The organism is uncultured Prevotella sp. (genome assembly GCF_946407605.1).
GTDB lineage: Bacteria > Bacteroidota > Bacteroidia > Bacteroidales > Bacteroidaceae > Prevotella.
This window is the reverse complement of the sequence record NZ_CAMJOS010000014.1, coordinates 1-87,915: the sequence shown is the minus strand read 5'-3', so window position 1 is coordinate 87,915 and position 87,915 is coordinate 1. Positions and strand designations below refer to the sequence as shown.

Below are 87,915 nucleotides of genomic sequence, written 5' to 3'. Positions count from 1 at the left end.
CTTTCACCTTTCACCTTTCACCTTTCACCTTTCACCTTTCACCTTTCACCTTTCAACTTTCACCTTCCTCTGTATATCACCTATTATATTATATAGTGGTATCATCTTCATCGATTCTTCGTTGAAGAACAAGAGTATGTGGGTAGGTCTGCTCAGTATCCCAGCTGCCTTTGTTCAGCTCATGGGCTACGGTTTCGGCTTCATTGAGTCGTGGTGGAAACGCTGTGTACTGAAGCAGGATGAATTCACGGCATTCGAAAAGAACTTCTACAAATGAGCGATAAACTAAATATTAGCCAATGGGCAGCGGAAGACCGTCCTCGTGAAAAGATGGAACGACTGGGGCCTCAGGCGCTGAGCGATGCTGAGCTGCTGGCTATCCTCATTGGTTCCGGCTCGCCCCAGGAAGATGCCGTCAGCCTGATGAAACGCATCCTCAATAACTGCAACAACAACCTGAACACGCTGGGAAAGATGAGCATCCACGACCTGTGCCAGTATAACGGTGTGGGACCCGCCAAGGCCATCACCATCATGGCGGCCTGTGAGCTGGGCAAGCGCCGCCAGCAGACAGAGCCCGAGGAGCGTCCCTGCCTCAGCACCGCCACCAGGATTTACAACCACATGCATCCCGTGATGCAGGATATGGATACCGAGGAGTTCTGGGTGCTGCTGATGAACCAGGACCAACGCCTCATCAAGAAGCTCTGCATTGCCCACGGCGGCATCAGCGAGGTCAGCGTCGATATCCGCATCATCATCCGCGAGGCCGTTCTCTGCAACGCCACCATCATCGCCGCCTGTCATAACCATCCCTCAGGCAGCATCAAACCCAGTCCGCAGGACAACCAGCTGACCCAGAGCCTGTTGAAAGCCTGCAGCGTCATGCGCCTCAAGTTCATGGATCACGTCATCGTTGCCGACGGCCATTACTACAGCTATCACGAAGAGGGCGTGCTATAGACTAAAACCTCAAAGAAAAGTATAAAGGTCTGAGAATGATCATTCTCTCCGACCCCATGATTTTGCATTTGCACCACTAATTTTCTATTATTATCCAATGCCCATGGCTTGCAGAACCCTCTCTATCAAGGAGTCTGATGCTTTTTAGTTTATTAACATGCTTTTGAACTGCAGTCACAGAGACACCTACTTTCTTGGCAATATCGCCTCTTGTGATATAGTTATCAGCATATATCAGTTTATAAATGGTTGCAGCTGTTTCAGACAACCCTTTAGATAACTCTTTAGATAACCTTATAGATAACTTTTCAGGCAACTCTATGGATAACTCATTAGGCAACCCAACATTACTTGACTTAGGTGATGGGACTGGCAATATCAGTTCAACTTCATCAACATCCAGTTTGTTCAGCAGTTGTGGTTCACCCCAATTGGCTTCCTTCCATGCCGCAATGATTTTGGGGAATCCTGAGCCTACGTTCTCACCAAAGCCACCATCATCGCCGCCTGTCACAACCATCCCTCAGGCAGCATCAAACCCAGTCCGCAGGACAACCAGCTGACCCAGAGCCTGTTGAAAGCCTGCAGCGTCATGCGCCTCAAGTTCATGGATCACGTCATCGTTGCCGACGGCCATTACTACAGCTATCACGAAGAGGGCGTGCTATAGACAAAAACCTCAAAGAAAAGTATAAGGGTCTGAGAATGATCATTCTCTCCGACCCCATGATTTAACAGATTAGGATTGTTCTCTTTCCCATATTATTTTTATTTAAGATTCAGGGGGTACTCCCTGATTCGTATCTCTCAATACACAAATACAAATTAAATAAGCATATCGACAAATGTATAACACAAAGTGATATATAGAGCCTTGTGACCGTAACAATACTGGTAAATAGATCTTTTCCAAGAATCATGATAGGGAATTCGAATAGTGGGTTATTTTCATTTATAATTCCTGCATTTATTTTTGTCGAAAGATAGTAGGCTCCCAATAGCATACAGAACATAACAAGAGAGAAATATGTAAACGTAATCATCAAATCATATTTAACAAACCTCTTTTTGCGTTTCTTTATTGATTCCCATGCCAGCACAATAATATTGATAATTATTGCGATAATCATTATATTGCATATCGTCTCATTTAATGGAATTGTAGGCATTTCCATTTCTGATAATACCTTGTATTCTGAATCTAATAAGGCCTCATATTCTACACCTTTTTCATACCAAGGTATCCAAATAATAACAGCGATATTTAATGCAATCAGAATACTAATTCTATTTGTCAATAAAAATTTAAGGATTGATTTCATATTTAAATTCTCCCGTCTTATTTTCGATTAACCATTTATCATATTCTTGCCACACCCTATTTAGTATATCGCGAATATTTCTATTATCGACCTTTCCTTTTCTGCTATCGCCCATAATATTTTGTTCCCATCCTTTATTTATGCCATTATTGTCGTTATATTGGTCGGAAAGACCTAAAATGTGTCCAACCTCATGAGGTGCAGGATCGTCTTTTGACAAAGGCATACCATATCTGCCACTACTTCGCCACAATCCTTCATCACTGCCACTAACTTCCGACCTAATGTTATTTTTAATTACCTTGATATAATTGTTTCTACTAAAAGGATTCCATGAATCTGGAATAATTAGAGGATTACTTTTCTCTTCTCCGCCGTATAAAAACAGATTAATGTCAAAACTGACAATAAATGTTTTTCCATTGTGTTCTATAGAATAGTTTTTTTTCCATACGTTATTAATATCTTTTTGCATTTGTTTAAGAACAGGTTTTGTTGCCCCATTGCCATATAAGTAAATGTTGGCACCAATTGTTATGGAATTTCCAAAAATACTTATCATACCATCCCTTCCATCCAGATCCACATAATTCACAGGGTCATTTGCACAATACGCATAGGGACTGACATGATAGTACTTCTCAGCCAGCGGGTCTACCCTGTCCCATAATGGCAATGCAGAGTTATACTGCCTTGCGCCGTAGTCGTATGTATTCAGTCCGTGCATCATATCGAGTTCCTTTCCATTATATTTATACGGATGACTAGTGTCATTTATTGTGAAAGGATCAAACAAAATTGGGGTACCGTATGGATAATAGTCTGTTTTCTGGCATATCTGGCCATTTTTATCCACAATCTCACGGATATTACCTAGGTGGTCCTTGTTGTAGAATTTATACCCATATACATTCATATCCAATTGCATCCAACTCTCTAATTGCTGATGATATTGCCCATCAGATATCCCGACGGGCCTGATAGGTCGTGTTGGCCCTGTTCCAGAATTAGTTCCAATGAATCCACCGTCGAACAGAATCTTTGAGAAACAGTTATTCTTGTATATGATATTGCCATCCACAAGGTAGTCTGTCGAGTCTGCAGACATGCAGTTCTGTTCTATATCCTCGTACTCATCGCCCTTTGCCACATGAATATTCCTGGGAGCCGTATAATGTATGGCTCTCAGTTTCTTTCCAGTGGCCGTATAGATATATTTCGTCACATTGCCATTGTCAAACTGAATCCAAACGGGATCACTTTATAAAATCCGCAAGATTCTGAATATCAGTTTCTTGCGGATTTTTCTATTTATCACATGCACCACATTTGCACCACCAAATAAGGCCCACTAATCAACAATTTTAATGTCTAATAGCACTTCCCAATAGCCATTTTTATCTTCACCAACACGTCTAATGACACCTTTTTCCTTTAATACTGCAATATTGCGCCTAATAGTCGATCTATCAACTTCGACAATAGTTCCTAAATCTTCATATGTAATATGATTATCATTTCTCATTGCTTTAACAATGGCACTCTGCGTTTTGTTTAGTTTTACAGGGGCATTTACAGGGGCATTTACAGGGGCATTTACAGGGGCAGTGTCAGAAGTAGCTTTAGTAGAAGGCACTGGCAGCACCAGTTCAACTTCATCAACATCCAATTTGTTTAATAGTTGTGGTTCACCCCAATTGGCTTCCTTCCATGCCGCAATGATTTTGGGGAATCCTGAGCCTACGTTCTCACCAAAGCCACCATCATCGCCGCCTGTCACAACCATCCCTCAGGCAGCATCAAACCCAGTCCGCAGGACAACCAGCTGACCCAGAGCCTGTTGAAAGCCTGCAGCGTCATGCGCCTCAAGTTCATGGATCACGTCATCGTTGCCGACGGCCATTACTACAGCTATCACGAAGAGGGCGTGCTATAGACAAAAACCTCAAAGAAAAGTATAAGGGTCTGAGAATGATCATTCTCTCCGACCCCATGATTTTCTTATTAGAGTTGTTCTAATAACTCTCTGCCCTTCTTAGTCAGATAGTATGATTGCATTGGATGATTTGGAGCCTCAGGATATAGCATCGCAATATAACCTGCTTCTATGTTTGGCACAATATATGTGCTCACAAATCCTTTTCTATCCTTTCTTTGCATCGATTCCATCAAGGCTCTCAGATTTGAGCCATTTGCTCCAATAGCGGATAATAAAGCTTTTAAACGCTTAGCTTTTGCTATCTCGTGTTTTGAGGTTGAGGGGGTTGAGGGGGTTGAGGGGGTATTAACTTGTGGGGTTGTGGGGTTGTGGGGTTGTATGGTTGCGCGTTTGAATGTGACCCACACGAATGCCGCATTCTGATTGAACTCTGGTTCTGGAAGATTAGCTTGCTTACAAGCATCTACCATGCGTCCTACGCCACTGCCCCAGTTTTCCAAGAACGTAGTCTTAAACAGTACGTCGGCAATAGTCGGGTTCTGAGGAAATGAATGATGGGAAGAACAGGAGAAGCCTTTTTTTCTATGAGCAAATGCTCCCTGAAAAAATGGGACTCTAATATCTCCAGTGTGACTTATTTTGAGTTCTCATTTTAGTTCATATTCCGTAAACTTTGTCTGACATATTCCCTCATGAGTAGGATTCACAATGGATTCTACAATAGCTATACTATCCATAACTCCTTGTTTCTTGATGCTGTCATATAAGATGTTGATTCTCGAAAGAAAAACATAATCATTCGTTAGATATAACTTATTTGTATTACCATCTATTACATATGGTGAAGGCGTTCCTCGTTCGATTCTATAGACAATATTTTTGTCAGCATCTATCAACTTATAATAAGCAATCCACGAATTCACAAATATCGACTCAACAACTTTAAAATGGAATACGGAACTATCTGAAGAGTTCACAAAAAGCAGTTCGTCTCTTTCAATATTTCCTATTGCTGATGAATACAAGAGTGCTTTCACACTATCCGGCAATTCTTTATAGGGTAGTTCTCTATGCTTCAGACTCGACAGTTTGTAGTCGTAACCACTATCAAAAGAGCAACTCGCCATAGGCAATATCAATAATACAAATAGGAGCTTCTTCATTTTGTTTTTGTATATTTTATCCAATCTTGTACACGGTTATGAGAATTATGATAATCGCCGCCACGAACTTCTACAGGATTCTGATAATAGCAACCAGGTGTAAGGCATGTGGGATCATTTCTTCTCTCAAATTGTACAATCCCCTGAGGATTATCTACTTTAATATTATTTGCATTCTTAAACTTTCTCTTGGCAGGTCCAATTTCTCCAACGCCAATAACACTTCCAATCAAAGGCGTCTTTCCTCCTTTTACTTGTACTGGGTCTTGGGAATCGAATACATTTACATGATTTACTCTATCTTGTGCATTTGCAGATAACTGGTAATCATCTCGGACAGGTGTATTTATCGTCAAAAGATTAATTTTCCTATTCATAAAATCATCCATTTCCATCATCATATTGATAGCTTCTATGCAGACATTCCCGCCATGACTATGACCAACTAAGGTGATTGGTTCTGAATTGTCTTTTCCTATTAATTGCTCTTTTATATATTGCACTAAATCATTAGCAGCCTCTGTTCTTGATTTTGAATAATTCGCACTAGACCACTTAAACAGGCTCTTAACACAGGTGTTATCGCCAAATAAATTGTTTGTTGCATTCAATATACCCCTTAAGTTTTTCCAGGTTTCAGGACCAGACCATGTTCCATGTACTGGAATAACGACATTTCCGTCAGGATCAATTGCATTAACAGGATCATTCGCACAATACGCATAGGGACTGACATGATAGTACTTCTCAGCCAGCGGGTCTACCCTGTCCCATAATGGCAATGCAGAGTTATACTGCCTTGCGCCGTAGTCGTATGTATTCAGTCCGTGCATCATATCGAGTTCCTTTCCATTATATTTATACGGATGACTAGTGTCATTTATTGTGAAAGGATCAAACAAAATTGGGGTACCGTATGGATAATAGTCTGTTTTCTGGCATATCTGGCCATTTTTATCCACAATCTCACGGATATTACCTAGGTGGTCCTTGTTGTAGAATTTATACCCATATACATTCATATCCAATTGCATCCAACTCTCTAATTGCTGATGATATTGCCCATCAGATATCCCGACGGGCCTGATAGGTCGTGTTGGCCCTGTTCCAGAATTAGTTCCAATGAATCCACCGTCGAACAGAATCTTTGAGAAACAGTTATTCTTGTATATGATATTGCCATCCACAAGGTAGTCTGTCGAGTCTGCAGACATGCAGTTCTGTTCTATATTCTCGTACTCATCGCCCTTTGCCACATGAATATTCTTGGGGGCAGTGTAGTGAATCGTCCGTAATTTTTGCCCTGTCACTGTATAGATATATTTCGTCACATTGCCATTGTCAAACTGAATCCAAACGGGATTGTTGTTATTGTCATATCTGATATTGACAATGCCGCGAGTTTCGTCGTATATCAATGAACCATTGCGGTTATACATGATTACCTCGGCACCATTCTTGACATCCAATGAGTTGAAAAAAAGGACAGGGGAAGCGTTCTCCTCCACGTAGTTCAGTTGATTGCCACTATATTCCATTGTTAAACTGTCTATGGCACCATAGCTGCGATTCTGCTTGAGGCCTTTGCGGACAAGACTAGTTATGTTGCCATTGCTGTCATAATTGAGCCTCTCGTTGAAGTTTCCTACAGACTGGGAGAAGTTGTTCTCCCCATAAATGGAATTGACAAGGCGCCCTAAATCGTCATATTCATATTTGTATCCTCTGTCAAATGAATTACCATGTCTCCAAGTCATACCGCTGATGCTGCCACTAAAGAGTGGATTGTTGTCATCGTCGCAGTAATGAAGTCTCTCGCAAAATGTAGGAGTCACAATCTTTGTTAGCCAACCATGAATATCATACTCATAATGGATATTACCCTTGCCATTGCTTATGGGTCGATTTGTTTTCACTGTCCTGCCAAGTTGGTCATAGGTGTAAGATATCTTACATTCATCTAGAGATGATAATCCAATCCTGGCCTGATAAGTGACATTGGCAAGATTGTCATTCAAGGGATGATAATCGTTTGTGATGTTATATTCTACGTCTTCACCGCTTGTGTGACTAATTGTAACTTTTGATTCTGAGAGCTTATTGGAATAAGTATAAGTGTTTTCTGTCTTTACAATATTACCTTCAAGTCCTTTTTCCTGTATTCCTGTTATGTTCCCCTGCTTGTCATAGGAGTATACGCTGACTATTCTTTCACCGTTTGAGGCTAAGGTTATAGAGCCGGTAAGCCTTCCTTTTGCATTTGATGGCGAATCTGAACTGGTCAGGCTATCAAAGAGATTGCTGTTAGTCCCTTCTAGAAACCGATAATCATCATAGTAATTGACTACTTCTATGGTTTTTATATTAAGGTTCAAGCTTTCCCAAAGTAAGGGTTCTTCCGGCTCTGGTACAATTATATGATGCAGACTGACATTCTGGGGTAATTTGTAATCAGTGTATGCAACACCTACTGAGCCACAATCATAGAATACAATCCAATCGTTATCATAGCCAGGAAGGGTCTCAGAAAGGCCTTGTATAGCCAACCTTCCTACTTCGTCATACAAATAGAATCTGTAGAGCCCCTTTTGCCGTAATTCACCATCCTGCATACAAACACATCGGTTAAAGTTGTCATAATAATAATTGACAGGATCACAGTCTGGATATTGCTTTGTCTTGAGGTTTCCGTCATTGTCATAATCATATATGTAGGCATAATCGCTCACTTCTGCTATATTTTGGAATTCTGGCATCAATACTAATGCAAGTCGGTCATAATAATCGTAAACATAATATGTTTCATTGTTCTGCCCGCGGCGTTCCATTATTTTCTTTCCAAAAGCATCTGTATAGGTCGTAACCTTTAATCCATCCTCATTTGTCTTGGATATACCAAATAAAGTGCCTGGGTTATAATAAACATTTCCTTCAAGCTGATGATTTGATGGGTTTCCTATTAAGGAATACATCTTGACATCGTTAGAAGTGTTGGTGACATAAGAGATGTTTAACGGATTGACTTTCCAGTCTGCCCCAGCCTTGTATTGCTTTTTAATGCGTCCTAATGCGTCATACTCGTAATTCTCAAATGCATTATCATCAGCGTACTGGACAGAAGACTTTTGTATGAGATTATTTAAGTTTGGACTCATAATTGAGGTGTTATCTACTATGGGAAGCCAATTCCTGTCTGTCAGGTTCTCACCGAGGTATTCACGAATGCTGTATACATATTCACTATTGTTACTCATTCCATTTGTTGCCTCGACTGTTCCTCTTCCAAGCCCGTCAAAGAACTGATAATCCAGAATCTTTCGGGATTCGGATATCTTTGTTTTCTTGAGAATATAATTGGTGTCTTCCTGAGGTCTGTAATGGTATTTGTAGTAATACAGCTGCTCTTTTGTACCATCAACCAGTCTGTACTCGGCAATAAGCCTGCCTAAAAGATCATAATCATACAAATGTGACAAGCCATTAGGTTCGGTTTTGTTTATAAGGTTTAGCCTATCATCATACTTATAGGTATATACCAATGCATTCGGGAGACTCGAACGAAGATTATCCAACGAAGTGGATAAAGTGCTTGAGTCAGAAAAAACTGCAGGAATGTTGTTGTCCAAGGCATTTACCAATTCACTATAGTTGGCCTTTTGAACTGAAGCAATCAGCCTTTGACCTTTATGTGACCATATCATAAAAGTTTTTGCTCCTTTTTCGTTCCAGATGATAGGATTTCCGTACTTATCTACTTTTTCCACAGTGTAGTCTATACGTTTTCCCATATCAAGCAAAGTGGTTTGTCGAGAAATATAAGGGACTCCTATGCTTGAAAGAGAGTATGCGTATAGGGTGGTGTTAAAATATTGCTTATCACCTGTTTTTGTCCCTTCTTTAATTTTGATAGGCACAATAATATTTCGATTAAACATCTGAGCATATATTTCACAATTAGCATCATTTGCCGTGTCAGTACCATCAATATCGGATAGATTAAAAGTATAGTAATAGTATGTGTAATGTTTCTCTCCAGAGTTGGAAATCACCGTTTTCATACTCGGCAGGCCATAGTCCGTATACTGATACCGTGTTTCTGTTTTGAACATTCCATTATCCATCTTCTCCTGAGTCTTATTTACTGAGACCAAGTATCTGTTGGCATAGGTTTTATAAAGATATGAGAAGGCGAAAAGGTTTGAGTAGCTGTCTAAATGCCATTCCTGTGAAACGGTAGAATAAGGTTGTCCACCTATACGAACATAGTCATAGGTCGTCTTTTCCAAGACAACATTATTAGCATCCATCACCACCTTTGATGTCAGTTTCCCCCTTTCGAAAGCCATACTTGTAAAGGCTGCTATTGCATAACTGCCATACACGTTGGCTGTATAGTCGGCTGGCAGGTCTTTATGTGACTTGTTATTTGTATCCATATCGTAGTTTGTATACTGGTACTTGGTGCGAGAAAGCAGATTTCCATTACCGTCCTTCAACTCTTCGAAAACGGTAGAATATCCGACTGATGGCGTGTTGAAGTTCAAAGGATATGGGCTGATATCATCAAAGGAATAGAAATCCAGGTAGTCCTCTCCGTCATCCGTGAATAATATTATTTCATGAAAACATGGTGTACCCTTGGAGATGCCGCTGCTTTGGCCATTAAGAGACTTCCTGTATATATAGTTCTTGGAATAAAGCAGGGAGCCTGAAACATCATAGTTACTCAATGTCTTTACACGAAGCCCACCTGCCGTGCCAGATGTGCTTATAATTGAGTTCGTCTTCAGGTCAAATGCCTTCGAATAGTCATTTAATTCATATTCAAACACTGTCTTTCCGCCTGTAGGATAAGAAATACTCTTGAGGGTGAGTAATTTTGTATCATCAGATGAGGCTGGCCTTAATTTAAAGTCATTTGAAAAATACTCCCCAACAAACTTCCAATTTCCACTTTTATTATAATATCCCCAAGAGTCTGTATAAGTCATTGGGTTATAGTTTGGCCATACAGCATCACAATAATATTCAAAGTTATAGTTATACACGTTCTCACCACCTAACCAAACTTCTGAGACGTTAGTAGGCCTGTTGTTGTGATTTGCATTCAATGGCATCATAGAATCCCTAGGCTCCATTGGAAACATTGTGTCACCAATAGCTGGCTTTAGGGGTTCATCATCAGGAGCTTTTTCTGTAGTAAAGGCTATACGGGTTAACAAATGCCTTTGGTTATTGTTATTATATGCAAAATGAATCTGGAGAATCCTGCCTAATGGGTTCATTACTGTGATATAATCCAAATAGTCATGTGTTATCTTACTGGCAATGGCATTACAGGTATTATTGACGTTTGTTGGCGAATTTACATCTATATTCAGGAATTGACAGAATCTTAGGTAATAAGACTCTCTGTCAATGTCCTGCAAATTAGAATAGGCGTATCGGGAGTCTGGGGTTGTCCAGTACAGGCATTGCTGAGAAGAATCCAGAAAATGTTTTCCATACAATGTATCCCGCTGATAATTAAAGCAGATTGATTCATTGTCGCTGCTTATTTTCTTCAGCCGCGACGGCATCATCAGGAAGCCATTATAACCAGCCTTGCCAGTGTTGCTTTGATGTCCTGGAGCATACTCCACACCATCCACATAGCGCTTTATTAATTGGGGCGCATAATGTATATCACACATATACGAATCGGCTGCATATTCAAAGTTGATGACCCTCTGGTCTATCGTGGTGATTTTTGAAAGCCGCCAACATGTAGCCATGATATCTCCGTTTGTTTGATAATAATATGGAATACAATATTCTGTGGCGTTGTCGCCGCCAAATTCATAACGGGTACCATCAGGAGTGATTAAAGAGAATCTATCGAAGAACCTTCTATTAAGACCTGTATAATACGGCAAATTAAACCTCGTTTTCAAGTCATCAATAGTCTTAAAACCTGTTTCGGCATTAAACTCTACTTTTATATTATCATCAGATATAACCCTCCATTGCCCATCCTTGTCCATAAAGAATGTCCCGCTATAGCCGTTGAAATTAAAGGAGAATTCGTCTGCAGACAGTTCATACCAATCGTTGCCAGACAAGTGTGTGTATTGCTTTAACTTCTGTGATTTGTTAGAACTGTTCTCGATTTCATTGATCTTGTTGTGGTTGAAATAGAATCCAGCCTGCGTTGTGCTCGTTTCTTTCTCGTCTTGAACTCCTTTGACATTTCGCGCAATATAACCACCCGCAGAAAGGACCCATCCAATACCTAATGACGAGGGCGGTGTATGCGGTTTCACGTTCGAAAGATGATACATGGCCTGAACTGGAAGTGAGAATTTTCCTACTTTTATTGTATATAGGGGAACAGAAACATCTGGAGTTCCTGTATAGTGGCCTACAGGTATACTGCCGAATGAGCCTAAATTGGCAACCTCGGGTGACGGGGCATTCCTTACTTCCCTGACTTGCCCCCACATGTTAGTGCTTATTAATAAGCATACAAGTATCATAGCAAGCCTGTTGTGTTTTGCGTAAGAAGTTTGTGTCTTTTTCATTGTTGTATATGGTATGTTCTTTTCTTTAACTGTTATTTCCTTATAGTCTCATGATATACCTTCCCGTTCACATTGATGTATAACACATACACGCCTGATCGCAGACCAGATATATTGAAATGTGCATTGTATCCTGTTCCTGCATCTTGCAAGAACCTCCTGTTGGAATATATCATTCCCATCTGATTTGATATGAGCATTGTGATATTTGCTCTGGCATCAAGACTATATTCTATATCAACACTACCTCCGTCTATTGACACATTGTAATGAATGATATCCTGAGGGACTTCTTGGTAATTATTGTCGTCAGGCTGTTGGTAATCGTTTAATTTCAGACTGTCTGGAATGCTGCAATATGCATAGTGAGTAGTACCCAAAGGGGAAAGGTCTGCATAACTGGTACTTGTGACAGATTCCAGAATGGGTCTGCAATATCCCTTGACGTACCACTCATATCTTTCTTCAATTACCTGTTTCATTTCAACAGAGTCAATTCTTGAAGGGTTCAAGTCCATGGCGACAGAATAAGATTTTAGTTTATAAACCCTTAATACATTCTTTAGTGTGTCTGTGTCTGAAAGCAAAATGTCACCTTGTCCATCTGCTACAACATAATAGAAGCCTTTCTCTTTGAAGAAATGATCTCCGCAATAAATTCCGTAGCCTTCGAAGTCTTTAGAGAATGCGTCTTCAAACGCCAACGGATAAATCATGCTACAAGGTGAATTATAATAATATGTCTCTTTGAGTGGAGTCTCATTGCCTACTTCCAACAGACTATCCTCTCTCATTATATAATAGGTTATCTGACTCTCGTCCGTAACAGTAATCAACCCCAAACTGTCAATACATTGTGAAACAAGATGTGCCTCACTTAAAATATTCAAGTCAGAAAAATCCCATAGACAACTAGACCCGCCATTGCCAGGATCAAAATAATCTACTGCATTCCTTGTAAATACACCTTCCTCTAATCCTGTCGTTTCATTTGTCAATGTAATATGAGAACTAACTTCGTTTGTGGAAAGCACAAATAGTCCCCAAAACAATTTTAACCTTATATTCATGACGTTTTTAGTACATTTAAAACAATCTTTTCTGTTTTTCTTGTTGACTCGTGTTTTTGAAATGCAAAGATATATATTTTACATAAGCTCACAAAATTTAATCAAATGAAAAGCCATGAAAAATAGAAATAGTAAAATGTTTTAGGACATTCTTCTAATAACACCTCTTTAATTATAAAGAACAATTACCTAAGGAGGTTACACTTCCTTGCAGTGGAATAGTATGAAACGCTATTTGAGACTTTCAAAAGCAGAGACACTATAGGACAAGAAAACCTCAGTCAGCATTTCGCAGACTGAGGTTTTCTTTTGGGGTTTTCTTTCAAAGATTTGGTCAGTTCGATGGCAATGATCAGTGGGGACGGTCCTCCTGATCATTTGGGCGCAAAGTTACAAACATATTCTATTATCTCCAAATTTTCGCATCAATAAATGATCAGGAACGCTCGGCTCTGCCGCTTTCACTAAAAGTAATAGCGCATACCCACTTGAAAGCCTATGCGCCTGATGCCATAAAACTCATTGTCCTTCAACTCAAAACCATCAGGCTTATTCAATTTCACGGTAATCATATTCATCTGAGCACCCAGCGCTATTTGGTTGCTCACTTTGTATTCCCACCCAATACGTAACAGCGGTGCCACATGCCCCTCAGTATGAGACTGGTTACCCACAGACTCCGAATAACTGCAGTAGCCAAAACCAAGAGCCATATCCCAACGCCACTTATCAGACGGTAATGCCATCACCAGACTGGGACCTATATAATTCAGACGCTGTACATAGCCTTCGTCAAATGAAGTATAGTTGTGCAGGTAGTTGACACCTATGCCGAAGCCCGACACCCACACGTGGTCATAATCCACCTCCACATCTATACCACACTTCGATTTGTAGAGTCTGTCGCCAACCTGAAATTTCGAAGTCATCCATGATGGTCCTACGTTGAAACGCAGGATATTTCGTGGTGCATTCTCGTTTCTCTTCTTGATTTCCTCATAGGGCGATTGATACGTCTGCATATACTGGTTATCTGCAGGCTGAGCAAGTGCACGGTCAAGGGAGCCCTTTACAACACTTGTATCACTCTCTGTCTCTGGCATACGCAGCATGGTGCCCCAAATACGGTGAATGGTGCTACGCATATCCGGCTGACGATGTTCGGTGATAATATGATACAGTTAGCGTTAGTTCGCTATCCTATCGCATCGGGGTTTTCTAAAATACGTTTTCATACTACTGACGGTTTGAGGGTTGGAGGTCGGCATAGGCCTTGCTGGCCATGAAGCAGGGACAGGCCTTGGCTACGCGAGGGAACTCGCAGTGACCAAGGATGCGAGCATCGGGGTAGTCACGGGTGAGATCTTTCAGCAGCTCGTAGAGGGAGTGCTTCTGGGCCTCAGTGCGAGTGTCGGCGGGTTGGCCTTGCTCATCGAGGCCTCCCTCGTAGACGATGCCAAGGGAGCACCAGTTGTAGCCCTTCACATGGATGCCCTGGACGCTCTCAGAGAGCAGGGGAATGATGTCGCCATTGCGTCGCACGTACCAGTGGTAGGATACCTGGCCCCACTTCTGCTTGCCGCAGTTAATCAGCGATTCCACGCTGAAGGGCTTGTTGCAGGGGTTGCCGACACAATGCACGACGAGATACTTCACGACTTTTAGAGGTTTCATTTCACACAGATAGTTTTAATGTCACACAGAGATTATTTTTTATTATCTCACACAGATCCCACAGATAGCACAGATTTTCTTCTGGGTCTCGCGGAAAGCGCAGAAAACGCAGAAATTAAAACCAGTGAGGAGTACAGGACTGGACGGCCAATGTGCCGACGACGGTGGTGATGATGGTGCCGATGACCTTCAGCACCTTGAATACTTTCTGCCAATTGATTTTCATTTCACACAAAATAATATCGAAAGAAATACGTTTAATTAAAGGTCACACAGATTACACAGATTACACAGATTTTTTATTCCTTCGGAATCATGACAGAGAACGAACTAACATACCAAATACGTGGGGCTATATTTGACGTGTACAACACGTTAGGCCCAGGACTCTTGGAGTCCGTTTATGAAGAAGCCTTATGTTTTGAGCTCCAGCAGCGTGGCTTACAAGTAGCCAGGCAACTGGAGGTTCCCATTAACTACAAAGGGAACGTTCTCAAAACTGCTCTTCGTCTGGATTTGCTCATCGAGAATACGATTATCGTAGAGCTAAAGTCAGTCGAAGAGATGAAGCCAGTGTTTGCAAAACAACTGCTTACATACCTAAGGCTTCTTGATAAACATGTGGGCCTTTTGGTGAACTTCACAACAGATAATATCAGGGAGGGCATCATTCGCATAGCGAATTAAATCTGTGAGATCTGTGAGATCCGTGTGACAATAAATAAAAGAGCTCAGTGAGAAGTTTGAGGGCGATGCGCAGATTGCATTCAAGGCTGTGTTTTGGACGTTGTTCCTGCGCTTAGGGCAGACTGGGTAGCCTTTGCGTTATCCCGGACACATCAGCCCTCAGACATCATACATCAGTTCATGTTGTCATCATCATCTCCTGATCCGCCGCCGGAGTTGCCACCGGTGTTGTCACCTCCAGTTCCAGAGGTTCCGGAGTTTCCACCGGTGTTGGAGCCACTATTCGTGCCATTCGAGGGATTCGTGTTCGAACCACTGCTGCTACTGCCTACGCTAATCAGGTTCTCGTGGAGCTCCTCGAAGGCCACATCCTTGATCAGGGTCTTGGTGTTGACATACTTCTGCACCACCTTGCCATCCTTCTCTGCGGAACCAGTGACGATGCGCTCGGTCTCAGGCTGGAACAGGACGCGGCGCGAGGTGATGGTCGATGCCGTGCAGTCCTCCGCCTTCGTCACGCCGATGCTGGAGAAGCCGACCTTGAAGATGCCGATACCTGCCAGGCGGATCTTCTGACCCATGCCCAGGAAGTGCTTCATGGCGGCACCCAGCTCGTCGAGGGCAGCCTTGATGTCACTGCGCTTCAGCGTGGCCTGTGTCTGGATGAAGTCGGCAATCTCGTCGGTCTCGATGAACTTCTCGTCATACACGGGCTTGGCGTAATACTTGCCGTACGTCTTCGCGTTGTGCGAATTGTTGTTCTTTGATTTGATGTACTTCTGACTCATAATCTTTTAAAATTAAACATTAAACATTGTCGCGGCTTGTGAAAGGTATGTCACTTTCGGGTCGTCCGGGACGTTTCTTTCACCCGAGGGAACGTCACTTTGCGGTCGTAGATGCGATACTTTACCCCCCTAAAGTATCATCGGAACGGGTCGCAGATGACGTCGGAACGGATGGAAACAAACATCGGAACGGGTCGTAGATGACGTCCCTTCGGCTCACTTGCCAGGTACAAGTGAAGTGCAAGGCGAACGCAGAGCCGAGCTCGCTCGAGCTATGCTGAGCCGCAGCCTTCACTCGCGATGCATCTCAAATGCATTGCAAAGATACTACATTTCAAAGAGCCATTGTCTGCAGAATCCTCCAGTGTCTGCACTGTCTGCCATGCGAACATTCTTTTAACATCTTTTCAGTCTATACAGAGCCAGTATTTGATTCTCTCCACCATGGCTGCCGTGAACCCGGAGTCGCCGGTATGGTAGTGCAGACGCTTGAGGTCGTGCTGCAGTCCCGGACAGGTCGCTATCTCGCGCCACAGCTTCTTCAGACGCGACTTTGGCTTGATGTTGCAGGCATACATGGCATCGGCCAGCTCCTGCTTGGAATAGTCTTTTACTTCTAACATAGTCGTATGGTTTATCACTTCTTCATTCTATTTCTTACACTTCTTACAGATAAAGAAGAAAAAAGAGTTGCGCGCGTACACATACGAGCGCAGTACGCGCAGGAGTCTTTTTCATTGGATATCCGTCAAAAGTGTAAGTCGTCGGAAATGGCCAGCAGGTGTTTGCGCTCATCAATCTCCGCGCCGCTACGCCGCACGACGATGTAGCCACGCTGGTCGCCATCGGACTTCTTCTGAAAGCCCAGCTTAGTGAAGGCACGCCCCAGTCCTTCGAGCGTGAAAATCTGGGCCGTGTTAGCAGCAATAATCTGCATGGCAACAGACACGGGCAAAAACTCGCCCTGCTCGTTGTCCACAGGCTTGCGGAAGTACCAGTTCACCATTTCGATCTCCGACTTCGGCGTCTCGAACGTGCTGTTGTGTTTCATCAGCCACTCTGTCTCTGCCGGCGACAGCCAGAACTCGAAGCCCTGGTTATACAAGGCGTAGGCCTGGGAGTAGATACCCTCGTAGTCGAAGGGATGGTCGCGGGGCGAGTCGATGGACTCCACCTCGAAGGGTACCCAACGGCGAGTGCCCGTGGGGTCGTTCAGGAACTGGGTGTTGTTGCCCGTGCCGCAGAACGAGGCTATGTGTGGGCGGTGCTCGTGGTGGCGACCATAGACAGGACGCTCGTCGACGGCTGGCATGGTCATGGCCGACTTCAGCTGGTTCATGGCTGCAGCGTTCATGGTGTCGAGCTCCTCGCAGCATACCAGACCGTAGCGCGTCAGCGTCAGCAGGTCGTCTTTGTTCATACGTCCCGCATTCGTCTTGATGCGGAAATAGCGGCGCAGCTCCGGCGGCAGCAGGTAACTGAACCAGGTGGTCTTATAGGCTCCCTGACGGCCCACCAGCACCAGTATCTCATGGTTTACCACCGTCTCGTCTATCCATGCCGCCACCATGGCCACCAGCCATTTGCGCAGGAACCGGTAGAACATCAGTTGCTCATCGGGACCGCCCTTCACCGTCACGCTCACCGACATGCCAAGGATGTAGTCGTCGCCGTTCCAGGGCGGCAGGTGCTCCAGGTAAGACTGGAACGGGTGATAGTCTGGCGCATAGTCTGAGTTCACCACATGGTCGAAGTCCGCCAGGCTGACCATCTTCGTCCTACGCAGCTCCTTCCACCATGAGTTCAGCTGGAAGTCACTCACGGGCAGCCAGTCTGGCGATGCCTCTACCAGTCCCGTCACCACGTTGCGGCGCAGCAGCACCCGCTCGTCCAAGAACCGCTCTATGTCCTCTATCGTGGCCACATACTCCTTCCAGTTCGCTTTCCGCTCACCGCTGGTTTCTTTCTTTTTCCATTTCTTTTTAGTTTTCTCCTCTTCCATACAAATAGAGATTTGTTTGCGGCAAAGATACAAAACATTTCTGGTTCCTACTCCCCTTAGGGGTACTACGCGAGGGTACTACGGTCTAAATAGTTAAAAACATAGCAATATAACAAAAAAGTTACCTAAATATTTGTTTGTTTGTAACTTTTTTGCTACCTTTGCACCGTCCTAAGCGGACAAAGTGTTCTGTGTTTTATGAAAACATCTGAATTGTTAGAGAGCCTCAGGGACGCCGGGTGCGTTCTGGCTCGAAACGGAAAGAGGCACGACAAGTGGACGAATCCCAAGACGGGAGCGTCCGAATGGGTGCCCCGGCACGCTGGCGAAGTTCCTACGGGAACGGCGCAGAAAATCTTGAAAAAGTTGGTTGGGGAGTAATCCCCGACCACTTTTAAGAGAGCTGGAAATCAGACGGTTCGGAGAGCAGGAACACTTTTTGTTTGATAGAAACAATATTCGATATATGAGGAAAGTATTAGTGACAGTATCGCAGGCATCCGACGGCACATTCTGGTGCCACACAGAAAAGGATGTCTATGGTGTAGGACTGAATGCTGCAGGCCAGACAGTGAAGGAAGCCAAAGACGACTTGCTGGCTTGTCTGGAAGAGGCCAAGGCCGACTACGAGGAAAGCGGAAAGACAGCAGAGCCGGTAGAGTTCCGCTACCAGTACGATTTGCAGTCGTTCTTCGACTACTTCTCCTTCCTGAATGTCACAGAGGTTGCTAAGCGGGCTGGGGTCAATCCCTCGCTGATGCGCCAATACACTCGGGGTATCAAGACGGCAGGTGAAAAGACCTACGAGCGTCTGACTGTCTGTATGGCAAATATTACCAAGGAACTGCAAGCCGCGTCTTTCCGTTAGGATGGCACGGATGTATTTCATAAAACAAGAACAAGAACAGAAAAAGTCCTGATGCGCGAGCACCGGGACTTTTTGCTTCTTAACCAAGCTGTCGTTTCAGTTCGTCCTGAAAGTCGAGCGTTCTTTTTCTGGTGAGAGCCAAGTTGTAATCACTCCGCATGTATTTCCGATTCCACAGCCCCTCAAACATCTTCCACTTCTCCTTGATGCTTAGCCGATCAGCTATTGTGTCGGCCAAGAGTGCCGCCTGTGTACGGGAGATGAGTGGTTGGAAGTGCTCGTCCACATAGCCCGCCTCCTGCGCTTTCTTCCACAGCACCATCGCCTTGTCGGTGGCAAGTTCGTTAGGTAAGTCCCCTGCGCTCTTCTCCCTCCCTAAGCAGGGAGGGTCGGGGTGGGTCTTCCCGATATTGATTTGGTTATCTATGTGCTGGCTTCCCTTTCCATAGATGTTAAATACGATGCTGCCTTGGCTGATGTGATTCTTCTGGTGCAACAGCTCCAGCAGTTCATCCAACTGGCTCGTCACATTCTCATTCATAACTTCATTTCATTGGTTAAACTTTTACGCCGCGAAGTTACGAAAAAGAGATAAAATTTACCCCCTATATAGCAGGTGTATATAGAGGGTATATTCCTATTTGAGAAGTTGCTTGAACAGCCTTATCTAATGGTTACATTCAATGCTTCTTCCAATGGGACATGCTCAATGTTGGCAATGCCGTCTATTTTTAAGCCATCTATTCTCATGCTCAAGTTATAGAATTTTCGTGAGTACATTAAAAACTGCTGCAAAAGATAATATAAATAATTAACTCACGCAAACATTCTTGCGCGAGTTAATCTTTTTTAGCATATGTAAGACCTATTTGAAAAGTTGTTTTAGTTCATCTTGAAACGTTAATGACTGTTGTTGATTCATAGATCTGTAATAATCATTATACATGTTGTTCCTATTCCACAGCCCCTCAAACATCTTCCACTTCTCCTTGATGCTCAGCCGGTCCGCCATGGTGTCGGCCAGGAGCGCCGCCTGGGTGCGGGAGATGAGTGGTTGGAAGTTCTCATCCACGTAACCTGCCTCCTGCGCTTTCTTCCACAGCACCATCGCCTTGTCGGTGGCAAGTTCGTTAGGTAAGTCCCCTGCGCTCTTCTCCCTCCCTAAGCAGGGAGGGTCGGGGTGGGTCTTCCCGATATTGATTTGGTTATCTATGTGCTGGCTTCCCTTCCCATAGATATTAAATACGATGCTGCCTTGGCTGATGTGATTCTTCTGGTGCAGCAGCTCCAGCAGTTCATCCAACTTCTTCAGGACATCGGCGGGCAGCATGTCGCCAAGTCCTCCCAGAGATTCTGGGACTTCTTCATTGTGATTCATATTCAAACAAATTTAAAAATATAGTAAATACCTTGATTCTGAAAAAGGATGCGGGCGATAACGGTAAGAACATCTCACATCCAGGCATCGCCAAATACCTTGTACACAGATGGATACCGCTAAAGCCCACACCCATATTCGAGTGTGAGCTAACAGCAGTCTTTCCGTGTACTATTTCCTTTGGCGATTTCGGATGTGTACAGAAAGCTGTCGCTCTATCTACTATATTTCAAGGTGCAAAGATACTGAAAATCTTATACGCATCCAAATATTTGAGATTATTTCTTCTTATGGGCTCATGGTTTTTATACGATTAATTAATCATGTTAAGAGGTTAATAATGGAATCTGACAGTCAGCATGGCACCCAAGTGGTCAAAGCCATACGACTCATTATCAGGCTGCTTAAAACCATCAGGTTTAGAGAAGACGCTACGTTGACGCACACCGTCGATACCGATGCCCAACGTCTTTGTCACCATAATCTCCATTCCCACAGTCATTCTCGATCCAAATCCGATTTCGTTCTGGCCGTCATCGTGATAATAAGCCAGACCTAGACCCAACGATGCATCAAGGCGCAACCAAGGAGTGATATTGCCGCCAATAAGGGCGCTGGGGCCGAGATACATCATGAGGTAATCGGGTTTATTTCCATAGTACCTTATATTATTGGGAATGTCAATCTCCGTTCTGACGCCATAGAAGTCGGCACCAAAGCCATAAATGTTCTTTCCTGTATAGGCAATAGACAGGTTGAGACCATAGCCCCGCTGGTCTGTGACATAATTCTTGGCATCGGTAGTCAGATAAAGCTTCGAAGTGGTCCACATGGGTCCGGCACCGATTTTGAACATAATGCCCTGCGGCTCCTCTTCTTCCTGCTGCCAGCCATCGGCCTCGACTTGGTTGTTTGTAATGGCGGCAGTTGTATCGGTTGCGGCTTCGGCATTAGCAGTCTTTATGGCAGTTGTCTTTGTCGGCCCCCATAGTTTTGCCTTCAGTTCGTCAATTCTTCTGACAGAGAGTGTCAGCGAGTCGTTCACCTCGCCGTCGGTATAAGCCATCGTACCTTTCAGTCGGTTCTTGTCCATCTCGCTATAGTCCATCACCAGCACGTTGCCGCCTTTTTGTGCTGTCTCTCTGACGGCCATTCCCAGCATTTTTCCATATTCGCTTTTCACCGACTCTGCCTTTCCGTCAACCGTCACCTGGCCGATGGCTTGAGCCTTCTCTACCTTGTCTATGCTCTCGACAATCATCACCTTGTTTGTTGCCACTGGATTATATCCGCTTGTCACCATTTCTGATGTCACCTGGGGAGAACAGCCCACCAATGTTACTACAGCTATCAATAGAAATAAATACTTCTTCATAATACCGTTTTTACTAATCATGCAATAGTACAAACTTTTTCTTATATCAATCATTTGTTATTACTTCAATCAAACATTACCAACAATTAGAGTCCCCATGATTTCCGACAAAGACTTTAAACGGCTTTGAATATATAATTATTCCATTTTTAGGAATATATATGTACTTTTTATATGCTGATTTGTTTCTATCATCATAAATAAGAAAACTACATAGGAAATGAGCCCGTAAATTATTCAAGCCTGTAAAAAAGAACTCTGGTCTAATGCATACTTTTACATTCTTCATATATTGACTATGGGGCAATATCACAGTATCACCTATCCCTTGGCAAATACAAGTATCGTACACATCTCCAAAGGTTTCATATTCACTATAACGTTCCAGTATTATTCTTTGTAAAGAATCTATCGCCACCGGTTTGTCCGTTGGATTAGAAACCACAAAAGATATCATAACAGAATCACCACATGCTACACTGTCTTTTTCCAATTTGACATCCAATGCTAAACCTTTGTTGCTTAGAGGTTGAATAGTTCTTTTCGTCATGCAACAGCAACATAGGATGCATAAAACACATAATACTAAATTCTTTACCATCGTCTCGGTATTTTATAAATAAAGTGCCACCACGGGTGGTATCCATATGTATATTTAATTATATCATCGTAATAACTAAGTGCAGTCCCATAACCAATTATCCTACTTTCCAAGTTAAAACCATGATGAGATTTTAATCGTATTTCGCATATACCCCATAATTAGTACCAGTCTTTAATCTATAGACAATTCTTTCTGGTTGGAATATCACCCCCAAATATGCTTGTTTTAATTCAATACTATGAACGTCAACATGAATAGGATCTTCATTAATTCTCCATATTGCCCAATCGTCTTGGATATCCTTATTTGTGTAGTCTCCCTTTGTCTTAAAGAGGATGTGCCTTGTCTCACCAACATCTTTGACGTTCCCAACTCTTTCCCACAATCCTCTTTTCATACCTATTCTTGTTGAGCAATGAGCATAAAAATCAATATTTCCTTTTACTACTTCTGTCAAGTCGGGCTCTTCATTAATAGGATATGATTTTTTGAAAACTCTTACAACATCGCTGTTCAGTTGCGTTAAGTCACTAATAATGTATTGCAAGTATTTCTTGCAATTACCATCTATCTTTACACAAAACACATCGCCAATTATTGTTCTCATATTCATAAAGAAATCATCATTATTTTATTCCATACTTATCCCAGTATTTTGGTGATATCGAGTTGATTTTATTATACAAACTTCCTCCATTCTTAATCATACCATATTTATTTATTAAGTTTTGCTCCATTATTCGAGCTTGCATTCGAGTTAGTCCCCCTGCAACAATAGAATAATCTAAATCTGATCTTTCGGTTCGAGAATTAGATTAGCGGGGTCGGTTCTTTCAGTCGCTACGCTTAGTGAAAGCGGCAGAGCCGAGCGCTCCTGATCATTTTATCAATCTTTTGACTTATCTCGAATTATCCTTTTATCATTACTTCTTTCTTGCCCATTCCCACGGAAATTTCAGTTTACCATTCTCCCATTCTTTTAGGGTATACATTGCATCACTTCGATAAATGCCATTAGAATCATCATTCTGAACCTCCTTTAGAACTCTTTCTGCTCTAATTTTATCAACAGAAAGCAATGCAAATGCAGCCCATAGACGTACACCAACATGCGGATGTTCCAAGAAAGGCTCCAATAATTGAAGTTGCTGACTGTCGTAAAGATATAGGATGCATGCAACAATAATATCGTGATGCCTATTTCCTGTTTTATAATCTCCTGTCTCTGATGCTTCGGAATGTCTTATAGAACTTTCCTCAAAGAGTCTTAAGGCCTCATCATTACTTTTTATCTTTCTCATTTTCCAGATTTAATTTAATCTGATCAGCGGGGACTTTCAGTCGCTACGCTTAGTGAAAGCGGCAGAGCCGAGCGCTTCTGATCATTTTTCACTTCACCACCTTCTTTCCATTCCTTATATACACCCCATGCTTGGGCTCTGCATTAAGGCGACGGCCCTGGAGGTCAACAATAGAAGGACCTGTGGCTGCACCAACTGTTTGAGAGGAACCAACACCTGCTACTACGAGAGAATTATAGTCATTATCATCAATTATAGGAATAGATACAGTATTGTTTGCATCTGGCACATTTAAGACACCATCATATAGGCATACAGAACATCTTACTTGCCTTTCCTCATCGGCTGAAACAATGGTATGATAAAATTTCAGGTGATACGATTCTCTAAATACATTAACAAGATTAAAGAACAAGGTGGCTACTCGCAGGCAACCCTGACCAGGAATACCATCTGTCATCACATTAATCAGCAATGTGCTGTCTTTATCAAGTTCTGCCTGAACGTCAAGATAGGAGTATTCGCATGGCAACACATAATTCTGATATGAACAAAAAAGACTGTTCTGTCCTTCGCCCCGTAGAAACTCAAGTACCTTATTCAGATTCTCACCAGGCTGAATGTTTTTAGTAAATTCATATGTTGACAGCCCCTCTACCTTTACAGGATAGTCAAAGCCTTCCTCATAGGCCTGCGCCAACGTTACCAAGTCTATTTCCACAACAGAATGTTCCTTGAAAGACACCTTACCAATATTCTTTCCTCTCACAGTCACTTGGTATTCGTCCTTTAGCGCATTGAATATGGTGAAATAAATATTGATCTGACAGACACAAGCGGCAAGTATATCACCAGTACCTGCGTCAACACCGATGTTGAGATTTGAATCATTTTCCTGACATATCACCTTAACGTCACCATAAGCACAGTTCACCTCACAGTTGATAAGTTCTCCATACAGACCACCTTCAAAACGCGTGAGTTTTAGCCTCGGGTTTCCGATATTGCCTTCGGATCTCGTCCTCATTGCACAATCCGTATTCGACACATCACCTACCGTTACGTTCGATTCTTGTGCCACAGCGCCACCTGTAGCCAGAACAAGCAAAAACACTAGTAGTAATCTCATCTCTTTCATAACACTTCAATTATTGGGTTTCACACATTTTCTGCAAAGATAATAAAATTCTCAATACGTTGTTCTGTTTCGAGCCACTTTTTTACTGAGTAATAGAACTATTACCATTTATTTCTAATGATGCGCCTAATTTTACCTCAAAATCACTATAAATTGTTGTACCAAATTCTGCTGATATGGTAGATGAACCATTTTCAACAACGACAGGTCCTTGGGGGCGATTGGAGTTAACATCGCTGCCAATATTCACTTGTTCTGCAAGGACATTGAGATTATTTGATAATTTCTCATTTTGAAGATATACTACATTTCCAAAAATCGTCTGGTATGGCAAGCAATTAGCTCGTGTCACAGTTACGAGATACTCATTTGGCTGAAGAGTAAATGTGGGTTGTCCATAATAGTCCCAAACACTATAATAGCTTTGCCCCATATCAAAACGACTCATAACACAGACTTTTGCATTGTCTTCTGCAAAGACCCAAGAGATGTCCTCGTATCTGTGAGTAATCTGCATATTTGAGATCGGCTGTGGCTTTTGTGTATGAATCGTCAATTCTGGGTCGCCCAATAATGTCATAAAGAGATATTGCCATCGTGTATCACAATAGCTATTACAAGCAGAAGAGAATAAATTTCTAGATTCTTTTATTGCTTTTCCTATTTGTGGTGTCCCAGAAAACAATGCCTTCCATGCTTCACCAGTAAATATATCCGCAGGTCCATTAGCATTACTACCATAGGTAATGCTTGTTTCACTACAACCATAATAAGCAATAATACCATTACGAGGACTATTCATAAAAGATTTCCCTAAGAATGATGATGGCGAAGATATATCATTTGTGTGACAAGCTTCTGTCATAATAACGGTATATCTAGGCGAGACCAAATTATTGGCATGATATGTATGGTACCATATAAGTCTTTCCATTGTCCATCTGTTAGTGTTTCCATGTGTTAAGACATGTGCAAACGCATATCCTTTTTCCAGTTCTGACTGCAAATTTTCTGCTGTCACATCATAGTTTGCACTATCAGGGTGGTCTGTACCTGTATCATAAAATCTGTATTTTAATCCATTCCAGCCTGTGGAACTGATATATCTAGAATACAAACTATCACATATCACCTGTGCATCGCTAATACTGTCTCCAGACTCATTTATTGCTACACATCTATCTAATTTATTACCGCACATTAATATCTCATTTTTCCAACCAATAGTATCTGGATTTTGTTCATACTCAATTACTTTATCTACATTTGTCTTTGCTTCTAATGCATTTTCTGTTGACATCCTTGAAACAGAACACCATTGAAAATAATCTATGGTATCTGTTATTTCTCCATATATTCCATTATGATTCTTGTCCCAGTCGATATCCCTAAGACAGGAATAATAGATATCGCAAGCCCCGTTAGTATATTCATTTCCATTAATGAATGATATCCTCGAATAACATTTTAATGTGGGAATAAGGTTGGTCGCACCACCAAGCAACACATACTGCAAGTCCCAGTCTCTCCTATTGTAGTAATTCTTTATCATTTTCTTAATACGAACAAAGGTTGTATCAGTTGTATATGTATTGTTAATCTCTTCCAACGTAACGACCTCTGCCCTACAACCCTTTTCCGTTTTCCAATCTGCCAAACGCTGGTACTCATCCTTTAATGAATCTACGGTAATAATCAAATAATGATAAAGGGTATCTGAATAAAAATGTCTTAGATTCTCTGTCTGGTACAATAAGTCTACATCCTCAGGATTTGCAACCAGTTTTACTATTTGCTCCAAGGCTGACTTTTTAGACGGAGTGTTGTTATCTCTATTGTCAACAGCATTATCAAGTTTGATGTCAATGTTAATTGTCGTATCTAGAAATAAGTTCCCCTTTTCTGCATCATATTCAAACGGACAAATCAGGAATGACAAGAATTTATATTCTCCCAGATAATGAGTTCCTGTATACCTAACCTTCTCTCTAGGATAAAACGCCTCTTTATAAGGACTATTCATTCTTGTCATTTTTCGAACATCAATACCATTATCTATTGGAAAGCAAATAGGATTAGATTCCAAATCAACATTTTCTCCCATAAGTGTATGCTCTGTTGAGATCGCATAGCCTATGTAATTATCATTTTTTCCTATTAAGATATTAACACAAGCATATGGAAGTGCAGGAGAATTATAATCATTATCAAATACGAATGTATGGTTCTTTGTACTAATTGAATAGAGGGAACCTTCCTTTTGTATTTCAAAATCATTTTGACAGAACTCCAACGTAATTCTTTTTGTTGTTTGTGCATCGGCGACTACTGATGATACAAACATTATAATATATATAAATATCGGCTTCATATACCCCCACTTTATTAGTCGTATTAAACAATCGGACGTAATAGAGAAGTTCCATTGAGTCAAAGCTATGATATAATCATTTTCTTCGTGTCTACTTCCTGCCCTCCAATTATTAATGAATAAAGATACATTCCTGAACCCAGGTCATAACTATTGACAGAAATGCTATCCATAGATGAATCAACAGGAATTTTCTTTTTCAGACTTCCGTTCATGTTGAAAATACAGATATAGGCATTCTGCACATCGTCTGGCAACTTAAAACGGATTGTTGTACTATTAGAGAATGGATTGGGACTGTTTTGAAATAATACTGCATCATGGAATAATGATTTTTGTCTATATGCTGAAGCCGTGTTCATGTTATCATTATACCGTGAAGCCTCAGGAACCAATGTCTGTAAAATCTCTATTTCCTGTTGCATTTCTTGAATCGTTTTAATTAAAATTGGAATCATCTCTAAATAATCTACATATCCCCCATTAGGACATACCATGCCAGGAAAAATAGAATCTATATCTTGGGCAGACAGTGCATAAGTGGAGTCGGTACTTGATGCGAATTTAAATGCAATTGGGTTTATTGCTTTTACTTTGTTCAATACACTTCCCATAGGTTGCCGATTTGGCATAAACGGCTCATTTGCCCATTTAAACATATGTTGATAATACAAAAAGAAATCGCCTTCCACGTACACTTTACCAAGGAAATAGCCAGCATAGCGGTCATTGATACATTTTGAATGACCATCTCCATCAACTGAGCCAAAAATACCAGCGCCATTTCTTCCACTATTTAGATATCCTGAGACTCCATAATTATAGCCACTGGCACCATTTCCTGCTGTGCCAAGAACTCCAACGGCATAGCCATTTGACGACGAATAAGTTCCGGTAATTTGACTACTCACACCTACAATTCCAGAATTTAGAGTTGGGGTTCCTGTTACAAATAAGCCTGCTCCATACATAGAGCTAGACATATTGCTGCTTTTACCTAGGGCTTTAATTTGTATAACACGTCCATCACCTTCGAAATATGTTTTTGCATAGGTGTTTCCTTTTGCGCCAAAAGCTAATTGGGAAGTTGGATTCTCAGTGGTACCAATAGCAACTTTACCATTACTATTAACCTTCAACTGAGCACTAGAAGTGATAGCAATGCCTATACAGGCGAGTAGTAATAAAGTCTTTTTCATCGATATAATAGTTTTAGTTTATTTCGTACTAATAAAGAATAATAGAAAGGTGTGAGGCGTTATGTCCCCACACCTTTTTTCAGATTATAATGCTATTTCGCAATAGAAATAGTAATTGCCACCATAGTCTAATTGTAGTTCAAAGTCGCCAGAAAGGGTGGCAGGAAGCACAACAACACTAACAGAGCTTGGTACAACAGTCTGATAAACCACCTCACTATCTTCATCCAGTAATGTCAGTGTGTAGTCATCATGAGAAGACGTGAACGTAAGAACATTGTCCTCAAGAGTTGCCTCAGGAGCATCGGGTGGCAGTTCCGGGGATTTGGGCAGAGGATTATTTGTCCCTCCGGTGTTAACATGCTCAACAATAAAAGTCAATTCATTAACTAAATGTTGTGCACTTGCTTTTGTGCTAACATAGCATAACAGCACTAAAATCAATAATAGTTTCTTCATAATTAATAGGTTTAAAAAAATTAGTGCTGCAAAGATATGCTTTTACTTGCAAACATGGAAGAACTACTACCATGAAATAATTTCCAAAAAATTTCCTAATTCTGATGTTCCTCGCTAGGATTCAGCAACTTAGACTATGAAATTGATTTGATTAAGGAGTCAAATTTTTCAGGCTTTCCTTCCTGATTAAACAATTTAGAAAGAAGATATTTACGTCTTTTGGAAAGATAAACGGAGTTCTCTGAAAGTAATATGCTTATTTCTGGAAGCGAGAAATGAAGACGGAGAAGAACACATAGACGATAATCATTTTCGCTAAGATGGTAATTAGAATACAGCTTTGTACGGAAACCGGGCAAGGCAGTATCTATCATCTGACAAAGTTTTTTCCAATCGTCTACATAAATATGCTTATTTGTATTCTGTGCAAGATACACAAATCGACGATATATGTCCGTATTAGCTAGTTGGTTCTCAAGATTCTTTTCGGAATAGAGCAGTTTCTCGATATTATCTATCTTTTTCTGATGTTCGTCTATCTTACTTTGTTTCTGCTCTAACAAGGTCTCAAATTCCCGATGTTGTAAAAGCGCTATCTCTTGCCTTGCTTGTTCTTGTTGCTCAAGTGCATGGGAATATTCTGCCTTTAAACGATTTATTTCTGCACGCTTCCTTTGACGATTTGTCAATATAACAGCACATAGGAAAACCACAAGCAATAATGCGACGCTCCCAGTAAGCAAGAATTTGTGGAAATTGCGATCTGCCTCTTCTGTTTTTTTCATAGCAAGCGATTGGTTTCTCGTATAGTTATAAAGTGCCTGCATGTGACGCAGTTCTTCGGAATTGTACTGTTTAAAGCGGTCTTCGCTTACTTGATAACATAAATCTGCATACTTGGCTACAGAATCCGTTTCCCCCAATGATTTATACAGCCTATACAACCCCAAACTTGCAGCCTCTATGCTATTTATATCTTGGGATGTTTTTAAAACATGCCTATAATAATATTCTGCAGAATCTGGTATATTGACGGCAAGGTAATAGTTACCTTTATAAAAGTAATATAATTCAGGGATATAAGTATAATGTTCATCTTGATTTTGGGATATGGATTCTTCATATAAGTTCATATAAGTTTTAGACTCGACAAGTTCATGAGAATTAACCAAATATCCTACTAATGCGGGCAGGCAATTATTAGCCATATCATTTCTACCTAAGTGAAGATATCTGTCATATGCCTTTTTTATTGTCATAATAGCGTTGGTGGTGTCTCCTAACATTTCATAAGCGCTATGTTGCCATTCTATTGCAAGAGTCTGATAGATAGAATCATTGCATTTTTGTGAATACATCTCCATTAGCCTAAGCTCTGCAAGCATTTCTTGAGGCATCATCTGATAAGAGAAAAGGTTAGCTGTCTGTGCATGAATCTTTGCAAGTAACCGATAATCACAATCGACGGCTGTGGTATCGGCACAGTCGGCAGCTTGATGGAACTCATCAAGAGCCTGCGGGGCCTCACCCATATCAGCATAGGTGCGGGCTAATAGATAGTGGGCGAGCATCTGCTCGTTGGGGGTGCCGTGAGAGTCGAAATACTCACAGAGGGTGAGGGCCAACGAGTCGTCGGTCATCAGAGAGTCGGCCTGATTGCGGGCCTGCAGCTCGTTGAGCTGGCGGCGCATCTCCTCCCCGTTGTTGCTGCAGGCAACAACGGAAGCCAGGACAAGGGCGAGGCAAACAGCGAAGTGTAGATGTCTGATGGCTCTCATAGATGCCTGCAAAGGTACGAATAAGCGAGAAGAAAACCAAAAGAATTTTGAGTTTTCTCGAGCGGAAGTACCTTCTTGCGTCCCGTTGGTAGCAAGCGTCACCCTACGGGATGCCGAGCGCGAGCGAAGCTCAGAGGTACGAATAAGCGAGAAGAAAACCAAAAGAATTTTGAGTTTTCTCGAGCGGAAGTACCTTCGAGCGAAGCTCAGAGGTACAAACATATTCTCTTATCGACAAATATTCAAGTCAAAAAATGACGTCTCCATAACAAGCGTTGATTGAAGACAGAAGGGTTGGGGATACTAGCGATGGATGAGTTCGAGTTCAATCGATGTATGACAGAATCAGATCGACAATCTCGTCCTCGGTCTTGCCATCGGCAGAGATGACGAGGTTGTAGTTACGAGTATCGTAACGAGAGCTGTCTGTATAGCGCTTGACGTAGTTCTCGCGCTGCTTGTCAACCTTTTCGATAGTTTGAAGAGCCTCTTCTTCCGACATGTTGCGCTTGCGCATTAAGCGGCAGACACGGAAGGGTTTGGATGCCTGAATGAGTATGCTCAGGTGGTTGGGGTGATTGCGGAATACAAAGAACCCGCTGCGGCCAGCAATGACGCACGACTCCTCCTGGGCGATGCCCTCCAATATCTCTGTCTCGGCCTGAAACACTCTTTCGGTGGTCAGCGTGTCGGGCTCCTTACCCGTAACAGCAATATAATAGCTGCTGTTGAGGAGTCCCTCGCCAACGCCTACCACGCGCTTGAAGTCAGACCACCATTTGGTCTTGCGTCCCTTCATCTTTTCAATCTCCTCTACGCTGAGATTGTATTTCTCTTCCAAGCCCTTGACAACGGCCTTGTCGTAGAAGGATACGCCAAGTTTCTGCGCCAGTTTCTCACCTACGGTGCGTCCACCACTACCGAGCTCGCGGTTGATGGTAATCACGAATTGCTGCTTCTTGTCCATATAGTCGTAATAATTATTATTTTCCTTGTTAATATATTGTTCTTCTGTATCGTGGTTATTGTTATAAACCGGATGCAAATATAGTGATTTTTTCTTTTACCATCAAATATTTCCGTGTTTTTTTGTTTCTGTTTGCTAAAGAACGATGCACAATACAGTCAAGAGCGGACTCAACCTTTTCAGTTGGGCCCGCCCTTGGATATTGTTTTCAACAGGATAATTACTTCTTAAACAGATGGGGGATGAACTCGTGGAGGCCGCGGCGCCAGGTGAGGAACTCATGGCCGGTGCCCTGAGAGACAGAGGAATCGACCTTGATGCCCTGCTGACGGAGAGCATCGACGATAGACTGACTGTTGATGAAGTCGTCGGTACCCCAGTTCATGTACATATAGTGGATCTTCTTGTTGAAGGTGGCAGCATCGGCAAACACGCCGTTATAGGCGGTCTTCACGTCGAGGCCGAAGATAGCACCGCTGAAGGTGCCGAGCCATGCGAACTTGTCGAGGTTCTGGAGCACCACGTCGAAGGTCTGGTGACCACCCCAAGAGAGGCCTGCCATAGCGCGGTTCTCGCGGTCGGCCTTGGTGCGGAAGTTGGCATCGATATAGGGGATGAGGTCGTTGAGCAGTACGGGATAGAACGAAGCGCCATACTCGCTGCGGCCAGCACTGTTGTTACCACCACCGAAGGGCTGCTTGATATCGCCGCTCTCCATCACCACAATCATAGGCACAGCCTCGCCCTTGGCAATGGCGTTGTCCATGATATGCTGCATCTTACCCTGGAGCATCCAGCTGGTCTCGCCCTCGCCCATACCATGCTGCAGGTAGAGCACGGGGTAGCGCTTCTTGCCAGTCTCATACTCGGCAGGGGTGTAGACCAAGGCATGACGCCACTCGCCGAACTTAGAGTTGGGGCTGTGGTAGTAGATGCTGCGCACCTGACCGTGGGCGATGCCCTGCTGCGGACGGTAGTAGTCGCCCTCGGGACCCTCGGGCACCTCAAGGCCGCCACACTCACGGTTGCAACCAAAGTAGGTCTCAGAGGCGGGGTCGATGAAGTTCACACCGTCGATATTCATGAAATAATAGTGGAAGCCCACGGGCAGCGGGTCGGTAACAGCCATGAAGTTGCCCTTACCGTCGGGCTCCATGTCATACTTCTTGCTGCAGATGTCAACCACCACCTTCTTGGCCTGAGGCGCATTGATGCGGAAGTAGGCACGGTGCTGCTTGTCCACCTTGGGGAACTCGTTGCCAGGGATGGCGTTCTCGGCGGTGACAGCATCGGCGGGCACGTTGATCTTCTTCACAGCCACAGGCATATTGGCAGGACGCTTGGGCTCGAAGCCGAGGTGACGGGCCACAGCCTCACCATAGCGGCATCCCAGCTCTCGATAGCCGGCAGCATCGAAGTGCAGGCGGTCAGGACCGTTGGTACAGCCGTCAGAAGAGATGACCTGACAGGTGTGGATGGTCTGGGGCAGTTCGTCGATCTGCTTCTTACAACCTATGCAGACGCCCTTGCCGTCGGCCTGTACGATGTTACCCACATAGAGGTTCACCTCCTCGGGCTTCAGCTGCAGGTCGCCACACAGGTTGTCGTACACCTGCTTCACCATGCCTGCCCATTTGGGGTCGCCAGTGTTAGTCTCGCCCTGGTGCATGAGGATGCCCTTGATGACACCATCCTGCTGGGCCTTTTTGGCCAGCGTGACGAGGGCCTTATAGGGGTCGTTGTCGTAGGCCTGGAGCATACCCTTCATCCAACCTGGAGCTTTCTTCTCAACATAGTTGGGAATGCTGTCGGGCAGGAAGCCCTTGATGTCGATACCGCCGATGGCGACATGGATGACACCAATCTTGATATTGTCGGGCAGAGAAGCCACGAGGGTACGGCCAAACCAGTCGGCAGGCGTCAAGCCGGTGTTAGGACGGCACAGAGGTGCCGAGGCCTCGCACCATACGCCCTTGGTACGGGCGGCACGCTGGTCGGTGGCAGGGAAATCAACTGCGGGCATCAGCTGGAAGCGGGGACCTGGGCTGGCCAGATCGGCTGCCTCAGGACGTGCGTTGCCTTCCATGTTAGACTGTCCGAAACAAAGGAAAATGTAGAAATTGGGGTCGACAGCGGCATTGGCGCTGGCGGCTCCGAGCAGCATGACTGCTGATAAGAATAAGGTTTTAAGTTTCATCGTTGTCTATTGTTTAAATGACCAATAATCCAAATGTATGTCGCCCTCTACATTGCTGAAGCAGAGATACAAGTCGTGCACGCTGTTGGCACCACGCACCTTTGCCGAGAACTGCTTGTAGGTATCGAGCGAGCCCGTAACACCCATGTTGACGGTACCAACGACGGGACCTGTCTCTGAGTCGAGACGCAGGGTGATGGTGCAGCGGCCCAGAGAGGCGGCAGCAATGCTGAACACCTTGGCACCGGCACCGAAGTCCACGCCACGCAGACGGATATACTCGCCGTTGTCGACATCGTAGATATACATGTTGCGCTTGCCAAGTGACTCTGGCATATCGTTTACCACGCCAGTATTGGGGATGCCCATCTTAGCACTCTTCAAGCCCTTGCCCCAGGCCATGGTCTCGGCCTCCACACGCTGGTAGGGGTTGAGCCAGTGGAGCTGCTTCATGGGCTTCTGGTCGAGCCAGTAGGGAATCTCAGGGATGGTACCGTCCTCAAGATAGACAATCTCGCTGGCGCTGACGCTACGACGCTCGTGATGGATATAGGTGTCGAGGTGCATCAGGTCGTAGTCCTGTCCGAAGATGTATGAACGGCCCTTGAAGTCGCAGATGCCAGGATGGTTACCACGGTCACGCTCCGTAGGACGCATGATGTAGTTCTTCCACTCCCAAGGACCAGTGGGGCTATCGCTCATGGCATAGCCCAGCGCCTCAGGACAGCAGGTGGTGGCGTAAGCCAGGTAGTACTTGCCGTTGCGCTTGTAGAACCAAGGTCCTTCCTGGTAGTTCTTCACCTTCCAGTTGGCTTTCTGGCTGCCAGGGATGCGGAGGTTGATCTTAGCACCCTCCTGCTTGACGGGACGCATCACGCCGTCGGCAGGGTTGAGCACGAGGATATCGCCCTCGGTAGAGATCATGTCCTTATTGAGCTTGACGCAATAGACATGGGGGTTGCCCCAGTACATATAGGCCTGACCGTCGTCATCGATGAAGACGGAGGGGTCGATATCATCCCAATGTTCCTTCTGCCATACCAGAGGCTTGCCCAGTGGGTCGCGGAAGGGACCGTAAGGGGTGTCGGCCACCAGCACGCCGATGCCATGACCATGGAGCGGAGCATAGAGGTAGTACTTACCATCGCGCTCAACGGTCTGGATGGCCCAGGCACCGTTTTCACGACTGCGCCATTTAAACTCCTTCAGCGAGGCCACAGCACCATACTCGGTCCAGTTGGCCATATCGGTGGTGCTCCACAGCAGCCAGTCGTACATGAAGAAGCCGGCAGAGTTCTTCTCGTTCTCATCGGGGATATCCTCAGGTGACGAGTCATGAGAGGTGAAGAGGAACAGGGTGTCGCCCACCACGATAGGCGACGGGTCGGCGGTGTACTTGGTCTGGAACAACGGCATATTGACCTCGTTGAGGTCGGGCATGGGGTCTTTATGGTCCTGCTGCTGAGCCAATGCTGGCGTCAGTGTCACTGCACAGAGGACGACAGGTATTATCGTCTTTTTCATAATCATCTGCTTTTATGTTTGGATTGTTTTACTTCAGTTTGTCGAACTTGGCATTCTTCTCTATAGTCCAGCCCTGGCGCTTTGACAGCTCGCAGTCCTTGCCCTTAAAGAGCTTGGCGGCCTGCTTGTCGCCCTTCAGCTGCCAGTCGAGCCAACCCAGGGCGACAACGGTGAACTCACCGCCGTGAGGCTGACGATAGGTGCCGCCATGACCCACGGGGTAGTTGGTGGCGCAGCAAGGCACGTGCTTAATCTGGTGGAAGTCGTCCATACCGTTCTCATAGGCAATGTCTTCCTTGCCACCAAGAAGATACATGATGGGGGTGTGAATCTCCTTCAGCTTCGACTTCGGAGGCATGGGCATGCCACCTACTGCCTGAGCGCGGTTGCTCTCCTTGAAGAGTCCGCTATTGCAAATCATGAGGGCCTTGATACGGGGGTCGGCACAGTTGAAGAGGGTCTGCAAGCCACCACACGACATACCAGCCACGCAGATGTTCTTCACGTCAATCTTATTATAATAAGGTGACTTCGGGTCAGCATTCTGGGCGATGGCCCAGTCGATAGACTCAATCTGCTGCTGGGTAGTTGACATGGGACCCTGATAGCCTTTCTCCTCCATGGGGATATAACCTGTGGCCAGCACGAGGTAGCCATGAGAAGCAATCTCGTTGAGGAACTTGAAGTGCTCCCAAGGAGAGTTGGTGCAGGCACCATTGCCCCATACCAGCACGGGAAGGGGATTCTTCTCGTTGAAGGCAGAGAGGTCCTGAGGCACAAACACGGTATGAGCCTGTAGGGTAGCCTCTTCCTTCATAATGGCCTTGTACTGACCCAGACCACCATCCTCGACGACAAGCGACTTCAACGTGCCCTCAATCTGCCACCAGTCGAAGTTAAAGAGCTTCGGACCCTTGCGGCCGGTGAAGACGAGATAGAGATCGTGAGTGGTGAAGGGTGAAGGGTGAAGGGAGGATAGTGACGGGTCAATATCAACAGACAGCGTCTGCCATTTCTCCCAACCACCTGTTCCTGGCACTTCGAGGCGAGCCAGCAGCTGACCCTTCACGCTGTCGATGCGCACCTCTATCTGACCACCACGCAGGCCACTGGCCACACGTGCCGTGAACTGCTTAGGAGTGTTGCCATCGAACTTCACGTTCTGCAGTTTGATATAGTCACCATTGTGGATGTCGCTTACATAGACACCAATCTCGTCATTCTGCTCAGTCTTCACACCCTTAGAGAAAGCCATCGTCTCGGCCTGCGTCTTGAGATAGGGGTTGAAGGTAGCAAGGGGCTTTACGCCTTCGTCAGTAGGCATGATGGTGGGGAAGCTGCCGTCGGCATTGTACTTAAACTCCTCTACAGCCACACTACGGCCAAAGCCGCCGCCTTTGGGCAACTTACCTGTGTGATAGAAGAAATAAGAATGGCCCTTATAGTCGGCTACACCGCAATGGTTGGTAAACGAGTTTGTCTCGCACAGAGGCATGATCTCACCAGCATAGGTCCAGGGACCTGTGGGTGTAGGAGCGGTGCTGTAAGAGATATGCTCAGGCACGCCACCAGCAGCATAGAGCAACTGATAGATTTTGTTCTTATCAACCTTATATTTCGTGGCATCCACCTTTCTAATCCAAGGACCCTCGGTGTAGTTGTCCTTGTACTTCTTGCCACGTTCACGTTTGTCCATCAAGGGAGCACCAAAGCCTTCCTCTGTCATATCCATACGACCCAACTCGCCGCTGTAGGAAATCATGTCGCGGTTGAGCTTCAGATAGTAAACTCGGGGGTTACCCCACATCAGCCATGCCTGACCATCATCATCAATCATCACGGTGGGGTCGATGTGATCCCAAGAGCCGTTCTCAAAGAGGGGCTTGCCAATGGCATCCTTGAAGGGGCCAGTGGGTGAATCGCTCACAGCCACGCCAATGGCCATACCGCCAGAGAGTTTGCTGTGGGCGCAGATGTACCAATAGAACTTGCCATCGCGCTCGATGGTCTGTGAGGCCCAGGCACGGTCGTCGGCCCAGGAGAACGACTCCAAAGCCAAGGGTGAGCCATGGTCGGTCCAGTTCACCATGTCGGTAGTAGAATACACGCGCCACTCCTGCATCCAGAAGAAGTCGGCACCGTCCTCATCATGACCAGTATACACATACATCGTGCCATTATGCACCATAGGGGCAGGGTCGCTGGTACACCAGGTCTGCACAAAGGGATTCTGTGCTGTGGCACTCATGCCTCCGAGCATCAGAAGAGATAAAAAGAGTTTCTTCATTGTTATTGGGTTATTGTTTCTTTATGTATCGTTATTGGATGGTTATTGTCTGCTTCTTCAGATCCTTATCAAGCGAGCTGGTGCCCACGAGAATCTCGTACTTGCCAGGCTTCACACGCATGGTGTTGGTCTCAGGGTCCCAGAACTCAAAGCTCTTACGTTCAAAGGTCAGGTTGGCGGTCACCGTCTGTCCTGCTTTTACATCCACACGTTTGAAGGAACGGAGACTCTTCAGCGGACCGTCAGGATCTTGCAGATTACGAATGTAGGCCTGAATGATCTCTGTGCCATCGCGACGACCAATGTTCGTGACATCAACAGTGACCGTTCCGCCGCCATTGGTATTCTCCTTCCACTCTCCACTTTCCACTTTCCACTCAGTATAGCTCAGTCCGTAGCCGAAGGCGAAGAGGGCATCGTTGAAGTAACGATAGGTGCGGCCCTTCATCGAGTAGTCCTCGTAGTCGGGCAACTGGCTGCTGTTCTTATAGAACGTGATGGGCAGCTTACCACTGGGGTTATAGTCGCCAAAGAGCACGTCGGCCACGGCGGTGCCACCCTCCTGACCAGGATACCACGCCTGAACGATGGCGTCGCAGCTCTCGGTCTCGGGCTGCAGGGCGATACATGAGCCAGAGCAGTTGACGAAGATGACCTGCTTGCCTGCAGCCTTCAGGGCCTTGAGGAAGTTACGCTGCACGGCTGGCAACTCGATATGGGTGCGGTCGCCACCCTTGAAGCCATCGATATCGACAGGCATCTCCTCGCCCTCGAGGGCTGGCGAGATACCACCTACGAAGACCACTTTATTAATACCTTTCAGCTGGTCGATGATGGTCTGATAGTCGATGGGATATTCCTTGGCGATGTTGATGGCCAGGTTAGCATTATAAGTAGGTACATGCGAGAAGCGTACCTCGATATTGTAGCTCTTACCCTTCTCGGCCTGGATAACGATATGGTTGGGCGTGGTGCGCCAGATGCGATGGCGGAACTTACGCTCACCGTCGAGGTAGAGCTCGAACTGTCCACAGCCGTCCACGTTGACCACATACTCGCCAGCCTCAGCGGGCGTAAAGACGGTCTCGTACTTAGCCGAGAAGTCCTCGAGTTGTACGCCAGGAGCGAAGTTATGCATACCGAAGGTAGTCACAGCCAGCGGCTGGGTGTAGTACTGTGTGGTGACGGGTGTTCCCTCCATGCGGCGGTTATTCCAGAACGTGCCCTTCATACCTTTCTTACCCTCGAAGCTACATTGCGAGCCCAACAGACTCTCCAGCACCTTATCGTAGGTGAGATCACAGCCCTGGGTATAAAAGAGCTTCTTGGTCTTGGCCTTGATACCATCAAGGATGGTGATGGTGTGGTTGGGCTGACCGTTATAGTTGCCCCACATCATCGGGGTGTTGTCGGCATTGGGACCAATGACGGCAATCTTCTCCTTATTCTTCTGGAGCGGCAGGATGTTTCCGTTATTCTGCAGCAGGACGATGCTCTGGCGGGCCATCTCAAGAGAGATATTTGCCGACTCCTTGGTTGACATGGCCGAATAGGGGATCTTTGACCACTCCACCAACGAGGGGTCGTCCATTTCGCCTAGGTCGAAACGACCTTCGAGCAGACGGATGACATGCTTGTCAACCTCGGCCTCAGTGATAAAGCCACGCTTCACAGCCTCGGGGATGCTGCGATAGGCATAGCCATAGCCGCACTCCACATCGGTGCCGGCGATGGTAGCCTTGGCAGAGGCGTGGGTGGCGTCAGAGGATGACTTATGCGACTCGTAGAAATCGCTCACGGCACCACAGTCGCTGACAACGAGGTACTCAAAGCCCCACTCATCACGGAGGATGGTCTGCAGCAGACGCTGACTGCCGCAACAGGGGTCATCGTCGAGACGCTGGTAGGCACACATCACCTCGCGCACCTTGGCATCCTGCACCAGGCTCTTGAAGGCGGGCATATAGGTCTCCCACATATCACGGGCCGACACATTGGTGAGGTTTGCCGAGTGACGGGTATATTCAGGACCGCTATGCACAGCATAGTGCTTGGCACAGGCCCACAACTTACGGTATTTTGAGGATTCTGGACCCTGCAAGCCCTTTACCACCTGCACACCCATGACAGAGGTGAGATAGGGGTCTTCACCATAGGTCTCCTGTCCCCTGCCCCATCGTGGGTCGCGGAAGATGTTGACATTCGGTGTCCATACAGAGAGGCTATGGAACTTCTCATCCTCGCCACTACCACGTTGCATACGCTCATTATACTGGGCACGGAACTCGGTAGAGGCGATGTCGAAACACTTATACAGCAGGTCGGGGTTGAACGACGAGGCCATGGCGATGGGCTCGGGGAACACCGTGACATTTCCCTGGTTGGCAGCACCATGCAGGGCTTCGCTCCACCAGAAGAATTTTTTAATGCCCAAGCGGGGGATGGCAGGACTCTCGTCGAGCATCAGCTTGGCTTTTTCATCCAGCGTCAGGCGTGAGCACAGGTCAATAGCTCGCTCACGGGCACTGAGGTTAGGGTTCTGATACGGATAGGTCTGTGCCGTGACTGATGAGCCTGCACAGAGCGCAACGAAAAGAGTTAACAAACAGGTTTTCATGTTTATTTAATCGTATTGGTTGTTTTCTTTCCCTGATAGTTAATGGTGGTCTGGACGCCACCTGCCACCTTCACGCGGAAGGTGCGACGAGCAGCCATGTTCTGATACTTACCAACACGTTTGTCGATGGTGAGTTTATGCCGGGCATCGTCCCACTGGAACGTGATGCGTGAGCACTGGCCCTTCTCGTAGTCTCTGGTCACGCCATCATCCTCGTAAAGCGTGAAGGTACCATTGGCACCAGGATAGAGCAGCACCTCATCATCTTTCAGAGGAATGATGCTGCCAGCACGCACAAAGACGGGGATATAATCAGCTGCGACTGTCGTGGTCACCGTCTGACCGCCATTATAGTGGCGACCAGTGTAGTAGTCGTACCAACCGCCCTCATTCACAGGCAGATAGGTCTGCCATGAGGTAACACCAGACTCGGTCACAGGACTGACAAGCAGGGAACGGCCGAACATATACTCGTACTTCTGGTCAAGGGCCTTGGCATCGCTGGCAAAGTCGAAGACCAACGGACGCATCAGCGTAGAGCCGTCGGAAGCGATCTCTGCCGCATGACTGTAGATATAAGGCAACAGACGATAGCGCTCGTTCAAGGCACGACCAATAGCCTTCTGGGCCTCAGCGCCATAGTTCCAAGGTTCCGTATTGCTCATATAGCCATGCACACGCATCAAGGGCAGGAACACGCTGGTCTCTATCCAACGCAACATACGCTCGATATAGGCCTGGTCGGTGTACTGATTGCCTGGACGGAAGAAGCCACCGGCATCGTAGGTCCACCAAGGGATACCTGCGGCCTGCATGCCGAGACCAGCTGTCAGCTGACGACGGAAGGTCTCCCAGTCGTTGCCCACATCACCACTCCACATGGCAGAGCCATAACGCTGGATGCCAGGGAAAGCGCAGCGTGTGAGAATCATCGGACGCTGGTTGGTTTCATTGTAAAGACCCTCATACACGGTCTTGTTCACCAACAACGGATAGATGTTCCTGACATCCTCGCCAGCCCACTTGCCATTGTTCACACGACGGCCCTTCAGGTCATCGTTCTCAGGCTCGGTGGCGTCCTGCCACCAGGCATCAATGCCCAGGGGAACCAAACGCGAAGAGAAGTTCTTCCAATAGGCAGCGGCAGCATCGGGGTTGAAGAAGTCAATCCAGTCGGTGCCAGGGATGTAATAGTTGTCGGCCAACATCTGCTTGCCCACCTCAGAGTTCTTGTCAATCTTCGACCAGACGCTGACCATCAGGCGCATGTTCATGGCATGCAGACTGTCTGTCAGAGCCTTGGGGTCGGGGTAATGGTCCTCATCGAAACGCATGGCGTTCCAACCGTACTTACCCCAGTACTGCCAGTCTTGCACCAGCACGTCAACGGGCAGTTGCTCACTACGGAAGCGATTAGCCGTCTGCAGGATCTCGTCAGACGAATGGAAACGCTCACGACAGTGGATATAGCCCAGCGCCCAACGGGGCATCAAGGGGGCGACACCTGTCAGTTCGCGATAGCCGGCAATAATCTCGTCGGGAGAACCCACGAAGACGGTATAGTCGACAGCAGTAGCTATGGGCGAACGGAACACCGTCTCATCCTTCACCTTATTATAATATATGATGGGCGAGTCACCTCTTGACAGTTCAGCCTTCAGCACATGATGACCAGCCTTCAAATGAACGATGGTCGAGGCAGTGGGCGGCAGCCACATATTCTGCATCTCGATAACGTTCTGTCCGTCTATAGAGAGGTTATGCCGACGGGCCATCTGCTGACCTACATCGAGTAATATCGCATAGTCGCCATCGTCAGCGATATCGATGGTGGCTTCGTAGATGTTACGCTGGCGCACCTCACGTCGTCCTCCTTCTGTGGTGGTGACATTCACCACCTCAGTCTGACCTTCCTCATCCAGCTTGCGCATCTTCACCTGATGGTCGCAAGGGTTGAAGTCCACCAGACCATAGTTATTCCATAAGATGCCATAGCCCTTGCTCGACAAAAGCATGGGGATACTGATTTGTGTGTTCACCTGCGTCAAACGACGAGACAGGCCACGCACATTGCTATAACCATCCTGGAACTGTCCCAATCCATAGAGATGCTCATCCTTGTCGGAGCGGAATGCCAGCGTGGCCTCCCTACCCTTCATCTGATGGAGCGTGGCCATGAAGACAGGCGTTCCCTGATGGTCTTTGACGGTAACAGTCTGACGAGCTTCATCCACATCGACCGTCACGTCGCGACTGCTTACCTCATCGTTTTTTACATACAGCCAATCGGGCAGTTCGGATGTTGTTTTCTGTTCATAATACTGTATCCTCACAGCATTGCGAGCCACCTGACGCACACTCAGCGTGCCTTTACCGAAAGACACCTCGCCTGCCATCGCAGGGATGGCAAGCAAGGTTGTCAGAGCGAAATAAAACAATCGTTTCATCATGTCTTCTATTGTCAGAGTTGTTAATTATCAATGACCAGACCGCCATTGCAAGGAATGGTCACGGCAAGCTGCTGCTTCTTATTCTGCTTGACGATATTCACGCTACCATTCAGCTGGGCATCATCGCTATAGACCTTCAGCTCTGTGTCCTTAGCGAACATAGGCAGACTAATGGTTGTCTTCAGCGGCTGTTTGTCAGCATTGGCACCAACAACGAACCACTTATCACCAGCACGACGGGCCAGGATGACATACTTACCGGGATAGCCATCGATGAACTTCACCTCATCCCATGTGGTAGGCACCTTCTTCATAAAGTCAACAGCCCAGGCGGGAGCATCCGTCAGGTTATTAGGAGCCATGGCGAAGTGCTGGACACTGCTCTGGAAGAAGACGGCAGATGCCAGTGCATAGACATCACTGGTAACACGGTGTGTACCACGCTTGTTGCCTGCATCATAGAACTTATTCAGCGTAGAACCACCGAAGTCCATAGAACCCACCGTGTTGCGGATGAACGGATGGATACAACCATTCTGAGCCTCAGCATCGCAGGCGCCCTGACCGAAGTGCAGGTTCTCAGATGCCAGCACAGCCTCGCTGGCTACATAGTTAGGATACATACGCTCCCAACCACGAGGCAGGGTGCAACCATGGAAGATACACTGGATGCCAAAGTCGTTAGCATCGGTCAGGATATCCTCGTAGAGCTGCATCATAGCCTGCTTATCGCCACCGAAGAAGTCAACCTTGATGCCCAAGATGCCATTGTCCTGCATCCACTTCATCTCCTGACGACGGGCAGCCGAGCGGTTCATCTTGTTCAGAGGTGACTGAGGTGCATCGTTCCACGAGCCATTAGAGTTGTACCACAGGAAGATACCAACGCCCTTTGACTGGGCATAACGAGACAGCTCGGCCATCTTGTCATAGCCAATCTGCTTGTCCCACAGGGCATCGATGAGCACAGTACGCCAGCCCATGGCAGCCGAGAAGTCGATATAACGCTTCTGCTCGTCGAAGTTACAGCTGGAGTCCATACCAATGATCCACGACCAAGAGCCGGCACCATAGGTATAGTTACGACTGGGTGCATACTTAGGCTTCACCAGGTCGAAAGGTACGGTGGTCTCCACGATGTTCTTCAACGTGGTGCCTAAAGTGATAGTGCGCCAAGGGGTCTCGGCAGGCAGACTGACAGAAGCTGTCGTGGTGCCCCAACCGTTCATCTCACCCTGCTGGGGGAAGCCGATCTTATAGCGGGCGCCACCATCATTGAGCAGACGGCAGGCCACATAGTTGCCATCGGTACCAGTCTCAGAGATCAGCACCCAGCCCTTATCACCATTCTTAAAGAGACAAGGGAATGAATAGCCCTGACCCCAGCCGTTCTTGCCCATCTGGTCGTCGAGCGAGTAAGAGGTCTCATAGCTGGGAGAGGTACGAGCAAAGCCACCCATCGGCGTTGACTGCGGACACAGGAAGGTGGTGGTACCCTCTGGGAACACGAAGCCACTGGCCTCACTCTCCACGATAGCAGCCAGCGTCTCACCACCACGGGCACGACGGGGATAGAGCTTATAGCGATAAGCCACGTCACGGTTGCTCACACTGAAAATGATGTCCATCTTCGTGTTGCCTTTCTCAAACTGGCATACAGCCACGTTAGCCTCGTAGGTTACGTTGCTCTGTTTGATGGTCTTCAAACTATAGGTCTCCTTGACAGGAGTCACCTGACACTCCTTCAGCGTCAGTCCCTGAGTCAGATCCTCGAAGTTAAGTTTCAATCCCAGAGGCGATTTCTCCAGGAACACCACATCGCCTACATTTATCTGATAGGTAGGAGTACCATTCTCATTGTCAACGATGACAATCAGGTTACCATCAGGACTGGTTATTTTCTCGGCAGCCTGCATCGTAGTCAGACACCCCAAGGCCATCATGGCCAAAACAATCTTACGCATTTTCATATCTTTAAGTCTAATTATTTTTCTGTTTTAGAATAGCAAAACTCATCCACATCGACATAGCCACCGGCCTTCTTCGTTGCATAGTTGAAGATTCCAAACTTAGAACCCATGAAGAAACGACGATAGTCGAAAATCATGCGATAGTTCTCTGTACCAATCTTTGTCCACTCCTCGCCATCAAGGCTATAGTAGAAGTTTGCTACATCATTATGACCAGGCTGGAAGTCACCGTCCAGACGCAGATAGATGATTTGAGACTTCTGTTTTGAGGATTGAGATTTAAAGGCTGCAGACAAGTCAATGGTCTCAACAACCTTTTCTTCCACATTCGTCACAGCTTTTTCGCGGTCTGTGAGGCTCACCTTCTGCTCACTCATCTGGAGTACCAGCTTCTTACCTTCCTTCTTGATGGTCAGCACACCAGAGTCGCCATTGAAAGCGGCCAGTCCGGCACAGTCGCCATCCTGCATCTTAGTCAGGTCCATACGGATATAACCACTACAGGTGGGACCCTCCATACGCTGTGTCAGCGTATTGGGAGCCAGATAGAGGTTAGGTACCACACGGTTGGTCTTCAGACGCAGGAATCCCGGACGCTCCTTCAAACTCCAGGCGTTGTCGATGGGGTTATGGTTCCACTGCCAGTGGAGTCCGAGCTTCTCTTCAGAGAAATCATCGCTCTTAACGATAGCCGTCTCAGGCTGACCACTCTTATACGGACGCATCACCTCGGGTACCTTGTTATATTCGTCGCCCAGCATAGGCCAGCCATCGAGCCAGCGAACAGGTGACAGCGTCAGCACACGACCCACGCCACCACGATCCTGGAACATGATACCATACCAGTCACCCTCTTCGGTATCGACAATGGTACCCTGAGCCAGATATGAGAAGCCACCAAAGTCGCTCTCCAAAATGGTATTCTTCTCCCACACGCCATTGAGGTCCTTGGTGCGATAGCAGACCTCACGACGGTGACGGCCAGGAGCATAGACATGCGAGATCAACAGAGCATAGTAGGTACCGTTATGCTTGATGACACGTGTACCCTCGAGCAAGCCGCGCTCATCGGCCTCGCGCTGGAAGTAATGACGGAGCGAGCCCTCTACTACACCTTTCAGGTCACGTGTCAGCTGACACATCTCACCCGTGCCAAAAAACACATAAGGTGTACCATCTTCATCGAAGAACAGCGTGGCATCGTGGAAATGACGCAGACGCGAGTGGATGGTCCAAGGTCCTTCGGCCTTAGGCGCTGTGAAGATATAGGTGTCGCCCATGGCACCGCCCTCGTTAGGAGCCAGCAGTGCCCAGAACTTACCATCATGATATTTCAGCGAAGTAGCCCACTGTCCACGACCATAGACAGTACCCTCCTGCAAGTCGTACTTAGGCGAGTCGGTCAGTTTGTCGAAGATATAACCTACGGTCTCCCAATTCTGCAAATCCTTCGATGCCATAACAGGAGCGCCAGGCATCAAGTGCATAGTCGTTGAGACAAGATAAAAAGTGTCGCCCACACGGATGACATCCGGATCGGGACAATCAGCCCATAACATGGGGTTCTTAATCACAGCCATCGCATTGCCGCCCAGCAGCATCGCAATGAATAAAGTTAAGACTTTACGGTACATAGTTTTGTTTTTGTTATTTGATAATTACTTTCTTTCCATTCACAATATAAAGACCGGGCTTCGTGGGAAGTGCGATACGACGACCCTGCAGGTCGAAGATGCCTTGACGCTCTGCCGGCTTCAGGTAGTCAACCGTAGTAATACCTGTGTTGTACTTCGTTTCATCGTTGCTCAGGAACATATTCTTGATGGCAACCTGCTTATTAGCAGCACCCTTGAAGGTGACCATACGCACCGACTGACGATTCAGACTTTTGCCCTTGCTATTAGTAGAAGTGTACTTACACGTATCTAGGTCGAGGACAAACTCGAGACTATTGGTGCTGAACTCCGGTGTCGAGTAGCAGGCACCCTTCAGGTTCTCGGTGGTGTAGATATTCAAGTTAGTACCAGCAACGGGCTTTGCGAGGAACTCGATGACCAGATACTTATAGCCGGACATATCCACATTATCGCTGTAGGCCCAACCCAACTCAGCCTTATCCTTAAGGAACTTGAACACAGCTGAGGTGATATTGTTCTTGTAGGTACCGCTGCCAGCACCCACAAAGTCGTTTCTCACATAGCGTGGCTCGAAGGGGAAGTAACTCGACTTAGCCGTAAACTCTTTCTCCACCTTATTACCCATCAAATCAGTAAACGAAGCGTTAACCGTAGTGCTACCCTGACCTACACCCAGCATCTGACCGTTATAGAACTCCACAATGCCTGTCTCTTGTGGGATAAAGGTTGCATAGTCGTTGACAATCTCTGAGTGATTATCCATATAGGTAGCCTTCAGCGTAGGAACAGCCTTCTCGCCAACCATTGTCTCCAGTGTTGTTGGTGTCTGGGCGATAGACTTAACCGTAAACATATTCTCTGTGGGAGCAGTAAATTCTTCTGGGAAGATATCTTCCTCGTTGAAGTCATCCTCTGTGGTAAACCAGTCAAAGTCGGCATAACCACCATTAGCCTGGGTAGCATAACAGAAGATGCCAAAACGTGAACCTACGAACACAGAGAGGTTGAACGACTGCGAGAACTCGCTTCCCAGCTGTGTCCAGGTACTGTTGTCGAGTGAATAGTAGAACTTGGGTTTGTTCTCCTCGTATTTGATGGAGGCACGCAGGTAGATGATGCTGTCGGGAAGGGTTATAGCCTTTGTCTTCTCGGCTGGCTTGAAACCACTGCCAGCATCTTTCACCTTCTCTTTCTGCCACAACAGCTGGTATGCACCGTCCTTTTTCTCCACACATATCATACCATAGGGATCTTGCAGGATACAGATACCTGCACGATCGCCTTCTGCCAGATTCCTCACGTCAATGCGTACCGTTCCGTTGGTGTACTGGTTCTTATTAGCGAAGATACGCTGTGTCAGCATATTACGGGCTTGAGGCAGTTTCGTGGTGACGTTCGACGTCTTTAAGCGCAGCCATCCCGGACGGTCCATCAGACTCCATGCGGTATCGTTAGGCAGATGGTTCCACTCCCACTGCATACCAAGGGGATAGGTACGGAAGGCATCGGTAGTGGGCAGACGCTTCACACGCGTATTTCCTGTTGCCGTAGGCTTCAGTACCTTGCTATCGAACGACTTATAGGGTGTGCCGCTGCTACCAACTGAAGGCCAGTCGTTTTTCCAGACTACTGGCTGCAAGTTGGGGAATCGTCCCAAGGCACCCAGGTCTTCCTGCATCACCGTCCACCACTTACCTGCCACATCCTCGATGAGTGAGCCCTGATGAATGGTGTTGGGCACATTGTTATAGGACTTCTCGACCACCATCTTTTCTTCATAGGGACCAAAGATATTAGTTGAGCGGAACACCACCTGACCACTGGGCCATCCACCATAAGTGGCATAAATATAATAGTAGTCGCCTTTCTTGTAGAGGTGGCAGCCTTCCAGACCTGTACCCTCTTTGTAGACGACCTCTTTCTCGCGTTTGAAGTTGAAGTTCTTGTCGAGCTCGCACATCATCAGGCGGTTGATGCCACAGACGACATACACCTTGTCACCGTCGAACAGCATACCCGGGTCATAGTAGTTACGCGACAGACGCTTCACGTCCCACTGTCCCTCGGGGTTAGTGGCCGACAGGAGCCAGGCCTTGCTATCGTTACCATTGACAAGGATATAGAACTTGCCGTCGTGATATTTCATAGAGCAGGCCCACATACCCGAGGCATAGGCGTTCTTGTCGTTCTTCAGATTATAGTTTTCGTTGTTGAGCAACTGCTTCAGTGGCTGTGCACAGTATTCCCAGTTCACCATATCCTGTGACTTGATGATAGTGGCACCAGGGAAGTGGTGCATCGTGGTCGACACCATGTAGTAGGTATCGCCTACACGGATAACATCGGGGTCAGGGAAATCGGCACGTACGATGGGGTTCTGATAATAACGTCCAAAGTCGCTCACTGGCACACTGGTGAAGTCTTCCTTGGGATAGTTCACGTTATAGTAGTCGGCATACCATTCCATGCAGGCTGCACCGCAAGCCTCGGGTTCCCCGCCGAAGGCAGGCACCACCTTATTCTTGCTTATCAGCGTGTCAATATCGATGAGACAGGCTGTGCCGGAAAGAGTCATCGAGATATTGCCATAGTGGTCGTACACATTCTTGGTGATGGTACCCCAAACAGAGGTACGGCCAGTGGCCCAGGTGCCAAGGTTACCATCCACCTGTTCGCCATGCTCATTCTCATGTCCCTGAATGTCGCTCTTCTTCGGGCTCCAGTCAATCTCGGTGATAATAACGGGGTTCGTATCGACCACTGGCACCTGCTCGTGGAACTGATTGATTTTCTTCTGAGTAGCTGTTGCCACCGTGCTGGGCGAGTTCTTCTTGTCCTCACAGCCATACCAGCCATCGTAGTCGTGAACGGCATAACCAATGTTATAACCCGTGATGGGATTGGTCTTGTAGTCAGCATAGCTGGCCTGCCAACCTGCACCGGGTACCCAGATGACACCTGTGAAGCCGTTGGCACGGATCTTGTCAACTATCGGCTGGAAGAAATCGTGCAGGGCTTTCTTGTCATCAGCATTAATAGCATTCTTAACGCTAACGGGCTCGTTGGCCAACTCAATGCTAATCTGTCCGGAATACTTACGGATAGAGTCGTTCTTGGTGAAGATGTCCCATACCTGCAGCAGATACTTCTGATAGTAGCCACCTACATTAATCTGGTGAGGACATACACCCGGCGGGCGCACCACTACATACATGCCATGCTTCATAGCCCTCTGCATCAGGGGGAAGTAGAGCGACTTAAGATAGTTGGTAAGACGGGTAGGATTGAAATGACGGATATCAGCCTCGCCACCGTAGCCATCACCAGTAGGCTGATTGATAGCCGGCTGATAAGTGTAGCTGTTGTCGTTGGTCCATGCTGGCTCCAGATGCAGACGGAACACGTTACACTTGGCCTGCTCCAGACCTCCAAACAACTTCTCGAAATAGTTAATACAACGCTGGCGACCTGCGTCATCATAGTCCCAGCCCCAACGTCCTCCGTTGAACCAGGCACTAGGTGTGTCCATCACGCCGTGAAGAACCACATGGTTGCCATGTGTGTCTACCAGCCATTTACCTTCCACGTGGAGCGAAGGCAACGGCTTAACGCCTTGAGCCAGTATTCCCATTGTGGCCCAAAAGGCAATTGCCATAATTACTAATTTTTTCATATCCTCTCTTTTAGGTTTTTATAAAAACGCTGCAAAGATAACAAAAAAATTGTAGATTATACACAATTATACGTCTCATTTGTTTTTCTATATGTAAAATGAAGGTGGGCAAGCATACGTGTGTATGCCTGCCCACCTTAGTTATTCTCTTCGAGAAAGATTATTTCTTGATAACCTTTTCGATGCGTACAGTACCGTCACTCATGTACTTCTTCACAATCTGGATACCCTTCTGGGCAGTGATGATGCGACGTCCGTTCAGGTCGTAGAGCTCGATGCCACGAACACGTGCTGCAGCGGGAGCTTCTACGCCAGTCTCAATCTGCTCGTTCAGCTTAGCATATTCGCCTGCATAGTCGAAACCAGCAGCAGGAGAGACGAGCAACAGACGAACCTCGTTGAAGAAGGTATGAGAACCGTCACCAGCATTGACACCAATGGTGAGTATACCGTCAGTAACAACTACTTCATCCTCAATGATACTGGTCTGAGAGTCGTTGCTAGCAAACGGGAAGGCCTGTCCGATACCTGGGCATCCACCATAATACTCCTGCTCGTTGCTGTCGATAGCGAAGCTATAGCTGTCCTCGATTTCCTGGTTGTCGCGATCACCGAAGGCGAAGCGAATATTATAGATACCTGCAGGCAGGTCCTCGATGGTCTGCTGTACGCGATAAGCACCGCCCCAAGTCTGGAACATGCAGTCCTCAGCAACACCCTCAACATTCTTAGGCTGTCCCCAACCAACGGTAAGGCCAGGAGCATTGTAATCCTCAGGAGTAACCCATCCAGGAACATTTTCAGGTGTGAAGTTCATATTGGTCTCCTGCTTATAGGTGTTCGGGTTCTTCACGAACACAGTCATGTCGTAAGAAGGAATAACCTCTTCCAAAGTTGTCTCGTCAACGGTTGCCTGGAACAAAGGATTGTTTGTATCGGCAATACCCTGATACAACAACTTCTTAACGTGGAGCTTAAGACCCTCAATCAGTTCATCATCGTCGATCAATGCGTTGTTGAGACCAGCAACGTATGTACTGTCAATAGCAACACCGAGTTTTTCGCTCAAAGTGTTCAGGGTAGCAAGACCCAGACGCATACGATCGAAGAGTACTGCAACACCAGTAGCCTTACCACCATTTGCATTCTCAGGAGCAGAAACGCCCTCAGTGAAGAGCAGAGAAGCAAGATTAGCATACTCGTTCAGTTCATTGATAGCTACAAGCAGAGCATCATTGTCAGTCAGTTTGTCAAAATCATAGATGAGCTGCATGTCCTCTACCTCAGGATCTTGGCTAACGTTAACCCACTCAGAAGAACCATGATACTTGGCATTGATAGCCTTCACCTCTTCATAGAGTGCTGTCTTAGCAAACTTGTTGTTAGCATTCTGACGCTCCACGTCGAGTGACTTCTTAATCTGAGCATCGTAGTTATCGCAATTTGCACGGTGATCCTTCAGGGCTGCGGTCTTTGCATCGAGTTCAGCAGCAGCAGCCTTGAACTTAGAAGGAGCAGTATAGCCATCCTTCTCGGCCACGTACTTAGCAACGGCATCTTTCAGAGCGTCATAGTCTGGACCGAGATAACGTTCAGCACCATTCTCCTCAAGAGCCTTCTTAGCATTCTCAATAGCTGTATTCAGCAGAGCGGTCTCCTCAACACCCATGGTGTTAGGCATATACTTCACAGTAGGATTAGCCAGCAGGACCTCGTTGAAGCCACCAACCTGCCAACGCAGCATGTAATATGCGGTGAAATCGGGAACGAAGGTAAACTCAGAAGCAGTAGAACCTGTAACGGGAGAACTGGTAACACCATTTACGTTAGGAGTATTCTGGATAGTTTCAGAAAGGTATGTTTCTGACTCATCAGGACTCATGATAGAGAAAGTCATCTGTGAACCATTGTCCTTCCACATAGCAGAGTTAAACTTAACAACATACTTCTTACCAGCCTCAAGCTCCAGATAGTAACCTTCCTCACTACCATACTGGGCATAACCCTCACGGAAGTAGAGAGCCTTGGTGAAGTCACCACCAGCAGCGAAGTCAAACATACGAGGACCTGAGCTATAAGAGCTCTCAGAGGTACGGGTTTCTCCATTGAAATCAACAACGAAACCAGCAGGAATACCACCAGCAGCGCAGTTAGCAAAGTACTCAGTAGGCAGTACATTCTTGATGGTGTCGCTAGGATCAACATCCACCTTGCCAATGAAGAATGAATATTCAAATGTAGCAAAGTTCTTTTCCAAACGAGCTTCAGGATAAACATTATCCATCTTGATGGTATACTCACCAGTAGTCAGGTCGCCACCTTCACGCTTCAGGACAATCTTCTCTGCGAAACCATCGGCAGGTGAAACAGTGAGCTTCTTTCCATTCAGAGTAGCTACGATATCTTTACAGTCAACAAGCTTGTCGAATGTCACATGGAACTCCTTCAGACTATTGGGCAGGTTGAATGAACCATTCTCAGGATCAGACTCGATGATAACGGGCTCGAGATAGATATATGCGAAAGCACCTTCCTCCATTGCCACATCTTCATTTTCTGTAGCAGGACCATCATAGTTAGCCACACTCTGACCCTCAACAGCAGCAGAGGTATAAACCAGATGATAAGCGGCATCGGTAGGATTGGTGAACTTCACATTAACGTCGCCGTCAATCATGTTTTCAAGGAAGATAAAGAAACGACCATCAGCAAAAGCCTCTACAGAGGTAATGTCGGCTTCTTCCAGAAGGTCACCGTCAACGGTCACTTTCACACAGTCCTTGGGGAACAACAGACGGGGTTTGCCTGAAGCTGCCACCAGTGCAGGAATATTGGTATCAAAACCAAAGTCAATCTTGATCACATCCTGACCATACTCAACAAGTGTACCAAGTTTGAAGATTTCAAAACTAATATTATCAAAATAATAGTTGTTTGCATCTGCCAATTCATTCAGGTTGAAAGCAATTGACGTAAACAAGCCACCACCCGTATTCGGACCAGCCTGATTAGCAGTAACTACACCTTCTTTTTCGAATTTATTCCAATCGGTAGTAAAGTTAACGTCACCTAACATATCGTAGTAGATATAATCTCCAGGCTCGGCATGTGCCTGAGTAGAGGCTTTTGCATCGGCATCAGCTCTATAGTCAAAAGATACACGATACTTTGTACCAGCAGGAACAATCTCTGAGAAGCGGAACCAGAACTGGTTATCCCAAGCGTCGGCCTTTTTCTCTGTTGCTTCAACCTTAATACCACGGCTTCCATCAACTCCTGCACCATCTACGATGACAGAAGGCTCAGGATCGCCCTGATTCACTTTAGTGAAGAAGCTACTAACATCATCACCTTCCATATCACTGTTGATGATAAGGTTAGTCCAACCTACAGTAGGCGCATTTTCAGCCTTTTCCACTTCCATGCTTGTCACTGTCACATCTGCCCAGTTGGCACCCTTGATACAATGCAGGTGACAGAAGCCCTTATCCTTGACGATTGCTTTAATGTCAACAGTATAAGTAGCGTTCTCGTCGTCGCCTTCCTTAGTAAAATACTTCTGTGACCAGCCACCATCCTTAGGATATTCAATCAGATGAGACTGTGACTCATCAGAATTCCACTGACCCTCATCAACATCACGGTTGAGGAGGAAACGAGGAGTACCTGAAGTCACGGTGACAATCAGCTTGGTGTAACCTGACAGGTCTGCATAGTTAATAACACTGCCATCGCCATAAGGCAAGCCGGTAGGCTCGTCCAAGACCCAGGCAAATTCGGCAGAACCAGTGCTTCTAGCATCGGCAGTCCAGCCATCCCAAGAACAGAAGGGCACCTCATCAAGAGACACTCTAGCTGCACTTGCAGTTGTTGCACCCATTGCCATCAGCACGAGTGCAAGTGTCATGAGAAATAATTTCTTCATAAGCATTTAGTTAGTTAGAAAATAATAAATTTAGATTTCGTGAAATTTCGGCTGCAAAGATAGTGCTATTAGCTGAGACGCCGTTAATGCTACGTCTCATTGTGTTTCTCGTTTGTCACCACCGCTTTTCTCACCATATTCCGACGGAGCTACACCAAAGTATTTCCTAAAGATAGTAGAGAAGTGTGCCAGGTTAGAGAAGCCCACAGTGTAAGCCACTTGTGTGACATTAATCTTCTGTTCTTTCAGCAGTCGGGCAGCCTGTTCCAAACGGATATTCCTGATAAACTCGCTGGTTGAGATGCCAGTCATTTCTTTCATCTTACGATGCAGCTGAGCTCGGCTAATACCAACCTCCTGTGTCAGCATATCCACATTGAAGTCGCTGTTCGAGATATTCTTATTCACAGCTTTCATGATACGTTCCATCAACAACTCATCGTTGCCCTTCACTTCAGGCTGTATCACTTTGTCTACCTGTTTCTGTGCACCACTATACTTGCCTTTCAGTCGCTGGCGACCCTGAATCAGGTTCTCAATCACCATATGAAGCTCTTCCATGTCGAAAGGTTTGGCCAAGAATGCATCAGCACCACGTTCCAAACCTTCCAAGCGGTTGGCCACATCAGTTTTCGAGGTCAGCATCACCACAGGCACATGGGCTACGTTCGTGTTGGTCTTAATCATTCTAAGCATTGTGAAGCCGTCCATCTCAGGCATCATCACATCGCTCACCACAACGTCGTATTCGCTGTCGTCCTGTGCATGCAGCAGCAGCTCTTTCAATCCGTCCTTACCGTTGTTACAAATACCGAACTTATAATAGCGTCCCAATTCGCTGGAAATATAACGGCCAATCTCAACATCATCATCGACGATAAGTACGCGACGCTTCGACACCGATGCCACCTTTACGGTAGGCGTGGTGGGAGCCTCTGTCTCTTCTATCTCGTTTTGTTGTAGGTGTGCGTTGCCCAATGGTAACTTGACCTCGAATACTGAGCCCTGCTGGTCCTTGCGGTTGTAAGCTTCGATAGTGCCGTGATGCATATCGACAATCATTTTACAGAGGTTCAGACCGATACCAGTACCTGCCACATGCAGTCTGCGAGAATTACCACCCTGATAGAAACGTTCAAAGATATGCTTTAGGTTGTCGGCATCCAACCCCACACCATTATCGATGACCTGTAATGTGGCGAAAGCCTCGTCATGGGTGAGTTTCACCTCCACAGCACCACCATCGAAGTTATATTTAAAGGCGTTCGAGAGCAGGTTAGTGATGACCTTATCGAATTGGTTGCGGTCAATCCAAATATCAAGTGTGTCAGCGTCGTGATGGAATTCGAAAGTGATACCACGTTCTTTGGCGCTATACTCAAACATCTTACATACACCCTGAGTAAAATCCACAAGGTCGGTCTGCTGACAGTGCAGCTGCATTTGCTGCTTGTCAATCTTACGCACGTCGAGAATTTGGTTCACCAAGTTCAAGATACGCTTGGCATTGTGATCAATAATATCAATATCACGCTGTGCCTCGGGATGGTCAGTACCTATATGGCGCTTCAGGTTGGCCAGCGGACTCATGATGAGCGTCAGCGGAGAGCGAATATCGTGAGTGGCGTTAATCAAGAATTTCATCTTTTCCTCATTCAGGTGCTCATAGGCTCTGCGTCGGTAGTTCAGCAACACAAAAATCACTATAGCAATAATTACTGCCAGATAAATGCAGTAAGCCAGTGTGGTGCGATACCACGGTGCCTTCACAGTGACAGTCACCGTCTTCACAGGCGTATAATCGTTACCCTGCTGTGCCCTCACCTCAATACGGTAGGTACCTGGCTGGAGATGACTCAGCGTAAAGTCGTTGACGCCAGCCGCATTTCGGATCCAATCGCCATCGTTCACCCTATACTCCAGGAATACGTTAGATGGGTTGTAGAAGTTCATCTGTGAAAAGCACAGCGTGATGGTATGATCCAAATAACTCAGCGTGAAATGATCAGACTCACAGACAGGTTTTTCTGTTATCTTTACGTTGTTCAGTTCGGTACGTGTATTCACTGCCTGTCCACTCACAAGAAGAGCTGTCAGATGCAGAGAGTCGGGGGTGGTATGGTCCTCACCGATTCTCCGTGGTAGGAAAGCTGTAAAACCATCGTTATGTCCGAAGAGTACCAAATCGTCGGCGGTATGCATGCCTATACCGTACAGGAACTCCTTCTGCGCCAGTCCGTTGCCGCTAATATGCCCTATAAAGGTATGATTTGACTGTTGATACTGCCAGATACCTTGCGACGTAGAACACCAGATATCGCCATTGTCCGACTGCACAATATAGCATACATTCTTGTTGTCCAATTGTTCACTGCCTGGGAAGCGCTCTACACGTTGCGTCTGGCGGTCATAAAGGAAGAGTCCCACCTCAGTGCCCACGGCGATGCAACCTTCCAGGGGTCTACCGTCAGCCAGAGAGCCAAGATGTAACTCGGTTACATCGAAACATACAATGCCATCGAGCTGTGAGTTCCAGCCCTGAGAACGGAAATTGTCGGTATGAGGATCGTAACACGATATACCCGATGAGGTGGCCATCCATATCAAGCCCTGCTTGTCCGACTCCATTGCCATGATCCAGTTATTGCACAGATAACCGCGGATAGAATCACGCTCCGAGAAATTATGGTTACGCAGACTGCCCGTAGCTGGGTCGAAGATACAGAATCCCCTTGAGAACGTAGAGAGATAAAGGCGACCCTCATCGTCACTAGTCATATCGTTAAAACGGTCACACTCAAACGTCACTTTCTGCTGATAGCGTCCTGTTGCGGGGTCGTAGGCATAGAATGCATTGTCGGTGCCTACCCAATAACGTTTCTGCTTGTCTCGGAACATAAATTCCACAGCATCGGGAGCGGTAGGCTGTGCCATCACATGGCCCTTGCGGTTAAAACCATAGATACCCACACCCTGTACCGTACACCACACAATACCGTCATCACCCTCGCACACCGATGAAATAGCAGAACCAAGGTTGATGCCCTGAGATTGGAAGCTCCAGTTACTAAAGCCTACGGGTTTCAACGGCACCATCAGCAATCCCTTGCGCTGGCATCCCAGCCAGAGATTACCCGTACGGTCGGTCATAATGCAGTTCACCTTAGTGGTATTGGCGTCTACTCCAGCAGCATCAATATCCATATGCTCCAGCCGACGTGAGCCAACCCGCAGCATGTAAATACCCTGTCCTCGCGTACCTATATATAATGTACCATCAGCTGAAACAGATGCACTGGTAAACACAGCATCTTTCCTCGACGCCTCATTCAAATCTATATCAGCAACCGTCATCTGTCCGTTATGATATGACATCAATCCGTGCAGACATACCACCAACAGTTCGTCGCCATGCTCAACAATGGCCTGTGGATTACCCACCGATGACAGGAACGTATGCATTTTCTTGCCATCGTGCATCACAATATTCTCGTCAAAGCCAATCTTCCACAATCTACCCCTCGAATCTTCCATCAGACTGTTATAGAACATCTCTGGAGCGAAAAAGCCCGAAGGCTGGAGGTACCCCTCACTATTAATGGTGTACAAACCATAGCCTGCAGTACCAATCAGTATGGTGCCGTCCTTACGCTCAATGATGCTCGCCACACGAGCACCCATATCACCATATTCTGGTGGAAAACCATAGTGTACAAAGGAATCTGTGGCATCGTCGTAACGGTCCAAGCCATGGTTCGTGCCTACCCATACACGTCCTTCATTGTCGCACAGCAGTGAGACAACACCGTTCACCCTCATTGAGTTGGGGTCGTTGTTCTTATGCAAATAGTATGAAAAACGGTAACCGTCATATCTATTCAGACCGTAGTCTGTGGCTATCCACAGCGAACCTTGTCGATCCTGACAGATATCAGACACCAGACTGCTTGAAAAGCGGTCGGAGGAAATGAACTGTCCTATTTGTGCCCGCGCTGTCAGTGTCAGTGACAATGCGGTGAGCAGTAATAATATCGTGCGTTTCATCGTTGTTATGGCAAAAACTAATAAATTACGGCGCAAAGATACAAAAAATAAAATACGATGCACTTTTTATTAAGTTTCATTAAGTTTTCTTTTTGTCTCTATACGTAAAAACAAGCGCTTTAGAGCACGGAGACAGCTTCACAATAGCTTCGCTTCGCAAAATATCTTAAATAAATTTGGTTTTTCGCTCGATTTGCACTACCTTTGTGGGCGAATTATGAGTATCTTGAAATTAGACGACACCAGGCGGTTCTCATTTGAGGTGCTGCCCCCACTGAAGGGGACGGGCACAGAGAAGTTATTTGCCGACATAGACAAACTAAAGGAATACAACCCCGCCTATATCAACATTACAACCCACCACTCGGAGTTTGTGTATAGAGAACTGCCCAACGGACAGTATGAGCGTCAGCGCATACGTCGCCGTCCGGGTACAGTAGCCATTGCTGCTGCCATCCAACAAAAATACAGTATACCCGTGCAGCCGCATGTCATCTGCAGCGGTGCAACCATCGAGGATATTGAATACGAGTTGTTGGATTTGCAATTTCTAGGTATCAGCGACTTATTGCTGTTAAGAGGCGACAAGGCAAAGGAGGACAGCCGTTTTGTGCCAACACCCGGCGGGCATGCCCATACCACAGAGCTGATGCAGCAGGTGAAACGATTCAACGAGGGATTCTTTGCCGACGGCACTCCTATCAAGAACCCTGGTCACGCTTTCGATTATGGTGTAGCCTGTTATCCCGAGAAACACGAAGAGGCCCCCAATTTGGAGCGCGACATGGAATACCTGAAGCAGAAGCAGGAACTGGGAGCACAATATGCTGTGACACAACTGTTCTTCGACAACCAAAAGTATTTCGAGTTTGTGGACAAGGCTCGTGCAATGGGCATTACCATCCCCATCATACCAGGAATTAAGCCACTGGCGAAACTAACACAGCTCACTGTGGTGCCCAAGACGTTCCACTGCGATATTCCAGAGCCACTGGCCAAGGAAATTGTGAAGTGTAAGACGGATGATGATGCACGACAACTGGGCATTGAGTGGACCACCGAGCAGTGCAAGGAGCTGTATCAGCACGGTGTGAATAACATACATTTCTATACTGTCTCTGCAGTAGATTCTGTAGCTGAAGTCGCTAAAAAGCTATTATGACGTTTAGTGAGGTGATAGGACAGAAAGAGGTGCAAGAACGCCTGAAACAGATGGTCAAGGAAGGTCATTTGCCTCATGCAATCATGCTATGCGGTCCCACTGGAAGTGGCAAGATGGCATTGGCGGTGGCCTTTGCCTCATACCTTTTAGGCGAAGACAACAGCATGGTGAAGAAACTGGAGCATCCCGACTTGCATTTTACCTACCCCACCATCAAGCTACCGTCGATGAGTACCGACCACAAGCCCGTAAGCGATGACTTTGCCCGCGAGTGGCACGAACTGATCATGGAGGGGCCCTACTTCACCCTAGACCAATGGCTCAACGCCATCGGTGCCGAGAATCAGCAGGCCATCATCACTGCAGGTGAGAGCGACGAACTGGTGAGGAAGCTGTCGCTGAAATCGAGTCAGGGTGGCTATAAGATTAGTATCATCTGGCTGCCCGAACGCATGAACATCGAGTGCGCCAACAAGTTACTGAAGCTCATTGAAGAACCACCCTCACAAACGGTGTTCCTCATGGTGTGTGAAGAGCCCGGCAACCTCTTGGAGACCATCCGCAGTCGTGTACAGCGCATAGACGTTAAAAAGTTGCCGGCAGACGAAATCCGCCAAGCACTCATAGAACACAGAGGACTGGGCGAAGATGATGCAGTGCGCATCAGCCGACTGGCCAATGGTTCGTGGCTCAAAGCCATGGAAGCCTTACAGGCCGGCACAGAGAACGAACAGTTTCTTGACCTCTTTATCATGCTGATGCGTTTGGCCTACCAACGCAAGGTACGCGACCTACGCAAATGGAGTGAGACGATGTCGAACTTTGGTCGAGAGAAGCAGAAACGCTTCCTGCAGTTTTTTCTGCACATACTTCGCGAGAACTTTATGTACAACTTCCAGCAACCCGACCTGGTGTATATGACCCGTGAGGAAGAGGACTTTGCCAAAAACTTTGCCCGTTTCATTAACGAGGCCAACATACTGCAGCTGTATGATCTGACAAACCGCGCCCTGCGTGACATTGGCCAGAACGCCAATTCAAAGATAGTATTCTTTGACTTTGCACTGCAAATCATTGTGCTACTCATTCAAAAATAACCCATTAGTCCTATAAGACTCATATAATATTATAATATGGAAGAGAAACAAAGAACCTACGAGATACGAACAGGCTGCGACCGCGGACTATGCCGCGCTGCCGTAGGTCGCCAGGATCGCCAGCTGAATACCTACGACTGGCTGGCCGACGTACCTGGCAATGCCGAGTCGACAGACTTGGTAGAGGTACAGTTCAAGCACACCCGCAAGGGCTACTATCACAACGTGAATAACCTGCCGCTAAAAAAGGGCGATGTTGTGGCTGTAGAGGCCAGTCCTGGTCACGACATCGGCGTGGTAACGCTGACCGGTCGGCTGGTGAACCTGCAAATCAAGAAAGCCAACCTGAAGAGCGCTGAGGACATCAAGCGTATCTATCGTTTGGCCCGTCAGGTGGATATGGACAAATACAAAGAGGCCAAGGCTCGTGAGCACGAAACGATGATTCAGAGTCGCGAGATTGCCAAGAACCTCGGTCTGCAGATGAAAATCGGCGACGTGGAGTATCAGGGCGATGGTCAGAAGGCTATCTTCTATTATATCGCCGATGAGCGTGTGGACTTCCGCCAGTTGATTAAAGATCTGGCTGCCGCTTTCCATGTGCGTATCGAGATGAAACAGATTGGTGCACGTCAGGAAGCAGGACGCATCGGTGGTACAGGCCCTTGCGGCCGCGAGTTGTGCTGCGCCACCTGGATGAAGAACTTCGTCAGCGTGTCTACGGGTGCTGCCCGCTATCAGGATATCTCGCTGAACCCGCAGAAACTGGCTGGTATGTGTGCCAAGCTGAAATGTTGTCTAAACTACGAGGTGGACGACTATATGGAGCACAGCAAGAAGCTACCCAACCGCGAGATTGTACTTCAGACCCTCGATGCCGACTACTACTACTTCAAGGCCGACATTCTGGCCGGACTGGTCACCTACTCTACTGACAAGCGCATAGCCGCTAATCTGGAGGTTATCACCGCCGAGCGTGCCAAAGAGATAATTGAGATGAACAAGCGCGGCGAGAAGCCTGCTGACCTACAGCCCGACGAAGAAAAGCAGAAAAAACAGGAGAACGCCCCTGTGGACCTTCTGGCTGGCGATGATATCCACCGCTTCGACAAAGCCAAGAAGAAAAAGAAGAAAAAGAAGCCGCAGAGACCTCAGAATGAGACTGATAGTGAGAAGACTCAGGATAAGGAATAACATACTATGGACTATGGCGGCTGCACTGGCATTTTTCAGTTGCAGCCGCAATACCATCTATAGTCACTACGAGCCCGTCGACATCAACGGATGGGAACGTGGCGACACCTTGTATTATCATATCACCACACTTCGCGATAGTGGAAATTTCAGCACGCAATTAGGCTTACGACTGACATCGACCTACCCCTATCAGGAGGTATCACTCATCATGGAGCAACAACTATTACCTGCAGGCACAATGACAGTGGACACACTGAACATCAAGTTGGCAGACCAAGAGGGCAATCTCAACGGCATTGGTCTAAGCATGTTAGACTATACCATCCCTCTGAGTGATATCTTGCTAAGCTATTCTGACACACTGAAAGTGAGCATACGCCATAACATGCGACGTGAGATGCTACCTGGCATCACCAACATCGGCATCACACTGGAAAAACAAGATCACTAATTATGCACCTTATAGCGTCCTGCATCAATGCGCAAGAAGATAAACAGCAATAAGGTAAATCCCCAGAGTGACGAACCGCCATAGGAGAAGAACGGTAATGGGATGCCTATAACAGGTGCAAGTCCCAATACCATGCCCACATTTATAAATACATGGAAAAGGAATACCGACAGCACACAATAGCCGTAGATTCGTCCGAAGGCGGTTGGTTGTCGCTCTGACAAATGGATAAGTCGTAATATCAAAGCCAGAAACAAGACTAGCACACCAGCAGCCCCCAAGAAACCCTCTTCCTCACCTACTGTACAGAAAATAAAGTCTGTATCCTGCTCAGGCACATACTTCAGCTTAGTCTGGGTACCATTCAGGAAACCCTTGCCTGCCAGTCCGCCAGAACCAATGGCTATCTCACTCTGATGCACATTATAGCCAGCACCCTTTAGGTCTTCCTCTAATCCTAACAACACGTTGATACGAGTGCGCTGGTGCTTCTCTAGCACATGATTGAGAGCATAGTCGGCAGAATTGAAGAAAACAACGGAGCCAGCAGCAAAAGCCGCCACCCAAAGGTAACCACGGTAACGCGTTATCATGAACCGCCACAACAGATAGACCACCATCAGCACACATAGGGCTAGCTGCACCCAGAACAGGTCGAAGGGAATAACGAAGACTGCAAACAACAGACATATCAGCGTAACAGTCAGAGAGATGGCCAACCAGCGATTGGCCTCAAGCCAGCGCCTACAGTACAACCCGATCATCACCGATGTGAATACCTGAATAAGAAGCATCACCACAAACGGTCCCACAGAGGTGGTGGTGTCTAGCAATGTTGGCTCGGCATAACGTATACCAACAACAAAGAACAGTACTAAGGCCGCTCCTGAGAACAATACGCTACCCGTCATACCCTCACGATAGAGCATAAGGAAGAATGCCAGATACACCAAGGCAGAACCCGTCTCGCGCTGTAACACAATGCACAGCATGGGTACAAAGATGATGGCCAGTGTCAGCAAGAAATCTTTCACACGATGGATATCATACCCATAGGTTCCCATAAACTTTGCCAGTGCCAACGCTGTAGCAAACTTAGCAAACTCAGCCGGCTGGAGGCGCAAAGGACCTAACACCAACCACGAACGGGAGCCTTTGATAGTATGGGGATTAAAGATGGTGGCAAACAGAAGCAGCACTAAAACGGCAAAGATAATATAGGAGAAAGTATCATAGAGCCGGTCATCAAGTAAAAGCAGTACCAATCCCAGAAACAACGACGTGCCTATCCACACAATCTGCATGCCAGAACGTGCCGACAGCGAGAACAGATCTGTCTCGCCATAAGTATAGCTGGCGCCACAAACGCTGAGCCAGCCAAAGGTGAGCAGAGCCATATATATTAGAATGGTCCACCAGTCGATGGCACGAAAAATGCTTGGTTGCTTATCTGGATGCTGAACCATAGTTGATGCGTTTATTCTGAATGTCGGTAGCCCTTGACTCTGAGGCATTCGACAATTCTCCGTTAATATACTTTTCCATTATCAAACCGCCAATGGGAACGCCATAGGTAGCACCCCATCCACCATTCTCAACATAGACTGCTACAGCAATCTTGGGTTCGTCCATCGGCGCAAAACCCATAAACACAGAGTGGTCATGTCCGCGGTTCTGAGCCGTTCCCGTCTTGCCACAAGCCATGAAGTCGTATTTTGCCAGTTCGTGACACGTGCCACCAATAGCGGCAGAGCGCATACCCTGCACCACATAGTCATAGGCTTCGGCACTAGCCATCGTATAACGACGGTTTGTATAGAGCGTATCGAGCTCTTCGTCTTCAATCTGCTTCACCACATGAGGCGTGATAAACCAGCCTCGATTGGCAATAGTGGCACCAAGGTTGGCAATCTGCAACGGGGTGGCATTCACCTCACCCTGACCAATGGAGATGGAGATGATAGTCAAACCATTCCACGAGCCTTTGTAGGCGTTATCGTAGAACTGCGCATTAGGTATCAGTCCACGCTTCTCTCCAGGTAAGTCAACCCCCAGCTGATAACCAAAGCCCATCGACACCATATAGTCGCGCCAGCGGTTCATAGCATCCTGTACCGTGGGATACCTCTGGCGGTCGCCTATCATGTGATACAACCCCCAGCAGAAGTAGCCATTGCATGAAGTCGAGATGGCAGGGATGAGCGACAGCGGAGAGCCATGACCATGACAACCCACACGCAGTCCCTTGAACACAAAACCATGATAGCAGGGATAGGCCGTCTGATGGGTGATGATACCCTCGGACATGAAAGTCAACGCCTGTGTGGTCTTAAACGTAGATCCTGGCGGATACTGTCCCATAATAGAACGGTTGAGCAGCGGTTTCCACGAGTCCTGCCCCAGCAGACGCTGACTCTTGGAGCGCTGGCGCCCCACCATCATACGGGGATCGTAACTGGGCGAGCTTGCCATACATAATATCTCGCCAGTTGATGGCTCAATAGCCACCACCGCACCTATCTTACCTTCCAGCAAGCGCTCGGCCAGAGCCTGCAGTTCGATGTCTATACCTAAGGTCAGATTCTTACCCGGCACTGGCATACGGTCAAGTTCTCCATTCTTATAGCTGCCTTGAATACGTCCATGGGCATCGCGCAACAGAATCTGCACGCCCTTCTCGCCACGCAGGTATTTCTCATAGAAACGCTCCACACCTAACTTGCCTATATAGTCGCCAGGCTGGTAATAGCTATCCTGTTCTATATCAGCAGGCGACACCTCTGCTACATCGCCCAGCACATGGGCGGCATTGGTATGTTCATACTGACGGATGCTACGTTTCTGGACATAGAAGCCTGGGAATCGGTACATCTTCTCCTGAAACACACTGAAGTCGTGGTCAGAAATCTGATTAAGGAACATCTGCTGGGTGAAGCGAGAATAGCCTGGATTCTTGACACGGTCCTTGATATTCGCCATGCGCTCGTCAAACTCTTGACGAGTGATGTTCAGCGTCTGACACAGCTCAAGCGTATCCAAATGATTCTTGGCCTCATTCATCACCACCATTATGTCATAGGCCGGTTGGTTATATACCAGCAACTCGCCATTACGGTCGTAGATGATGCCACGCGACGGATATTCTATCTTTTTCAGGAAAGCATTTGAGTCGGCATTCTTCTTATAGTCATCGCTCATGAGCTGTAGGAAAAACAAGCGCACTATATAAATCACGACGATAATTATCGCCACGCCACCAATCACAAAACGCCTGTTTTCAAGTCTGTAATCCTTCACGCCAGCAACTACTTTCTAATGCTTTCAATCGGGAAAATCAGGACAAGGGTCAGCAAAACGCTACCCACAACACACTCTAACCAGTAGAGCCAGTTGAAAAAGCTGTACTGCTCAAGCAGAAAGAACATCAGACAATAAATGGATACCAGGAAGGCTGCCAGTGATGCAAAATTACCAAAGCCCAACGTAGACACAGAAGACTTGACATTGAAATCAAAATCACGAGGCAGGAACAGCTCTAGTAGATAAGGCTGAAGTACGCCGACCAGCGTCAGCGAAGCCGAAGCCACACCTGGTGTATTGGAAAAGGCATCAACGATGACACCCATAAAAAAGCACCACAAGAGGATAGCCCACTTGGGATAATTACGTGGAAAGATGATGGCGAAATAGACATACAGCAAAGGTATGGCACAGTCAAACAGATGGATGCGGTTGAGCACCAGTGCCTGTGCCAGACACAAAATGATGAAGACGGACAACCGTCGAAGGGTATCTAACATCATAAACGTCAGTTCCTATTTCGTTGTATGGCCAGAGAATCAAGTGCTGCCTCTTGTAGCCTCAACCGCTCTGCAAAATCCTTTTCTGTAATGACACATACTTCGCGCAGCCTAGAGAAGTCTGTAGAGAGATTGATCTTCAAACGATACGACAGACCGTCAGCCGAGTCGTCAATATCGATAATCTTACCTATCAGCACACCTCGAGGGAAGATAGAAGAATAGCCACTGGTCTCCACCCATTCGCCCACCTTGAACTTGGCATGACGGGGAATATCGTCAACATAAGCGATGACAGAGCTGCCGCCAGGCCAGGTGACATAGCCGTAATAACCTTTCTTACGAATGGCACAACTGATGCGCGACTGGGTGTTCAGCAGAGGGATCACTACTGAATAATGGTCGCCAGTCAGATAGACCACCCCTACAATGCCTGTGCCGCAGGCCACACCCATATCTACCTCTACGCCATCCTTGGACCCTCGGTCGATAGTAATCAAATTATCTGGCCGGTCTATTGAGTTTGATATCACCTTAGCGGGAATAAACGTATAGTTGCCCAGATGGTCCATCATTTTCTGAAGAGACTGTACAGAGTCCTCGCGGGCATCGGCCATCGCCTCTTGAAAATACTGCACCTGCTGTTCCAACAACAGGTTACGACGGGTGAGGGCTTCATTGCGCTCTACCAGTGAAAAAAACTGTGTCAGCCCCGACTCCCATTCATAGACCTTGCCCACAACCGAATTGGCTGACGAAACCCACACACTGCCTTGATAGCTGTTGTATCTAAACAGCATCACACCACTGATCACTTCCAGGAAAAGGAAGATGAACCAGTGGTAGTACTTGGTGAGAAACGCCAGAAGGTTGTGCATTCTATCTCATCAGGAACGAGAAACGATCTACATTCTTCAATGCAATACCAGCACCCTTAGCCACAGAATGCAAAGGATCCTCGGGTACATGGAAAGGAATGTTAATCTTATCCTCCAGTCGCTTGTCGAGACCGCGCAGCAGAGCACCACCACCGCTCAGATAGATACCGTTCTTCACAATGTCGGCATAAAGTTCTGGCGGAGTGTTCTCTAATGCTGAAAGCACCGCATTCTCAATCTTTGCGATGGTCTTGTCCAGACAATGGGCAATCTCCTGATAGCATACGGGCACCTCCATAGGCAGGGCCGTGATACGGTTAGGACCATGAACAACATAATCCTCAGGGCCCTCGTCGCCCAGGTCGGTCAGAGCCGAGCCCACATGAATCTTGATACGCTCAGCCATACGCTCAGAGACCTTCACGTTGTGCTGACGCGACATATATTCTTGAATATCGGCTGTGAGGTCGTCACCTGCCGTACGGATAGAGTTGTTCGACACGATGCCACCCAGTGAGATAACTGCAATCTCAGTAGAACCACCACCGATATCAACAATCATATTGCCCTCGGGAGCCTCCACATCGACGCCGATACCAATAGCAGCAGCCATCGGTTCGAAAATCAGATATACATCACGACCATCAGCATGCTCGGCAGAATCGCGCACAGCACGCAGCTCCACTTCGGTAGAACCGCTAGGCACGCCAATCACCATGCGCAATGATGGTGAGAAGAAGTGACGTCCGGTATGAACCATCTTTATCAATCCGCGCATCATCTGCTCACAGGCAGAGAAGTCAGCAATCACGCCATCACGCAACGGGCGGATGGTGCGAATATTGTCGTGTGTCTTTTCATACATCATCTTAGCCTTCTGACCCACGGCAATCATTTTATCCGTGCGGCGGTCGAGTGCGACAACCGAAGGCTCATCGACAACAATTTTGTCATCGCTGATGATAATTGTATTCGCTGTGCCAAGGTCCATGGCCAGCTCTTGTCTAAAACTAAAAAATCCCATTCTTCTTACTTTGTAAACCAACTATGAATAGCCGTGTCATAATGACTGCTGACACCAAAGGCACGAGCTGCAAACATCTTGCGGTCCTCAATATCGGTCTGAGCACCTTTCTTGTTCAGAATGTCAAGCAGCACGCTGTACTCGGCCTTTGAAGGCACAATCACCACGTCCTTGAAATTCTTAGCTCCAGCACGAATCAGAGAGATGCCGCCAATATCAATCTTCTCGATTATGTCAGCCTCAGAGGCGCCACTGGCTACCGTCTGCTCAAAGGGATAGAGGTCAACAATGACCAGGTCGATTTCGGGAATCTCATACTGAGCCATCTGAGCACGGTCGCCCTCATTGTCACGACGTCCCAGAATACCACCGAACACTTTAGGATGCAGTGTCTTGACGCGTCCGCCTAAGATAGAGGGATAAGTAGTCACATCCTCCACCTTCTGACACTCATAGCCTTGCTCTTCTATGAACTTCTGCGTACCGCCCGTCGACAGGAAGCGTACGCCCTCTTCGTTCAGTTTCTTCAACAACTCGTCCAACCCGTCTTTGTGGAACACAGAAATCAACGCAGTCTTAATCTTTTTTACTTCAGCCATACCTATTTAATATAACGTTATATGTTTGGTGCTGCAAAGTTACAAAATATTTCATAATTCCCGATTTATAATCGGCTTTTTTTTTATGTAAATCAAAAAAAGTTGTCGCAGGTCAACACTGACTGCAAATAATTCTTAAAACCTTTTGCTATTCCCCCTTTTTATAGTACCTTTGCAGAATTATTTACGATTTTGCCTTTTTAGGCTCATTTTTCAAATGAGAAAAAGAAGAAACATGAACAAGCGCAGACACCGTCTGCAGATGGTGACGCTCTGCATCAGCACCACCATGGTACTAGTATTGTTGGGGTTGGTGGTGTTGCTGGGACTCACAGCCCACAACCTGCAGAAGAACCTGCGTGAGAATGTGGAAATCAGCGTCATATTGAACGACACCTTATCAGTAGAAAGCGGCAAGGCCTTAGGTGAGATTATCAAAACCAAAGCCTATGCCCGTGAGGTGACGTACATCAGTAGCGACGACGCCTTGCAGACCGCCAAGACCGAGATGGGTATCGACCCCACCGAGTTTACAGGCTTCAATCCCTTCTCACCCGAGTTGACAGTCAAGCTGGAGGCGCCATACGCCAATACCGACTCACTGAAACAGATCGTTAAGGCATTGCGCCAAAACAAGAAAGTGGTCGATGTGGCATATACCAAAGACGAGATAGAAGGCATGAACCGCATTCTCGACACCATCAACATAGCGCTGCTTGCCCTTTCGGCACTGCTCATCTTCATCTGCTACACGCTGATAAGCAACTCCGTACAACTGAGCATCTATTCAAGGCGCTTTGTCATTCACACCATGAAACTGGTAGGTGCATCTTGGGGATTCATACGCCGGCCGTTTCTTAAACAGGCCATCACCATTGGACTCATCTCGGCCATCCTGACATGCATTATCCTAGGTGGCATCATCTACGCCCTGCTGCCCTACATGCCTCGCATCGAGACTATTATGACGTGGCATGAGCTGGCCATCACAGCCGCCTGCGTATTCGTCTTCGGTTTCGTCATCATGGTTCTGTGCACGCTGTTATCAGTCAACAAGTTTCTGCGCATGACGGCAGGAGAACTGTATAAGATTTGAGGTTTGAGAATTGAAAATTGAGAATTGAGAATTATAAAATGGACAAAAGAAATTTTGCGTTCGGAAGAACAAACTTTATCCTACTGGCCGTCGGTATGGCCATTGTCATCATCGGTTTCATCTTAATGGCAGGTAGTGGTTCCAGTGAGCAGGCCTACAACCCTGAAATTTTCAGTGCCCGACGCATCAAGGTAGCCCCATTGGTGTGTCTCTTTGGCTTTGTATCAATGATTTACGCCGTTGTGCACAAAAGCAAGGATAAGGAGGAGAAAGTAAATGACGCTGCTTGAAACCATCATCATCGCTATTGTAGAGGGACTGACAGAGTTCCTGCCGGTATCATCAACGGGTCACATGATTATCACACAGAACCTGCTGGGCATTCCCCAGGGCGACCCGTTTGTGCATGCCTTTACGTTTATCATCCAGTTTGGTGCCATCCTTTCTGTGGTATGTCTTTATTGGAAGCATTTCTTCAAGTTCGACAATACGCCTGCACCTCAAGGCAGTGGCACGATTCAGAAACTGAAGCATAAGTACTACTTTTACTGGCTGCTCATCGTGGGTGTTTTACCTGCTGTGATTATCGGACTGGCTGCAAAAAAGTCCGGACTGCTCGACTGGCTGCTCGACAGCGTACTCGTTGTAGCCATCATGCTGGTGGTGGGCGGTGTGTTCATGCTGTTCTGCGACAAACTGTTCAACAAAGGCAGCGATGCCAATAAGCTCAACGAGAAGCGGGCTTTCAACATTGGTCTGTACCAGTGCATCTCGGTCATTCCAGGTGTGTCACGTTCTATGGCTACCATCGTGGGTGGTATGACTCAGGGACTGACTCGCCAGCGCGCTGCTGAGTTCTCGTTCTTCCTGGCTGTGCCCACTATGGCTGGAGCCACGCTACTCGACCTACTTGACCTACTGAAAGAGGATGCTTCGTGGGCTACTGCTCACAACATCACCATGCTCATCGTGGGCTGTGTGGTGGCCTTCATCGTGGCACTACTGGCCATGAAATGGTTTGTGGCCTTCCTCACCAAATATGGTTTCAAGGCTTTCGGTATCTACCGCATCATCGTTGGCGGCATCATCCTCATCTTGCTGCTGACGGGTCACTCACTTGCAATGGTCGACTAAATGAACTTTCAAGAAGGAGAATTCATATACATCAACAAGCCCTACCGGATGTCATCGTTCGGCGCATTGGCTTATGTCCGCACCCGACTGTCGAAAGCACTTCATGTAAAGCGGCTGAAGACGGGCCATGCGGGCACGCTCGACCCCTTGGCTACAGGTGTGCTCATCCTCTGCACTGGCAAGGCCACCAAGCGCATAGAGTCGTTGCAATATGCCACGAAGGAATACACGGCTACGCTGCAACTGGGAGCAACGACGCCCAGCTACGACCGCGAGCATACGGTGGACATGACCTACCCCACCAAGCACATCACCCGTGAGCTGATAGAACGTGTGCTCCCCAATTTTGTTGGCGAGATACAGCAGGTGCCGCCAGCCTATTCGGCCTGCAACATCGACGGCCACAGAGCTTATAAGATGGCACGCAAGGGCGAGACGGTGGAACTGAAGCCCAAAACGTTGCGCATTGATGAGATAGAGTTGACCCACTTCGATCCTATGACGATGCAGATGAGCATCCGCGTGGTTTGCGGCAAAGGCACCTACATCCGTGCTCTGGCTCGCGACATCGGTGAGGCGTTGAACAGCGGAGCCTTTCTCACGGCTCTCTGTCGCACTCGTCTGGGCGATGTGCGCATAGAAGATTGCCTGACGCTGGATGATTTTCCTGCTTGGCTCGACAAACAATCAATTCAAGTACCATAAGTCCCATAGGCCCCAAGGCCCCATAAGACCCAAAAATATGAAATTATCGCAATTCAAATTCAAACTCCCTGAAGAGCTTGTCGCTCTTTATCCCCCACACCGCTCCTTTGAAAACGAGGACGGAACGATTGACCGTGTTTACAACCGCGACCAGTGCAAGCTGATGGTGGTTCACCGCAAGAGCCAGAAAATCGATATCTTCAAGAAAGATGCCGAGGGCAACGATACGGAGGAATACATGACCTTCCGCAATCTGCTGGATTACTTCAACGAGGGCGACACCTTTATCTTCAACGATACGAAGGTATTCCCTGCCCGTCTCTATGGCACCAAGGAGAAAACCGACGCCAAGATTGAGGTATTCCTGCTGCGCGAATTAAACGAGGAACTACGCCTGTGGGACGTGCTGGTAGAGCCTGCCCGCAAGATTCGTATTGGCAACAAGCTGTTCTTCGACGGCGACGGACCTATGGTGGCCGAAGTTATCGATAATACCACCTCACGTGGCCGAACCCTGCGCTTCCTCTATGACTGTCCGCACGATGAGTTCAAACAGGAACTCTTCTCGCTCGGTTCAGCACCCCTACCCCGCTATATCGTCGACCGCCGCAAGGCCGAACCAGACGACATGGAACAGTTCCAGACCATCTTCGCCAAGAACGAAGGTGCTGTCACAGCGCCCTCAACGGGTCTGCACTTCAGTCGCGAGTTGATGAAGATGATGGAGATTCGCGGCTACCACTTTGCCTACATCACCGTACATTGCAGTCTGGGTTCGTTCGACCCGATTGAGGTAGAAGACCTAACGAAGCACAAGATGAACTCCGAGCAAATGATTATTACCAGCGAGGCCTGCGAGACGGTCAACAAAGCCAAGGCCGCCGGCCACAACATCTGCGCCGTAGGCATCAGCACCATCCGTGCCACAGAGAGCTCGGTAGGTACCGACGGCATGCTAAAGGAGTTTGATGGATGGACCAACAAATTCATCTTCCCGCCTTACGACTTCGGACTGGCCAACACTATGATTACCAACTTCTATCATCCTGAGTCCACAATGATGATGGCAACTGCCGCTTTCGCAGGCTACGAGCTCACCGTCGAAGCCTATAAGCTGGCGCTGAAGCATAAATTCATGTTTGGCTGCTACGGTGACGCAATGCTGATACTCGATGACTAAAACGTCACATCAGGTTTATCTCGGACTAGGGTCCAATTTAGGACAAAAGGAAGAGAACATACAGAGGGCCATCGCCCTGATTAACGAGCAGATTGGCACTGTGGTGCGCCAGTCTGCTCTTTTCTATTCCGAGCCTTGGGGTTATGAGTCTGACAATCAGTTTGTCAATGCCGCCATCCTCGTCACCACCACACTAACACCACGCCAGCTACTCAAGGCTACGCAGCGCATAGAGCGCCAATTAGGCAAAACCACAGCCCACGCCACACAGCGCCCTTCAGATATCAACCATCAACCCTCAGCCCTCTACCACGACCGTCCTATCGATATTGACATCCTCACCTACGACGACCTCCATATCGACCTTCCGGAACTAAAAATCCCCCATCCGCTGATGCAGATGAGGGACTTTGTAATGATTCCTCTTCGTGAAATCGGGTTTACTTACGCAGACCCAGAGCCTTCACGATAGCACGATAACGATTAATATCGTTAACATAAAGATACTTCAGCAGCTTACGGCGACGACCTACCATCTTGGTCAGTGAACGGGCTGTAGCATAGTCCTTGTGGTTCTGCTTCAGGTGCTCCGTCAGGTGCTTGATACGATAGGTGAACAGTGCAATCTGGCTCTCAGCGCTGCCGGTATCGGTAGCACTCTTACCATACTCAGTGAAGATCTCCTGCTTCTTTGCTTGATCGAGATACATTGTAAAATTTTGATTAATAAGTTGTTGCCATAACATTCTTCCCACGTCTTGTCGCCTTAATCACAACGGCCAACGTCGTCGAATGCATCGGATTTTCCGAAAAGCGGGTGCAAAGGTACGAATAAATGAGCAAAATACAAAATAAATTCGCATTTATTTTCATTTTCGAATGAAAGTACCTTCGGTAAAAGACCAAAGGTTCGCAAAAAATTTGTAATTTCCAAATTATTTCAGTACTTTTGCACCCAATATGTCTACAATCATCTATCCGTCGCCCATCTTCGGGCCTGTACATAGTCGCCGACTCGGTATCTCTCTCGGCATCAATCTGCTCCCTGCCGACGGCAAGGTCTGTTCCTTCAACTGCATCTACTGCGAATGCGGCTTCAACGAAGACCATCGCCCCAAGCAGTCCATGCCTACACGTCAACAGGTGGCGCAGAAGTTGGAAGAGAAGCTGCAGCAGATGAGTGCTGAAGGACAGCTGCCCGATGTGCTTACCTTTGCAGGCAACGGCGAGCCCACATGCCATCCACACTTTGCTGAGATTATCGACGACACCATCCGCCTGCGCAACCGCTACTGCCCTCAGGCTAAGGTCTCTGTGCTCAGCAACTCTACGATGATCCATCGTCCTCAGGTGCACGACGCCTTGATGCGTGTAGACAACAACATACTGAAACTCGACACCATCGACCCCTTATATATTAATAAGGTGGACTGCCCAGTAGGTACCTACGACGTCGGCCTTATTATCGACCGCATGAAGGCCTTCAACGGCCATCTCATCATCCAGACCATGTTTATGCGCGGCGAATACCAAGGCGAAAGTGTCGACAACACCAGCGACAGTTTCGTCAGCCCCTGGCTCGACACCCTCCGCGCTATCAAGCCCCAACAGGTCATGGTCTACACCATCGACCGCGAAACGCCCGCCCACGGTCTCCTCAAGGCCACCCACGAGCAGCTCGACGCTATCCGCGACCGCGTCATCGCCCTCGGCATTGCCTGCTCTGCCAGCTATTAATCGACTTCACAGCAGTAACTCTGACGAGTCCTACAGGAGATTATCTGTGGGATATTTGTCTCGTATAATTCCAATTAACATTATTTTTCCGTAAATGTTTGGAAGTAAAAGGAATTTTTCTTATTTTTGCGCTGAACTAAAAACTCAAAGATTAACTTTAAAACATAAAACTATGGAAGTGGAGAAAATTATGCAGTCGTTGGAGCAGAAGCATCCTGGCGAGCTGGAGTATTTACAGGCCGTGCGCGAAGTGTTGGAGTCGATAAAGGACGTGTATAACCAGCACCCCGAGTTTGAGAAGGCCAAGATTATTGAACGTATCGTGGAGCCTGAGCGCATCACGACTTTCCGTGTGCCCTGGGTGGACGATAAAGGCGAGGTACAGGTAAACATTGGTTACCGCGTGCAGTTTAACAGCGCTATAGGCCCCTACAAGGGCGGTTTGCGCTTCCACCCGTCTGTAAACCTAAGTATCCTGAAGTTCCTAGGCTTTGAGCAGACCTTCAAGAACGCGCTGACCACACTGCCTATGGGTGGCGGCAAGGGCGGTGCCGACTTCTCTATCCGTGGCAAGAGCGACAACGAGGTGATGCGTTTCTGTCAGGCGTTTATGTGCGAGTTGTATAAGGTGATAGGGCCCGATATGGATGTGCCCGCCGGCGACATTGGCGTGGGTGCCCGCGAGATAGGCTATCTCTTCGGCTACTACAAAAAGCTGACCAGTCAGTTCCATGGTGCCACACTTACAGGCAAGGGCATGGAATGGGGCGGAAGCATACTTCGCCCAGAGGCCACGGGCTATGGTGCTCTCTATTTTGTGCATCACATGCTGGAGACTCACGGTCTTGACATCAAAGGCAAGACGGTAGCTCTCTCAGGCTTCGGTAATGTGGCTTGGGGTGCTGCGAAAAAGGCTACCGAGCTGGGGGCAAAGGTCATCACCATCTCTGGCCCCGACGGTTATATCTACGACCCTGCAGGCTTGGATGCCGAGAAGATTGAATACCTGCTGGAGCTGCGTGCCAGCGGCAACGACATCTGTGAACCTTATGCCGAAGAGTTCGATGGTGCTCAGTTCTTCGAGGGTAAGAAGCCGTGGGAGCAGAAGGCCGACATCTATCTGCCCTGCGCCACCCAAAACGAGCTCAATGGCGATGATGCCGACATGATCCTGGCTCAGAAGCCGCTATGCGTGGCCGAGGTGTCGAACATGGGCTGCACGGCCGAGGCTGTCAACAAGTTCATTGCTGCCGGTCAGCTGTTTGCCCCAGGCAAGGCTGTGAATGCTGGCGGTGTGGCTACCAGTGGTCTGGAGATGACACAGAACTCCATGCGTATCTCGTGGACTGGCGATGAGGTAGACCAGAAGCTGCACCATATCATGCAGGGCATTCATGAGCAGTGCGTCAAGTACGGCAAGGAGCCCAGCGGCTATATCAACTACGTGAAAGGTGCCAACGTGGCTGGCTTCATGAAGGTAGCTAAGGCAATGCTGGCACAAGGCATTGTATAGAGCTCGGCAAAGCCAAGGTCTATAAAATGTCGGATAAAGGCATTGTATAGAGCTCGGCAAAGCCAAGGTCTATATACAATGTTAGCACAGGGCATCGTTTAATTAGTAATTAATAATTAGTAATTAGTAATTAATATTCTTGAGGAATGAGAAGTGAAAATGAAAGAATAAAGAATGGGGCTGCCGCATATCTAAGACAACATACCAAGGTTGTCAGGCTGTTTGCCGTTGCGGTACTATTGCATTTATCATTTCTCATTCCTCATTCCTTTTGTTTGAACGCGCAACACGTTCAAACAGGAAAGGCATCGTACTATACTAAGAAGTGGACGGGCCGTAAGACGTCTAACGGCGACCGGCTGCATCACGACAGCCTGACCTGCGCCCACCGCACCTATCCCTTCGGCACCCTCTTACAAGTAACAAACCCAGCCAATGGCCGGGTTGTTGTAGTGAAGGTGAATGACCGCGGACCTTATGTCCGAGGACGTATCATCGATTTATCGTGGGGAGCCGCCAGAGACCTTGGCATCTTGTCGCAAGGCATCGCCACCGTCACGGTAGAACCCCTGGTGCACTTCCAGATTCCCATGAAGAAAGACTACGACCTCGTAATTCCCATGATTAGCGATATCGTTGAGAACGAGGCATTTCCCTGGAAGCCTATCAGCGAGCATTCTTTGCGGTAGGTACGCTGAACTCGCGAGTCTGCGACTTCACCTCACGTCCTGCCTGCACCACGCCGATGCGCACAAGAATCTCACCATCTTTCAGTCGTTTGTCAGCCAATATGGTGGCCGTATAACGTATGCCCTGACGCGGTCCGATACTCTCGACACGCAGGTTGGGCGATATGTTAATGTGCTTGTTGCCGGTAGCATCCTCCACAAACGGCTGTATGTCATAAATAGGATGGTCAGAGGTGTTCATAATCTCGAACATCACTGTGCACTCTTCGCCACGCGTCAGCACGCCGTCGTGCTGCATCTCAGTAATCATGGCATTGCGAATATTGAGCGGAGCCTCTTCTGGCTCAATCATGATACGGTCGTCGCCACGTCCTTCTGGGTCGAAACCGCTGTCATCAGACTGATAACGCTCGTTCTCGCGAGCACGGGATCTCTCCTCGTATTTCTTCTCCTGGGCATTGTCGATGGCAGCGCCAATGGCAGCTCCAGCCACTACGCCACCCACCGTACCGATGAGTGCGCCCGTATGGTGTCCGCGCCAACCACCTGCAATACCGCCTATGGCCGAGCCGATGACATGTCCAAACTGACCGCCCACATAAGCGCCGCCAGCAGCATTACTGGTACAAGCACTCACCACGAGCAGCAAACCAAGCACCCAAATAAAACTTTTCTTCATAGCTTTCACGATTGATGTTTCTTTCTGAAAATCCTTAAGACTACTCCTGCCACCACCAGCAGCAACAGGATGACGAGTGATATATAGGCGAGTGTCTCCGTGGTGTTGACCGACTTCGGGAAGAAGCTGAGCACCACCTGGTGCTTACCACCACTGATATGGATGGCACGCAACACATAGTTCACACGACCCACTTCTACCTCCTGACCATCGACAGAAGCCGTCCAGCCAGGATAATAAATCTCAGAGAATACCAGTACGCCGCCCTTGCTGCTATTCACAGTATAGGTCAGCTGGTTAGGCTCATAGGCCGTCAGCTCCACATTTGAGAGTGAATCCTGCGCAACCGTCTCGCCCAGCACCTGCTGGAACTGCTTGTCGGCCACAGCCTCGTGGCGCAGGTTCATCTGTCCCAGCGCGTCAAGCTCCTGATTGGCATTATCCACATACTTCACCTGGTCCACCAACCACGCATTGCCGTAGGCGTAGGGGTTCTGCACATCAAGGTTCTGCGATGCCAGCAGGAAATACTTAGCATTGAGCATGTTGAGCACGTTCCAGATACTGTCGCCATTCACCTGGGTGAGGTCGCCGTAGAAGTTCTGGATAGACTGGCGCACATCGTCGGTCTGGCGACTGATATAGCGCTCTATGAGCTCCTGATATCGGCGCAGCTTGGCGGGGTGATAGCCGCCGATGCTCTTATGATAGTATGAGGTCTCGTTCTCATTAAACAGGTTGCCGGCCAGATTCAGCACACGATAGTAGAGCGTGGGATCGTCTTTGATACGACGGTCTGCCTCTGTCATCGGACGAATCTGCTGCAACTCCACCTTCTTCACAAACTGGTTGTTGTCGTTGGGGTTCAGGTAGCGGCGGTTCACCGACCACAGGTCCACCAAGCAGAGTGCCAGCAGACCGAAGGCCATCATCCACGTCTTCAGTTTCTTGGCCTGATAGAGCAGCAATATCAGCGTGCCAATGACGATGATGATGAACGAACGCCAGCAGTCGGCTGTGAACAGGGCCTGACGGGCTTTGCTCAGCGCCTCCAACAGCGCGTCGGCATCAGCCGGTGGTGGCAGTATCTGATGGAACAGCGTATTCTCGGCATTTGTATAGAAATCGAAAAATGTTGTTGGCATCAGGGCAAACAGCAAAGCAATACCGCCGGTCAACGCGAAGGCGATAAGGATGGCGGTTTGAGGTTTGAACTTTGAGGGTTTGGGGTTGTTGCGACGCTCTACCAGTTCCTTGATGGCCATCATCGCCATAAGGGGAATGGTGAACTCGGCAATGACCAAGATACTCTCCACAGCCCTGAATTTAGCGTACATAGGCACATAGTCGATGAAGAAGTCGGTCAGACCCATGAAGTTCTTACCCCACGCCAGCATGATGCTGAGGATCGTGGCAGCCAGCAAACCCCACGTCAGCGGCTTACGATAGCATACCAGCATACAGAGCACAAAGAGCATCAGCACAAAGGCACCCACATAGACAGGACCCATGGTACCGTTGGCGCCCTCCTCCATATTGTCGTTCCAATATTGCGTGAAGTAAAGGCCGTTCTGGCGCAGGTAGTCAAACACCTGCTGGGCAGGCATCACCTGACCCTCACCCACACTCACACTCATATTCTTAATAGCCTCACGGGCATTCTCATCGTCAAAGAGGAGATGCATCGAGGTACCACCCTTCACGTTGGGCACCAGCAGCGACCACGTCTCGCCGATGCCGTAGCTATAGTCGGTGATATACGAGCGTTCCAAGCCGCCGTCGGTCTGGTTGGCAGCATCTTTCTTCACCAGCTCGCTCTTGCCGCGCATGGTCTCCTTCGAGTATTCCCATGTGTGATAGAGGTTCGAGATGTTGACCATCACGCCCATCAGTCCGCCAAGGATACATACGCCCGTAGCCTTCAGGAAACGCATATATTCCTTCTTGAGGATAGCCTCAACAAGGAAGGCCACAATCATCAGCAGGATGACAAACAGATAGTAATAGGTCATCTGCACGTGGTTGGCGTGCACCTCAAGGGCGGCGAAGAGCGCCGTCACAATGAGCGCCCACAGGTATTTACCCCTATAGGCCAGCACGATACCGCCAATCATGGGTGGCAGATAGGCCAGCGCCATCACCTTCCACAGGTGACCGGCAGCAATGATAATCAGGAAATAGGTGCTGAACGCCCAAAGCACAGAGCCTAAGGCAGCCAGATGCTGACGGAAGTCGAAGGCACGCAGCAGGATATAGAAACCCAACAGATAGACAAACAGATACCACACATTGTCGGGCAGCCACAGGTGATATGCTTTCTCAATAGCCGACAACGTGGTGGCGCTGTCGTACGATGGTGCTATCTGATAGGTGGGCATGCCCGAGAACAGCGAGTTGGTCCATCGGGTGCGCTCACCAGTACGCTGACTATACTGCGAGGCTTCCTCGCCCATACCCACACCTGCCGAGATGTCACCTTGGTTCAACACACGGTTCTGCACGTCGGCGGGATAGAAATAGGCAAAGGCCAGAATCGCAAAGAACGCTACTGCCAGTACGTCAGGCAGCCATTGTTTCAATATTTTCATAACGTATTGTTTCTTATCTGGGTGCATATATACAAAATTATTTTCAAACTATGGCTTCTCACAGCTTACTTTCGCCCTCGATGTACTGCTGCATGAGAAGATGGTCGCCGTCCCAGACCACATAAGAGAACTGGGATATCCAGTCGCCAAGGATGATGACTCGCGCCTTCTTGGTGAGCTGCAGGTCGACCTCGATATGACGGTGTCCATAGATAAAGACATCGACATTAGAGTGATACTGGATGTATTTCTTGGTATAGAGAATCAGGTGTTCACGCTCCTCGCCCATGAAAGGAGGAACGCCATCAGCCTCGTGTTTCATCCGCGAGTGCTTGGCCCAGGAGAGTCCGAACCACAGCCCCCAACGGGGATGAAGGGAAGAGAAAAGATGTTGGCAAAGGCGGTTATGGAAGATAGAGCGAATGACCTTGAACGACTTGCTGGGGTCGCCCAGGCCGTCGCCATGTGCCAGATAGAATACCTTTCCATAGAGCTCTACGGTCTGTGGCTGCTTGTGGAGGATGACACCACACTCGCGCTCCAGGTAGTCGTAGGCCCAGATGTCGTGGTTGCCTGTGAAATAGTGCACCTCGACACCCATATCAGTCAACTCGGAAATCTTACCGAGGAAACGGGTGAAGCCCTTAGGCACCACATAGCGGTATTCGTACCAGAAGTCGAACATATCGCCCAGCAGATAGACGGCAGCTGCCTTGTCCTTGATACTATCGAGGAACCGTACCAGCCTACGTTCCTGCATACGCTTGTGGTCAATGGCCCACGAACCGAGGTGAGCATCAGACAGAAAATAGATATTCTTCATTCCTAATCAGTTTCAGTTTAGTCGAAGCCCAGTTCCACTCTGGCTTCTTCACTCATCATGGACTGGTCCCAGGCAGGCTCGAACACCAGGTTGACATTGGCGGTGCGGACACCCTCAACACTCTCAACCTTGGTGCGTACATCCTCGAGGATGAAATCGGCGGCAGGACAGTTGGGAGCCGTAAACGTCATATCCAGCTCTACGCTCTCATCGTCGAGCACCTCAATTCTGTAGATCATGCCCAAGTCATAGATATTGACAGGGATCTCAGGATCGTAGACGGTCTTAAGCACGTCTACGATCCTTCCCTCTATCTTGTTACGTTCTTCCTGTGTCATAGCAGGTTCATCGTATCGGTGGCAATCATCAGCTCCTCGTCGGTAGGAATCACCACTACCTTCACCTTTGAGTCATCGGCAGAGATAACAGCCTCTTCGCCACGCACCTGGTTCTTCTGGTCGTCGAACTTCACGCCCAGGAACTCCAGACCCTTGCAGACCTCAGAGCGCATGCCAATCTGGTTCTCACCAACGCCTGCGGTGAAGACAATCACGTCCACGCCACCCATAGCGGCAGCATAGGCACCGATATACTTCTTGATGCGATAGAAATACATCTCCTGAGCCAGTGTAGCACGCTTGTCGCCCGACTTGGCAGCATTCTCCACATCACGCATATCGCTCGAGCCGCCAGTGATACCAGCCACACCACTCTTCTTATTGAGCAGGTTGCTCATACCGTCGGCATCCAGACCCAGCTTCTTCTCAAGGAAGGTCACGGCACCACCGTCGATATCACCAGAACGGGTACCCATCACCAGGCCCTCCAGCGGGGTGAGACCCATAGAGGTATCCACGCACTTGCCATCGAGCACAGCAGCGATAGATCCACCATTACCAATATGACAGGTAATCATCTTGGTACCTTGGGCCGAAAGACCAAGGAACTCTAAGGCACGAGCTGAGACATAACGGTGAGAGGTGCCATGGAAGCCATAGCGACGCACGCCATACTTCTCATAGAGCTCGTAGGGGATGGCATACATATAAGCCTTGGCGGGCATGGTCTGATGGAAGGCGGTATCGAACACGCCCACCTGAGGCAGACCAGGCATCAGCTCCTTCACGGCGTTCACACCCTTCAGGTTGGCAGGGTTGTGCAGCGGAGCCAGGTCTGAGCACTCCTCGAAGGCCTTCAGCACCTCGTCGGTCAGCACTACAGACTTGTTGAACTTCTCGCCGCCATGCACCATACGGTGACCTACGGCGTCAATCTCCTTCAGGTCTTTGATCACACCAATCTCTGGGTCTGTCAGCAGAGAGAAGATAAACTTCACGCCCTCGGTATGCTCAGGAATATCGTGCATAATCTGCTTCTTCTCACCATTGGCCAGCTTCACCTTCACGAAAGCATTGTCCAAGCCTACGCGCTCAGCACCACCACTGGTCATCACGGATTTATCATCCATGTTATATAATGCATATTTAATAGAACTGCTGCCACAGTTTAATACTAATATCTTCATAATAAGCCCACCCAAGCCCTCCCCAAGGGAGGGATGTTTTAGGGTGCTCCATTTTTTTTAATATTCTTGTTGTAATTATTCTCTTCTGCTTTACCCATCACATTGTCTATATAGACACCCCTCCCTTGGAGAGGGGATGGGGGTGGGCCCTATTTTTTTGCGTCCATTGCCTGACAAGCGGTGATGGCGACGAGATAGTAGATATCCTCGACAGAGCAACCGCGAGAGAGGTCATTGACAGGACGAGCGATACCCTGCAGGATAGGACCGATGGCAGTAGCACCAGCCAGACGCTGCACCAGCTTATAGGCGATGTTACCAACCTCGAGACAAGGCATCACCAGCACATTAGCCTTACCGGCAATCTCAGAACCAGGAGCCTTCTTTGAACCTACAGAGGGAACAAGGGCGGCGTCGGCCTGCAGCTCACCGTCAATCTTCAGACTGGGATCGAGTTCCTTAGCCAGCTTCGTAGCCTCAACAACCTTGTCAACTACCTCGTGAGAAGCAGAACCCTTGGTAGAGAAGCTCAGCATAGCCACGCGGGGATCAGCGAAGCCTGCCACGCTCTTAGCGGTCTGGGCTGTGCATACAGCAATCTGACTCAGCTGGTTGGCATCGGGCATAGGCGTTACGGCCACATCACCAAAGACGAGCACACCATTCTCACCATACTCGGGCTTATCGGTAATCATCAGCATGGCACCGCTCACACAGGTGATGCCAGGGGCACACTTGATAATCTGCAGGGCAGGACGCAGGGTCTCGCCAGTGGTTGACAGTGCACCAGAGATCTGGCCATCGGCACCCTCGGTCTTGATAATCATACAACCCAGATAGAGGGGATCTTTCACCAGCTCGCGAGCCTTCTCGATGGTCATACCCTTCTTCTCGCGCAGCTTCTGCAGCAACTGGGCCATCTCCTCGCTCTTCTCGTAGTTCAGCGGGTCAATAAGTGTGGCCTTGTCAATGTTTTTCAGTCCCTTCTCAGCAGCCAAGGCATGCACCTTCTCAGGGTTACCAATCAGAATAAGGTCTGCAATGTCGTCAGCCAGCACACGGTCGGCGGCTGTCAGGGTGCGCTCCTCCTCAGCTTCGGGGAGCACGATGCGCTGCTTGTTACTCTTAGCACGCGCAATAATTTGTTCAATTAATCCCATAGTTTTGTAATATGTTTATATTTGTTTTGATGATTGCTTAGAAAGCCATTCCGTGAGGGTGGACTCCAGCTCCTCACCCGACTGGCGAAGGTGGAACACACCTCCCGACGATGTGCTGATATAGCCTGTCTCCTCAGACACGATGACACACAGCGCATCACTCTCCTGCGACATGCCCAGGGCGGCACGATGGCGCAGACCCAGCTCTTTGGGGATGTCAAGGTCGTGGCTCACAGGCAGTATGCAGCCTGCCGCCTTGATACGGAAGTTACTGATAACCACGGCGCCGTCGTGAAGCGGTGAGTTCTTGAAGAAGATGTTCTCGATGAGACGCTGGTTCACAGAGGCGTCGATGATATCACCCGAAGCCACGATATCGTTGAGGGGCACGTTACCCTCAATCACGATGAGAGCCCCCACCTTGTTCTTCGACATCGACATGACGGCCATCACCAGCGGCATGATGCTTTTCTTCACCTGTGCGCTGTTGCGGTCTTCCATGCGTTTTGGCGAGAAGAGGCGCATCAGCGTACGGAAACGACGGTGAGCGCCAAGATTATAGAGGAACTTTCGGATGTCTTCCTGGAAGATGACCACGATGACGATGACACCTACCGACACCAACTTGTCGAGGATGGTTCCCAGCAGGCGCATCTCCAGGATCTGCGACACGAAGAGCCATACCACGACGAAGATCATGATGCCCACGAAGACGTTCAGCGAACGTGACTCGCGCATCAGTCGGTAGATGTAATAGAGCATCACTGCCACCAGCAGGATGTCGACAAAGTCCTTAATTCCGAATTCTATCATACATCTTCACTATTTCTACTGCTTCCTTCACATCGTGCACGCGCAGAATGCTGGCACCCTTCATCAGTGCTATCGTGTTAAGGAACGTGGTACCGTTGAGTGCCTCGGCAGGCGAGGTCTCCAGCAGTTTATAAATCATCGACTTACGTGAGATACCCACCAGGATGGGCAACTCAAACACCTGCAGCTTCTCCATCTCGGCCATCAGGCGGTAGTTCTCGTCCAGCGTCTTACCAAAGCCGAAACCCGGGTCGAGGATGATATCCTTCTGTCCGAAGTCGCGCAGCATCTGCACCTTACTGGCAAAAGCCATCAGCGTGTCATGCAAGTCTTTCTGCACCGACATTAATATATATGGTACACGAAGACGGGCCACCATGCGGAACATGGCCTCGTCAGCACCCTCGCTCACATCGTTGATAATGTCGGCACCATATTCCTCCACAGCCATGCGGGCCACGTCAGGACGGAAGGTATCTACCGACAGCGCCACATCGGGCTGCACACGACGCACCACCGCCAGCGCCATCCTTAGGCGTTCCATCTCCTCCTGCTCCGACACCTCGGCGGCACCCGGTCTGGTGGAGTAAGCACCCACATCGATGAAGGTAGCTCCCTGACCGACTATCTCGTCAGCCCTCAGGGCTATCTCCTGCTCCGTCTGCTTCCTGCTGTCGGCAAAGAACGAGTCGGGCGTCGCATTTAGGATTCCCATCACGCGTGGCGTCTGAAAATCCATCAATCGACCCTTAATATTCAGCGTATAATCCATATTCGTCCGCAAAGGTACAAAATTAATTATGAGTTAAGAGTTAAGAAGTAAGAAAATTTTCCGTAGCAATACATTTTTTCTTAATTCTTAACTCTTAACTCTTATCTTTTTCTTAACTTTGCAGCAAAATTCACGAAGTTTATGGAAATTAAGGAACTCTACAAACTATACCAGCAGCATCCGTGCATCACCACCGACAGCCGCGACTGCCCCGAAGGCAGCATCTTCCTCGCCCTGAAAGGCGAGTCGTTTGACGGAAACAAATTCGCCCTCTCGGCACTCGAAAAGGGCTGCAGCTATGCCATTGTGGATAGTGAAGAGTTTAGAAACACTCAAAACTCTAAACTAATAGTCGTTGACGACTGTCTTCAGACCTTTAAGGACCTGGCCCGCGAGCATCGCCGCCAGTTCAACATCCCCGTCATCGGCATCACCGGCACCAACGGCAAGACCACCACAAAGGAGCTCATCGCCGCCGTGCTCTCGCAGAAATATAATGTGCTCTACACTCAGGGCAACTTCAACAACGATGTCGGCGTGCCCAAGACGCTGTTCCGCCTGACGAAGGAACACGAGATTGCCGTCATCGAGATGGGTGCCTCGCATCCTGGCGACATCAAGACGCTGGCAGAGACGGCTGAGCCTACCTGCGGCCTCATCACCAACGTGGGACGCGCCCATCTGCAGGGCTTCGGCTCATTCGAGGGTGTCATCAAGACCAAGTGCGAGCTCTACGACTTCCTGCGCTCTCGCAAGGACAGCCTTATCTTTATCAATGCCGACAACGAGATACTGGTCGACCAGATTGACGACGACGAGGAGATATGGCTCACCCCCTACTCCACCGAGGTCGACAACCAATACACTTGTATCAGCGGCGAGGTCATCTCGTGCGACCCCTTCCTGAAGTTCCGCTGGCGCGAGCCCCTGATGACCCTCGAAGAAGAGGGACGCAGCACCAAGTGGCATAAGGTGCAGACCAAGCTCATCGGTGCCTATAACATCGACAACCTGCTGGCAGCCATCTCCGTAGGCATCAACTTCGGCGTGGACCGTAAGAAGATCTGTGCCGCCCTTGAGGAGTACACGCCTTCGAACAACCGCAGTCAGATGACGGTGACGGAAAAGAACCACCTCATCGTCGATGCCTACAACGCCAACCCCACGTCCATGCATGCCGCCCTCGACAACTTCAGTCAGATTCAGGCCGACAAGAAGATGGCCATCCTGGGACAGATGGGCGAGCTGGGCGAAGAAAGCGACAAGGAGCACCGCCTATTGGTTGACCGCTTGCAGTCTGCCGGCTATGACGACGTATGGCTCGTAGGCGATAACTTCAAGGACATCGACTGTCCGTTCCGCAAGTTCCACGATACAGAAGAGGTAAAGGCAGCCATCAAGGCGCATTGCCCAGAAGGCTTCTATATACTTATCAAGGGCAGCAACAGCAACAAGCTGTTCCAACTGCCCGAGCTGCTATAGAAAAGACTATTCCTTCAATAGCTTACGCTTCAACCGTCCGCCCTGCTTCTCCAGCTGGCGGACGTTTTTTTGTGGCTGCCAATCGGGAAAGACGTTCTTCAGCGTGTACTTCGCCGCCTGCTGCTCGGTCAGGATGGTCTCTACGGCATGCGACTCACCGTTAAGCGTAAACGTCACCACGTTCGACCTCGGCGTGATGTCGCGCCCCTCGCCGTCCGTCGTGCCATACTCATAGAAGTCATTCTGAATGGTTCGCATACCCTTCGGCTCAAAGCGCGTGGGCTGCAGCATCTCAGGCGTCTCCAGCGTCGTATAGAGCCACACACAACGGGGATGCTCTCGCCAGCCGCGGGCATAAAGAAACTCGGAGTCGTCATTGCGGATGGTGCAATGGCTGAACACATAGCCCCATGCCGTCTTTGACGTTCGTGGTGCGGCAATGATATCGCGACCGCCACCCTCTGTCCTGCGTTTCTCCGTCACCAGTAGGCAATGGTTGAAAAACACGTCACCCGCCCCACAGATAAAGTCGATGGTGCCGTGAATCTCGGCAGCTTCAAAGTAAGAGCGGCCCTGTTCATTGTTACTATAATAGGTGTCCTGATACGACAACATCCTCACGCGCTTCATCATGGTCCTGTCGCCCTTGTCCTGCCAGCACACCGCCCTGCCTACCGCGCCCGAGTGGTAATAGTCCAGCGCGTTCTTCAGCGTCAGGTCCTGCACATAGGTCTCACGGCCCTGGTTCAGCAGCGTGGCCGTCTTGCTGATACCCTCGTCCTCCACATCAGGGGCGTTCACAATGACGGTGCCCTCCATGCTCTCGCCCACCAACGCTATGCGATGGCCCGTGATGGCCGTCAGCGTGCGTTTGCCAAGATCGTAAACGCCATTGGGCACGAGTATAAAGAGTCGCTTCGACGTAGCGTCGGCATTCTGCTTGTTGGCCTGTTCTATGGCTTGCAGCAGACTCTCCGCATTGCCAGCCTCCACTACAATCTGAGCCTCAGCAGAAGCCGCAAGGAAAGAAAGAAAACACAGTAGGAATTGTTTCAGGTGCATCATAACCGTTCATCCGTTTATGATGCAAAGTTACGAAAAAACGAGAGAAGAACCAAATTTATTTGAGTTTTTCCGAGTGAAGAGTAAGTTCGGCGAAGCCAAAGTTACGACAAAAAGCCGAGACGCCACAACTTTTCCCAAAAAAATTTGCTCAATCCACAAAAAAGCACTACCTTTGCACACGGTTTGCAAAAAACCGCCTATAACAGCGGTCTCAAACAATCAAATCGGGATGTAGCGCAGTTGGTAGCGCACTACGTTCGGGACGTAGGGGTCGGGCGTTCGAGTCGCCTCATCCCGACAGAAAGTGGTCTTTTCGACCACTTTTATACTTTATGACTAATCGAAATATATTAACGAATAACAAAACTGCAATGAAACAACTGAAATCATGGATGCTTGCCGCCGCTATTGTTTGCGGTGCCATGGCCTTTATGACAGGCTGCAAGGAAGCAAAAGCAAATGAAACGAATGATGAAGAAGCCGTAAAGACGGTAGTGAGCACCGAACTGATCCGCACCTCGCAGAGCTGGGATGGCGAGGAGCTGCCCGACTATTTCCAGGGCCGCCCCGAGCTGGTAGCCGTGAAGTACGTGTTCCCCGCAGGCCAGAAGCTGGGCTGGCACCACCACGTGGCCATGAACTACGGTGTGCTGGTACAGGGCGAACTGACCATCATCGGTCTGGACGGAAAGACGAAGGTGGTGCATGAGGGCGAGGCCGTCGTCGAGATGGTCGGCACCGTACACCACGGCGAGAACCGTGGCACGAAGGACTGCATCCTCTACATGTTCTACCTCTCGCAGAAGGACCTGCCCC

General features: G+C 47.9%; 71 protein-coding genes, 1 tRNA gene and 2 pseudogenes. 23 read left to right on the top strand and 51 right to left on the bottom strand.

Annotated elements, in window-relative coordinates:
* A pseudogene (locus Q0R57_RS07850) lies at nucleotides 1-277 on the top strand (glycosyl transferase family 2); the annotation flags it as partial.
* The gene (radC, locus tag Q0R57_RS07845; protein ID WP_294745657.1) at nucleotides 274-963 is read left to right on the top strand and encodes a DNA repair protein RadC; all 690 of its coding nucleotides are present in this window, start codon (nucleotides 274-276) and stop codon (nucleotides 961-963) included. The pseudogene Q0R57_RS07850 and the gene radC, both read left to right, overlap by 4 nt.
* 76 nt (nucleotides 964-1,039) lie before the next feature.
* On the opposite strand, the gene Q0R57_RS07840 is transcribed toward radC, so the two are convergent.
* Entirely contained in the window at nucleotides 1,040-1,483 is a 444-nt protein-coding gene (locus Q0R57_RS07840; RefSeq protein WP_294745654.1) for a winged helix-turn-helix transcriptional regulator, read from the bottom strand.
* Between Q0R57_RS07840 and Q0R57_RS07835 the strand changes: the two genes are divergently transcribed.
* Nucleotides 1,460-1,633 carry a JAB domain-containing protein gene (locus Q0R57_RS07835; RefSeq protein ID WP_366516835.1) on the top strand — a complete coding sequence of 58 codons (174 nt, stop codon included), beginning with the start codon at nucleotides 1,460-1,462 and terminating at the stop codon, nucleotides 1,631-1,633. The genes Q0R57_RS07840 and Q0R57_RS07835 overlap by 24 nt on opposite strands.
* Nucleotides 1,634-1,742: 109 nt before the next feature.
* On the opposite strand, the gene Q0R57_RS07830 is transcribed toward Q0R57_RS07835, so the two are convergent.
* From Q0R57_RS07830 to Q0R57_RS07820, 3 genes are all read right to left on the bottom strand, one after another.
* Nucleotides 1,743-2,285: a hypothetical protein gene (locus Q0R57_RS07830; RefSeq protein WP_294745651.1), complete on the bottom strand. Its 543-nt coding sequence runs from the start codon at nucleotides 2,283-2,285 to the stop codon at nucleotides 1,743-1,745.
* On the bottom strand, nucleotides 2,269-3,510 hold the full coding sequence (locus Q0R57_RS07825) for an RHS repeat-associated core domain-containing protein (protein ID WP_294745647.1): 1,242 nt from the start codon (nucleotides 3,508-3,510) through the stop codon (nucleotides 2,269-2,271). The genes Q0R57_RS07830 and Q0R57_RS07825 overlap by 17 nt, the downstream gene beginning before the upstream one ends.
* A 126-nt stretch (nucleotides 3,511-3,636) precedes the next feature.
* Nucleotides 3,637-4,071, bottom strand: a complete 435-nt coding sequence (locus Q0R57_RS07820; protein WP_294745643.1) for an HTH domain-containing protein — start codon at nucleotides 4,069-4,071, stop codon at nucleotides 3,637-3,639.
* Between Q0R57_RS07820 and Q0R57_RS07815 the strand changes: the two genes are divergently transcribed.
* Complete coding sequence (locus Q0R57_RS07815) at nucleotides 4,048-4,221, top strand: JAB domain-containing protein (protein ID WP_366516835.1); 174 nt, start codon at nucleotides 4,048-4,050, stop codon at nucleotides 4,219-4,221. The genes Q0R57_RS07820 and Q0R57_RS07815 overlap by 24 nt on opposite strands.
* A gap of 68 nt (nucleotides 4,222-4,289) precedes the next feature.
* Here the strand turns inward: Q0R57_RS07815 and Q0R57_RS07810 are convergent, their stop codons facing one another.
* The 6 genes from Q0R57_RS07810 to Q0R57_RS07785 form a co-directional block, all read right to left on the bottom strand.
* Complete coding sequence (locus Q0R57_RS07810; protein WP_294745666.1) at nucleotides 4,290-4,844, bottom strand: Fic family protein; 555 nt, start codon at nucleotides 4,842-4,844, stop codon at nucleotides 4,290-4,292.
* A gap of 27 nt (nucleotides 4,845-4,871) precedes the next feature.
* Complete coding sequence (locus tag Q0R57_RS07805) at nucleotides 4,872-5,387, bottom strand: response regulator (protein ID WP_294745640.1); 516 nt, start codon at nucleotides 5,385-5,387, stop codon at nucleotides 4,872-4,874.
* Nucleotides 5,384-11,947 carry an RHS repeat-associated core domain-containing protein gene (locus Q0R57_RS07800; RefSeq protein WP_294745637.1) on the bottom strand — a complete coding sequence of 2,188 codons (6,564 nt, stop codon included), beginning with the start codon at nucleotides 11,945-11,947 and terminating at the stop codon, nucleotides 5,384-5,386. Before Q0R57_RS07800 ends, Q0R57_RS07805 begins: the two co-directional genes overlap by 4 nt.
* Nucleotides 11,948-11,979: 32 nt before the next feature.
* Nucleotides 11,980-13,017 (bottom strand): hypothetical protein, encoded by a 1,038-nt coding sequence (locus Q0R57_RS07795; protein WP_294745634.1) that lies wholly within the window; start codon nucleotides 13,015-13,017, stop codon nucleotides 11,980-11,982.
* Nucleotides 13,018-13,481: 464 nt separating this feature from the next.
* The gene (locus Q0R57_RS07790; RefSeq protein ID WP_294745630.1) at nucleotides 13,482-14,162 is read right to left on the bottom strand and encodes an outer membrane beta-barrel protein; all 681 of its coding nucleotides are present in this window, start codon (nucleotides 14,160-14,162) and stop codon (nucleotides 13,482-13,484) included.
* A gap of 91 nt (nucleotides 14,163-14,253) precedes the next feature.
* On the bottom strand, nucleotides 14,254-14,691 hold the full coding sequence (locus tag Q0R57_RS07785) for an N-acetylmuramoyl-L-alanine amidase (protein ID WP_294745627.1): 438 nt from the start codon (nucleotides 14,689-14,691) through the stop codon (nucleotides 14,254-14,256).
* A gap of 315 nt (nucleotides 14,692-15,006) precedes the next feature.
* Here Q0R57_RS07785 and Q0R57_RS07780 point away from each other — a divergent pair, with 315 nt between their 5' ends.
* On the top strand, nucleotides 15,007-15,378 hold the full coding sequence (locus tag Q0R57_RS07780) for a GxxExxY protein (protein ID WP_294745624.1): 372 nt from the start codon (nucleotides 15,007-15,009) through the stop codon (nucleotides 15,376-15,378).
* 173 nt (nucleotides 15,379-15,551) lie between these two features.
* Here the strand turns inward: Q0R57_RS07780 and Q0R57_RS07775 are convergent, their stop codons facing one another.
* From Q0R57_RS07775 to Q0R57_RS07765, 3 genes are all read right to left on the bottom strand, one after another.
* Nucleotides 15,552-16,166 (bottom strand): HU family DNA-binding protein, encoded by a 615-nt coding sequence (locus Q0R57_RS07775; RefSeq protein WP_294745621.1) that lies wholly within the window; start codon nucleotides 16,164-16,166, stop codon nucleotides 15,552-15,554.
* Between the two features lie 407 nt (nucleotides 16,167-16,573).
* Complete coding sequence (locus Q0R57_RS07770) at nucleotides 16,574-16,789, bottom strand: DUF4248 domain-containing protein (protein WP_294745619.1); 216 nt, start codon at nucleotides 16,787-16,789, stop codon at nucleotides 16,574-16,576.
* Between the two features lie 125 nt (nucleotides 16,790-16,914).
* Nucleotides 16,915-18,168, bottom strand: coding sequence for a VapE domain-containing protein (locus tag Q0R57_RS07765; protein ID WP_294745616.1), 1,254 nt, complete (start codon nucleotides 18,166-18,168; stop codon nucleotides 16,915-16,917).
* Between the two features lie 198 nt (nucleotides 18,169-18,366).
* Here Q0R57_RS07765 and Q0R57_RS07760 point away from each other — a divergent pair, with 198 nt between their 5' ends.
* Nucleotides 18,367-18,549: a type II toxin-antitoxin system HicA family toxin gene (locus Q0R57_RS07760; protein WP_294745613.1), complete on the top strand. Its 183-nt coding sequence runs from the start codon at nucleotides 18,367-18,369 to the stop codon at nucleotides 18,547-18,549.
* An 85-nt stretch (nucleotides 18,550-18,634) separates the two neighbouring features.
* Nucleotides 18,635-19,036 carry a pilus assembly protein HicB gene (locus Q0R57_RS07755; RefSeq protein WP_294745610.1) on the top strand — a complete coding sequence of 134 codons (402 nt, stop codon included), beginning with the start codon at nucleotides 18,635-18,637 and terminating at the stop codon, nucleotides 19,034-19,036.
* 79 nt (nucleotides 19,037-19,115) lie between these two features.
* Here Q0R57_RS07755 and Q0R57_RS07750 read toward each other — a convergent pair whose 3' ends face one another.
* The 22 genes from Q0R57_RS07750 to Q0R57_RS07645 form a co-directional block, all read right to left on the bottom strand.
* A complete protein-coding gene (locus tag Q0R57_RS07750; RefSeq protein WP_294745607.1) occupies nucleotides 19,116-19,577 on the bottom strand; it encodes a hypothetical protein in 462 nt (153 codons plus the stop codon).
* Nucleotides 19,578-19,901: 324 nt separating this feature from the next.
* Nucleotides 19,902-20,414, bottom strand: coding sequence for a hypothetical protein (locus Q0R57_RS07745; RefSeq protein ID WP_294745604.1), 513 nt, complete (start codon nucleotides 20,412-20,414; stop codon nucleotides 19,902-19,904).
* 334 nt (nucleotides 20,415-20,748) lie between these two features.
* Nucleotides 20,749-21,789 (bottom strand): hypothetical protein, encoded by a 1,041-nt coding sequence (locus tag Q0R57_RS07740; protein WP_294745600.1) that lies wholly within the window; start codon nucleotides 21,787-21,789, stop codon nucleotides 20,749-20,751.
* 76 nt (nucleotides 21,790-21,865) lie between these two features.
* Nucleotides 21,866-22,339, bottom strand: coding sequence for a hypothetical protein (locus tag Q0R57_RS07735; protein ID WP_294745596.1), 474 nt, complete (start codon nucleotides 22,337-22,339; stop codon nucleotides 21,866-21,868).
* A gap of 184 nt (nucleotides 22,340-22,523) precedes the next feature.
* Complete coding sequence (locus Q0R57_RS07730) at nucleotides 22,524-23,000, bottom strand: hypothetical protein (RefSeq protein WP_294745593.1); 477 nt, start codon at nucleotides 22,998-23,000, stop codon at nucleotides 22,524-22,526.
* A 316-nt stretch (nucleotides 23,001-23,316) separates the two neighbouring features.
* Nucleotides 23,317-23,694, bottom strand: a complete 378-nt coding sequence (locus Q0R57_RS07725; protein WP_294745590.1) for a DUF2019 domain-containing protein — start codon at nucleotides 23,692-23,694, stop codon at nucleotides 23,317-23,319.
* Nucleotides 23,695-23,782: 88 nt separating this feature from the next.
* Nucleotides 23,783-24,832 (bottom strand): hypothetical protein, encoded by a 1,050-nt coding sequence (locus Q0R57_RS07720; RefSeq protein ID WP_294745587.1) that lies wholly within the window; start codon nucleotides 24,830-24,832, stop codon nucleotides 23,783-23,785.
* A gap of 82 nt (nucleotides 24,833-24,914) precedes the next feature.
* Entirely contained in the window at nucleotides 24,915-27,203 is a 2,289-nt protein-coding gene (locus tag Q0R57_RS07715) for a C25 family cysteine peptidase (RefSeq protein WP_294745584.1), read from the bottom strand.
* Between the two features lie 65 nt (nucleotides 27,204-27,268).
* Nucleotides 27,269-28,402 (bottom strand): T9SS type A sorting domain-containing protein, encoded by a 1,134-nt coding sequence (locus Q0R57_RS07710; protein ID WP_294745581.1) that lies wholly within the window; start codon nucleotides 28,400-28,402, stop codon nucleotides 27,269-27,271.
* An 84-nt stretch (nucleotides 28,403-28,486) separates the two neighbouring features.
* Nucleotides 28,487-28,861 (bottom strand): hypothetical protein, encoded by a 375-nt coding sequence (locus tag Q0R57_RS07705; RefSeq protein WP_294745578.1) that lies wholly within the window; start codon nucleotides 28,859-28,861, stop codon nucleotides 28,487-28,489.
* A 134-nt stretch (nucleotides 28,862-28,995) separates the two neighbouring features.
* Nucleotides 28,996-30,861, bottom strand: coding sequence for a hypothetical protein (locus Q0R57_RS07700; RefSeq protein ID WP_294745574.1), 1,866 nt, complete (start codon nucleotides 30,859-30,861; stop codon nucleotides 28,996-28,998).
* 103 nt (nucleotides 30,862-30,964) lie between these two features.
* Nucleotides 30,965-31,606, bottom strand: coding sequence for a cytidylate kinase-like family protein (locus tag Q0R57_RS07695; RefSeq protein ID WP_294745571.1), 642 nt, complete (start codon nucleotides 31,604-31,606; stop codon nucleotides 30,965-30,967).
* A gap of 220 nt (nucleotides 31,607-31,826) precedes the next feature.
* Nucleotides 31,827-33,803, bottom strand: coding sequence for a bifunctional carbohydrate acetyl esterase/feruloyl esterase (locus Q0R57_RS07690; RefSeq protein ID WP_294745568.1), 1,977 nt, complete (start codon nucleotides 33,801-33,803; stop codon nucleotides 31,827-31,829).
* 6 nt (nucleotides 33,804-33,809) lie between these two features.
* Nucleotides 33,810-35,243 (bottom strand): family 43 glycosylhydrolase, encoded by a 1,434-nt coding sequence (locus tag Q0R57_RS07685; RefSeq protein WP_294745663.1) that lies wholly within the window; start codon nucleotides 35,241-35,243, stop codon nucleotides 33,810-33,812.
* Nucleotides 35,244-35,355: 112 nt separating this feature from the next.
* Nucleotides 35,356-37,614: a glycoside hydrolase family 43 protein gene (locus tag Q0R57_RS07680; protein WP_294745565.1), complete on the bottom strand. Its 2,259-nt coding sequence runs from the start codon at nucleotides 37,612-37,614 to the stop codon at nucleotides 35,356-35,358.
* 31 nt (nucleotides 37,615-37,645) lie between these two features.
* Nucleotides 37,646-40,231 (bottom strand): xylan 1,4-beta-xylosidase, encoded by a 2,586-nt coding sequence (xyl3A, locus tag Q0R57_RS07675; RefSeq protein WP_294745562.1) that lies wholly within the window; start codon nucleotides 40,229-40,231, stop codon nucleotides 37,646-37,648.
* A gap of 2 nt (nucleotides 40,232-40,233) precedes the next feature.
* A complete protein-coding gene (locus Q0R57_RS07670; protein ID WP_294745559.1) occupies nucleotides 40,234-42,681 on the bottom strand; it encodes a TIM-barrel domain-containing protein in 2,448 nt (815 codons plus the stop codon).
* A gap of 20 nt (nucleotides 42,682-42,701) precedes the next feature.
* Entirely contained in the window at nucleotides 42,702-44,645 is a 1,944-nt protein-coding gene (locus Q0R57_RS07665) for a glycoside hydrolase family 97 protein (protein WP_294745556.1), read from the bottom strand.
* Between the two features lie 20 nt (nucleotides 44,646-44,665).
* On the bottom strand, nucleotides 44,666-46,252 hold the full coding sequence (locus Q0R57_RS07660) for a glycoside hydrolase 43 family protein (protein WP_294745661.1): 1,587 nt from the start codon (nucleotides 46,250-46,252) through the stop codon (nucleotides 44,666-44,668).
* Between the two features lie 46 nt (nucleotides 46,253-46,298).
* Nucleotides 46,299-49,961 (bottom strand): family 43 glycosylhydrolase, encoded by a 3,663-nt coding sequence (locus tag Q0R57_RS07655; RefSeq protein WP_294745553.1) that lies wholly within the window; start codon nucleotides 49,959-49,961, stop codon nucleotides 46,299-46,301.
* Nucleotides 49,962-50,121: 160 nt separating this feature from the next.
* Complete coding sequence (locus Q0R57_RS07650; RefSeq protein ID WP_294745550.1) at nucleotides 50,122-53,886, bottom strand: hypothetical protein; 3,765 nt, start codon at nucleotides 53,884-53,886, stop codon at nucleotides 50,122-50,124.
* 96 nt (nucleotides 53,887-53,982) lie between these two features.
* Nucleotides 53,983-57,930 (bottom strand): two-component regulator propeller domain-containing protein, encoded by a 3,948-nt coding sequence (locus tag Q0R57_RS07645; RefSeq protein WP_294745546.1) that lies wholly within the window; start codon nucleotides 57,928-57,930, stop codon nucleotides 53,983-53,985.
* Nucleotides 57,931-58,147: 217 nt separating this feature from the next.
* Between Q0R57_RS07645 and metF the strand changes: the two genes are divergently transcribed.
* Genes metF through Q0R57_RS07625 form a run of 4 tightly spaced genes read left to right on the top strand, consistent with a single transcriptional unit; the run spans nucleotide 58,148 to nucleotide 61,837 of the window.
* Nucleotides 58,148-59,092 (top strand): methylenetetrahydrofolate reductase [NAD(P)H], encoded by a 945-nt coding sequence (metF, locus tag Q0R57_RS07640; protein ID WP_294745543.1) that lies wholly within the window; start codon nucleotides 58,148-58,150, stop codon nucleotides 59,090-59,092.
* Nucleotides 59,089-60,189, top strand: coding sequence for a DNA polymerase III subunit delta (locus Q0R57_RS07635; protein ID WP_294745540.1), 1,101 nt, complete (start codon nucleotides 59,089-59,091; stop codon nucleotides 60,187-60,189). The genes metF and Q0R57_RS07635 overlap by 4 nt, the downstream gene beginning before the upstream one ends.
* A 36-nt stretch (nucleotides 60,190-60,225) precedes the next feature.
* Entirely contained in the window at nucleotides 60,226-61,383 is a 1,158-nt protein-coding gene (gene ricT / locus Q0R57_RS07630; protein ID WP_294745535.1) for a regulatory iron-sulfur-containing complex subunit RicT, read from the top strand.
* A gap of 13 nt (nucleotides 61,384-61,396) precedes the next feature.
* Nucleotides 61,397-61,837 carry a gliding motility lipoprotein GldH gene (locus Q0R57_RS07625; protein WP_294745532.1) on the top strand — a complete coding sequence of 147 codons (441 nt, stop codon included), beginning with the start codon at nucleotides 61,397-61,399 and terminating at the stop codon, nucleotides 61,835-61,837.
* On the opposite strand, the gene rodA is transcribed toward Q0R57_RS07625, so the two are convergent.
* Genes rodA through Q0R57_RS07595 form a run of 6 tightly spaced genes read right to left on the bottom strand, consistent with a single transcriptional unit; the run spans nucleotide 61,834 to nucleotide 68,138 of the window.
* Nucleotides 61,834-63,303 carry a rod shape-determining protein RodA gene (gene rodA / locus Q0R57_RS07620; RefSeq protein ID WP_294745529.1) on the bottom strand — a complete coding sequence of 490 codons (1,470 nt, stop codon included), beginning with the start codon at nucleotides 63,301-63,303 and terminating at the stop codon, nucleotides 61,834-61,836. The genes Q0R57_RS07625 and rodA overlap by 4 nt on opposite strands.
* Entirely contained in the window at nucleotides 63,284-65,134 is a 1,851-nt protein-coding gene (gene mrdA, locus Q0R57_RS07615) for a penicillin-binding protein 2 (protein WP_294745526.1), read from the bottom strand. The genes rodA and mrdA overlap by 20 nt, the downstream gene beginning before the upstream one ends.
* An 8-nt stretch (nucleotides 65,135-65,142) precedes the next feature.
* On the bottom strand, nucleotides 65,143-65,640 hold the full coding sequence (gene mreD, locus Q0R57_RS07610; protein ID WP_294745523.1) for a rod shape-determining protein MreD: 498 nt from the start codon (nucleotides 65,638-65,640) through the stop codon (nucleotides 65,143-65,145).
* A 5-nt stretch (nucleotides 65,641-65,645) separates the two neighbouring features.
* Entirely contained in the window at nucleotides 65,646-66,515 is an 870-nt protein-coding gene (mreC, locus tag Q0R57_RS07605; protein ID WP_294745520.1) for a rod shape-determining protein MreC, read from the bottom strand.
* 1 nt (nucleotide 66,516) lies between these two features.
* Nucleotides 66,517-67,539, bottom strand: coding sequence for a rod shape-determining protein (locus tag Q0R57_RS07600; RefSeq protein WP_294745517.1), 1,023 nt, complete (start codon nucleotides 67,537-67,539; stop codon nucleotides 66,517-66,519).
* Between the two features lie 5 nt (nucleotides 67,540-67,544).
* Nucleotides 67,545-68,138 (bottom strand): IMP cyclohydrolase, encoded by a 594-nt coding sequence (locus Q0R57_RS07595; RefSeq protein ID WP_294745515.1) that lies wholly within the window; start codon nucleotides 68,136-68,138, stop codon nucleotides 67,545-67,547.
* Nucleotides 68,139-68,373: 235 nt separating this feature from the next.
* On the opposite strand from Q0R57_RS07595, the gene Q0R57_RS07590 reads away from it, so the two are divergent.
* The 6 genes from Q0R57_RS07590 to folK are packed head-to-tail and all read left to right on the top strand — an operon-like array spanning nucleotide 68,374 to nucleotide 72,725.
* Nucleotides 68,374-69,234 (top strand): permease-like cell division protein FtsX, encoded by an 861-nt coding sequence (locus Q0R57_RS07590; protein WP_294745513.1) that lies wholly within the window; start codon nucleotides 68,374-68,376, stop codon nucleotides 69,232-69,234.
* 38 nt (nucleotides 69,235-69,272) lie between these two features.
* The gene (locus Q0R57_RS07585; RefSeq protein ID WP_294745510.1) at nucleotides 69,273-69,524 is read left to right on the top strand and encodes a DUF3098 domain-containing protein; all 252 of its coding nucleotides are present in this window, start codon (nucleotides 69,273-69,275) and stop codon (nucleotides 69,522-69,524) included.
* Entirely contained in the window at nucleotides 69,511-70,368 is an 858-nt protein-coding gene (locus tag Q0R57_RS07580; RefSeq protein WP_294745507.1) for an undecaprenyl-diphosphate phosphatase, read from the top strand. Before Q0R57_RS07585 ends, Q0R57_RS07580 begins: the two co-directional genes overlap by 14 nt.
* A complete protein-coding gene (gene truB / locus Q0R57_RS07575; protein ID WP_294745505.1) occupies nucleotides 70,369-71,073 on the top strand; it encodes a tRNA pseudouridine(55) synthase TruB in 705 nt (234 codons plus the stop codon).
* Between the two features lie 37 nt (nucleotides 71,074-71,110).
* The gene (queA, locus tag Q0R57_RS07570) at nucleotides 71,111-72,253 is read left to right on the top strand and encodes a tRNA preQ1(34) S-adenosylmethionine ribosyltransferase-isomerase QueA (RefSeq protein ID WP_294745502.1); all 1,143 of its coding nucleotides are present in this window, start codon (nucleotides 71,111-71,113) and stop codon (nucleotides 72,251-72,253) included.
* Nucleotides 72,246-72,725, top strand: a complete 480-nt coding sequence (gene folK / locus Q0R57_RS07565) for a 2-amino-4-hydroxy-6-hydroxymethyldihydropteridine diphosphokinase (RefSeq protein ID WP_294745499.1) — start codon at nucleotides 72,246-72,248, stop codon at nucleotides 72,723-72,725. The genes queA and folK overlap by 8 nt, the downstream gene beginning before the upstream one ends.
* Here folK and rpsO read toward each other — a convergent pair.
* Entirely contained in the window at nucleotides 72,694-72,963 is a 270-nt protein-coding gene (gene rpsO / locus Q0R57_RS07560) for a 30S ribosomal protein S15 (protein WP_294745496.1), read from the bottom strand. The genes folK and rpsO overlap by 32 nt on opposite strands.
* A gap of 250 nt (nucleotides 72,964-73,213) precedes the next feature.
* Between rpsO and Q0R57_RS07555 the strand changes: the two genes are divergently transcribed.
* The 3 genes and pseudogenes from Q0R57_RS07555 to Q0R57_RS07545 all read left to right on the top strand — a co-directional run.
* Nucleotides 73,214-73,990, top strand: a complete 777-nt coding sequence (locus tag Q0R57_RS07555) for a radical SAM protein (RefSeq protein WP_294745492.1) — start codon at nucleotides 73,214-73,216, stop codon at nucleotides 73,988-73,990.
* Nucleotides 73,991-74,162: 172 nt separating this feature from the next.
* Complete coding sequence (gene gdhA, locus Q0R57_RS07550; RefSeq protein ID WP_294745488.1) at nucleotides 74,163-75,503, top strand: NADP-specific glutamate dehydrogenase; 1,341 nt, start codon at nucleotides 74,163-74,165, stop codon at nucleotides 75,501-75,503.
* Nucleotides 75,504-75,649: 146 nt separating this feature from the next.
* Nucleotides 75,650-76,069, top strand: a pseudogene (locus tag Q0R57_RS07545) (septal ring lytic transglycosylase RlpA family protein); the annotation flags it as partial.
* A 100-nt stretch (nucleotides 76,070-76,169) separates the two neighbouring features.
* Here the strand turns inward: Q0R57_RS07545 and Q0R57_RS07540 are convergent.
* From Q0R57_RS07540 to folP, 8 genes are all read right to left on the bottom strand, one after another.
* Nucleotides 76,170-76,871: a hypothetical protein gene (locus Q0R57_RS07540; protein WP_294745485.1), complete on the bottom strand. Its 702-nt coding sequence runs from the start codon at nucleotides 76,869-76,871 to the stop codon at nucleotides 76,170-76,172.
* Between the two features lie 5 nt (nucleotides 76,872-76,876).
* Nucleotides 76,877-79,459 carry a YfhO family protein gene (locus tag Q0R57_RS07535; RefSeq protein ID WP_294745484.1) on the bottom strand — a complete coding sequence of 861 codons (2,583 nt, stop codon included), beginning with the start codon at nucleotides 79,457-79,459 and terminating at the stop codon, nucleotides 76,877-76,879.
* A gap of 58 nt (nucleotides 79,460-79,517) precedes the next feature.
* Nucleotides 79,518-80,282, bottom strand: a complete 765-nt coding sequence (locus Q0R57_RS07530) for a UDP-2,3-diacylglucosamine diphosphatase (RefSeq protein WP_294745481.1) — start codon at nucleotides 80,280-80,282, stop codon at nucleotides 79,518-79,520.
* Between the two features lie 17 nt (nucleotides 80,283-80,299).
* Nucleotides 80,300-80,620: an iron-sulfur cluster assembly protein gene (locus Q0R57_RS07525; RefSeq protein ID WP_294745478.1), complete on the bottom strand. Its 321-nt coding sequence runs from the start codon at nucleotides 80,618-80,620 to the stop codon at nucleotides 80,300-80,302.
* A complete protein-coding gene (locus tag Q0R57_RS07520; protein WP_294745476.1) occupies nucleotides 80,617-81,807 on the bottom strand; it encodes an acetate kinase in 1,191 nt (396 codons plus the stop codon). The genes Q0R57_RS07525 and Q0R57_RS07520 overlap by 4 nt, the downstream gene beginning before the upstream one ends.
* A 149-nt stretch (nucleotides 81,808-81,956) precedes the next feature.
* On the bottom strand, nucleotides 81,957-82,967 hold the full coding sequence (gene pta / locus Q0R57_RS07515) for a phosphate acetyltransferase (RefSeq protein WP_294745472.1): 1,011 nt from the start codon (nucleotides 82,965-82,967) through the stop codon (nucleotides 81,957-81,959).
* A gap of 15 nt (nucleotides 82,968-82,982) precedes the next feature.
* Nucleotides 82,983-83,780: a diadenylate cyclase CdaA gene (gene cdaA, locus Q0R57_RS07510; RefSeq protein ID WP_294745469.1), complete on the bottom strand. Its 798-nt coding sequence runs from the start codon at nucleotides 83,778-83,780 to the stop codon at nucleotides 82,983-82,985.
* Complete coding sequence (folP, locus tag Q0R57_RS07505) at nucleotides 83,761-84,552, bottom strand: dihydropteroate synthase (RefSeq protein ID WP_294745466.1); 792 nt, start codon at nucleotides 84,550-84,552, stop codon at nucleotides 83,761-83,763. Before folP ends, cdaA begins: the two co-directional genes overlap by 20 nt.
* Nucleotides 84,553-84,693: 141 nt before the next feature.
* On the opposite strand from folP, the gene murF reads away from it, so the two are divergent.
* Nucleotides 84,694-86,034, top strand: a complete 1,341-nt coding sequence (gene murF, locus Q0R57_RS07500) for a UDP-N-acetylmuramoyl-tripeptide--D-alanyl-D-alanine ligase (protein ID WP_294745463.1) — start codon at nucleotides 84,694-84,696, stop codon at nucleotides 86,032-86,034.
* A gap of 6 nt (nucleotides 86,035-86,040) precedes the next feature.
* Here the strand turns inward: murF and Q0R57_RS07495 are convergent, their stop codons facing one another.
* Entirely contained in the window at nucleotides 86,041-87,099 is a 1,059-nt protein-coding gene (locus Q0R57_RS07495) for a pectinesterase family protein (protein ID WP_294745460.1), read from the bottom strand.
* 225 nt (nucleotides 87,100-87,324) lie between these two features.
* Between Q0R57_RS07495 and Q0R57_RS07490 the strand changes: the two genes are divergently transcribed.
* Together Q0R57_RS07490 and Q0R57_RS07485 are read left to right on the top strand one after the other, a co-directional pair.
* Nucleotides 87,325-87,397: transfer RNA gene (locus Q0R57_RS07490), tRNA-Pro, on the top strand.
* A 73-nt stretch (nucleotides 87,398-87,470) separates the two neighbouring features.
* Nucleotides 87,471-87,915 (top strand): cupin domain-containing protein (locus tag Q0R57_RS07485; RefSeq protein ID WP_294745458.1); only part of this gene is annotated, 445 nt, incomplete at its 3' end.

Bases quoted from the DNA above. Each gene is read 5' to 3' on its own strand.
- radC (WP_294745657.1), top strand. From the start codon at position 274: ATGAGCGATAAACTAAATATTAGCCAATGGGCAGCGGAAGACCGTCCT.
- Q0R57_RS07840 (WP_294745654.1), bottom strand. From the start codon at position 1,483: ATGGTTGTGACAGGCGGCGATGATGGTGGCTTTGGTGAGAACGTAGGC.
- Q0R57_RS07830 (WP_294745651.1), bottom strand. From the start codon at position 2,285: ATGAAATCAATCCTTAAATTTTTATTGACAAATAGAATTAGTATTCTG.
- Q0R57_RS07820 (WP_294745643.1), bottom strand. From the start codon at position 4,071: ATGGTTGTGACAGGCGGCGATGATGGTGGCTTTGGTGAGAACGTAGGC.
- Q0R57_RS07805 (WP_294745640.1), bottom strand. From the start codon at position 5,387: ATGAAGAAGCTCCTATTTGTATTATTGATATTGCCTATGGCGAGTTGC.
- Q0R57_RS07800 (WP_294745637.1), bottom strand. From the start codon at position 11,947: ATGAAAAAGACACAAACTTCTTACGCAAAACACAACAGGCTTGCTATG.
- Q0R57_RS07795 (WP_294745634.1), bottom strand. From the start codon at position 13,017: ATGAATATAAGGTTAAAATTGTTTTGGGGACTATTTGTGCTTTCCACA.
- Q0R57_RS07790 (WP_294745630.1), bottom strand. From the start codon at position 14,162: ATGCGTAGCACCATTCACCGTATTTGGGGCACCATGCTGCGTATGCCA.
- Q0R57_RS07785 (WP_294745627.1), bottom strand. From the start codon at position 14,691: ATGAAACCTCTAAAAGTCGTGAAGTATCTCGTCGTGCATTGTGTCGGC.
- Q0R57_RS07780 (WP_294745624.1), top strand. From the start codon at position 15,007: ATGACAGAGAACGAACTAACATACCAAATACGTGGGGCTATATTTGAC.
- Q0R57_RS07775 (WP_294745621.1), bottom strand. From the start codon at position 16,166: ATGAGTCAGAAGTACATCAAATCAAAGAACAACAATTCGCACAACGCG.
- Q0R57_RS07770 (WP_294745619.1), bottom strand. From the start codon at position 16,789: ATGTTAGAAGTAAAAGACTATTCCAAGCAGGAGCTGGCCGATGCCATG.
- Q0R57_RS07765 (WP_294745616.1), bottom strand. From the start codon at position 18,168: ATGGAAGAGGAGAAAACTAAAAAGAAATGGAAAAAGAAAGAAACCAGC.
- Q0R57_RS07760 (WP_294745613.1), top strand. From the start codon at position 18,367: ATGAAAACATCTGAATTGTTAGAGAGCCTCAGGGACGCCGGGTGCGTT.
- Q0R57_RS07755 (WP_294745610.1), top strand. From the start codon at position 18,635: ATGAGGAAAGTATTAGTGACAGTATCGCAGGCATCCGACGGCACATTC.
- Q0R57_RS07750 (WP_294745607.1), bottom strand. From the start codon at position 19,577: ATGAATGAGAATGTGACGAGCCAGTTGGATGAACTGCTGGAGCTGTTG.
- Q0R57_RS07745 (WP_294745604.1), bottom strand. From the start codon at position 20,414: ATGAATCACAATGAAGAAGTCCCAGAATCTCTGGGAGGACTTGGCGAC.
- Q0R57_RS07740 (WP_294745600.1), bottom strand. From the start codon at position 21,789: ATGAAGAAGTATTTATTTCTATTGATAGCTGTAGTAACATTGGTGGGC.
- Q0R57_RS07735 (WP_294745596.1), bottom strand. From the start codon at position 22,339: ATGACGAAAAGAACTATTCAACCTCTAAGCAACAAAGGTTTAGCATTG.
- Q0R57_RS07730 (WP_294745593.1), bottom strand. From the start codon at position 23,000: ATGAGAACAATAATTGGCGATGTGTTTTGTGTAAAGATAGATGGTAAT.
- Q0R57_RS07725 (WP_294745590.1), bottom strand. From the start codon at position 23,694: ATGAGAAAGATAAAAAGTAATGATGAGGCCTTAAGACTCTTTGAGGAA.
- Q0R57_RS07720 (WP_294745587.1), bottom strand. From the start codon at position 24,832: ATGAAAGAGATGAGATTACTACTAGTGTTTTTGCTTGTTCTGGCTACA.
- Q0R57_RS07715 (WP_294745584.1), bottom strand. From the start codon at position 27,203: ATGAAGCCGATATTTATATATATTATAATGTTTGTATCATCAGTAGTC.
- Q0R57_RS07710 (WP_294745581.1), bottom strand. From the start codon at position 28,402: ATGAAAAAGACTTTATTACTACTCGCCTGTATAGGCATTGCTATCACT.
- Q0R57_RS07705 (WP_294745578.1), bottom strand. From the start codon at position 28,861: ATGAAGAAACTATTATTGATTTTAGTGCTGTTATGCTATGTTAGCACA.
- Q0R57_RS07700 (WP_294745574.1), bottom strand. From the start codon at position 30,861: ATGTTTGTACCTCTGAGCTTCGCTCGAAGGTACTTCCGCTCGAGAAAA.
- Q0R57_RS07695 (WP_294745571.1), bottom strand. From the start codon at position 31,606: ATGGACAAGAAGCAGCAATTCGTGATTACCATCAACCGCGAGCTCGGT.
- Q0R57_RS07690 (WP_294745568.1), bottom strand. From the start codon at position 33,803: ATGAAACTTAAAACCTTATTCTTATCAGCAGTCATGCTGCTCGGAGCC.
- Q0R57_RS07685 (WP_294745663.1), bottom strand. From the start codon at position 35,243: ATGCCCGACCTCAACGAGGTCAATATGCCGTTGTTCCAGACCAAGTAC.
- Q0R57_RS07680 (WP_294745565.1), bottom strand. From the start codon at position 37,614: ATGAAGAAACTCTTTTTATCTCTTCTGATGCTCGGAGGCATGAGTGCC.
- xyl3A (WP_294745562.1), bottom strand. From the start codon at position 40,231: ATGAAAACCTGTTTGTTAACTCTTTTCGTTGCGCTCTGTGCAGGCTCA.
- Q0R57_RS07670 (WP_294745559.1), bottom strand. From the start codon at position 42,681: ATGATGAAACGATTGTTTTATTTCGCTCTGACAACCTTGCTTGCCATC.
- Q0R57_RS07665 (WP_294745556.1), bottom strand. From the start codon at position 44,645: ATGCGTAAGATTGTTTTGGCCATGATGGCCTTGGGGTGTCTGACTACG.
- Q0R57_RS07660 (WP_294745661.1), bottom strand. From the start codon at position 46,252: ATGCTGCTGGGCGGCAATGCGATGGCTGTGATTAAGAACCCCATGTTA.
- Q0R57_RS07655 (WP_294745553.1), bottom strand. From the start codon at position 49,961: ATGAAAAAATTAGTAATTATGGCAATTGCCTTTTGGGCCACAATGGGA.
- Q0R57_RS07650 (WP_294745550.1), bottom strand. From the start codon at position 53,886: ATGAAGAAATTATTTCTCATGACACTTGCACTCGTGCTGATGGCAATG.
- Q0R57_RS07645 (WP_294745546.1), bottom strand. From the start codon at position 57,930: ATGAAACGCACGATATTATTACTGCTCACCGCATTGTCACTGACACTG.
- metF (WP_294745543.1), top strand. From the start codon at position 58,148: ATGAGTATCTTGAAATTAGACGACACCAGGCGGTTCTCATTTGAGGTG.
- Q0R57_RS07635 (WP_294745540.1), top strand. From the start codon at position 59,089: ATGACGTTTAGTGAGGTGATAGGACAGAAAGAGGTGCAAGAACGCCTG.
- ricT (WP_294745535.1), top strand. From the start codon at position 60,226: ATGGAAGAGAAACAAAGAACCTACGAGATACGAACAGGCTGCGACCGC.
- Q0R57_RS07625 (WP_294745532.1), top strand. From the start codon at position 61,397: ATGGCGGCTGCACTGGCATTTTTCAGTTGCAGCCGCAATACCATCTAT.
- rodA (WP_294745529.1), bottom strand. From the start codon at position 63,303: ATGGTTCAGCATCCAGATAAGCAACCAAGCATTTTTCGTGCCATCGAC.
- mreD (WP_294745523.1), bottom strand. From the start codon at position 65,640: ATGATGTTAGATACCCTTCGACGGTTGTCCGTCTTCATCATTTTGTGT.
- mreC (WP_294745520.1), bottom strand. From the start codon at position 66,515: ATGCACAACCTTCTGGCGTTTCTCACCAAGTACTACCACTGGTTCATC.
- Q0R57_RS07600 (WP_294745517.1), bottom strand. From the start codon at position 67,539: ATGGGATTTTTTAGTTTTAGACAAGAGCTGGCCATGGACCTTGGCACA.
- Q0R57_RS07595 (WP_294745515.1), bottom strand. From the start codon at position 68,138: ATGGCTGAAGTAAAAAAGATTAAGACTGCGTTGATTTCTGTGTTCCAC.
- Q0R57_RS07590 (WP_294745513.1), top strand. From the start codon at position 68,374: ATGAACAAGCGCAGACACCGTCTGCAGATGGTGACGCTCTGCATCAGC.
- Q0R57_RS07585 (WP_294745510.1), top strand. From the start codon at position 69,273: ATGGACAAAAGAAATTTTGCGTTCGGAAGAACAAACTTTATCCTACTG.
- Q0R57_RS07580 (WP_294745507.1), top strand. From the start codon at position 69,511: ATGACGCTGCTTGAAACCATCATCATCGCTATTGTAGAGGGACTGACA.
- truB (WP_294745505.1), top strand. From the start codon at position 70,369: ATGAACTTTCAAGAAGGAGAATTCATATACATCAACAAGCCCTACCGG.
- queA (WP_294745502.1), top strand. From the start codon at position 71,111: ATGAAATTATCGCAATTCAAATTCAAACTCCCTGAAGAGCTTGTCGCT.
- folK (WP_294745499.1), top strand. From the start codon at position 72,246: ATGACTAAAACGTCACATCAGGTTTATCTCGGACTAGGGTCCAATTTA.
- rpsO (WP_294745496.1), bottom strand. From the start codon at position 72,963: ATGTATCTCGATCAAGCAAAGAAGCAGGAGATCTTCACTGAGTATGGT.
- Q0R57_RS07555 (WP_294745492.1), top strand. From the start codon at position 73,214: ATGTCTACAATCATCTATCCGTCGCCCATCTTCGGGCCTGTACATAGT.
- gdhA (WP_294745488.1), top strand. From the start codon at position 74,163: ATGGAAGTGGAGAAAATTATGCAGTCGTTGGAGCAGAAGCATCCTGGC.
- Q0R57_RS07540 (WP_294745485.1), bottom strand. From the start codon at position 76,871: ATGAAGAAAAGTTTTATTTGGGTGCTTGGTTTGCTGCTCGTGGTGAGT.
- Q0R57_RS07535 (WP_294745484.1), bottom strand. From the start codon at position 79,459: ATGAAAATATTGAAACAATGGCTGCCTGACGTACTGGCAGTAGCGTTC.
- Q0R57_RS07530 (WP_294745481.1), bottom strand. From the start codon at position 80,282: ATGAAGAATATCTATTTTCTGTCTGATGCTCACCTCGGTTCGTGGGCC.
- Q0R57_RS07525 (WP_294745478.1), bottom strand. From the start codon at position 80,620: ATGACACAGGAAGAACGTAACAAGATAGAGGGAAGGATCGTAGACGTG.
- Q0R57_RS07520 (WP_294745476.1), bottom strand. From the start codon at position 81,807: ATGAAGATATTAGTATTAAACTGTGGCAGCAGTTCTATTAAATATGCA.
- pta (WP_294745472.1), bottom strand. From the start codon at position 82,967: ATGGGATTAATTGAACAAATTATTGCGCGTGCTAAGAGTAACAAGCAG.
- cdaA (WP_294745469.1), bottom strand. From the start codon at position 83,780: ATGATAGAATTCGGAATTAAGGACTTTGTCGACATCCTGCTGGTGGCA.
- folP (WP_294745466.1), bottom strand. From the start codon at position 84,552: ATGGATTATACGCTGAATATTAAGGGTCGATTGATGGATTTTCAGACG.
- murF (WP_294745463.1), top strand. From the start codon at position 84,694: ATGGAAATTAAGGAACTCTACAAACTATACCAGCAGCATCCGTGCATC.
- Q0R57_RS07495 (WP_294745460.1), bottom strand. From the start codon at position 87,099: ATGATGCACCTGAAACAATTCCTACTGTGTTTTCTTTCTTTCCTTGCG.